Genomic DNA, 106,803 nt, shown 5'->3' on the forward strand with positions numbered 1-106,803 from the left:
TCGATCGCCCGGTCGAGCTCGCCCCAGTAGTCGGCACGCGACTTGGCGACCATGGCAAGGTCGTACTTGCCCTTGTTGGCATTGGCCTTCAGGTGCGTGCTGTCGGTGTAGAGCACCGTGCCGTCGACCAAGCCTGCCCCGATCGCCTGCTCGACAATGCGGTCGAAGATCGCCTGCGCGATCGTCTCGTCCTGGTAGCGCCGGCGTCGGTTCTGCGACAATGTCGAGGCGTCGAACACCTTGTCCGTCAGCTTCAGCCGCAGGAACCACCGGTAGGCGACATTGACCTCGATCTCTCGCACCAATTGCCGCTCCGAGCGCACCCCGAACAGGTAGCCGATGAACAGCGCCTTGAACATCAAGGTCGGATCAAGTGGCGGGCGACCATTGTCGGCGCAGTAAAGCGGCGCTGTCAGATCGTGGATGAACGAGAAATCGATAACACCATCGATCTTGCGCAGAAGGTGATCAACTGGAACCAGTTGATCGAGCGTGACGATCTCAAGTGCGGTTTGTTCAGGGCCGGCTCGCTTCAACATCACCCACTGAATCACAAACCCCCAACTCTCGCCAGGGGTTTGTCAGCAGTCTGACCCGCCTTCATGGCGGGTTTTTTGTTGCCGGCGGACGGGATATTCATCTCGCTTCACGGGGTGAACGTCATGCTGAAGTCGAGTGATGAACGATGGTCTCGCCTGACTGGCGGATACAAAGTCGCTTATGACGCCCGTCAAGCCTTCGCTGCACTTTCCAGGAACTACCGCGACAGCGCCGCCTGGGAGGAACTTCTGAATGAGCTGCATCATCAGGGGGATGTCGGGGAGGCGTCCTACGCAGCTATTCCTGAGCTTGTCGGCATCTCTGCCCAACACCGTCCTGCACACTGGGCGCTTTACGGTCTGGCGGCAACGGTCGAGGAAGCGCGGCTGGTCTTTCCACGAAATCCACCGGTTCCCGAATGGCTGGAACGCGACTATGCCGAGGCATGGCAACGTCTCTTTGAGTTCGCCTTGCGCGACTTGGGGACCGAGTCGGAGCCAACGATCGTGACCTGCGCGCTGGCCGTCGTCGCGTTGCACCGCAAGCAGTTGTCACTGGGACGCCTTGCTCTTTGTGACGACGATGAACGAACCGAAATGCTTCAGCACCAGTTCGGCGCGGTCTAGTCGCAGTTCCACCAGCGTCTTCTCAGGCTAGGTCGCCCCGATCTCCCGCAGTGCCATCGCCTTGTAGTCGGCCACCAGCGTGTCGCCTTCGGCGCGGTCGACCGAAATCGCCAGCCGCATCGTGGCCTCGCCCAGCGACATGATCAGGAACGCCTTGCGCTCTATGCCGGCAGCATCTGAAGCGGGCGCGACCCGCTGCCACGCCTTTGCCAGCAGCGCGCCATTGGCCCTGGAATCGCGCAGGTCGATGTCGCGCAGCGCCTTGTCGGCCTGGGTGCCCGACCAGATGTCGCGCATCACCGGTTCAGCGAGGAAGATGCCGTAATAGACGTCGATCAGCCCGCCGAAGGCGTTGATCAGCCCCTTCATGTCGTCCACGCCCGCCAGCCCGTTTGAAATGCAGGCGCGGCCTTCGGCGTTGTAGCGCTCGGCCAGGGTGCGGATGATCGCGCCCTTGTCGGGAAAGTACTGGTAGAGCGAGCCGATCGACACGCCGGCGCGTTCGGCCACCTCGCCCATGCGCATGGCGTCGCTGCCGCCTTCCGAGATGAGCGCGCTCGCAGCCTGCAGCATGCGCTCGACGCGCTCCTGGCTGCGCTTCTGGCTCGGCGCGCGCCGCAGCGCCTGGCCCGAACTGTCTTCGATCGCTTCCATGGTTCTTCCGCCCGCTGCGAATCCGCTTGACCGCCATAATATGAGGGTTTATCACATTTGCAAATGTGAGGATTACTCACGTTAACGAAGGAGGCCAAGATGACCGCATTTCAGCATGACCTGAAGCCCATTCTCATCCTTGGCGGCACCGGCAAGACCGGCCGCCGCATTGCCGAACAGCTTGCGCAGCGCAATCTGCCTGTTCGTATCGGTTCGCGCGGCGCCATCGCCTCCTTCGACTGGGAGAACCGCGCCAGCTGGGCAGGCGCAGTCGAGGGCGCCTGTGCCGTCTACATCTCCTACTATCCCGACCTCGCGGCCCCCGGCGCTGCCGAAGCCATCGGTGCCTTCGCCGACCTCGCCGTCGGCATGGGTGTCAAGCGCCTGGTGCTTCTGTCCGGTCGCGGCGAACCCGAGGCGCAGCGCGCGGAGGAAAGGGTCCAGCAATCCGGCGCCGACTGGACGATCCTGCGCTGCAGCTGGTTCATGCAGAACTTCAGCGAGAGCTTCCTGCTCGACGCCGTGCTTTCAGGCGAGGTGGCGCTGCCGGTGGGCGGCGTCCGCGAGCCCTTCGTCGATACCGACGACATCGCCGATGCCGCGGTCGCCGCCTTGTCGGACGACCGCCATATCGGCCAGCTCTATGAACTCACCGGGCCGCGCATGCTGACCTTCGCCGAGGCAGTCGCCGAGATATCAGCCGCCGCCGGCCGCGAGATCCGCTTCGTCGAGATCAGCGCTGCCGACTTCAAGGCCGGCCTCACCGAACAGCAACTGCCCGCGGAGCTCATCGACCTGTTGATGATGCTGTTCACCGAGGTGCTCGACGGCCGCAACCAGCATGTTGTGGACGGTGTCAGCCGGGCGCTCGGCCGGCCCGCGCGCGACTTCACCTGTTATGCCAAGACTGTCGCTGCAACCGGTATCTGGGGAGACAAGACATGATCGCTGCCGCCTTCACCGCTCTCATCTTTCTTGCAGCGCTCGGCAGCGGCATCGCCGCCGGCCTGTTCTTCATCTTCTCCAACACCATCATGGCGTCGTTTGCCAAATTGCCGGTGCCCCAGGGCATCGCCGCCATGCAGCAGATCAACGTCACCATCATCAACCCGCTGTTCATGCTGGTATTCATGGGGATGGTCGTACTGTCGCTGGTTCTCGGCGCCAAGGCGATCTTTAGCTGGAGCGAGGCGGGCGCGGCCTGGCTGCTTGCCGGCAGCGTTGCCTATCTCGTGGGCTGCTTCCTGGTGACGATGGTCTTCAACGTGCCGCTCAACGATGCGATCGCCGCCGTCGACCCGGCAAGTGCTGAAGGTGCCGCCATGTGGACGCGCTATCTCAAGGAATGGCTGCCGTGGAATCACGTGCGCACGGTTGCCTGCCTGGTGTCGCTGGCCTCGTTCGTCATGGCCTTTGCCCGCACCGCTTGACGCATCGGCTCGGAGCTCGCGTTCGATCTTCGCCAATGCGCAAAGCAGGAAACGAAAAAGGCCGGGCGTGTCCCGGCCTTTGCTGTTTCAAGCCTGGCGCTGCCAGCGCGCCACGGCGTGTTCGATCAGCTTTCCGACCAGATCGGGGTAGGGCACGCCGGAGGCTGCCATGGTCTTCGGATACATGCTTATGTTGGTGAAGCCGGGGATGGTGTTGACCTCGTTGACCAGCGCCGACCCGTCCGCCTTCACAAAGAAGTCGACGCGCGCCATGCTCTCGCAGCCGAGCGCCAGGAAGGCGCTGCGGGCAACCTCCTGCAGCCTGGCCTTGGCCGCATCGGGCAGGTCCGCCGGGATGCGCAAGGCAGCGCCGTCGGCATCGATGTACTTGGCCTCATAGGTGTAGAAGCCGTGGCTCGCCGCTGGTGCGATCTCGCCCGGCACGGAGACGGAGAGCGATCCATCGGGCGCCTCGAGCACGGCGAATTCGACCTCACGGCCGTCGACGAACTCCTCGATCAACACCTTGCGGTCATATCTGAAGGCCTCGGCCAGCGCCTTGTCCAGCTGTTCCGCCGTCTCGGCCTTGCTGACGCCGACGGATGAGCCTTGCCGTGCCGGCTTGACGAAAACAGGCAGTCCGAGCTCGGCCTTGATGGCGTCGAACGTGGGACGGACACCGAAATGCACGGTCACGCCACGCGCCACCGGCACCCCGGCCTCTCTCATCAGCCGTTTGGCGACGTCCTTGTCCATTGCGTTGGCCGAGCCGAGCACGCCCGAGCCGACATAAGGAATGTCGGCCACCTCGGCCAAACCTTGGACCGCGCCATCCTCGCCGAACGGGCCATGTAGCACCGGAAACAGCACGTCGACCCTGGGCAGCTCGAACGGCACTTCGCCGGCTGGCAGGGCGATCAGCCGCCCTTTGCCGCCCGGCACCAGCGCCACCTCGGCGCCCCCGATGGGCACGGCCTTGGGCAGTGCGCCGTCGCGGTCGAGTTGGGCCAGGAACCAGCGGCCGTCGCGGGCGACGCCGATGGGCACGACCTCGTATCTGGACCCGTCGATCGCCTTGACGACGTTGCTTGCCGACATGAGCGAGACGTCGTGCTCGGAGGAGCGTCCGCCGAAAAGAACTGCGATGCGTGGTTTGGTGGTCATGGGTGCTTTCCGCTCTGCCGCCAGGTTCGCGCCATGCCGCGGCGCGATGTCCCTGCTTGCTCAGCAATTCGAGTTTATCTGTGGCGCCGTTTCAGGGCGCGGTGTTCTTGCGCGATTTTCGCCGTGGGCATGCGCTCAGGCCTGGTCCTTGGCCTTGTGACCCTTCCTGTCGGAATGGCCGAGATCGCGCTCGGGGTCGATGATGTCGCGCACCAGCTGTTTCAGCTTGGCCGCATCGGGGAAGCCGCCATCGCGCTTACGGTCCCACACCAACGTGTCATTGCAGGTGATGGTAAACACGCCGCCTGTGCCCGGCACCAGCGTCACCTCGCCAAGCTCGGTGCCGAATGTCGACAACAGCTCCTGCGCCATCCAGCCGGCACGAAGCAGCCACATGCACTGGGTGCAGTAGGTGATGCGGATCTGGGGCAGGAGGGAGTCGGTCATTCGCAACCCGGTGCTGTGTTGTGCGTCTTACGAGCCCCGCTTCGCGGCACCTCAGGATGAGGGAGGTTCGTGCCATCCGCCCACTCTTCGACGTTCGGACAACTGGCAGCGCATAGTCGTGCCGGACGCCGCGGTCCTCTTCCTGAGGTGCCCGCGGAGCGGGCCTCGAAGGAGGCTGGAGAAAGGCCTCAAACGAAAACGCCCCGGGTTTGCCGGGGCGTGTCAAAAATCAAGCCGCGCTGAGCTTGGCCATCGTCGCCTCGTCGACCTCGAAGTTGGCGTAGACGTTCTGCACGTCGTCGTCGTCTTCGAGCGTGCCGACCAGCTTCATCAGCGACTGGGCGCGTTCTTCGTCGACGGGGATGTTGTTCTGCGGCTTCCAGATGATCTTCACCGACTCGGCGTCGCCGAGCGAGCTTTCGAGCGCCTTGGACACTTCGCCGAGGTTTTCGAAAGCGCAGGTGATGGTGTGGCCGTCTTCATCCGACTGCACGTCGTCGGCACCGGCTTCGATGGCCGCGTCCATGACCTTGTCGGCGTCGCCGGCGCCTGCCGGATAGACGATTTCACCGACGCGGTCCCACATGAACGACACCGAACCTGTTTCGCCCAGTGCCCCGCCGGCCTTGGTGAAGGCTGCGCGCACGTTGGACGCCGAACGGTTGCGGTTGTCGGTCAGCGCCTCGACGATGAGGGCCACGCCACCCGGGCCATAACCTTCGTAGCGCACTTCTTCGTAGTTCTCGGCGTCGCCCATCGAGGCCTTGGAGATGGCGCGGGCAATGTTGTCCTTGGGCATCGACACCGCCTTGGCGTTCTGGACGGCAAGGCGAAGGCGCGGGTTCATCGAGGGGTCGGGCACGCCGGTCTTTGCTGCAACGGTGATTTCGCGTGCAAGCTTGGAGAACATCTTGGACCGCACCGCATCCTGGCGGCCCTTGCGGTGCATGATGTTCTTGAACTGTGAATGGCCGGCCATGGGACCCCTGTTTGTCGCTTCGGCAGTGTTTGAATGGGCCGCCTTATAGATAAATCGGCTCAATACGTCCAGACTTCAAGGCTTCCCGGCCCTCGCGAAAACGTGACTCCGCGCGTCACGCCGCTGCTGGGATAGTGCGTTTCGCCCCGAACGCCCGAGAGCGCCATGCCCCTTCGCCTGTTCGCCGCCTGTCTTGCCACCCTGCTTTTAGCGTCGATCCCGACATGGGCGGCGGACGATCCGGTGCCGAGCAAATGCATGGCTATCGCGCAGGCGCTGCCCGACGTCACCTATGCCAGCTTCTATCAGGCCCAGACGTTCGTCGATGGCGACGTCTCCATCACCTATGCCGGCCACTCGACCTATGTCATCGAGACGCCTGGCGGCGTCCGCATCGCCACCGATTACAGCGGTATTTACGGCTCGAGTCCGTTGCCGCGCATCGTCACCATGAACAAGGCACACCGCACCCACTACACCGACATGCCGGACCAGGCCATCGACCATGTCCTGCGCGGCTGGAACCCCGAGGGCGGGCCGGCCAGGCATGCGCTGGTCGTCGACGATGTCTATGTCCGCAACGTGCCGACCGATATCAGGCGCTTTGGCGAGATGGAGCGCGACGGCAATTCGATCTTCATCTTCGAGGTCGCCGGCCTGTGCATAGGCCATCTCGGCCATCTGCATCACCGGCTCGAGGACGCACATTATGGTGCCATCGGCCGGCTCGACGTCGTCATGGTGCCGATCGACGGCGGCATGACCTTGTCGATCGATGCGATGACCGAGATCACGACCAGGCTCTATTCGTCGATGATCCTTCCGATGCATCGGCATTCCACCCCGATTGGCGAGTTCACCGGCATGATGGGTGATGGTTTTGCCGTCGAATTCCGCAACAGCCGTTCGCTCACCGTGTCACTGAGGTCGCTGCCATCGCGGCCAACCATCGTCATTCTCGACGGTGTCTGACCTCAGCGTTCAGTTCAAGGTCGGCGATGTTGCCTCGGGCTGCCGGGCGCCGACCCGAACCATGTTGCGTCCAGCTTCCTTGGCTTCGTAGAGGGCGCGGTCGGCGGCCAGCATCATGTCGTCGAAATCAGTGTATTCCCCCGGCGCGCGCGTCGCCACGCCGATACTGACGGTGGCCCACACCTCGCCGCCCGACGGCATCTCGATCGCCCGCATTTCAAGTGCCTGGCGGATGCGCTCGGCGACGGAGGTTGCCGCGATCATGTCGAGGCCCGGCAGCACCACGGCGAACTCTTCGCCACCCATGCGGCCGAACAGGTCGGCCGGGCGCAGCAGACGGGAGATCAGGACGACAAATTCCTTCAGCATCGCGTCGCCGCCGGCATGGCCGAATCGGTCGTTGATGTTCTTGAAGTGATCGATGTCGAGCATCAGCAGCGCCGTGCCTTGGTCCCGGTTCGCTTGCAGGCAGGCTTCGCTTCGCTCAATGAAGGCACCGCGTGACAGCGCGCCGGTCAGCGAGTCGTGGTTGGCCGCGCGCGACAGTCGTTCGATCAGCTCGACGCGGGCGGCGTTGATGCTGGCAACAGTCAGCGGGCAGAGCGCCATCAGGGCGATGCCGAGCCGCAGCGGGTCGAGCGAGCGCAGCGGGTCGGGCAGTTCCGGCAACGGGATGAGGTTTGCCGGGATCGAGATCAGCAACCACACGCTCAGCAGCATGGTCAGCACCGAGGTGGTGAACGTCTTGTAGGTCAGCGAGCACCAGAGCAGGGCAGGGATGGGCATCGCTAGAGCACCTGGTCCGCCCAGCATGATGGCAAGCCCAACCGAAGCCACCAGCACCAGCGCCGGCAAGGCATGCTGGAAGAGCGCGGGCGAAAGACCGGCCGGCCAATGCTCGCGCAGCCTGCGGAAGCCGGGGAAGGTCAGCAGCACCGGAAGGATGATCAGGCTGTTGACCAGTTCGGTGATGAACCAGAAGGTGATGCCGCTGAAGAAGTCCTTGCCAAACAAAAGGCGTGCCGCGCCGCCGCCGGCGATCGAGGCGGCCAGTGCCACCGCGCAGCAGATGGCGAAGAGGTGCAGCACCGATGACGGCCGTTGCAGCCAGCGGTCGCTCTCCGGCACCAGCCGGAACAGCAGGTACCCGGTCAGCGCACCGGTGATGTTGGCAGTCGTCAGCCACAGCGTGACGAAGAAGTTTCCACCTGTTGAAAGGTCAGCCACGATGTAGCCGACGAAGGCGGCGAGCCAGCCCAGTGGCGTGGCGTAGCTCGGGTTGCGCACCATCATGCCGAGCAGGATGGCGTTCGCCGGCCAGACCGCGGCGAGGAAGCCGACCGGCCGCGTCAGTATGCCGAAGAACGATGCGAGGAAGACGATGCCGGCAACGATCAGAGCAATCGCAAGTTGCGGTTGTGTGTCTGGCCTGACAGGCAGTTCCCGGGTGGCAGTCAGCATTCCCCGTCCGTATGCAAGTTCCTGTTCGGATTGTTGGCCAACAAGCGTTTATCCGAGCTTAATAAGTTCCTTCTGATGTACATTGAGATGCTGGCCACGTCCAAGCATTTCGCTGGCCGCGTTGATGCCTCCGCAACCGATGGGTGCGAGAGACGTGACAGGTCAAGCGGCGATGCGCGGCTCCAGCTCCTCGACCGTGGCGTGACCGCGGAACCCGCCCAATGACACGGCTTCCCGCTCCTCCTCGATGGCATGGGCGAAGATCACCGCCGGGTCGGCTTCGAGTTTTTGCATGTGCTTGTGGATGCCGGGGAACTCGCTCGCCATGTCGAACAAGTCGAGATCCGAGCCCCAGCGCGCGATGCCGATGAAGTAGGCGTCGGCCACGGTTCTGTGGTCGCCAATCAGCCATTCGCTGTTTTCGAGCACGCGCTGCAGGAAGGCGAAGTCCATGGCTGCCTTTTCGCGCGCCATCTTGCGCAGCATGTTGCGCCCGGCGTCGTCGTCTTCGACCAGCTTGAAGGCGTTCCAGCCATAGCCGAGATCGGAATGCAGCGTGGTGTGCAGGTGGGACAGCATCCAGTTCAGCCGGTCGAATTCCTTGCTGCCCTGGGCAAAGCCGAGGCCATTGTCGAGGTCGCGCGCGGCGATGTTGTGCAGGATCGCCAGGCTCTCGGTCAGCGTGCCGCCATCCTCGGTGACCATCGCCGGCGTCTGGCCGAGCGGGTTGACCCTGGCGAAGGTGCGGGAATGCTTGGCTGTCATGTCTATGCGGTGCAGGCGGTAGGGCTGGCCGAGCCATTCGAGTGCCACGATCGAGCCGAACGAGCAACCATGCGGCACGCCGTAAAAGAGCACAGGTTCCATGTCATATCCTCTTGAAATCGGACCGCGAGACAGTCGCGGCGTGCCGCAGAACCTATGCATTGAACTCGTTCCAACAAGTACCTACATTTCGGTAAGGTACTGACTTCAAAGTGAGAATTGAGGATTTCTTGGCGAAGACGCAGCCAGAAAGTTGTGGCCTCGGCCCCGCCTTCCAGGTCATTGGCGGCAAATGGAAGGCGTTGATCCTGTGGCTGGTGCACACCGAGCCGCGCCGCTTCGGCGAGCTCAAGCGGCTGGTGCCCGACATCAGCGAGAAGATGCTGATCCAACAATTGCGCGAAATGGAGGCCGACGGTCTCGTCCACCGCGAGATCTTTCATGAGGTGCCGCCGCGCGTCGAGTATTCGGCGACGCCGCTCGGCCAGTCGCTCGATGAAGCGCTCGGACCGCTCGCCAGCTGGGGCAAGGAGCATGGCGCCGCCATCGAGGCGCGGAAGGCGAAATCGCCTGGTCACTAGCTGACATCAAAGCACGGGACGCGCCTCAGCCTTCCAGGTCGAGCTTCAGCCGATCGAGAATGCTCATCGCGTGGCTGGCATATTCGCTGATCCAGCGGTCGTGAATCTCTTTGATCGGCATCGAGTTGAGGTGGTTCCAGCGTTCGCGGCCTTCGCGCCGGGCGACCACCAGCTCGGCCTCCTCCAGAACCTTCAGATGCTGCATCACGGTGCAGCGGTCCATGTCGTCGAAACGCTCGCACAGGGCGCCCGTCGTCAGCGCGCCATCCTTCAGCACGTCCAGCATCAATCGCCGGCGCGGATGCGCCAGAGCCTTGAAAACATTGTCGTCTTTCGAATCGCTTGACATGTTATAATTTTATAACACATTGTTGCCGCGTGCAAGCATAGGAGGCTGACAATGTCCTTGGGGTTCAAGGTTTCGGGACGTATCGCCAAGCCCGTCCACGAGGTGTTCGACGCGGTCGTCAATCCGAAGAAGCTGAGCGGCTATTTCACCACGCTGAACGGCGCCAGCGCGCCGCTGGTCGCCGGAACCACCGTCACCTGGTGGGGTTCGGTGCCGGTCGAGGTCGACGAGATCGAGTTGGACAAGCGTATCGTACTGCGCTGGGACGCCGAGGTGGCCGAGGGCCAGCCGGCCTACAAAACCCGGATCGAGATGGGCTTCGACGTGCTCGAGGACGGCTCGACCTTCGTTACCATCGGCGAATCCGGCTGGGTCGAGGACGCGGTCGGGCGCAAGGCGTCCTACGGCAACTGCGAGGGCTGGGCGGAAATGCTGTCGGCGATGAAGGCCTGGCTCGAATACGGCATCAATCTGCGCGAGGGTTTCTACCCCTCAGAGATGCGCGGCGAGTTGCCGACGACAAGCGAACGCAAGTGAGGAGAAAGACAATGGGTGCCAAGATCGAAGGCGGCATGAACATCGCCATGAAGGTGCCGAGCCACCAGTACGAGGCGACCATCGCCTTTTACCGCGACGTGGTCGGCCTCGAGGGTATCCCGGAGAAGCTGCCCGCGGTTGGCTTCAAGCTCGGCCCGAACCAGCTCTGGATCGACGAGGCCCCGACCATGAGCCAGGCTGAGGTCTGGCTGGAGCTGTTCACGCCCGATTTTGCCGGCACGCTCAAGCAACTCGGCGATGCCGGTGTGGTGCGCTGCGACCCGATCGAGCCGCTCGGCGAAACCTTCCGTGGCGGCTGGATCATGAACCCGGCCAACATCGTGCACATGGTGCGCGAACCCGACGCCTGGTGAGGCTGGAACAGTTCGGGCGGCGGGCATTCCCGCCGCCCGGTCTTGTCAAACCGAGTGGATTCGCACTTCGCCATTGGCTAGGAAGCAGGCCTTGTCGAACAGCTTGAGATCCAGCGGATTGGGCAGCCTGACGTCGCCGAGGTCGGGCATCGTCTTCGTTGCCGGGTCGTAGGAGCGGTCGATCTGCGAGATCATCACGACGATCAGCCCCTTGTCGCGCGCCAGTGCTCTCAGCGCCCGCACCTGTTCCATCAGCTTCGGATTGTCGCGCTTCTGGTCGAGCAGTTGCAGGTAATCGACCACCACCATCGTGCCGCGCGGCGCCGAAGCCATGCGCCCGGCGATATGGGCCGCGCTGATGATGTCGGAGCTGTCGAGCTCAAACAGGCTGCCAAACTGCGCCCGGTCGGCGCCGATGGCGCGGAAGCGATCGAGCACTTCCTTTTCAGTGTATTCGAGCGTGAAGAAGCTGCCGCGATGGCCCGATTTCATCGCCTCGACGGCGAGTTCGAGACCCATCAGCGTCTTGCCCTGGCCGGGCCGCGCGCCGAGCAGGACCATGTCGCCGGGAGCGAGCCGTGCGAACAGTCTTGCCGCCGGGCGCACGGCAGCGGCCTTGGCGGCAAGCAGGCTCCAGCCGGCAATGCCTTCGCTGGCTGCCACTTCGTCGAGTGCCTGATGAAGTGGGATCGTCTTCGTCCTGGCCAGAAGCCTGGCCTTGCGCTTCAGCACAGGAATGGGCGCGGATAGTTTCATTGTGCGAACCTCCAGATACGAGCTGTCGTCGCAACCCCTCCTTATGCACGTGCTCGAACAGATGGTTCGGTGATTTAGGCACCCTGCACGATCAGTACTTTCCCGCTGGAGGGGGGAGGCGTGGGCCGCGCCAGAATCAGATGATAGCCCGGTTCCGGTCGGTGTGAAATCGCTGGCCGAGACGAAAACGGCGGGCTTTTGGCCCGCCGTCGTCATGTTCATCAGTGGCCGCCACTTTTCCTGCGGCGGTTCCGCTGCAGCATGTTGAGGCCCTCGACCAGCGCCGAGAAGCCCATGGCGGCGTAGATGTAGCCCTTGGGCACATGATAGCCGAAACCATCGGCAATCAGCGTCATGCCGATCATCAAGAGGAAGCCGAGCGCCAGCATGACGATCGTCGGGTTCTTCTCGATGAAGGTCGCGAGCGGCGTTGCAGCCAAAAGCATCACGGTCACGGCGACGATCACGGCGATGTACATGATGCCGATCTCGTCGGTCATGCCGACAGCGGTGATGATCGAGTCGATCGAGAACACCAGGTCGAGCAGCAGGATCTGGAAGATCGCAGCGCCCATCGAAAGCTGCAGCGTACGCGATACCATCTCGTCCTTGTGGTCCTCGGGATCGACCGAGTGGTGGATTTCCTTGGTCGCCTTCCAGACCAGGAACAGGCCGCCAGCGATCAGGATCAAGTCGCGCCAGGAGAAGCCGTGGCCGAAGGCCGTGAAGACGGGTGCCGTCAGCGCGACGATGAAGGAGATGGTGGCCAAAAGCACCAGGCGCATGATCAGGGCCGCCCCGATGCCGAGCCGCCGCGCCTTGGCGCGCTGGTGCTCAGGCAATTTGTTGGTCAGGATCGAGATGAAGATCAAATTGTCGATGCCGAGCACAACTTCGAGCGCGATCAGGGTCAGCAGTGCCACCCAGGCGGTCGGGTCGTTGATGAAGCCGAAATACGGCGCCAGGAATTCGATCATCTAAGTGTCCCCGTTGTTCTTCTGGATACGATGCGAGCGGCCGGCGGCCGCTCGTTCACATGCTACAGTGCCGAGACATGGTGCATCCGGATAGATGCATCATGCTCTAACATATGCTGACGTGCGGCGGGCAAGTAGGTTTCGACTGGCCCCACGTCAATGTCAGGACCAGAAGGATGGGACGGTTTCTTCGAGCCTAGGCCCGCGACGCAATGGCGCAACCCGTTCGGCGAGGCCGGTGCGGTCGGAAATGTCGACGCCGACGCCGCAGATGGTGGCCGGGCCGTTGGCCGCCTCGAAGCGGCCCTTCGGCACCTTGGACAGGAACCGGTTGAGCGGTTCTTCCTTGTCCATGCCGAGCGAGGAGTCGTAGTCACCGCACATGCCGGCGTCGGTCAGATAGGCGGTGCCGCCATTGAGGATCTGGTGGTCGGCTGTTGGCTGGTGGGTATGCGTGCCGACAACCAGGCTGGCGCGGCCGTCGACGAAATGGGCAAAGCACATCTTCTCGCTCGTCGCCTCGGCGTGGAAGTCGATCACCACCGCATCCGCCTGTTCGCCCAATGGGCAGGCGGCCAGTTCCCGCTCGCCGGCCTGGAACGGGTCGTCGAGTTCAGGATGCATGAACACCCGGCCCATGATGTTCGAGACGAGAACGCGGGCGCCGTTCCTGGCGATGTAGAGGCCGGAGCCGCGCCCCGGCGTGCCCTTCGGGAAATTGGCCGGGCGCAAGAAGCGTTCCTCACGCGGCGCAAAGGCCAGCGCCTCGCGCTGGTCCCAGACGTGATTGCCCGTCGTCACCACATCGGCGCCGGCAGCAAGCGTTTCGCGGAAAATCTCCTCGGTGATGCCGAAGCCGCCGGCGGCGTTCTCACCGTTGACGATGACAAAATCGAGCCGGAAATCAGAAATCAGGCCGGGCAGCTGATTCCACACCGCAGTGCGTCCGGCCTTGCCCACCATGTCGCCAAGAAAAAGAAGTCTCATGAAAAATGCTTCTACAGGGCCATTGCGAAATCATGCAAGTGGAGCCGGCCGAATTTGCCCGGAGCGGATTCGCGCCGGCTGATCACCTCACGCCGGCTCGAAACGGCGCAGCCCGCTTTCCGTCAGTATTTCGGGGATGATGACGTCGTGGTTCTCGTCGGGAACGCGCTCGACCTCCTGGCAGTCGAAGGCGATGCCGATCAGCCTGGGCTCTATGCCCTTGTCCTGCAGCTTGGAGATCGCCCGGTCGTAATAGCCGGCGCCATAGCCGATGCGGTGGCCGCGTTTGTCGAAAGCCGCCAGCGGCACCAGCATGATCTGGGGATCCAGCACCTCGGCTTCCTCATGCGGCCCGACGGTGCCAAAACCCATATCGACCATCGGTGCGCCGCGCACCAGTTCGCGGAAGACGATCGTGTGCTTGTCGAGGATCGCCGGCAGGCAGAGCCGTGCACCATGCTCGCGCAGGGCAAACATCATCGGCCTGACGTCCACCTCCGATCGCATCGGCCAGAAGCCCGAGACGATCGTGCCGGGCTCGAACTGCAGATTGTCGCGCGCCGTCTCCGCCATCTCCAGCGACGCTTCGATGCGCCAGAACTGATCGAGCGCGTCGCGCCGGGCCAGCGCTTCCTTGCGCAGCTGCTTCTTGATTTCGCGATGGGAAGTCATGCCGGTGTTCGCCCGTTCTGCTGTCGTTCGCCACGTGTTTGGCACATTGGCCGTTGCACCGGCAACGCGGAAACCGACGCTTTCAGGCGTCGGGTGGGCAGGTTTTATCCTGACAGGGAGGTGACGATCCACACAACCGGTGAAGAAGTCGATCCCGGAGACCTACAAAGTAGGTGGGCGCCGTATGGAAGAACCCACGGGTCCTCCCAGGGACAGCTCCCTAAGGATCGTTAAGGCCCCGGGGAAAATGCTCTCCTGCCGGGAAGCGCAGACCGTCACCGCCAATATAGGCGCTGTGGCCGCAATGCGCCATGGCAGTGGGACGCTTCGTGCAAGGATATTTGCGGAGCTGTGGTGTGGAGGGGTTTTTTCATGCTCATGCGCTTTGTTGTCTGTTCGAGCGAGAGCTCTGCCTCCTGTACCGCGGCGGCCCCGAACGCCTATCACGACGGGACGTCCCGCTTGCCCCACCGGCCACACCTCCCTAGTGTCGGCGCCGACGAATTTGGAGTTTCGCATGCGCTTTGAAGGAACGTCGGCTTATGTCGCCGACAAGGATCTGATGGTGGCGGTCAATGCGGCGATCGCGCTGGAGCGGCCGCTGCTGGTCAAGGGCGAGCCGGGTACCGGCAAGACCGAACTCGCCCGCCAGGTGGCATCCGGCCTCGGCCTTGAAATGATCGAGTGGAACGTCAAGTCCACCACCAAGGCACAGCAGGGTCTCTACGAATATGATGCCGTCTCGCGCCTGCGCGACAGCCAGCTCGGCGACGGCCGCTTCAACGACATCAAAAACTACATCAAGCGCGGCAAGCTGTGGGATGCGTTTGCCGCCGACAAAAAGGTCGTGCTTCTGATCGACGAGATCGACAAGGCCGACATCGAGTTCCCCAACGATCTGTTGCAGGAACTCGATCGCATGGAGTTCTTCGTCTACGAGACCGGCGAGACGATCAGCGCCAAGGTCAGGCCGATCGTCATCATCACCTCGAACAACGAGAAGGAGCTGCCCGACGCCTTCCTGCGCCGCTGCTTCTTCCACTACATCCGCTTCCCCGACGTCGACACGCTGCACAAAATCGTCGAGGTGCATTATCCCGGCATCAAGCAGAACCTGGTGCGCGCCGCACTGACCCAGTTCTACGAAGTCCGCGAGGTTGCCGGCCTCAAGAAGAAGCCGTCGACCTCGGAAGCGCTCGACTGGATCCGCCTGTTGGTCGCCGACGATGTCGCACCGGAAGACCTGCGCGCCGACCCCAAGAACGCGCTGCCCAAGCTGCATGGCGCCCTGCTCAAGAACGAGCAGGACGTGCATTTGTTCGAGCGCCTGGCATTCATGGCGAGACGGCAGGGGTGAAATTTTGGCGGCATCGTCCGGTGACCTCAGGGAAGTCGAGGTCTCGATCATTCGCTGGGTTGACGACGAACCGCAGCCGGGAATCATTGAATTCGTCTTGAGCGACCGATCTGGGCGCCAATGGCATTTCCATGAACATGCGCAGTGATTTCGGGAGAGTTGGTGGATGCGGCCAGCGTCCGTCCGAAACCCGGCACATTGCGTTGCACGGTATTGTCTCAAGGCTGCGATCCGGAAGGACGATCAATAGCGGAAATCGATACGTATCGACCCTGGTTTGTGGAATCTCTGGAGGGCACCAGTCGATTTGAAGTCATTTCCAGCCAACTGTTGCCCGAAAGCCAGGAGCAGCGATTTGGCAGCCTTGGACCCTTGTCCCATCAGAGATTTCTGAGGACGCTGGTGAATCCAAGGAGAGAGAGCTTCATGACCGACATCACCATCCGCCCGCTCGAGCTTGCCGACCACGAGGACTGGCGCCGACTGTGGACCGCCTATCTCGATTTCTACAACACGGTCCTGCCTGAACACATCTACAAGCTCGCCTGGAAGCGCCTGTTCACCGAGGGCGAGTTCGAGCCCAAGGGGCTGATCGCTCTCGTCGACGGCAAGGCGGTCGGCCTGACGCACTATCTCTACCACCGCTCGGGCTGGTCCGAGGCCAACAATTGCTACCTGCAGGATTTGTTCGCCGACCCGGAGGCGCGCGGCAAGGGCGTCGGCGCCGCCCTGATCGAAGCCGTGAAGCAGGAGGCCGGCAAGCTCGGCGTTACCAATGTCTACTGGATGACCCACGAGACCAACGCCACGGCGCGCAAGCTCTACGATCGCGTCGCTCGCCGCACCGGGTTCATCGAGTACGACCTGCTCTGAGGCGACAGGCAATCACTGGCCAGGACCCGCGGGCGATCAGCCCGCGGTGCGTTCCAGCCACTGGTTCCACTGGGCTGCGCTGCCGCGGAAGACGTTGAGGTCGATCTTGCCCTCGACACCATGCGACAGGCCCGAGCCCGAATACTGCCAGAACACCCAGTTGCGGCCAGGATAGACCTTGGACGGCGGCTCGGCCACGGCGCGTAGCCAGAACGGATAGTTCTGGAAGTGGCCGCGCAGATTGTCCTTGTAGAAGTCGGGTGCGGTGTAGATGACCGGGCGCTGGCCGTAATGGCGCTCCAGCTTGTCCATGAAGACCTGCATCTTCTCGCGGATCTTTTCGGGGCTGTGGCGGCGCTTGCAGCTCGATTCGCCGTTATATTCGACGTCGATGACCGGTGGCAGCGCGCCGGGAACCTTGGGCACGTTGCGGATGAACCAGTCGGCCTGTTCGCCGGCGGTGCGGCACCAGTAGAAGAAGTGATAGGCGCCACGCCTCAGGCCGGCGGCCTCGGCCGCGCGCCAGTTCTTGCGGAACATCGGGTCGAGATGGTCGCCGCCGTCGGTGGCCTTGATGTAGGCGAAGTTGGCGCCCTGGGTGCGCAGCTTGGGCCAGTCGATCTCGCCCTGCCAGCGCGACACGTCGACGCCGTGAACGGCGAAATTCTTGGGCGACATCGTGCGGCCGAAATTGATCGGCTTGGCGTCGCGGAAGCGGCGGCCATAGATCTTGCCCGGCGCGAACGGCGTCGCCTTCATCGGGTTGGACGGCGCCACCAGCGCAATCGGCTTGGCGTCGGGCGTGGGCATGTCCTCAAGTTCGATGGCAGGCTCCATCGGCGCCCGCGGCATCGGTGTGGGCATTGCCATCGCCACCTGTACCGGCGCTGCCGTCATCGTGGTCACTTCGACCGGCGCTGCCATGACAGGCTGGGGCATTGGTGCCTGCGCGACCATTGGCGCGATGTCGGCCGAGGGCCGTATCACCGAACTCGTTGTTTCAGGAGATGGCGACGCCTGTTCCATCAGGCTACCGAGGCCCGAGCTCGAGGTGCAGCCGGCAAGGGCCAGGCTGGCGAGAACGATCGCTGACGCCGCTGAGAAACGCATAGGTACCCGTACGCAAAACAAACTCGGATCGAAGGCAGACTCGGCCCTCGCCCCCACTGACGGCAATTGCTAACGGGAAATTACCAAGAAAGACTGAATCCGATTTTTACTTTAGTTAGATTTCGGGTGTTGCAACGCTGCCAATGCGCCCATCGCCTGATTGTCGGCACGGCTGCGGCATCGGCGGACTTGCCTGCGCGAGCGCGCCGAAGCAAAGTGCCCGCCATGTTCATACCCTTCTTTCTCGAGCTCAAGGCGGCCAAGGTTCCGGTGTCGCTGCGTGAATATCTGGCCTTGCTGGAGGCACTCGACGCCGACCTCGTCAGCTATGACGTCGAGGGTTTCTACTACCTCGCCCGTGCTGCGCTGGTGAAGGACGAGCGCCATATCGATCGTTTCGACACGGTTTTTTCCCATTACTTCAAGGGGGTCGAGGCCGTTGCGGGCGAGGGCAGTGTCGACGTCGCCAACATCCCCGAGGAATGGCTGCGCCGGCTTGCCGAGAAGACGCTGACCGATGAAGAGAAGAAACTGGTCGAGGCGCTGGGCGGCTTCGACAAGCTGATGGAGACGTTGAAGCAGCGGCTCGAAGAGCAGAAAGGTCGCCACCAGGGCGGGTCGAAATGGATCGGCACCGCGGGCACTTCGCCTTTCGGCGCCTATGGCTACAATCCCGAGGGCGTGCGCATCGGCCAGGAGGCGAGCCGCCATCGCCGCGCGGTGAAAGTGTGGGACAAGCGCGAGTTCCGCAATTTCGACGACTCCGTCGAGCTCGGCACTCGCAACATCAAGGTGGCGCTGAAGCGCCTGCGCCGCTGGGTGCGCGAGGGCGCCGAGGAAGAGCTCGACCTGCCCGGCACCATCCACGCCACCGCCGACCACGGCTATCTCGACGTCAAGACCAGGCCCGAGCGGCGCAACGCGGTGAAGCTCCTGATGTTCTTCGACGTCGGCGGCTCTATGGACGACCACATCAAGGTGGTGGAAGAGCTGTTTTCGGCGGCGCGCGTCGAGTTTCGCCAGCTCGAATATTTCTACTTCCACAACTGCCTCTACGAGGGCGTCTGGAAAGACAACCGCCGCCGCCATGCCGAGGTCATCCCGACGCTCGACGTGCTCCACAAATATGGCCACGACTACAAAGTCATCTTTGTCGGCGACGCCTCGATGAGCCCCTATGAGATCGCTTATGCCGGCGGTTCGGTCGAGCACTGGAACCCGGAGCCGGGTGCTATCTGGCTGCGCCGCGTGCTCGACCAGTGGCCGAACGCCGTCTGGCTCAATCCGACACAGGAAAAGCACTGGGGTTACACCAGTTCGATCAAGATGATCTCGGAGATCTTCGCCAACCGCATGTACCCGCTGACGCTGGCCGGGCTGGAAGCGGCGACCAGGCAGCTGTCGCGGAAGCACTAGCGGGCCGGGTTGCCCGAGCGTTGTGGCTCACCATCAAGTGATGCCCTGTCAGTCGGCACCTTTCGTAACTATCTGTGCGAAGACCACGAACAAGAAGAACAATCGAGGGAGATACCCAGAATGGACGCCAAGACCTTCCCCGTCACCCGTACCGATGCCGAGTGGCGCGCGATGCTGACGCCCGAGCAATACCAGGTGATGCGCCACCACGGCACCGAGCGGCCCGGCAGCTGTGCGCTTTTGTACGAGAAGCGCGCCGGCACCTTTGCCTGTGCCGGCTGCGATCAGCCGCTGTTTGAATCCAAGCTCAAATTCGAGAGCGGCACCGGCTGGCCGAGCTTCAACGACCCGGTCGAGGGTTCGGTCGAAACCACCGTCGATCGCGGCTACGGCATGGTTCGCACCGAGGTGCATTGCGCCAATTGCGGCAGCCACCTCGGCCACGTCTTCCCCGACGGCCCGCCGCCCACCGGCCTGCGCTACTGCATCAACGGCGTGGCGCTGAATTTCGAGCCGGCAGCTTAATTCGCTCTTTTGACAAGAGACGCCGCGGGTGCTGCCCGCGGCGCGATCGTCTGATGGCAGCACCAGTGTTGCTCAGAGCAGGCTGGCGAGGATGATCCACAATGTGGCGCTCAGCTTGACAGCATTGGCATTCGGCGTGCCAGCCATGTCAGCCGTCCTCAGTACGCTGCCATAGAGGAACAGATTGTAGGGCAGCGGGATCAGGTGGACGACGACTGCGAGCAGCGCTGACATTTTTGCGGCCAGGATCAGCAGCGCGACGATCGTCGTGGCGACGTTGATGATGCTGCCAACCACCACCATGTCCCACCAGAACAGCTGGCCGAGCGGCACGTCGCCGTTCCAGCGGCGCGAAAAGAATGCGGAAAGTCCGCTCTGTCCGCCCAGGGGATTGTCGGAGGGGTGGAAGTGCCCGGTCTGTGTCATCGCTGGTGACCCCGCGCCATTGCCGCTGATGTGACAGTCTAGCTCACAAATAGGGCATCAAATCTGCCGTGTTTACAAGTGCGCCGATAGTCTCGTTTCACAACAAGGTGAACGCCGTACGACGGCTGCAAGTTCCTCAGCCCGCCGCCTCAATCTCTGCAAGCAGTCGCTTCGATGTGGCCAGGCCGCGCCTCGCCCTCTCCTGCGGCAAAACCGTGTTCGCCAGCCGCAGCATCGGGATCTCGATGCTGAGTGGCCGGTCAGTTGGCAGAGCGGCGAGATAGGCCCTGAGCGGCAATGCCCCTTCGCCGGGCAGGTCGCGGTCGAAGGCCGAATGGCGCACCATCGTTTCAAGATCTGCTGGTTTGGGCGGGGCGTCGCACAGATGGACGTTGTTCAGCAGGCTACGGTCGAGCATCGCCAGCTCAGCTGGCGAAATGCCCATGCGGTCGATATGCAGCATGTCGAGGATCAGCCCGGCACCATGGGGTGCACCCGCCGCTACCACCGCCAGCGCCTCGTCGAGCGTTCCCGCCGCGCGATGGGCAATCGGCTCGAAGTCGACGCCGAGCCCAAAGCCCGAGGCCATTTCGGCGAGACCTGCGAACCTATCTTCGATCTCGGCCTGTTCGATCGCGCCGCGCATGTCAGCTACGGCGATCAGGCGTGGTGAACCGAGTTCCGCTGCAGCCTCCATGGCGCCGGCACTGTGCGACAGGTCGAAGCCTCGGCGGATCATCCAGCTTTCGACCTCCGTCACCGTCAGCCCGCTATTGTCGAGCCGCCGCCTGCACTCGGCGGCCAGCGCCTTGTTGCCGAGCAAGGGCGATGGCGCGTCGGCCGCCGCTGTCGGATGGATGCGCAACCCCAGATGATCGTAGCCAACGTCAGACGCGATGCGGATCGACTCGAGCGGCGAGACGACTGGGGCCGTCAGATACGACATCGAAAATCGTCTCATGGCCAATATCCTATCTGCGATGCGTTGAAGCTGGATGATCGTGGGCCGTGCGCGGACCCGCGCCCGTCACCTTTTCGCGCAGGGTGCCTTTTGCGTATTCGGTCTTGAACATGCCGCGCCGCTGCAGTTCGGGAACCACCATGCCGATGAAGTTTTCCATCGTCTCGTGCGCCAGGATGCGGGCGATGTTGAAGCCGTCGACATCGGCGTGCTCGACCCATCTGGCGAGCTCGTCGACGACTTGTCCGGGTGTGCCGACCACCAAGAGATTGCGGCCACTGACCACCATGCTTTCGGCTGCCTGGCGCACCGTCCAGCTGCCCTTGCGCGTCAGGATCTCCAGCTGCGAATGCGCCGCGTCCGTCTTTTCGTAGCGGATCGGCTCGTCCAACGGATATTTAGACAGGTCGATGCCGAGTGCTGCCGACAACTGGCTTAGCATGCCTTCGACGCTGGTGTGGCGCTTGTAGTCCTCATAGCGGGCGCGGGCGAGCGCTTCGGTTTCGTCGACGATGATGGTGGCGCCGGCGAAGAATTTCAGACTCCTGGGATCGCGGCCGAGCGCAGCGGCGCGCTTGCGCATGTCGGTCACCTGCGGCGCCACAAGCTCCAGCTTCGGCCCGTTGATGAAGATGCCCTCGGCATGGGTTGCTGCAAAGTGGCGGCCGCGCGGCGAGCCACCCGCCTGGAACAGCATCGGCGTGCGCTGCGGCGAGGGTTCGGCAGCACTCACCGCCCGGATTCTGTGATGCGGGCCGTCGTGATCGAGCTCGGAGATCAATGCCGGATCGGCATAGATGCTGCTCGCCTTGTCGCGCTTCAGCGCATCGTCGGCCCACGAGCCTTCCCACAGCCCGTACATCACTTCCATGAATTCGTCGGCGGCGTCGTAGCGCGCGTCGTGCTCGGCCAGTTCGTCGCGGCCCATGGCGAGTGCGCCGCTGCGCAGGAAGGAGGTGACGATGTTCCAGCCGATGCGTCCGCGTGTCATGTGGTCCAGGGTCGTCATGCGCCGGGCAAACAGATAGGGCGTCTCGTAGGAGGCGCTGCCGGTGATGGCGAAGCCGAGGTTTTTGGTCACCAGAGCCATGGCCGGTACGATCACCGCGGGATCGAGGCTCGGCGCCAGCGCGCCGCTGCGGAAAGCCGATGCGAAACTCTGCTTGTAGGTGTCGGGCACGCCAAGCGAGTCGGCCAGGAACAGCGCTTCGAACAAGCCTCGTTCCAGCAGGCGGGCATAGTCGGCCCAATAGTCGATGCTGGTGAAGTCGAGGGCCTTGTCGCGCGGATGGCTCCACAGGCCGAAGGCGAGGAAGCTCGGATTGCACTGGTCGAGCGCGTTGAGCCTGATTTCCCGGGTCATGCGGCGGTGTTCTCCACTTGCGTTTGTGGCACAACTTCCCGGAGGCGAGAGACTGGATCAAATGACCGTTTTCGACGAGGCGATCTCGAAATCAGGCCACACCTCCCGCGGTCCCGAACTGCGCCGCCAGTGTCTCGGCAAAACGCAGCAGCACCGGCGTCTCGATCTCCTCGCGCCAGAACAGCTTCAGCGGCAGCGGCACCGAAAATCCGGCGACGTCACGAATGATGACATTCGGCGGATGCCGCCCTGCCTGCGAGCGGTTGACGAAGGCGATGCCAAGCCCCGCGGCGACCAGGCTCAGCGTTGCTTCGGTGCTGCCGGTCTCCATCAACACGCGGATGGCGACGCCGCGTGAGTGCAGGGCCAGCGCGACCTTCTCCGCCATCAGGCCAGACTGGGCGAGGTCCATGCCGATGAAGTCGGCACCCTCGAGGTCTTCGACCACAAGCTTTGGCCGTGAGGCGAGCGGATGATGCTCGGGCAAAGCGAGCGCCAGGTCGTCCAGCACAAGCTGTCGCGACTTCAGGCTGTGCGGGTAGCCGAGATCATAGGCCAGGCCGAGGTCGATTGTTCCCGCCGCCAGCGCTTGGAATGCCTGCTCGGACAGCATTGGCGTCAGTCGGAGTTCGACCGTCGGATTGGTGCTGCGGAACGCCTGCAGACCGTCGGGGACCGGCGCAAACATCATCGCAGCACCATTGAAGCCGACGCGCAGCAGCGACACCTGGCCGCTGTCGATGAGGTCGAAGCGGCGGATGGCGAGGTCGACCTCGCGCAGGATACGCGATGCGTCTTCCAGCAGCGCTGCGCCGGCCAAGGTCAGCCGCACGCCGGTTGGCTCGCGTTCGAACAGCCTGCCGCCGAGCTGCGCCTCCAGATCGCCGATGCGCCGCGACAGCGCCGACTGCACGATCGCCAGCCTATCGGCCGCCTTGTGGAAGCTGCCGAGTTCGGCGGCGACGACGAAGTGCTGCAGGTTCTTCAGGAGCTGGGCCCGGCGTATGCCGAGCCGGCCGAAGCTGAGGCTGTCGTTCGGGGTCTGAGCCTTTGGCTCGTCCGCACTGCCGGTCATCTGGGCACCACGCGCAAATGTTTGGTCGTACCGATTGTGCCGATGCCGAAACCAGATCGCCTCGTCCGAAAAGGTCATTTGCCGCTAAATGCCGTTGTCTGTCTCCTGAAGGCCGAAACAGAGATGCCTCAGGAGGACAGAATGGCTGCGAGACCCCTAATCGTCGGGATCGGCGGAACGACACGCAACGGCTCGTCTTCGGAGCAGCTGCTGCACCGGGCGCTGGCAGCGGCGCAGGCGGCAGGTGCCGATACGCTGGCCTTCAGCGGCGAAGGGCTGGTGTTTCCGATCTATGGCACTGTCACGCCCGGCGCGGCCGAGCTGGCGTTCGTCGAAACCCTGCGCCGCGCGGACGGCGTCGTCGTTGCATCACCGGGCTATCACGGCTCGGTGTCGGGCATGGTCAAGAATGCGCTGGATTACGTCGAGGAGTTGCGCGGCGATATCAGGCCGTATCTCGAAGGGCGGCCCGTTGGGCTGATCGCCGCAGCCGCCGGCTGGCAGGCTGGCGGCTCAACGCTGCAGCATCTGCGCTCGATCGTGCACGCCCTGCGCGGTTGGCCGACGCCTTTGGGCGTCATTGCCAATTCGTCTCTGCCGGGCTGTGATTGTGGAGACCAGATCGCGCTGATGGTCAATCAGGTCTTGAACTTCGCGGACGCGTTTGGCATGGGGAAAGCCAGTATGGCTGCGCCGTTGCAGTCCCGGATCGTGGCGTAGATTGCTTGCCACGATGGCTGCGGCGGGGTCGCTTGGATGCGCCGCAGCCATATTGGCCTCAGCTCATGCCGAGAGCGGCTTTGTAGAGGTCGAGGATTGCTTCCGCCTCGTCGCGCTCGGCCTGGTCTTGCTTGCGCAGGCGGATCAGTGTGCGCAGCGCCTTGGTGTCGAAGCCGGTGCCCTTGGCCTCGGCGTAGACGTCCTTGATGTCGTCGGAGATGGTCTTCTTTTCTTCTTCAAGCCGCTCGATGCGCTCGATAAAGGCGCGCAACTGGCCGGCGGCAACGGTCTGGCTGGTATCGGTGATTTCGTCGGCCATGGGGCACTCCGCAATTGTGATTGGACCAGCGCGACTCGGCGCGCCATGGGGCATTTCGGCCCGGTTCGATGCCCGATGACGGCAGGAGGGTCAAGGGGACCTGGCGGCGCAGCTGACACGACGCGACGTAATATCGCCTAGTGATCCTTGGGTCGACTGGCCTCGAAGGCGGTCTTTTGCGCATCGCTGGCGTCGCGCTGATACTTGGCCTGCCACTCGGCATAAGGCATGCCGTAGACGATCTCGCGCGATGCCTCCTTGGACAACTCGACGCCGGCGCCGGCGGCTGCGTCGCGATACCAGTTGGACAGGCAATTGCGGCAGAAACCGGCGAGATTCATCATGTCGATGTTCTGCACGTCGGAGCGCTCGCGCAAATGTTCGAGCAGGCGGCGAAAGGCAGCCGCCTCGAATTCGCGCTGCTGCGCCTCACTGAGTTCGGCCATGGTAACCTCCTTCACAGCGGCCCGGTGCGCGAGCCGAATTGTCTGACTTCGTGTATGTCGGCACGGCGGTTGATCGCGTCAACGATCGGCGCCAGCCGATCTGCCCAGGCTCCGGCTCCGGCGTCGTCGCCGATCAGGTCCTGCCTGATTTCGATCAGCGCATGGGCAAAGCCATTGACGATGCAGTGCTTGTACATGGTGTCGCCGCGCAGCGCCCCATCATAGGGCTCGTTGTCGCCGACGACCAAGCCGATGTCCTCGGCCAGCATCTCGATCAGCGGCCAGGCGGCACGATGGTCCATGTCCCACAGCACGCCGGCATGCCACGGCCGGATACGGCCCTGCATGACAGGCGTGAAGGAATGCACCGAGAGGATGAAGGGTGCCGTACCGGTCTGCCGGTGCACCGAGGCGATCATGGCGCCGACAGCGTCATGATAGGGTCGGTAGAAAGTGTCGAGCCGGCGCTCGCGCTCTTCCCCGGGCATCGGGTAATTGCCCGGGATGACCGAGCCGTCATAGAGCTGGCGGATCAGGGTCGGGTCGTCCTCGCCGCGATTGGGGTCGATCAGAAGGCGCGAAAAATTGGCCATCACCGCCGGCGCGCCGATCATCGCCGCCAGCTTGCGGGTTACCTGTTCGGCGCCGATGTCATAGGCGATGTGGCGCTCGAACTCCTCGGGCGGCAGGCCGAGATCACCATATTCCTGCGGCAGGTCGCGCCGGGCATGGTCGCACAAAAGCACCAGCCCCTGGGCGCGGTCGCCGTCGATGATTTCGAACGGGGCAAAGAGAGTGTTTCGCGTCATCGGAGGCAAATTGTCCTTCGGCACGGCTTCGGTGTAGGTTTTGACGCCGTTGCAGCTGTGGGGATATGTGCTAACGCCGTTGTTTTGCCAACCTTTTTTCGAATATGCCAGATGGGGCGGCAAATCACGGCGGCCGAGCGCATCTAAATCGATTGGATAAGCGCCGTGCCATGCGTTGACATGCGCTTGCACATTGCCGAAAAGGGCACCAGAAGATGAAAAATACGTCGAAGAGGGGCTTGGGGATGGAACTTGCCGGGGGGCCGCGCGTACGCTCAGCCTTCGCATTGCTTTTCCTTTTCCTGGCGGTTCCCCTGTTTGCCTCCGTTGCCGCGACGCCTGCGCGTGCCGATTTCAGGGTCTGCAACGCGACGCAGAGCCTCGTCGGCGTCGGCATCGGCTATCGCGCCAAGGCGGGGTGGATCACCGAAGGCTGGTGGCACATCGAAGGGCAGACCTGCAAGACGCTGATCGAAGGCCCGCTGTCATCGAGGTTTTATTATCTCTATGCAGAAGATGCCGAGCGGGGCGGACGCTGGGACGGCCCCATCAACATGTGCGTGGCTGAAAAAGAGTTCAAGGTTGCCGGGGTCACCGATTGCGTAGCACGCGGTTTCCAGCGTGCCGGCTTCCAGGAATACGACACGGGCGAGCAGGCGAACTGGATGGTCCAGCTCACCGACGAGCCCGCAACGGGCGGCAATGCGGCCGCCTCGGGAACGAACGGTCAATGAGACGTAGCCGCAAGGTCAAGATACTCGCCACACTCGGTCCGGCCTCTTCCGACGAGGTCATGATCCGCAAGCTCTTCGATGCGGGCGCCGATGTCTTCCGCATCAATATGAGTCATACCGACCACGATTCGATGCGCACGCTTGTTGGCCGTATCCGTTCGGTCGAAGAGGCGGTTGGCCGGCCCATCGGCATCCTCGCCGACCTGCAGGGACCCAAGCTCCGCGTCGGCAAGTTCGCCAATGGCAAGGAAGAGCTATCAGTCGGCCAGACCTTTACCCTCGACGACAACCCCGACCTCGGCACGTCGAGCCGTGTCCACCTGCCGCATCCTGAAATCCTCAAGTCGGTCCAGACCGGCCACCGTCTGCTCATCGATGACGGCAAGCTGGAGCTCAGGGCAACCAAGACCGACGGCAAGTCGATCGTCTGCACGGTCGTTGCCGGCACCAAGATTTCCGACAAGAAGGGCGTCAGCCTGCCCGACACCGACCTGCCGGTCGGCGCGTTGACTGAAAAGGACCGCAAGGACCTCGACGCGGTGCTCGAAACCGGCGTCGACTGGGTCGCGCTGTCCTTCATCCAGCGTCCCGAGGACCTCGCCGAGGCGCGCAAGATTGCCCAAGGGCGCGCGCTCCTGCTCTCCAAGATCGAGAAGCCGCAGGCGGTTGCCCGTCTGGCCGAAATCATCGAGCTGTCCGATGCCTTGATGGTCGCCCGTGGCGATCTCGGCGTCGAGATGCCGATCGAATCCGTGCCCGGCATCCAGAAACAGATCACCCGCGCGGCTCGCCGTGCCGGCAAGCCTGTGGTCGTCGCCACCCAGATGCTGGAATCGATGATCACGGCCCTGGTGCCGACCCGTGCTGAAGTTTCCGACGTCGCAACGGCGGTGTTCGAAGGCGCCGACGCCGTCATGTTGTCGGCCGAGTCGGCTGCCGGCCAGTACCCGGTCGAGTCGGTCGCGACCATGGACCGGATCGCCCAGCAGGTCGAAAAGGATCCGACCTATCCCGGCATCATCAACGCCCAGCGTTCGCAGCCGGAAGCGACCGGCGCCGACGCCATCTCACTTGCGGCGCGCGAAATCGCCGAGACGCTGAAATTGTCGGCAATCGTCACCTACACCGCCTCGGGCACCACCGGGCTGCGCGCGGCGCGTGAACGGCCGCAGGTGCCTGTCATCGCGCTGTCGCCGATCCTCGCCACCGCGCGCCGCCTGTCGCTGCTCTGGGGCACGCATTGCGTCGTCTCGCCGGATGCGGTGGATCTCGACGACATGGTCGACCGCGCCTGCAACGTCGCCTTCAACGAAGGCTTTGCCGCTGGCGGCGATCGCGTCATCATCACCGCCGGCGTGCCGCTCCGTACCCCTGGTTCGACCAACATGCTGCGCATCGCCTATGTCGGGCCGGAAGGCAAAGGCAGCAGGTAATTCATGGGAGTAGGGGAGTAGGCGGCTCAAGCCGTCCTCCTCGTTCTCGATGTTCCCTTACTCCCCTATTCCCCTACTCCCTTAGTTTGGCGCCTTCTCGTTCACGCACATATCCGTCCCGAACGCGTCGCCGGCAATGCGGGCCTCGACCTGCCGCGCCATCGCCTGCAGGTCACGTGGTTGGCCGGCGAGCCTTTCAACCGCTGCCGCGACCAGATCAGGTGCCACCCAGTCGGGTTTGTGGCCGAGGTTCCTGACCCAGACCAGCTCGGCATCAGGAATGTCGCGGGCAAGGCCGATCGAATGGATCTCCTCGTAGACGACTGTGTCTGCGTCGCCCGACAGCACCACAGTCGGCGCCTTGATTTCGGGATAGCGAGGCGCCGTCTTCAGCGCGTGCCGGTACAAGCCCTCGACATCAATCGCATTGGCGCGAAACGGCTGCGGCCGCAGCACCAGCTTGATGGAGGCTTCGTCGACATAGACATCGGGCGCCTTGTTGGGCGAGAAGACGCAGGTCGTGGCCGCATCGATGTGCATCAGCCCGGCCGGATTGGCAACCATCGCGGCGAACAGCCGCCCGACCACCGGCCTGGCGCTCAGGCTGTAGTACCAGGAGGTGTCGCCGCCCGGCCAAGGATGCGTTGCCGCCGACAGGAACAGCAGCCCGCGCGTCTTCTCAGGGTGCTCCAGGGCGAAGGTCGCCGCGATCGAGCCGCCGAACGAATGGCCGATAATGATGGCGTCCTTGACACCGAGCCTGTCCATCAGGGTAGCGATGGTCGCGGCCTGCCCTTCCTGCGTCTCGTTGCTGCCGGGCCCGCGTTCGGACCAGCCATGGCCGGGCCGGTCGAAAAACAGCATCTCGGCGCGGCCTTCGAATTGTGGCCTGAGCGGCAGCATCTGGTCCTTCAGGTTGGCGGATGCGCCGTGGATGAAGACCAGCGGCGGCAGCTCCGCGCCAACAGGCGCCGGTACATGGACGTAATGGATGTTGGCGCCCGCAATGTCGATGAAGCTGCCCACCGGCGGATTGAGGCGCTCGATCAGCCATGAGGCCACGCCGGTAAAGCCGGCAAGCGCAAGCACGATCGCAACGAGCAGGACCAGGACAAAGGTGAGGATGTTCATGCGGCTCGTTGGAGGGGAGTAGCGAAGTAGGGGAGTAGGAGAATAGGGCAGTAAGGGAGTAGGGGGAATGGGGCATCAATCGGCGACTTACTGCCCTATTGCCTTACTCCCCTCTCAAATCCCTTCGCCCGCAAGCTCTTCCTCCAGCCGCGAAACCTCGTTTTGGGCATTTCGCAGCATCGGGTAGATGACCAGAACGCGCTGCCAGGCCTGCAGTGCCAGCTCGTTGTGGTTGGTGGCAGCCATGATCTGGGCCATGCCGGAGAGGGCGCCGAAATGGCGCGGCTCGAGCTCCAGCGTGCGTTCGATGTCGGTCATCGACTTGCGGAAGTTGCCCATCATGAAATGCACGGTGGCGCGGCGGTTCCAGCCTTCGGCATATTGGGGCTGCAGGGTCACGACCTGGTCGAGGAAATCGAGGGCAACGTCGAACTTCTTGGCTTCCAGTGCCTGCTGCGCCCACAGCATCATGAGGTCGACGGAAGCGCTGCCAGACCTGTACCAGGCTTCCCAGATCCGGTTGGCGAGGCGTTCGGCGGCCTTTTCGTTGCGCTCACGCTTGAGGTCGGAAAACAGCGAATCGAGCTGGGTGTCGGCCTTGGCGACGACGGTATCGCCGCTCGTCTGGGCAAACGCCTGGAGCGGCAGCGGCGTTGCCGCGATGGTCAGGACAAAAAAGGCAAAAACGCTCCGCATGCGGAAATTCTAGACCCCCGCATGGGAACGTCAAACTGAAATTGCCGTGATGCGCCGGCCGTGAGTGGCCGGGCGAGCATCAGCCCTGGCGGGCCTTGTAGCGCGGCGCAGTCTTGTTGATGATGTAGATACGGCCCTTGCGACGAACCAGCTGGCAGTCACGATGGCGGCCCTTGAGCGCCTTGAGCGAATTCTTGATCTTCATGTCACTAACCCGTCAGATGGGGCCCATCTTCCGGGCCGAAACCAAAAGCACGCCCAAAGTGCGCGCCCAATTTGTGTGAGTAGCTCTTAGACGAGGAGTCTTGGCCAGTCAACCGCGACAGGGCACAGCATGGCGGATTGATTGGCTTTTTTGCCGGCAATGGTCGTGGCCGTGCCGGGACGGGGACTTGCCAGTGGACAGCCTCGCTGGAATCCTCCCGCTCGTCAGACAACGGAGAGGCAGATGCGGCATTCGATTCTCTTGATCTCAATGGCCGGCGTGATGGTGGCATCGGTGGCGTCGGCCGAGGAGTGCGACCGCAACGACCAGACCCAGATGGGCATGAACATCTGTGCGGCCCAAGACTACGCGGCGTCAGACGCCAAGCTGAATGTCGCCTATGGTGACATCATGAAGCGCCTGTCCGACAACGCCGGCGCGCGCAAGCTGTTACAGGATTCGCAGCGCGCCTGGATCGCCTTCCTCGATGCTGAATGCAAGTTCGCCTCCTCCGGCGTCGAAGGCGGATCGGTCCAGCCGATGATCCATTCCGGCTGCCTGCAGGGACTGACCGACGCGCGTGTGACGCAACTCGGCAGCTACCTCAAATGCGAGGAGGGCGACCTCAGCTGTCCAGTGCCGGGCCAGTAGGCCGGTAGTCCGCGGCAGAGGTCTCGTCTCAGGCGTATTCGGCTTTGTTCTTGATATCGCAGGGAAGACCGAACTGCGCGCCCCAGCGGCATAGTGATTCTGCTGCCGCGTTGAGGGCTGCGCCGCGTTCGGTGAGCGAGTAGACAACCTTGGCCGGCAATTCCGAATAGACCTTCCGGTCGACGAGCCCATCGGCCTCCAGTTCGCGCAATTGTTGCGCCAGCATCTTTTCGCTGATCCCGGGAATCGACTGCCTCAACCGGCCGAATCGGCGTGATGCCGTTCCGAGCTGGCAAAGAATGTCTATCTTCCATTTGCCTTCGGTCATCCTGACAGCCGCTACAAAGCCATTGTCCGCCGTCTTGTCCATGCTGCTCTCCTTACCGCCAGGTGACTACTTACGCCCGGGTTCGTATTGTGTGCCGCCCATCTCACCATACCTCCACGACGTCGCGACAGACGTCGCGTCGTGGCGCCGCCAGTTGATATGGAGAGTTGGAATGAAGCGTTCAATCGCCGTTTTGGGAACCGGACGCATGGGCTCGGCCCTTGCCCGCGCCCTGCTTGCATCGGATCATCGCATGACGGTCTGGAATCGTACAAAAGACAAGGCCGAACCGCTCGCCTTGCTCGGCGCAACTGTCGCATCTTCAGCACTTGAGGCCGTGACTTCAGCTGAAGTCATCATCGTGAATGTCAGCGACTACAAGGCGACTGCAGGCATCCTGCGCGACGATGCAGTCGCTTCCGCCGTCCGCGGCAAGCTGATCGTCGACCTGACGTCGGGAACGCCACAGGGTGCGCGCGATGCCGCCGAGTGGTGTGGCAGGCACGGCGCCGGCTATCTCGATGGTGCGATCATGGCAACGCCTGACTTCATCGGCACCGATGCGGGCACCATCCTGGTCTCGGGGCAGGGACAGGCCTTTCGGGACAACGAGGCCGTCTTTCGCGCGTTGGGCGGTAATGTCCAGCATGTCGGACAAGACCCTGGACGTGCCAATGCGCTTGATAGCGCTTTGCTGGCCCTGATGTGGGGTGCATTGTTCGGAGCGCTCAACGCCATTGCCGTGAGCCAGGCCGAAGACATCGATCTGGGCGAACTGAGCCGGCAGTGGACGGCGACAGCGCCCGTTGTCGAGGGGCTCGTCACTGACCTCATCAAGCGTACCGATGCCGGCCGTTTTGCCAGCGACGAGGAGACCCTTTCGTCGATTTCCATCCATCACAGTGCGTTCCAGCACCTCCTGGAACTCATGGATGCGCGTGGCATCGACCGCGCCGTGGTTGACGGTTACGGCTTCTTCTTTCAGCGGGCGATTGCAGCCGGCCAGTTGCATGGAGATTTCGCGGCGTTGTCGCAGTTCATGGGTAAGGCCGCCTGAGAGCCAGCGCAGCGAGGAGGCTGGCCACCTGTCGGCCAGCCTCATGCCATCACTTGATATGAAGGAAACGGAATGTCTCTGACGCTTCTCGTCGACACCTATTGCTCTGCCTGGTCCACGGAGAATGCCGGGCAGCGGCGAGCCCTGCTGCTTTCGGTGTGGAGCGAGGGTGCAACCTACACCGACCCCTCGGTCCATGCCGAAGGCGTGGAAGAGCTGCTTGCGCATATCGCGGGAATTCAGGCCAGGCATCCCGGTGCCCGCATTCTGCGCACCAGTGACGTCGATGTTCATCATGGCATCGCGCGCTTCGCGTGGCAGTTCGTGATGCCCGACGGATCATCGCCGCCCGAGGGCCTCGACATCGCCTTTGTCGATGGCGACCAGAAGCGCATAACGCGCATCATCGGCTTCTTCGGTTCGATGCAAAGGCCTGCTGCGTGAGTTTGGCGGCACGACGAGCCGGCGCAGCCACAGGTGCAGTCAGCCCATTGCTGGCGGCTGTCTTTTAGCGGCGCGGCAACAGCCGGGTGAAATGGCCCATCTTGCGGCCGGGGCGGGCCTCGGCCTTGCCGTAGAGATGCACAGCGACGTCGGGCTCGGCCAGCAGGGCCGGCACCCTTTCGATGTCGTCGCCGATCAGGTTTTCCATGATGCAGTCGGAGTGGCGGTTGGCGTCGCCGAGCGGCAGGCCGGCGACGGCGCGGATGTGCTGCTCGAACTGCGAGACCACGCAGGCCGCCTCGGTCCAATGGCCTGAATTGTGTACCCGCGGCGCCATCTCGTTGACCAATAGCGAGCCGTCGGCAAGGACAAAGAACTCGACGCCGATGACGCCGACATAATCGAGTGCCGTGAGGATCTTGCGTGCCGCGTCACGTGCTGCCATGGCTGTTTCGCTGCCGATCGTGGCCGGCAGCGTCGAGGTCGCCAGAATGCCGTTGCGGTGCACGTTCTCGGCCGGGTCGAAGACGGCGATGCTGCCATCGGTGCCGCGCGCCGCGATGATCGAGATTTCGCGCTCGAAGGCAACGAAGGATTCGAGCACCAGCGGCACATTGCCGAGCGAGGCGCAGGCGCCGTCGAAGCCGCCTGTCGTCACGTTGCGGAAGACCATCTGGCCCTTGCCGTCATAACCCATGCGGCAGGTCTTCAGCACGCCGCTGCCGTCGAAGGCCTTCAGCGCCTCCGCCAGCTCGGCATCGTTGTCCACAGGCCGGAAGCCGGCTGTGGATATCCCGATCCCGTTCATGAATGTCTTTTCGACGAGCCGGTCCTGGGCAACCTCGAGGGCGCGTGCTGGCGGGTGGACGGCGATCGTGCGGCCCAGCCGTTCGGCAGCGACAACCGGCACGTTTTCGAATTCATAGGTGACGACAGCACTTGCGCGCGCCAGTTCGTCGAGAGCGGCGGGGTCGTCATAGGCGGCGACGATCTGGCGATTGACGACCTGGGCTGCCGGGCAGTCGGCCTGGGGCTCCAGAACGATCGTCCGGTAGCCGAGGCGAGCCGCCGCCATGGCCAGCATGCGGCCGAGCTGGCCGCCGCCGATGATGCCGATGGTGGCGCCGAGGGGAAGGGGCGCGCTCACGCGTCGTCCGTCGGCTGTTCGGCGACCCGTGCGGTCTGGGCAGCGCGCCATTCGTCGAGCCTTGCGGCGAGCGCGTCGTCGGACAGGGCAAGCACGGCCGCGGCAAGCAGTGCCGCGTTGGCGGCACCGGCCTTGCCGATGGCAAGCGTGCCGACGGGGATGCCGGCCGGCATCTGGACGATGGAAAGCAGCGAATCCTGGCCCGACAAGGCCTTCGATTCGACCGGCACGCCGAACACCGGCAGAGAGGTCATGGCTGCAGTCATGCCGGGAAGATGGGCCGCACCGCCGGCGCCGGCGATGATGACGCGGAAGCCTGCTGCCTTGGCGCCCTTGGCGAAGTCGTAAAGACGGTCGGGTGTGCGGTGGGCCGAGACGATGCGTGCCTCAAAGGCGATGCCAAGCACTTCGAGCAATTCGGCGGCATGGCGCATGGTCGCCCAGTCAGACTGGCTCCCCATGATGATGGCGACGTCGACCCTGTCTTTGCTCACGCGCGGCACCCCTGCTTGATAAGCCTGCGCTTAACCGAAATGCGCTGCCATCGCAACCAAAGGCCGTCCGAAAATGGCGGTTTCTCAGGCGATGATGTCGGGGATGATGCGGTCTTCGATCTGGCTGATCTTGTCCTTGAGGACCAGCTTCTTCTTCTTCATCCGCTGGATCTGCAACGTATCGCAGCCCATCGCGATCATCGCGTTGATTGCGGCATCAAAATCCGCATGGTCCTGCTTCAAGCGTGCAAACTCGAGACGAATCTCGGCTTGTTCCTGTTCCGACATGTCTACCGTCTGCAAACTCACTGGCGCACCCGGGGCGCTCCTAAGGCGGGGTCGGCGACTCCTTGTCACCGGCGCGAAGCCCTTATCACATTTCACGCTGTCAGGAAATGCTACCACACTTTATTCGACATCGCCGACGGGGGATGGCAGACTGTCATGGTTCCGTCACAGAGCACTGTCTGCGGTGGGCAGGGCTGTGCCCGGAGCATCGAGGAAACCATGAAAGGGAGAACCAATCATGTCTCTTGCTTCCCATCTTGAAGAACTCCAGCGCAAACATGGTGACGTCGAGCGCCAGCTCGGCGAAGCAATGAATCATCCATCCATGGACGACCTGCAAATCGTAGCGCTGAAGCGTCGCAAGCTGGCTCTCAAGGACGAGATTGAAAAGCTGAAAGGTGACCCGACGCAGCACTAGGCTCAGTCACAGCACTAGGCTCAGGCACGAGGTCTCCAGCAAGGCCCTGATTTTCGGCAAGGGCCCGACAGCCGGCGGCGAAGCAACATCGCCGCCGGATCAGGGTGATCTTTATCAGCCAAATCATCGCATGACCGGAACAGCGCATCCGCAGCGGGATGCTCGTGCGTATCGGTGGTTGAGCCGGCGGTGCCGCCAGGCCATTGCCGCGATCAGCCACATCATTGGTACGTCGCGTTATTGCCCGGCATAGGACTGGCGCATCCATTCTCCTGGGCATGACCGCCTCCGAGGCGGCACCGGACAAAGCCTCAGGCGTCCCAGAACTGGTCCAGCCAGATGTTGAGCTTGCGGAAGCCGGCAACGCTGACCGCATAGACCCGGCGCGTGCCTTCGGCGCGGGCGCTGACAAGGCCGGCGTCGAGCAAGACCTTGAGGTGTTGTGACACCGCCGGGCGTGAAACCGGCAGGCCGGCGGCAAGTTCGCTGACGGTCTTGGGGCCACGCCGCAATTCTTCCAGCAGATGGCGCCGGTTGGCATCCGATATGGCGAGGAAGGGCGCGTCAGTTGTCATGGCTCATTTGTGCCGCAACATCGGCGAAATCTCAACTACCGGTCGCAATCGCCGTACTGGCGTCTCGTCGCACCACCTTGCTGTCAGGCGGCGTCCTCGTGCCTGGGGTCGAGGCGCAGCGATTCCGGCGTCGCGCTGCGGTCGGCCGGCTGAGTCTTGAAGGCCTCGCGATCCTCGATCGGCACCGGCGCACGCCGCTTGATGCGCAGCGCGGTGTAGCCGGCGAGCATGAAATGCGCGGCAGCTGTCGCGAGGAAAAGCGCTTCCGGCCGCATGTAATCCATCAGGCCGGCGCCAAGCAGCGGCCCGACCATGGTGCCGAAGCCGTAGAGCAGCAGCAGCCCGCCCGAAACCTTGACGAAATCCTCAGGCTTGGCGTGGTCGTTGGCATGTGCCACCGCCAGCGAATAAAGCGTGTAGGCAAAGGCGCCGTAGCAGGCGGTCATGGCGATGACGAAGGCGCCTGAGCGCGGCGCCATCAGGAAGATCAGCACGGCGGCTACCGCCGAGGCGAGCGAGGCGCCGATCAGCACATAACGACGGTCGGTTCGGTCGGAGACCTTGCCGATCGGGATCTGCAGTGCTGCGCCGGCGACGACCACGAGGCTCATCATCAGCGCGATCTCAGGTGTCGAAATGCCGATGCGTGCGCCATAGACGGCGCCGAGCGTGCCCCAGTCGCCATTGGCGACACCAATGAGGAAGCAGGCGACGGAGGCGACCGGCGAATTGGCGTAAAGCCCCTTGATGTCGAGCGAGACGTCCTGCAGCGGCTTGGGGTGGGCGGCGCTGGAGACGGCTGTCGGGATCAGCGACAGGCAGAACAGGATGCCCGTCACCATGAACAGCGAGGCGCTGGTAACGTCGCCGCCGGCGACCATCATCTGGCCGGCCATGATCGAGGCATAAGTGACCATCATGTAGAGGCCGAAGACGGTGCCGCGGTTCTCGTTGGTGGCGCGCTCGTTGAGCCAGCTCTCGATGACCATGAAGGCGCCGGCCATGGCGAAGCCGGTGAAGGCGCGCAGCAGGATCCAGACATATTCGTTGACGATCAGGCCGGTCAGCAGCGCAATGATGGCGGCCGATGCGGCGAAGGTGCCGAAGGCGCGTACATGGCCGGCGCGGCGGACGACACGCGGGGCAAAATAGCAGCCGGCAACAAAACCACCGGCCCAGGCAGTGCCCATCAGGCCAAGTGCGGTGGTGGAAAAACCTTCTTCCTGGCCGCGCAGCGGCAGCAGCAGGCCATGCAGGCCCGATGCTGCGAGCAGGAAGGCGGTGCCGCGGAGCAACGACAGGATCGGCCGGTAGGTTGCGAGCATCTGAAGTCCCACCACGAATCAATTAGGCACTGGCACCTGATGATAACCCGTTTGGGGCATATCGGTGGCGGTGCGCGGTTCAGCCGCGCTTGAACAGCGCCTCGGCGGCCGATTTGGTCGAGCCCTTGACGGTGAGCTCGGCCTCGAGCCGCCCGATCTCGGCGCGCAGGGCCGCGATGCGCTCGCTGAGCTCGCCGACCGACAGCAGCGACAGATCCTGGCCGATCTCATGGACGGTTTTCTTCTTCACCGGCTCGTCGTCGAACAGCGCCATCTCGCACACCTCCATCGCAGACAGGCGTTTGCCTGACTTGCCAATCCGAATACATAGTGCGTTCAACCACATGTAAAGTCCGGGGCGCGCCGGACCAGCGGAGACCGAAAGACATGGCCAAGCCTGCCAAACTTCCCGAAAAGATGCTGGCCGTGGCGATCAGCCAGCCGGGCGGGCCCCGCGTGCTCAAGGCCGAGAAGCGCGACCTGCCGGAATTGGGCGCCGGCGAGATCCTGATCCGGGTGCATGCGGCGGGGGTCAACCGACCCGACGTCCAGCAGCGCAAGGGCGCCTATCCCGCGCCGCCGGGCGCCTCCGACCTGCCCGGGCTCGAAGTGTCGGGCGAGGTAGCAGCACTTGGCGAGGGTGCCACGCGCTGGCGCATCGGCGACGCGGTCTGTGCGCTGACGCCGGGCGGCGGCTATGCCGAATATGCCAGGGTGCACGAGACCAACGCGCTTCCCATGCCCACGGGCTTCACCTTCACCGAAGCTGCGGCGGTGCCCGAAACCTTCTTCACCGTCTGGCACAACGTGTTCGAGCGTGGTGCGCTGAAGGCGGGTGAGACGCTTTTGATCCATGGCGGCTCGTCGGGCATTGGCACCACCGCGATCCAGCTCGCTTCGGCCTTCGGCGCTTATGTCATCGTCACCGCCGGCTCCGACGACAAATGCGCCGCCTGCCTCAAGCTCGGGGCTGACCGGGCGATCAACTACCGCAACGAGGATTTCGTCGAGGCGGTGAAGGATGCCACCGGCGGCAAGGGTGCCGACGTCATCCTCGACATGGTCGGTGGCGACTATGTCGGCCGCAATTACAATGCCGCTGCCGTCGACGGCCGCATCGTCCAGATCGCGACGCAAGGCGGGGCGGTGGCGAGCGCCGATTTCTCGAAGCTGATGGTCAAAAGGCTGACCCATACCGGCTCGACGCTGAGGCCGCGCACGACCGAGTTCAAGGCCGGCATCGCCGCAGCTCTCGAAGCCCAGGTGTGGCCGCTGCTGGCCGTCCGCCGCGTCGCGCCTGTCATGGACATGATCTTCCCGCTCAAGGAAGCCTGGCGGGCGCATGAACGCATGGAAGAGGGCGAGCACATCGGCAAGATCGTGCTGGATGTCGGTTGAAGGGGCTTCGCCCTCCCTTTTGTCGGGAGGGCGGCGACGCCCTGCGTTCCCAAGAGCGACCAGCGCGTCGCCGGTGTTTGCCCTACCCTCATGGTCAGTCCGCCGAACCAGGTGGTTCCGTGTCGGCAAGGCAGCCTTGTGGTGCGACAGTACTTTAAGGACTGAGGAAAGCCTCTGTCGCCCCGTTGTATCTGCCGGCGTCGATTCAGCTCACAGTCCCGCGCACGGCCCAGGCGATGTTGGCAAAGGAGCGCGGGCCGTCGGGGCGGCCGGCCTCGTAGGCATCGCGAACGGCAGCTTCGGCGCTCGCCTTGTCCGCCTGGTCGAGCATGGCGATAAATTTGCCGATCGGACCTTCGCCTGCGCCGATGGGCGCCCAGAGATCGTCGAAGTCCGCATAGTCCATGCGCAGCAAAAGCTGGGATTCCTCGACGCCTGACAGCCGCTGCGCGGCGAAGGCGGCTTTCATTTCGCCCGGCTGCATCATCGGTTGGAAGCAGTAGCGGGCGCGCAGTTGCCGGCCGGCTTCGCTGAGCGCTGCCAGCGAGTCGACGACCATGCGCATGCCGGGCATGCCGCCATAATGATCCCACACCGCGGCCGCGACCACCCCGCCCGGCCGCGTCACCCTGGCCATCTCCGCGATCGCCTTGGGCGCCTCGGGCACGAAATGCAGCACCAGAAGCGCGAGCGTGCGGTCGAAGCTGTTGTCCGGGAAGGGCAGGGCGCAGGCATCGGCCTGGCTGATCTTTATGCGCGGATCCGTATTGCGCGCCTGAGCCGCAGCGACAAAGACCGGCGAGAAGTCGATGGCCGCGATTTCCCCGAGATTTGCAGCCTTGGCCAGCACGAAGGTCAGGCTGCCGGTACCACAGCCGACGTCGAGCACTTTCTCGCCATCGGCGAGGCCGGCAAAGTCGATGAAGGGGATTGCGAGTTTCTGGCTCCAGCGGCCCATCAACTGCTCATAGCCGGCCGCATCCTGCACGTTGAAGCTTGATGTCATCGAAGCCTCCTATGCCAAAAGGCATGGTAAGCCGCCGCGAAAGAGATGGGAAGAAAGACTGTCGACTGATCCACACAGGCTAGCTCGTGAATGACCTGCGCCCATTCTCGCCGTTCAGGCAGACGCTGCAATTTCCAGTCATCGGCTGACAGCCTTGGCACACCACTAGGTCGGTGTGGAAAGCAGCCATTGCGATGGTTCAAAGCCAACAGCATTTGGTAAACTAGGAGTGCTCGCAATCAATCCCGCCGACGCGGCAAGCGCGCAGTGGCGCTGGAATGCCGGGCGTCCCGCCTGCTAGGGCTGGACTCCAGTCTTGAATGGAGAGGCGGGTGCCGAACACATCAGGTGGCCGACCCAGTCGATCGCAATGTCTTTGGTCCTGGCGCGCCATGTGCGGAAAGGCTCGCCGTCTTCGGCCATGCCGACGCGAGCCCAGTCGCTCCATTCCCGCATGGCCCAGATAAGCACGACCTCGGAATCATTGCGCATGGCGGTGCGAAAGGCGCCGACAAGCTGCAGCCCCAATTCCATTGCCTGGCCAAGCCAATGCTCCGACACCAGCCGCAAATAATCCTGCGCCAGGCCTGGCTTGATATTGACTGTCTCGTGCAGGAATACCTTGGCGCCGACCACACTGCCGTCGGCACAAAGTTGCTCTATGTCGGGTGAGTAAGGGGCTGCGATCAACAATCGGTCGAGGCCCCCACTGCGGTAATTTTGAGCCGTGAGCCACCACATCTCAAGCGACTTGTCCTGCATCGTGTCCGTGCCGGTCTCATGCGCGAAACTGGCAGCCAGGCTGTCCCAGTCTTCGTACTCCCACAGGTTCACCACTTGTGGCCAACGGCCCGTGCTGCCGAGCGTCCCCCAGACGCCGAAGCATTTTTGAAGGCGTTCGGCACTGTGCCGACCCCAGTCGGTCGTCATGTGTTTGAAGTAGTTAGCCCGGTTGGCGCCGATGATGTCGATATATTCGTGGATATAGATCTTGGAATTCATTCGGGCCTCCCAAAGGTCAGCTAGCTGCCACGCCCTGCCGGGTGGCACTACAAGGGCAGACGAAGAATGATGCCCATCTCGCCGAACGGCCCCGAAGCGCGCTATCGCATTTCGGGGCAGTTCGGATGCTGCGTTGGATCTAGCGGGATCCTTTGGTCGAGGACGCCGTCCAGGGCAGCATCAACCGTCCGAGCCAGCGGACCAGCGAGCTGAACAGGAAACCCATGAGGGCTACGGTGCAGATACCGACATACATCCGGTTGGCCTGAAACAGCGACCACGAATGCCAGATGCGATAGCCTATGCCCTGGCTTGCCTGGACGAACTCGACGCCGACGATGACCAGCACCGCCGTGCCGATGGCGATGCGCATGGAAATGAACAGCTGTGGCAAAAGTGCCGGCCAGGTGACGTGCCTGAACATATTCCAGCCCTTGGCGCCGAAGGAGCGGGCGGCCTCGTGATAGTTCTCGGGGATGGCAAGCACTGCCTCCATGCACTGGATCCAGACCAGGAAGAACACGGTCATGCCGACAAGCAGCACGCTCGGCAGTTCGCCAAGTCCGAAGATCAACAGCAGCAACGGCAGCAGGGCGAGCTTTGGCACCGTGTAGAGCGCGGTAAGGAACGGCTCCAGCGCGGCGCGTGTCAGGCGCGACAGGCCGAGCAACAGGGCGGCGCCAAGGCCTGATGTGACGCCGATGGCGAAGCCGGCGAGCACACGCAGAGCACTCGCGATCACATCCTGCTGCAGCATTCCTGTGCGCAGCATTTCGACCGCTGACAGGAAGATCGCGCTCGGGGCGGGAAAAAAGCGTGAATCGAGAAGGCCGGCGCGGGCGCAGATCTCCCACAGGATGAAGAACACGACGGGCGTCGCCATCGCCAGCACCTTTTCCTGCCTTCGCGCCCGCAGCGCATAACCACGTGGGTCGCGCTCGGCTTCGCCCGGTCTGATAGCGATGGTCTTTTCCATGCTCGTCGCCTCCTCCGCGTCGATGTCTGTTTCAGGCAGCGTGCTTGCCGACCTGCTCTCGCAACAGGTTCCAGATTTCCTGCTCGAGCTTGGCGAACATGGGCTCTCCGCGGATTTCCGGCGCGCGTGGTCGGGCGAAAGGCACCTCGAATTCGGCGATGATGCGACCTGGCCGCGCCGACATCACCACGACCCGGTCGCCGAGCAGCAACGCTTCTTCAAGGCTGTGGGTGACGAAGACGACTGAGCGTCTGTCTTCTTGCCAGAGCGTCAGCAACTCGTCCTGCAGGATGCGACGGTGCTGGGCGTCGAGCGCGGCGAAAGGTTCATCCATCAGAAGGATTTCAGGCTCGACCGCCATGGCGCGAGCGATGGCGACACGTTGCAACATGCCGCCGGAAAGAGCCGGCGGATATGCATTGGCGAAGTCGGCGAGGCCCATCTTGCCGAGCCAGGCCGTCGCGCGCCTGTCGGCCTCGGCGCCAGACATGCCTGTCATCTCCAGACCGAAGCGGACATTGGCCTGGATCGTCTTCCACGGAAACACATTGTAACTCTGGAACACCATGGCGGTGGGAACCGCGCGCGTGCCACTGGCATGGACGAGGACCTCGCCCTCGCTCGGCCTGTGCAGGCCGGCAATCATCCTGAGTACCGTCGACTTGCCGCAACCCGACGGACCGACGAGGCAGACGAATTCGCCACTCCTCACCTTGAGATCGACACCGGCAAGCGCTTCGACATTGCCGTTGGCGTCATAACGCTTGCGCACCCCTCGCACTTCTATCTTGGCAGGGGCCTCGGCGACCAATGGCATGGCAGCTGATATGTCGGTTCTGCGCAATGAGTTCATCTGTCGCTCCGTGAGGAAGTGCAATCCAGCGAGCGCCAAGGGCATCCGCGGACGGGAGGCTAGGCCGATAGGCGAAATCAAAACAATCGCTTCCGCAGATTTTCCGGATAGCCGGAAAAGTGCCGGTTGCGTTTGACAGCTTGTTCCGTTCGACGCCTAATCGACGTGTCTCAAGTGGCGGAAATCGTTGCCGCCTTGGAGAGCGGCGGCGGCTTTCGTTCCCCGCAGGATTGTTTCAATTCCGTGCCGGATTTCCGGCGTTCACGGCAGGCCACCAACGGCGAGCGCCATGCGTTCGACGGACGGTGGACTGCGTCCTGAAGAGTGATTTGCGAGTTTGCATATGCAGATCGTCGGCATCGACACTGGCGGCACCTTTACCGATACGGTCATTCTTACCGGCGACGGCAGGATCGGGGTCGGCAAGGCACTGACGACGCACGGCCGCCTGATGGAAGGTGTGATCGCCTCGCTTGCTGTCGCCTCCCGCTCGCTTGGCAAGAGCCTGCGCGAAATCCTCGAGGTGACCGACATCCTGTCGCACGGCACCACCGTCGGCCTCAATGCCCTGCTCACCAACGCCGGCGCCAAGGTTGGCCTGCTTGTGACCTCAGGCTTTGAGGCGACACTGCCGATGGCGCGTTCCAACAAGGTGCACGGCCTGCCCGACGAGGACAGCATCAATGCGCTCAAATGGCGCAAGCCGGATCTGCTCGTTCCCCGCCGCCGCATCATCGGTGTACGCGAACGCATCGACGTCGATGGCAACATCATCGTGCCGCTGGATGAAGAGCAGGCCCGGCAGTCGATCCGCCAACTGGTCGCGCGCGGTGCCGAGGCGATCGGCATCGCGCTGATGTGGTCGCCGGTCAATGGCAGTCACGAGCGCCGTCTCGCCGAACTCGTTGCCGAGGAGGCACCTGGCCTGCATGTGACGTTGTCGAGCGAGCTCGCGCCACGTATCGGCGAATATGAGCGCACCGCGACCGTTGCCATGAATGCCTATGTCGCACCTCTTGTCGGCGACTACCTGACCTCGCTCGACGAGGCGTTGCGCGATGAGGGATTTTCGGGCCTGTTCCTGATCGTGACCATGGGCGGCGGCGCGCGTCGCGCGAGTTCGCTGCACGACGCCCCGATACATCTGCTTCAATCCGGACCCGTCGGCGGCATCATGGCCGCCCGCCAGATCGGCGCGCGGCTTGGGCATGCCGACGTGCTTGCCACCGACGTCGGCGGCACGAGCTTCGATGTCGGCCTCGTCGTCGGTGGTGCCCTGCCGACCGCTTCCCGACCACGCATCGACCGGCATAGCCTGGCCGTTCCCGTCATAGACCTGGCCTCTATCGGAACGGGTGGAGGCAGCATTGCCTATGCCGATCCCGAACTCGGCGTGTTGCGGGTCGGACCGCAAAGCGCCGGTTCGATGCCCGGCCCGGCCTGCTACGGCCGCGGCGGCACGCAGCCTACAGTGACGGATGCCGCTGTCGTTCTGGGCCATCTCGATCACCTCGGCGGCGCGCTCATCCTGGATCGCGACGCTGCGCGGTCGGCGCTTGCGCCGCTTGCCGGCAAGCTCGGCCTTGAAATCGAAGAGGCGGCCGAGGGGATCTTGCGCGTCGCCAATGCACAGATGGCCGATCTCGTCCGCCGCGCCAGCGTGCAACGCGGCCATGATCCTCGCAACTTCGTGCTTTATGCCTATGGCGGGGCAGCACCTCAGCATGTCGGGCGCTATGCCGCCGAGATCGGTGTGAAGGCAATCGTCATACCGCGGCTGGCGCCGGAGTTCTCCGCCTGGGGGGCAGCCTCCAGCGACATGCGGACCTCCTATGAAATCGAGCTGCCCGCCCGGCCGCTGCAGGACTTCCGTGATGGCGAGATCGACGCCTTCGGTCGGCTTGAGCAGCGCGCCCGAGGCGAATTCGAGGGGCTGGCGGAGGCGAGCCTGGCAGGTGCCGTTGAGATACGGCGCAAGATCGGTCTGAAATTTTCTCGCCAGCTGCACCGGATCGACATCGAAGTGCCGTCGTCACGGCTTGGTAGAGCCGAGATTGCCGCTGCCGAGGCCGCGTTCCGGTCCCGCTACGAGCAGATCGTTGGTCGGGGTTCGGCCCATGCAAAAAGCACGATCGAACTTGCGGCCGTCGTCGTTGAAGCGCGTATGCCGATCGTCATGCCCGACAGCGCCCCGACGGGGATGCGCGGCGCGCTCCGGCCCAGCCGGCAACGGCGGGCCTGGTTCGGGGGGCGTGAGCAGGAGACGCCGGTCTTCCTGTGGGCCGAGCTTGGCGTGGGTGTCGTGATATCGGGACCTGCCTTCATCGAATCCGACCAGACAACGGCAGTCATCTATCCCGGCCAGACGGTGACGACCGACGTGGACGGCAACCTAACCATGACCGTGCCTGCGGTGCACAAGCGCTCGCCTTCGCCCAGCATCGGGGAATTCGCATGACAATCGGTCCGATCGAGCTCGAAATCATCCGCCACCGACTTGAAGCCATCAACGCGGATGCAGGCGAGACGCTGGTCCGTGTCTCGGGTTCGCAGATCGCCTCCGAGGCGAGTGATTTCAACACCGCGATCATGACGGCCGACGGCACCGTGATCTCGTGCAGCAAGTTCATTCTGGTGCAGTCGACATCGCTCAACCTTATCGTTCGCGACATCCTCGATCGCTATGGCGAAAACCCGGGTATTGGTCGCGGTGACCAGTTTCTTACCAACGATCCCTATCTCGGGACGCTGCATCAGCCCGATGTGACGCTGGTGGCACCGATCTTTCACGGCGACAGGCTGATTGCCTGGGCGGGGTCGACGGTGCACGAACCGGATGTCGGCGGCCCGGTCAGTGGCGGCTTCAACTATGCAGCCCGCTCGATCTTCGACGAAGCGATCCCGATCCCGCCGGTCAAGATCGTCGAGGCAGGCAGCGTCCGCCGCGACATCGAGCGCGACTACCTTGCCCGCACCCGAACACCCGAGCTCAACGCGCTCGATTTGCTCGGCCAGATCGCGGCGAACCGCGCATCCGAACGTCAGGTGCTGGAACTCTGCGCCGCCTATGGCACCGATGGTCTCGTGCACGCGATGGACAGGCTGCTTGCTTCGACGGAGGCAGCCTTCCGGCGCCGCCTCATTGAGCTGCCAGATGGCATTTGGCGCGAGAACTCGTTCATTCAGCATGAGCAGCGTAGCGGCGCCGACTATTTGCCGAACCAAGTCTACGCCGTCCGCCTCGCCATGGCCAAGGCAGGCGACAAGCTCAGCTTCGACTTCACCGCCAGCGACGACCAGGCTCCTGGCGCGGTCAACTCCACCTATCCGACGCTGGCCAACTTCACCATGGCGGCGGTGCTCGTCCACATCTGCCAGGGCCTGCCCTGGATGCCCGGCGCCATATGGCGCACCATCGACATACATACTCGAAAGGCTTCGATCGTTGATGCCGAGTGGCCGGCCGGCGTCGCGATGAGCACAGGCACCTCGGCACAAGCGATCCGCAACTGCGTCAGCGGTTGCCTCGCGCGCCTGCTCGACGGATCGGCGGCGCATGCGCACATGGCCATGGCCTCGTCGCAGTCCTCGGGCGCCGGCGGCATGTCGATTTCGGGACACCGGCGCGACGGCACCCCGTTCACCACGCTGTTTCTGGATGAGCTGAGCGGCGGCGGCGGCGCCACCGTCCGTGCCGACGGGAGCGACACGTCGGGTACGGCGACGTCGCCGGGCGCGACGCCGTCGAACCTCGAAACCAACGAAGCATACTATCCCGTGCTCTATCTGACGCGCCGCGAGTTGGCCGATTCCGGCGGTCCCGGCATGCGACGCGGTGGCGTCGGCGCAATGCATGCCTATCGCCCGCACCAGACCGACCGATCGATCGCACTCTTGTCCATGGCGCAAGGCTTGCAGCATCCGGCGACAATGGGCGCAGCAGGCGGTGAACCCGGTTTGCCCAGCGGCTTCGCCATCATGAGTTGTGACGTGCCGGTGGCCGTTTCAAGCGGCTGGGCGGAGCTTGCTGATGCCACTGATTTTCGGCTGCCCGATGCTGCAACCAGGCTCTATCCGGATCAGATATTGGTCACGTCCTCGCAAGGGGGCGGCGGCTTTGGCGATCCGCTCGAACGCGATCCGGCTGCGGTTGCCATGGATGTGCTCGATGGTCTCGTCAGTGTGGGCAATGCCTTGCGCGACTTTGGCGTGGTCCTGCGTCTCGACGGCGACCAGGTAGAGATCGACCGTGACGCGTCAGAGGCCGCGCGAAAAGCACGGCTCAAGGTTCGGCTCGGCGGTCGCGATCCGCGCACGATTGAAGGTCCGGTCAGCGGACGTCGCCTGTCCAGCCATTTCCGGGCCGTCGCAGTCTCCGGTGGCGAGCAGGTCGTATGCGCCGTCTGCGGCCATGGTATCTGCGACGCTGGCGAGGACATCTACGCATCCCTTGCCGTCCATGAAGCCGTCGCCGGCGAGCGATCAGCCATCACCGACCGCTATCCCGGCAGCGAACGCTTCCGCATCCGCCATTTCTATTGTCCCGGTTGCGCCCGACAGGTCGACGTCCAGGTCGCGCTTTCAGGCGATCCGGTGCTTGAGGCGATTGAATTGCCGTTTCCCCGCAATCCGACAGAGACAAGACCATGACAGCCATCCCTTTGCCCTATGCTGACGATCCCGACACGGCGGGCTTCTGGGACGCGGCACGCGAGAGTCGCCTCGTCGTCCAGCGCTGCAAGGCCTGCGGCCATTGTCAATTTCCACCACATCCGTTCTGCGCCGCCTGCGCCCATGCCGAGACGGAATGGGCCGAAACGTCCGGTCGAGGTTCTGTCTGGTCGTACGGTGTTGCGCATGGTCCGACGCTGCCTGGTTTCCAGGATGTGGTGCCGTATCCAATGATCGTCGTCGAATTCGAAGACCATCCGCATATCCGCATGGTCGGCAGCCTGGTTGCGGCACCCAACGCTGCCATCAACAGCGTACCAGTTTCGGCAATCCGCATCGGCATGCCAGTCGACGTCACCTTTGCTGCCGTCTCCGACGACATCACCCTGCCGCGCTGGATGCCGCGCGTTTCCGAGAGCCTGAAGCCATGAGCGATATGATCTCCCTCAAGGACCGGACTGCGATTGTCGGTATTGGCGAGACCGCCTTTGGCAAGGCCATGGTGCAAAGCGAGGAGCAGCTTGCCTGCATGGCGATCAAGGCGGCGCTCGACGACGCCGGCATCTCGCCGTCGGAGGTCGACGGCCTCTGCTCGCTCAATATGGAGAACGTCTTCCAGCACGACATCGCGCGTGATCTCGGCATGAAGGAGGTGACCTATTATTCGCAGATGCCCGCCGGCGGACATGGCGGCTGCGGTACCGTCGGCCATGCGGCCATGGCGATTGCCACCGGCCAGGCCAAGGTGGTCGTCGGCTGGCGCTCGCGCAAGCGGAGCGGCCGTGCAAGCCGTGTCTGGGCGCAACTGGAGCAGCGCATTCAGGGCAGCCGTGACACCTGGCTGAGACCCTGGGGCATCATCCGGCCTGTCGACGAGGTCGGCGTGATGTACACCCGCTATATGCACGAATTCGGCGCCACCCGCGATCATCTCGCCAATGTCGCATTGGCGTTCCGAAGCCATGCCAACCGCAATCCCAAGGCCTTCATGCATGCCAAGCCGATGAGCCGCGAAGACTATTTCGCAGCGCGCTGGATCAGCGAGCCGCTTTGCCTATTCGATTGCTGCCTCGAGACGGACGGCGCGATCGCCTTCGTCGTCACAGCAGTGGATCGCGCCAGGGATTGCCGCAACAGGCCCGTCTACGTCCACGCCGCAGCCCAGGGGTTCGATGGCGGCAGCGCCATCCTTGCCAACTACTTCACGGCCGATCCGATGCGCTCGCAGGCTGCGACCTGCGCGAAGTCCCTGTGGCGCCAGAGCGACTTCCGCGCTGCCGACATCAAGGTGGCGCAGTTCTACGACGCCTTCACGCCGGAGGTGTTCTTCACCCTCGAAGGCTACGGCTTCTGTGGGCGAGGTGAAGGCGCTGCCTTCACCGAGGATGGGGGCGTCGCGCTCGGTGGACGCCTGCCGGTAAACACCGGCGGCGGCAGCCTCTCCGAGGTCTATCTGCATGGTTTCAACATGATCACCGAAGGCGTGAAGCAGATGCGCGGCACCTCCACCGGTCAGGTCGAGCAAGCCGACTGCTGCTTCGTGAGCTCGAGCGATCTGGGCCCGACCTGTGCGGTCGTGTTGCGCAACTGAGAGGGGGGCATTGATGCACGATACCATTGTCTGGATCAGCGGCGCGACGCAGGGTGTGGGCCTCGGGCTTGCTCGCAACGTTCCGTTCAAGAATGCCCGCGTCATCAATCTGTCGCGTCGGAAGCACCCCGACTATGAGAGCGTCACCTTCGACCTGACCGACCCCGCGTCATGGGATCGCGTCCGTGGGCATTTCATCCGGGAGCTGGCTGCCTTTCGCGGCAAGCGCGCCATATTCATTCACAACGCATACTATTCCGAAGCGATCGGCGTGGTCGGCAAGGTCTCCTCTGAGACATACGAGAAGGGCGTTCTTGCCAATCTCGCTGCACCCTTCGTGCTTGCTGAAGCGTTTCTCGACGCTTGTCGTCCCGGCTATGAGGCAGGGCTGGTGATGCTCTCTTCCGGAGCCGCAGTGGCAGCGCTCGAAGGGCTGGCCACCTACTGTGCGTCCAAGGTTGCGGTCGAACACTGGGTCGAAGTCGTCGCACGCGAACGCGAAAGCCGCGGCGGAACCGGGCCATGGGTGGTGGCGGTACGGCCGGGCGGCGTCGATACGCCGGCCCTGCGCGCGGCAGCCGAAGTCGATCCCGAACTCTATCCGCGCGTGGCGAGCCTCAAGCGCAACATTCCAAATCGCGTCGACATAGACACGGCGGGCAGACGGATCTGGGCAGCACTGCCGCCGGCTCCGGATACCGCGGTCATCTCATTCGCCGAGCCGCCTGATGACCCGGCATTCCAGTTTGGTGGTCCGCGCATAAGGCAACTCGCCGGGTCGAGCTGGAAGCTGGTCTACGACGCGGGCTGACAAGCGCATCGGTCCGAATCCGGAACGCTTTCCGGAGAGCACGAGGTGCAGGGGCAATGGATCAGGGCGTCCTCTTGCGTCCGTTCGGACGCACGACGCTCCAGGAGGTTGCCGACCGGTGGAGGACCGGCGGCGAAAAGAAGCAACAGGGAGGAAGCAATGAAATCTCTATGGAAGAAACTGGCACTCGCCGCCGCCGTGATCGGGGCAAGCTTCGGCGCCCGTGCCGAAGGCTCCGACGCGCCGAAGCCACTACCGCAGCGTGAGAAGGTGATCGTCGCCATGACCGCCAAGGTCGAGGCCTACATACCGATGCTGCTTGCCGACCGGATGGGGGAGTTCGACAAGGAGAACATCGACATCGAATACACCTTCGCCAAGTCGAGCGACGGCATCGTGCTCCTGTCCACGGGGCGCGCAGACGTGCTCGGCGGCCAGCCGAGTGCGGCCATCTTCAACGCCATTGCCAGTGGCGCAGACATTCGTGTCGTGGCGCCGCTCTTCGTCCAGTCGCCCGGCTCGAAACAGGGCATCTGGGCCAATAATGCCTTTCTCAACGGCCGCAAATTCACCGTCGACCTGTTCAAGGATCAGACGGTTGCCAGCGCCATCGGCCTCGGCTCGACGGCCTCCTACTTCCTGCAGACAGAGCTGGAAAAGGTCGGCCTGTCGCTCAAGGACGTGAAATTCCAGACCATGGCTTCTGCCGACATTCTCGTGGCCCTGGAAAACGGTGCCGTCAATTTTGGCTACCTGATCGATTCCATCTGGCAGAAGGCCGACGAATCCAAAGTGTCTTTGGCCTTCGTCCAGGGGCCTGAGATGTCAGCAGGCTCGTGGAGCTTCGGTCCGCGCCTGCTCAAGGAGCGGCGCGACGTGGGCGAGGCGGTGATGCGGGCACTGGTGCGCACGACGCGCACCTACCTGCAGGGCGACTACCACGCCAATCCCGCGGTCATGAAGATCATGCTCGAGGAACTGCAACTGCCCGAGGAGACGCTGAAGAAGGGCGTATCGCTGACCTTCGATCCCAATCTGTACATGCCGGCCGATCTCGCCGCGCGCCTGCAGAAGACCTACGCGCTCATTCCCGAGGTGCTGTCCTACACCGAATTGATGCCGGAAGACCGTGTCGTCGACCAAGGCTTCATTGCTGCCGCGGGAATTCCCATTCCGGCGAAATAGGCAGGTCGTCATTGGCCCGGTGCAATTCCGCAAGGCGTTGATGCCGGGAAGCTATCTGCCGGAGGGCGGATCCCAAGGCCGCCGTGGCGGGACTTTCCTCGGGATCGGCACTGACGAGCCCGACGGCGACCGGAACACGCATGAACTTCGACTGGAAGGGTGCAGCCACTGCGGTAGCCCCTTCCGCCGAGAAGCCGCGGGAGGTGGCATAGCCTTGTTTGCGAACCGATCTGACCTTGTCGAGCAACGTGGCCACACTGGCCACGCGCCTTGCCGGCGGTTCGGTGCGAAACATGCGCTTGGCAATCTCCACCACCACCTCCTGCGGCTTGCCAGACAAAAGCGCCATGCCGGCCGCTGTCGACCAGTCGTAGTCGGTGAAGCCTTCGACATGGACGCCGGCGTGAAAGTCAGAGCCGGCGATGATCGCCGAGCACTGGACCCAGCGATCGTTCTGCATGCACAGCCATACCGTCAGGCCGGTGTGGCGATGCACTTCGTCCATCAGGTCGGAGACTGCCGTGCCGCCGAAGAAGGAACCTTCGATGCGCCGGGCCAGAGTGACGATCCGGTAGGAAGGCAGGTAAACCTTCTGACGCGGGTCGAAGGCGAGGTAGCCGGTGCGCACCAGCGTCTTCAGAATGTCGTCGGCGCTGGAATTGGGAATGGCAAGCGCACGGCTGATCTCGGTCGTACGCGCCGGCCGCGGATTGGCCTGGAAGTATTCGAGCACGGACAGCACGCGCAGGCTGGATTTCACCACGCCGCCAGAGCGGTCATTGGTGACGCCCCGCAGCAATTCGTTGGGCTCCTCGAATCCCAACTCCGCCCGTCTCGCCGTGTTGGCCGCGGTTCCCATGGCGCTCTCCTCTCCTTGCGCCGGCGTGCCGGCACAGAGCGTTTCGCCGCCAGTTTGGCACCTTGCCGAGAAGCTGAATTCGGCCATTTGGCCTAGGCCAATCGCCCGGAAATCCGACAAACCGAAAGACCCGACATCATGCAGACCATCCCAAAGGCAATCCAGCACGCCCGCGAAGAACTCGACCGCAGCCTGGTCGATCTCCAGCGCATGTTTCGCAAGAAGAGCGGCATTGCCTATGTCGGCCGTGTCGACGCGTCGCCGCAAGCGCATAGCTGGTTTCGCCGCTTCGGCGATGACGTGCGGTTTTGCTACGTCAATCCGCGCGGCGGTGAGGCCGGTGGTGTGCCTGTCTTCACGTCGATGGCGGAGGTGCCTGATCATATCGACCTCGCCGTGGTCAAGGTGGCGCCGGCGATCGTTCCGCAGGTAATCGCCGATTGCGGTCGTCGCGGCGTGCGCGATGTCATCGTCTTCAGCTCCGGTTTTTCAGAAGTGGGTGCCGAGGGTGCCGCGCTCGAGGCCAAGGTCGCCGAGGTCGCACGTGAACATGGCGTGCGTGTCATCGGGCCGAACACCAACGACAACACATTCGAGCAGTTTCCCGTGCCGGAGCATCATCGCGGCGGCCTCGTCGGGTTGGTCACCCAGAGCGGCTTCAACGGCCGGCCCATCGTCGAAGGCATCGCCATGGGTGCTGCCTTCCGGCGTTGGGTGACGGTGGGCAACGAGGTCGATCTCGAGGTTGCCGACTTCATCAACTACTTTGCCCATGATCCGCAGACGTCCGTCATCGCAGCCTATGTCGAAGGCTTCAAGTCGATCGCTAAGCTCAGGCTGGCGCTTGAGGCTGCCAATGCAATGAAGAAGCCAGTGGTCATGCTCAAGATGGGATCGACCGAGCGTGGTGCGCGCATGGCCGCGTCGCATACAGGCCACCTCGCTGGAGCGGATGCGGTCATCAACGGCTTGTTCCGGCAGTATGGGGTGATCCGAGTCCGCGATCTCGACGAGTTGCTCGAGACGGCCAACCTGCTCGCCAAGCTGCCGGCGGGCACCGGCCCGAACTGTGCGCTCTACTCGGTTTCGGGAGGCTCGACGACGCTGATGGCCGAGCTGGCCGACAGCTATGGCGTGAGCTTTCCCGATCTGTCGCAGGCGACGATCGAAAAGCTCTACGCCTACCTGCCCAACTACGTCACCGTCTCCAATCCGATCGACAATGGCGGCGGCTTTGTCATCGCTGCCCCGCAGCAGCAGCGTATCGAGGTGCTTGAAGCCATTGCCGCCGACGCAAACGTCGATGTCATCGTGGTCGGGCTGACGGCGGCCCTTGGCCTGCTGTCCGACAGCTTTGCCGCCGACGTGCTGGCTTTCGCACCACGTTCGCCCAAGCCTGTGGTCGCGGTGTGGGGGTCGGTGCTGACCGACAGTCCCGGCTATCGCGACCTGGTCAAGTCAGGCGTGCCGATCTTCCGCTCATTCCGCAAATGCTTCCGCGCCATGCGCGCGCACGCTGACTACGAGGCCGCAAAGGCGGCGTTCCGCAGCCGCTCCTGGGATGCAGCAGCATTGTCGGCCAGCCAGCAAGGCGCGCTGAAGCAGGATGGAATTCTCGACAGCGGACAGGTGGCCGCATTGCTCGACGGCTCAGGCATCTGCCGTGCTGGCGAGCGCCTGGTTACCTCGTCCTCCGAGGCAGCAGAAGCGTTCGCGGCCTGGGGAGGGCGCGTCGTCATGAAGCTGGCTTCGCCCGACATCGCCCATAAGTCAGATGCGGGTTTGGTGCTGCTCGACATCGGTGACGCTGTGACTGCCGCAAGCACTTACGAGAGCCTGGTGGCAAAGGCGAAGACCCATTTTCCGGCGGCTCGGATCGAGGGTGTGCTGATGCAGGAACTGATCGGCACCGGCGTCGAGATGATCGTCGGACTGACGCAGGATCGCGATCTTGGCCCAACCATCACCGTCGGCGCCGGGGGCATCTATGCCGAAATCCTGAAGGATGCGGCTACGCGACCGTTGCCTGTCGACAAGGACGATATCAGCGACATGATCGCCAGCCTGAGGCTCTCCCCTTTGCTCGATGGCGCCCGCGGCGCGGAACCCTCGGACAAGGAAGCCCTTGTCGATCTGGTTTTCAAGCTGGCGCAACTGGGGCTGGCCGCCGGTTCCGCGATAGCCGAGCTTGACCTGAATCCGGTTATCGTGCTGCCGGACCGGGCTGTGGCTGTCGATGCGCTTGTCATCGCGGCCAACTCATCGACATAGCCGCACGATGGCGCAATTCTGCGGCGTTTGAAGGGAGAATTGGGATGCGCATCCAACAAGGGTAGGAGGTCTTCAAATGCGATCGGGCGACCGACCGCGAGCCTCGTGTTGACCCCCACGCCGGTGATCGACGGTCAAGTTAGCCCCTGCCGGCTACCTGATGTGCCAGCATTGCGCCCCAACTCGCCGCAACCGGACCGACTGGTATTAGCGCCAAGCAGGGCATCGCGCCATCGCTTGATAAGGTAACCCTTTTCGTTGACAGACGCGCCGTTCCCTTCTGCTTATCGCGTAACCATGGTGGTGCCGACTTATGCCCATGCCGACACCCCTCCATCCCTGCCTCTTCGGCCTCGCGCATTGGCTCGCCGCACTTATGGCCTTCGTCGTCGTGTCGATGGAGAGGTGACGGGGCGGACGCTGCACCGACCTGATCTCGCAGCGTGCGGCGCAGCCCTGTCTGACCACGCTGATCGCGCTGTCGAGCGGGGCCGAGTCTATGGCTGAAAGGGATGTGCGCCGTTGATGGCTAGCATCCCACAGTCTTATCCGCGCATCGTGTGGCGCTACTTTCGCTTCAGCGCGAGAGGTAGCGTTGCCGAGGAGCCTGAGCCCGAAGAGCTTGGAGCGTTTTCGTTAGTCGGTGATCAGGAACGTCCTGTTGCTGGCCACGTCGAGCAAGGGCAGTTCCTTGTTGCCGGTGACACTCTTGCTCGCCGCGTTGCCGCCAAAGCAGGCAATGCCGACAGAAGCGCTGAACTGCTCCTGGCCTGAGCCGAGTGGGCCGGAGGGCGTGCGTGGCGCCAGAAGGCGCAATTATCGCTTCTTCCCGCGCTTGCACCCGCACTCCCGTTGGTCAAACAGAGCCCTCAAACGACAGCTAACGCTTGGTCTTCGAATGGAAGCTTCCAGTCCCCTCCCGGCCCAATCTGATCATTCCGATGCGAAGTCCTCTTGTCCTGCAAGCATCCAGCAATCGCAGCCGGGGTGCGGAGCAACATAAGTACGAAAGAGACTTGCGTGATCTAGCGATCCCCCGAACAAGATTGGGATAGCGACCGCTGTATCGTCTCGAAAACCCTGCTGTTGCCGATTTGTGAGACGTTGAACCTCATCAGGTCTCCTGCCGTCTGGGCAGGGCTGAAAGCGTTCCCGGGCGCCAGGACGACACCATCGACAAGTGCTGCCCTTGCCACTTGTGCCGACGATCGAGGACCAGGAACTCTACACCAGAGAAACATCCCCGCCTGCGGTTCCAGCAAGGGCACGATGCCTATCTCCCGCAACTTCGCTCCGACTTCGTGGCGTGCTCGAGCAAGGCGCATCCGCAGTCCCTCGAGATACTTACGATGGCCACCGTCACTGAGCACGCTGAGGACGAGCTCCGCGTTGAGACGCCCGCCGCCGAATGTTGTCGCAATTTTCAGGTCGACGATCCCGTCTATCCAATCCTTTTTCGCGGCAATGAACCCGCATCGGGCTGAAGCAGAGAGGGTTTTCGAGAAGCTGCCGATGTGGATGACTCGGTTCAAGCCGTCGAACGCGGCGAGCCGCGGTCCGGGCACGTGCTCAAAGTCGGCGAATATGTCGTCCTCGACGATTGTCAGACCATGCTGTTCGGCCAGCATCAGGACACGATGGGCGATAACAGGAGAAAGCGTCGCTCCCGTCGGATTATGGACCGCCGAGTTCGTGATGTAGAGGCGTGGCCGATGCTCTGCGAGCACGGACGCGAACACCTCGATATCGGGCCCATTTGGGGTGTAGGGAACGCTGACGACCTGAACCCGGTGCGCTCTCAACAGCGCCTGGAAGTTGAAGTAGCAGGGATCGTCGAGAAGCACGGTATCGCCAGGGTCGATGAGATAGCGACAGAGAAGGTCGATGGCCTGGGTGCCGCTTTCGGTCAGGATGACCTGGTCCGGTGGCGCCTCAATGCCCTTCTCTGCCATTCGCCGGGTGATCAATTGCCGAAGGGGTGGCAAGCCCAATGGCGATCCATATTCGGCCAGGGCAATCCCCGAAGCCCTGGAAAGTGCGCGTAGACCGCGCCGGAGGCCAGCCTCGGGAAGCCAGTCAGGGGGCAGCCACCCGCAGCCCGGCTTCTCGGTATTGTCGGTGGCTTCCAGCGATTGGCGGGACACCCAGAACGGATCGATAGCTCGGTCGAGCTTCGGACCAACCTCGGACAGCAACAGTGGGGCGGTCTGTGTCGCCACGTAGAAACCGGAACCAGGACGGGATAGCACCACCCCCTCGGCAACGAGGCGGTCATAGGCTTCTACGACTGTCGAAACCGAGACGCCTGACGTCTTGGCGTGTGCCCGTACGGACGGAAGCTTGCTGCCTGGCAAGAGGCTGCGTCCGGCGATTCGACGCCTGATCTGCTCCATCACCATTTCGATACGGGTTGTGTCCATCTGTATTGCCTTTGTGGCCATAACAGTAATGTCAAACTGTACCTTACCGTATCTGGCGGTTGCAAGCGGCTGCCTGCATAGGTCCATGGACAAAGGGGGTGCCATGGAACGGTCGACAAGCGGTTGGTTGTACGGATTGATAGGTGTGATCATCTTCAGCGGGTCACTGCCCGCCACGCGCGTTGCCGTGCAGTCTCTTGATCCGGTTTTTCTGACGGTTGCTCGTGCGGCAATTGCCGGCATTCTCGGAGTTGTCTTACTAGCCGCCTTCAGGGAGCGCCGCCCGGAACGTCGCGATCTTGTTTCCCTGGTGGTCGTTGCCCTCGGCGTGGTGGTTGGTTTTCCGCTTTTGACGGCTTTTGCCCTTCAGCATGTCACGTCGGCCCACTCGATCGTGTTCATCGGCCTCCTTCCGCTCTGCACTGCGATCTTCGCCGTGATCCGCGGCAATGAGCGACCCAAGCCGATCTTCTGGCTCTTCTCGGTTCTCGGAAGCGCATTGGTCGCCGGGTTTGCGATTAGCCAGGGGCTGTCTGCCTCGCCTGTCGGCGACGCGCTCATGCTGGCCGCGATCATCGCTTGCGGGCTCGGTTACGCCGAAGGGGCGACGCTCTCGCGCAAGCTCGGTGGATGGCAGGTCATCTGCTGGGCGCTGGTGATATCCCTTCCGGTGATGCTGATGCTCACGGCGATCTATTGGCCTGCCACATTTGAGAACGTGACGATTCCGGCATGGACAAGCCTGGCCTACGTTTCCCTGTTCAGCATGCTCATCGGCTTCGTCTTCTGGTATCGCGGCCTTGCGCTTGGCGGCATCGCCTCGGTCGGACAACTTCAGCTCCTGCAGCCATTCTTTGGCCTCGTGCTTGCCGCCACATTGCTCCGCGAGCCCGTGACCCCCGTGATGTTGGTCGTCACCGTCGCTGTCATCTGCTGCGTCTTCGGGGCGCGCAGATTCGGCAAATGAGGAAGAGTTGGATGTGTGCGCCAGCCGCTGCAAGGAGGCTGCTCTGCCGGGCGTTCATCGTAGGGCATACCGCAGTCGGCCCCATGGTGGCCGCGCAGTGGCGCTGTTGATCAAGGCCAACCCCATTCCGACCAGCGATACCGCCGTTGTATCCATCAACACTGCGAAAAGAGCCGACAACGCATACGAGGCGAACTCGCACCGCGCTGTCGGCAGGCGGGGGCCGAGGCGAACGGGCTTGGCCCAAGTTAGTCAAGGCTGCGTCCAGCCCGTCGATGCTGCCTGGCGGATCAACGGAACGGCTGCAGGTGCAATTGCGATGCCCGCGCAGCCAGGGGGCGCCAGCCCCGCTGGAGTGCGCTTGTCATGCTCTGACTACCAGAGCGGCTTATCCAGCTTCGTGCAGGCTATGGAGTTTGCCTGGCTTTCAGGCAGATGCTTGAAGAAATTCAGGTTGGTCACGCAGATGTCGCCATTGCCGAAGGCGATGCTTGCGGGTGCCCCGAGAGGCGCCTGGAGCGGGTTGCCCAGCTGCTGCCGCTTCTTGGCGTCGGCACTGACCTTCCAGACTTCGCTGCGCGTGGTCTCAGTCAGGTAGAAATTGCCGTCCTTGTCGACCTCCAGGCCATCCATGTTGTCGTAGCCGAAGGCGAGCATTTCAGCCTTTCCGGCACTGCCGTCATCCTGGATCGGCACCTTGACCAGCAGCGGGATGCCGCCTGTCACGCCGTAGAGCGACTTGCCGTCCGGCGCCAGCGCTATGCCATTGACGCCCACCGGATAGCCGCTGAGAGAGCGGTCTCCCGGACTGAACAGTGGGTCCTTCGACCACAACTCAGCTGATTTCTGCTCGGGGTCTATTTTCCAGATGGCCTGGAGGCTGAGATCTGACAAGTAGATCTTGCCGTCCGATGCTATGACCGGGTCGTCGGGGAAGCAGAACGGATATCCGTCGGCCCGTGTCACCACCGGCTCGACCTTGCCCGTCGAGATCGTGACCTGGTACAGGCCGGACTTGGTGACCGTTGCATCGCCGCACCCCTCGACCGCCAAATCGGCCTTGGCAGGCCACGGAAAGCGTTTGGAGTATTCGGAAAAGGCGACGTAGAGGTGATCTTTGCCGTCCCAGTCGATGCCGACGGTGCTTCCTTTGGCATCTCCGATCACCGTCCTCAGATCGGCGATCTTGGTCGAGGTGCCGTCGGTTGCGACCTTCATGACCAGCGCGGAATGAAACAGGCTGACATAGAAATTGCCGTTGGTGTCGCCGACGAGCCCTTCGGGCGCATCGTTGAACTGTGCAAGAATTCGCCAATCTGCTGCCATTGTCTGTGATGCAAGAGACGATGCAAAAAATGTCAGAAGTGCGCCACGACGCAACATTTCTCTCTCCCATTTTGTAGATGATAGGTCCTCGCCCAATAAAGGGTGGCCGCGTTCAAATGCTCTGCATCGTCTGTTCGGACTAATGTTCTGACGTGCTTTCGCAGCTCCGCCTTGTTCCGAAGCGCATGAATATTTGCTTCGTCACGACTGCCCGGCAGCTGTTTCGGTGGGCGTCCTCAGATCGCCGTTGCGAACTTCCAGGCGGGATCGGCCGCGCGCCCCCGGGCAAAAACAAGCAGGTCCTCGGCCACCTGGCTGACGGCGGCGGAATGCACGCGATATCGGTTGACCGCGAGTGCCCAGGTGACATCGAAGCCCTGGATCACCGCCATCGAAACCTTGTCGTCGCGCTTGTGTTCGTAAATGGACGAATAGGGCAGCATGGTGTAGCCGACGCCGGCGCGCGCAAGCTCGTAGCACATGGCAACCGACTCGACTTCGACAACAGTGTTGATCGAGAGATTTCCGGTTCCGAGCTTCTGCTCGAGATATCGCCGTATCGGATTGCCGGACTCAGGCAGCACCAGCTTGTGCTGCACCACGAAGTCGGCCGACACCATCCCTTCGACGCCCAGTTCCGCGCTTTCGGTTCCGAGAAGCATCATCGGCTCGCGAACAAGCGGCGTCAGGCTGAAACGCTGCGTTCGCGGCTGCAGCGCAGTGATGGCAACGTCGAGGGTCCGCCGCTGCATCCACACCTCGAGTGCGTTGGAGACGATTTCGCTGACACGCAACGTGTAATGCGGATGTTCGCGGACGACCTTCTCCAGAAAGGGGATGGCCAGCAGGCGGTTCAGCGAAGAGGGCAACGCCAGCGACACGGACGTCGAGCTTTCCTGGGCGATCTCCTCCTTGATCAGGACGGCCTCGCGCAAAAGCTGCGGCGCACGTCCGGCGAGCAGCAAGCCGGCCTCGGTCAGCTTGGTTCCTGTCGTGTCCCGGCGGAACAGCGAGGCTCCGATTTCGCCCTCGAGAAGGGCAATCTTTCGGGAAAGCGAGGGTTGGGACAGGTTCAGATCGGCAGCCGCACGGTTCATGCTGCCGAATTCGGCGACACGCAAGAAGCACTCGAGAAGCCTGAGATCCATTTGTCCTCGTTATTCAGAAACCGTTGAAGTCATATGACCATTATAGGAATAGTGGAGGATAGGTTCTCGCGCTAGCCTCCGGGACAGTTGAAATCGCTGAGCCTTTTCCGATGCCTGAAGCCTACATCATCGATGCCGTGCGCACGCCCGTTGGGCGCAAGAAGGGTGCTCTCGCCAGCATTCACTCAGCCGATCTTGGCGCCCATCCGATCAGGGAACTGGTCAAGCGCAGCGACATAGATCCGGCAGGCATCGACGACGTCATCTTCGGCTGTACGGAAACCATCGGTCCGCAGGCCGGCGACATTGCTCGAACCTGCGCTCTGGTGGCCGGCCTCCCCGAACATGTGCCGGGGGTGACAATCGACAGGCAATGCGGATCGTCGCAGCAGGCAATCCACTTCGCCGCCCAGGCCGTCATGAGCGGAACCCAGGATCTTGTCGTTGCCGGCGGCGTGCAGAACCTCAACCTCATTCCGATGGGGGCGGCCATGTCGGTCGGCACGCAGTTCGGTTTCGACGACCCGTTCAGCAGCTCGCCGGGCTGGCAGGCACGCTACGGTCAGCAGGAAGTCAGCCAGTTCAGGGCCGCCGACATGATCGCTCAGAGGTGGAGCTGCAGCCGCGAAGACATGGAACGATTTGCGCTTGAAAGCCACAGGCGCGCCATCGATGCCATCGATCGGGGACTCTTCCAATCCGAAATCGTTCCCATCGGCAGCTTTTCCGTCGACGAGGCGCCACGCGGTGATACCAGCCTCGCTAAGATGGCTGCCCTGGCTCCACTGCGCGCCGGCGGCCGGGTCCATGCTGGTGTCGCCAGCCAGAACACCGACGCTGCCGCTGCCATACTGATTGCGTCCGAACAGGCCGTGAAGGACCACCGGCTCAAACCGCGCGCACGAATCCACCACATCTCGGTCCGCGCTGCCGATCCTGTCTGGATGCTGACCGCCCCTATCCCGGCCACCCGGCATGCGCTGGCCAAGACGGGTATGCGGATCGACGACTTCGACCTGTTCGAATGCAACGAGGCTTTCGCTTCCATCCCCATGGCCTGGATGCGCGAGCTCGAAGTGCCGCACGAAAAGATGAACGTCAATGGCGGCGCGATCGCGCTCGGTCATCCGCTCGGTGCCACCGGGGCGCGCATCATGACTTCGATGTTGTTCGAGTTGGAACGACGCAACGGCAAGTTCGCCCTGCAGACCATGTGCGAGGGCGGAGGGCAGGCAAACGTCACCATCATTGAGAGGATGAACTAAGCAGAATCAATAGAGCACCACTTCAGCACGAGCAACATGAGTGATCCGACCAGGTTTTGTCGGAGATGTATTTCTTTTATTGCTTGAATTTATTTAAGTAATGTCAAATATATCGTCCAAATAGACGATTTATGATTAGATGTAGGAAAATATTGTCGTCGATGGCATCCCGAATATTCCGAGTCCCGATTGGAGACTTGCCTACTCGCCCACATCCACATCTGGCCTCGTCAATCGCTTAGGAGACCTTGATGATTTCGAATACCACGGACGTACTTGTCATCGGCGGCGGACCGGCCGGTTCCACTGTCGCAACCATCCTTGCCCGGCAAGGGATCAAGACCACTGTTCTGGAACGCGACGTGTTCCCGAGATATCACATCGGCGAGTCGCTTCTTGCCTCGCTGATGCCGATGCTCGACGCGATCGGCGCCGGGGAAAAGATGAAGAAGCATGGCTTCGTCGAGAAGCCTGGCGGCTACTTCAACTGGGGTAACGAAAAGTGGTCGTTCCGCTTCGACGAGATCGAGGGCGCACCGAACCACTCCTACCAGGTCAAGCGCTCGGAGTTCGACAAGCTGCTGCTCGACCACGCTGCGGAAAATGGCGCGAGCGTTCACCAGAACGTCAAGGTCAGCAAGATCGAGTTCGACAATGGCCGGGCGGTCTCGGCGAGCTACCTCGACCGAACCTCAGAGACGAGAGGCAACATCAGCTTCAAGTACCTGGTCGACTGCTCCGGCCGCAGCGGCGTTATCGCCAACGAGTATGCGAAGGACCGGCATTTCCACAACGTCTTCAAGAACGTCGCCATCTGGTCCTACTGGTCCGGGACCAACCTCTTTTACGACGATCTGCCCGCCGGCTCGACCCGTATCATCTCGGTGGAGGCCGGCTGGATCTGGTTCATTCCGCTCAACGACGGCACGGTCAGCGTCGGTACGGTGATCACCCGCGATCAGCTGCGCAAGGAACGCGATGCCGGGCATAGCGCCGAACAGGTCTATGACCGGTTGCTTGCCGACAATGAGGAGGCGCGCATCATCCTGAAGGATGCCAAGCGCACCGACATCAAGATGGAGACGGATTATTCGTACACGTCGGAGCGCTTCTCGGGGCCGGGCTACTTCATGTGCGGCGATGCCGCGTGCTTTCTCGACCCGCTGCTCTCGAGCGGCGTACACCTTGCGATGGTCTCGAGCCTTGTTGCCGCCGCGTCGATTGCGAGCATCCTGAAAGGCCATGTCGACGAGGCGCGGGCGGTCAATTTCTTCGAGACCAGCTACCGGCAGGCCTATCTCAGATTCCTGATGATGGTTTCCTCCTTCTATGACCTCAACAGAGGACAGGCAGGCTACTTCTGGGAAGCGCAGCGGCTGACCTCCAAGGACTATTCGGACCGCGACATGAAGAAGGCGTTCGTCAGCATCGTGTCTGGCGGCGCCGACTACACCGAGGTCAGTGATGGCCGCTACGGCGAAATCGTTGCCAAGCAGGTTGCCGAAAAGCTGAGGCAAGGTGTCGATATGCGCCGCGGAACGGGCCAGATCGGCGACGAGACCAAGCGCGAGAACATGCAGTTCATGGATGCTCTCAACGGACTGCAGTTCCTGCAGGCCAACGCGGCGATCGACGGCCTTTATGTGGTGACGCAGCCAGAGATCATGCTGGCTCAGACCGCAGCCTAAAGAGCCAGGGCCGGGCAACAGCCCGGCCCTTTCCCCGACATCTGTCCTGGGCGCCGAGGCGACCAGGATCTTGCGATGCTATGAGGTCTTGCGATGGAGAATTGGCTCGCATTTTCGGCCGCTACGATAACGTTGCTTTTCGTTCCAGGACCGACCAACACGCTGATTGCAAGCAACGGTGCGCTGCTCGGCTGGAAATCTGCGCTCAGGCTTTTGCCTGCAGAGCTGGTCGGATACCTCTGCGCCATCCTTGGCTGGTCGCTCGGCCTGTCGCTCGCCACCGGCTTCGTTCATTCGGCCGCATCGTTTGCTGCAATAATCGCTGCGGCTGCACTGCTTGTGTCGGCGCGCAAGCTTTGGAGCTGGGATATGGCGCGTCAGAGCCGTCGCGGCTCACGAGCCCTCGACATCTTCATCGTAACGCTTTGCAATCCCAAGGCGCTGCTGTTTGCACTCACCATCGTTCCACACCTGCGTGAAGGCGATGTTCCGGCCGCGCTGCCATATCTGGCGTACCTGTCGCTGCTGATCCTGACCATCGGGTCCATCTGGACCCTGATCGGTGCAGGGATCGCCCGACGCTTCCGGCATTTTGCCTCGTCTCGGCTTTTCGCCCGCTTGGGGGCGGCCGTGCTGGTGTTTTTCGCCACTTCGCTTTTCGTGACGACCCTTCTGCGGGCCTTCGAGCTCTAGCAGCCCATCGATCCTCACGACAATTTCCAACCAGACTCGTTCGCCCCGCGTGGGGCCAACGACGACCTTCATCGTACCCAAGGCAATCAGATGATCTCAGAAGACGCCGACTGGAAGTTCACCACCATTCCTGCCCTCTGCGCGCGGGCGGCCGAGCTCTATGGCACACGCACGGCCGTTGAAGACAACGGCGTCGTGCTGAACTTCATTGAGCTCGACACGATGCGCAAGCGCGTCGCCAAGGCGATGATCGCAGCCGGTGTCGAGAAGGGCGACCGCATCATGGTCTGGGCGCCCAACACCTGGAAATGGTTCGCCACAGCCCTTGGCCTCGTCACCGCAGGCGCCGTGCTCATTCCCGCCAGCACCCGCTTCAAGGGCGCGGAAATCGCCGAGCTGGTGAAGCGCAGCGGCACCTCGGTGCTGTTTTCGGTCGGCGACTTCCTGGGCACCTATTACCCTGACCAGCTCCGTGCCGAGACGCGCGACCTGCTGCGCGAAGTGGTCGTCATCGGCGACGGCAGCAAAGGCGATCGCGACTGGGAGAGCTTCGTTGCATCGGGCGACAGCATCAGCGATGCCGAGCTTGCCGCACGCGAGGCCACTGTCGGCCCGGACGATCTCTGCGACATGCTGTTCACCTCGGGCACCACGGGTTATCCCAAGGGCGTCATGTACGGTCACCAGCAGTGCCTTCGGGCGATCGATGCCTGGGCGACGCGTGTCGGTATCCGCGAGCATGACCGCATCCTGGTCATCCCGCCGCTTTTCCACGTCTTCGGCTATCGTGCCGGGGCAATGGTGGCACTTATGCGCGGCGCCGTCTTCATGCCGCATCTCACCTATGATGCCGGCGAAATTCTCAAGCGCGTCGCCGAAGAGAAGATCAGCGTCATCCCCGGTCCGCCCGCCATCTTCCAGGGCATGCTCCAGCATCCGGGACTGGCAAAATTCGACACCTCCAGCCTGCGTCTGGCCGTTACGGGAAGCACGACAATTCCGCCTATTCTGGTCCATCGGATGCGAACAGAACTTGGCATAGCGGGCGTGGTGACAGGCTATGGCCTGACCGAATGCGGCGGCTATGGCACGATGTGCCTGGCGACCGATCCGGATGAGGTGATTGCCAACACCGCCGGCAAGGCGGCTCCCGGCGTCGAAGTCCGTATCATGGCCGACGACGGCCATTTCCTGCCCGACGGCAAGCCCGGCGAAGTGGTGATCCGCGGCTACATCGTCATGAAGGGTTACTTCAACGATCTGGAAGCCACTGCCAGGACCATTGATCCGGAGGGGTGGCTGCACACAGGCGATATCGGCTGCTTCGACACGGATGGCAACCTGCGCATAGAGGGCCGTCTCAAGGACATGTACATCACCGGCGGCTTCAACTGCTATCCGGCCGAGATCGAGCGCATCCTGAGCCAGCACCCCGCCATCGGCATCGTTGCCGTCATCGGCGTGCCTGACGAGCGTCTCGGCGAGGTCGGCAAGGCCTATGTCGTGCTGCGCCCGGGCACCAGCGCCACCGAAAAGGACATCATCGACTGGTCGCGTGCCAACATGGCCAACTACAAGTGCCCGCGCAGCGTCGAGGTCCGATCCTCATTGCCGACCAGCCCGCAGGGCAAGGTCGTCAAGGACCTGCTCGAGGCTACGCTTACAAAATGTGCCTGAAGGGACCTCGTTTCTCTCGTCTCGTGTGATCGCCGTGCCAGCGCCCGTCGGGACTGAGCGCAATAGGTCTGCATCAATTGGCCTTTGCGTCGAACAGACACGCCGTTCCCTTCTGATTGGTCCGCGACTATGGTGATGCCGACTTCTGGCCAGCATCAACCCGACGTGACCTCACCCCTCTCCAATCCCCGCCTCCTTGGCCTCGCGCTCTGGCTCACAGCCATGGCGGTCTTCGTCGCTCTATCGGTGGAGACGTCGCGGACGCGCATGGCGGACGAGCTGGAGGTGGCGGCACGAACGTTGCACCGACTGATCTCGCAGCGCGTGGCGCAGCACGACGCGCATCTGACCACGCTGATCGCCCTGTCGAGCGGGGCCGAGCCGGCGTCCGGCGGCGCCGTGCGGCAGGTGATGGAGAGCATTTCGCGCTTCTATCCGCGCATCGCCTGGCTGTCGCTTGTCTCGCTCGACGCCCAGACGGCGGCCGGTGGCGAGATGGGCGGAAGTCAGGGAGCAGCGACGTCCGGCAGTTCGGGAGCATCGTATCCGGCAGGCACTTCGGCCGTTCTTGTGCGCGAGGTGGTCGATGTGCCCGCGGGCGGCGGGCCCGAGTTGACGCCGCTCGCCGCGGAGATTGCCGCGCAGGTGCGCGGCAGAGCGAGCGTCTACGCCGCCGGCGCGGGGCGCTATCTCCTGGCCAAGCGCGCGCCGGCGCCGTCCGACCACGCCGTGGTGCTGATGATCGAAGCGGCCAGGCTTGTGGAGCCGGAAGAGCGACCAGGCTTTGCGCATCTCCGGATCAGCCTCGACGATGCTGCCCTGGTCGACCTCCCTGCCGATGCTTCATTCGGCCCCGGCGTGTCGTGGCTAAAGCCGCCGCATTTCGAGAAGGTGATCGACGGCGAGGGGCAGCGGCTGTTGCTGTCGCTCGACCGATCGCTGCCCTTGGCAGCCCTGGTGCCGCCCGGGCGGCTGCTGGGTTTTGCCGTGGTGGCGGGGCTGCTGGCGGCTGCCCTGAGCTTCGGGCTGGGGCAGAGGGCGGCGGTGAAGCGCTCCGAGCTTGTGGCGCAGGCGGCCGAGGCGCGGGCGCTGTTGCAGGAGCGAGAGACGCTTCTGGCGCATGCCTCGCGCGTCAACGCCATGGGCGAACTGGCGTCGGGCATCGCGCATGAGCTGACGCAGCCGCTGACCGCGCTGCTGAGCCGCAGCCAGGCTGCCCTTCGGCTGTCACAGGCGGACAGGCCTGACATGGCGATGATTTCGCAGGCGCTCGACGTTAATGTGCGCGAGGCCAAGCGTGCCGGCGAGATGCTGAAGCGGATGCGCGACTATGCCTCCAACAAGGCGCCTGAACGGGCGCGGCAGGACCTGAACGCCATCGTGGCCGAGGTTGTGGCGCTGACCTGCACCGACCTCGAGCGGCGCGGGGTTGCCCTGGTTCTGGAACTCGGGCAACCGGCGCCGGAGGCGGTGGTCGACGCGATCGAGATGGAGCAGGTGCTGCACAATCTGATCCGCAACGCGGCGGAGGCGACCGGCCGCGGCGGGACAGTGAGGATTGCCACCCTGCGGGAGCAGCGCGAGGCGAAGCTTGTGGTCAGCGACGACGGGCCGGGCATCCCCGACGAGGTGCTGCCGAAGCTGTTCACGCCGTTCTTCACCACCAAGGCCGACGGCATGGGGCTGGGACTGTCGCTGTGCGCGTCGCTGGTGGAACGGGTGGATGGACGCATCGCCGCGGAAAACGCAGCGCCGCGCGGGGCGCGCTTTACGGTGACATTGCCCCTGGCAGGGGAGGCCAGGGGAGCGCGGGCGGCGGCGGGCAACGGGTCGCCGAGCGCGGAAGGCAGAGATGATGCATAAGGTCTATCTGGTCGACGACGATGAGGCGGTGCGCGAGGCGCTGGCGTTCCTGCTCTCGACCTACGGGATTACGGCGGAGACCTTCGGCGACCCGCAGACATTCCTGGCACATGTCGACGAGAGCCGGCCGGGCGTGCTGGTGGTGGATCTGCGCATGCCGCTGGTGTCGGGCCAGCAATTGCACCAGAAGCTGCGCGAGCGCGACATCGACTGGCCGACCATCATGATCACCGGGCATGGCGACGTGGCTGCCTGCCGGCGGGCGTTCAAGTCGGGCATCCAGGATTTCCTGACCAAGCCGGTCGACGGCGAGGTGCTGGTCGATGCGCTGCAGCAGGCTTTTGCCAGCCTAGACGCTGGGCTGGAGAAGCGCGAAGCCCGGGCGCTTCTGGCCAGGCTTACAGAGCGCGAGCGCGAGGTGCTCGACATGGTGGCGCGAGGCTGGGCGAGCAAGGAAATCGCCGCGAGCCTCGAGGTCTCGGCCCGCACCATCGACGCGCACCGGGCGAAGATCGCGGAGAAGCTCGGCACCAGCGCTGTGGCCGAGCAGGTGCGGCTGGCGCTTCTCGCTTAGCGAGGCGGCGGCTCTCCGGGAAACGGTCTACGCGATCAGTGATGCACGGCGGGGTCGGCATAAGCGGGTGACTGCGCCTTGCGCGGTCCAGCGCTTGCGGAAAAATGTGCCGGCATCCGAAGGCAGTAGGTAATCCTACCTAGGGCAGGTGGTGGCATCGCGGATTCTGCCCGGCGGCGGTTCGGCGTAGTTCTGGCATCGGACAAGCAAGACGCTTTCTCCCGAGCAACATCAGGACAGGAACCCAGTCATGATCAAGAGCATTTTCCTCGCCGCCGCTGCCACCGTCGCCATCTCCGGTGCTGCTTCCGCACAGGTGCTGACCGAGAAGAACATCTCGTCGAGCCTCGCCGTCGAGATCGCCCAGAACGCGGTCGCAGCCTGCGCCGCCGACAAGTACAACGTCACTGCCGCAGTGGTTGACCGCGCCGGCGTGCTGCGCGCCCTCGTTCGCGCCGACAATGCCGGCACGCACACCGTTTCGGCTGCCCAGGACAAGGCCTTCACCTCGGCCTCGTCGCGTACGCCGACCTCCAAGATGGCCGAGAACGTGCAGAAGAATCCGGGCGCTGCCGGCCTGGTCGACATTGACGGCTTCCTGGTGCTCGCCGGCGGCATGCCGATCAAGGCTGGCGACGCTGTCATCGGCGCCATCGGTGTCGGCGGCGCGCCGGGCGGCAACTTCGACGAGGCTTGCGCCGTTGTGGCCATCGAAAAGGCTGCCGACAAGCTGAAGTAAGCCTGTCCGGCACATTGCCGGCAATAACGAAGCCCCGCTTCCCATCTGGGGAGGCGGGGCCTTTTCGTGTGCTGGCGCGGGTCAGAAGCCCATGGCGAAGGTGCCGCGCAACTGGTGCGCTGCGGTACCGTCGCCGACGGCACCGGCATAGCTGACATCGATGCGGGCATTGTCCCTGACGGCAAAGCTCAGGCCGGCATCGTAGACGAAGGCATCCGACGCTAGGCTGTCGCCGAGGACGGAAAACGGTGCCGTGCCGGCAAACGCGAGGCGCGACAGCGGTGCGTCGCTGTCGGTGTGACGCCAGCCGAGCATGCCCTGCAGCGTGACGGATCGCGCGCCGGCCGGCAGTTCGGTGCTTGCCCTTATGCCGAGGGTGGAGATAGTCGCATCCTGATCGCCGGCTGCCCCGGTCAGTGCCGCGGCGCCGCCGGTCTCGGCAAATCCGTCGCTGCCGGTCCTGACATAAGCGATGCCGGCAAACGGCTCGACATAGGACGCGCCGAGGCCAAGGCGGTAGCCGACGTCGCCATGGACGAGGGTCGTTGTTGCGTCGTAGCCGGCGGCGAGACTGTCGGAGAAGCCGCCGAAGGCGACGCGGCGTTCGGTCGACAGATCGTGCCACGCCTGGATGGCACCGAATTGCAGGCGAAGCGCACCAAGTTCAGCCCCGGCGTAGATGCCGGCATGCAAGGTGTCGGCGGTACCGGTCGAGGCCTGCCCACCCCGAGAGATGCTGCTCCTGGAATAGCCGGCCATGGCGCCGAGGCGGATGCCTTCGGCGACTTCGCCGTCGAGGCCGCCGAACAGTGCCGCGGCCTTGACCTTGAAGCCTTCCGTGTCGTCCACACCGGATAATTCCGAGATATTGCCCACACCCTCGACCCAAAAGGCACGCGACGGCTTGCCGGCCGCCGCGTGGCTGTCGAAGGTCTGGCGGATGCGGTTCTGCACGGCATCCTGTGCCAGCGTCGAGGCAATGATGCCGGCGTTCATCAGCGAGGGGTGGATGTCGCCCGACAGCTGGTCGAGCGCGTCGCGCGCGCCGCCGAAGGAAAGGCCAAGCAGGCCGCCGACCATCGGGTTGCCGGCCGAAAGGTTGTCGAGAGCGCCGGCCACGGCATGCTGGTTGTCGGTGATGGCGACGGTGCCGAACGCGGCACCGTTGAATTGCAGGGTGAGCCAGACCTCGCTGGCGTTCCTATAGTCGAGTGCACTGTCGAGGAAGGCAAAGTCGTCGGTGACGCCGCCAAAGGCGCCGGTCAGCGCTCCGGAGGTCGACAGGATCAGATACTCGTCCGACAGCGCATCCATGCCGTTGGCGACGACATTGACCGAAGACGTCGCATCGATGGTGGCGGTGCCGGCGGCGATGCGGCTGGCTGCACCGCCAATGCCGACTTCATAGAGCGAGCCTGCCTGAAAGGCGAAATCGCCCGCCACATCGAAGGTTCCATCGGGCGCGACGATTGCACCGGAGCGGATCGTGACGTCGCCGAGATCGCCGCTGCCTTCAAGCCTGGCGGTCGAGAAGACGTCGATCCCGCCGCCGAGGCCATCGCCGATCCATAAGGTCCCGCCAAGCACGTCGGTTGTTCCGGTGAAGCTTGAGCTGTTGGCGAGCAGGCGGCTCGTTCCGCTCAGATGCCTGATTGAGCCGTCGCCCGAAATGGCCGCGGCAAAATCATGGGCATCGTCGGTATGATTGAAGACGAGCGTGCCGCTGCCTGGTCCGAAAACGATTTTCGGTGCAGCGATGTTGCCCGCAGCGACGGCCGCGTCGCCCTCGGCTGCGCCGATGTTGAGCGTGCCGGTGGAACCGCCGGCGAAGCCGATCTGTATGCCGGCAGCTGCCGTTGAGATCGTGCCGCCGTGGCTGACCGTGGCGGTACCGTCGCCATTCCATCCCAGCATGACATATGTGCCCGACTCGACGCGGGAGCCCGAGCCGGAGACGATGAGGTCGCCCACGCCGGATGCGTCGGCCCCGACGATCACAGCTGCGCTTTGCAGTTTGCCGCCTGCAGTGACGCTGACCGAACCAGCCGATTTGACGCCGATCCTGATGTCGACTGTCGAGGTGAGGGCAGAGCCCGTGCCGCTGATGGTCAGTGTGCCCGAGGAGCCGGCTCCGCTGCCCAGAAAGGTACGATTGTTGGCCGTAACCTTCGCGCCGCCAGAGATATGCAATTCACCGACGCCGGACTGGCCGAGGACGAGGTTGGCGTTGGTGATCTGCCACAGCGTATCGGTCCCCGAGACGTTGGCGATGCCGTGGCCGCTCGCCTGCTGGCCCAAGGTCGCCACATAGCTGCTCGCACTTGCGCCTTGGCTGACATTGAAGGTTCCCTCGCCGCCATCGCCGACGATGGTGCCACCGTTGCCGGTGTTGAGCCATTTCGAGTTCGCTCCGGTCACGTTGACCAGGCCGACGCTGCCCTCCTGCGTGGCAAGCGACGCCTGCGCGGCTTCAACACTGCCGCCAGCCGCGATGTTCAGTGTCCCTGATCCGTAGAAGCCGACATCGAGTGTGTCGGTCGTCCAAGTGGAGCCGCCCGTGACCGTCGCTTCGCCTGTCTGGCTGCTGGCAGGCGGCGCGCCGTTGACCGATGAGTTGCCGATTATCGCCGATGTCGAGGTCAGGCTGCCGCCATTGACGATGTCGAGCGAGGCACCGGTGACGCCGCCGATGAAGATGGTGCTCGTGCTGGCCCCGGGGGTTCCGATGCTTGGGGCATTGGGTGCGCCCGGCTGGTTGACTATGACGGCTGTTCCGGCGGGGGTGCTGCCGGCCGACCAGTTGTCGCCGTTGAACCAGTCGCTGCTTTGATCTCCCTCCCAGGTCTGGGCATGAGAAGCGGCGGCAAGGCCGCACAAGACAGTGCTGGCCATGCCGGCAATCGCAATAGCGCGCAAAAATCCGCGCTTGGCCATGCTGTGGTCAGTTGTCATGATAGATCCCCAAAAAAATCGCTGTCTCAAAAATGGTGCTCCACAGCAGCAGGCTACCGCTCGAGTGGAGTGTTCAAATATGCCACCAGCAATTCCGTCCAAGTGATGACGTCGCCTGCGTATCGCAAGAGCTGAATACCGGACGAATAGCTTTCAGAAAATTCGCATTGCCCCTTTCCACTAAGTAATAAGCTTTTGCTTATAGATCAATCGGCTCAAGGTCGGTTTCTACACTTGGCGGCTATTCATTTCGGCCCGGGGCATCTGCGGCCTTGCCAGAGGGCGGCCCGTATTCGGAATGCGGCTCCGAAGGCCGCTTCGGGATGGTTCCAAAATCGTTGCGGTGGCGGGCGAATGCGTCTATATACGGGCCGAATTTCCCATTTTCTGGTGGTCTGACCACCGCCCGCGTGAGGGACGCGGGCGAGCGAAGAGGATATATCGCATGGCCAATACGCTGCTTATGCCCAAGGCGACCGCTGTCTGGCTGGTCGACAACACAGCGCTTTCGTTCGACCAGATCGCGCAGTTCTGCTCGCTGCACCCGCTCGAGGTGAAGGCGATCGCCGACGGCGAATCGGCCCAGGGCATCAAGGGCATGGACCCGATCATGACCGGCCAGCTGACGCGCGCCGAGATCGCCAAGGGCGAGGGCGACATCAATCATCGCCTCAAGCTGTCGGATCCCAAGGTCCGCGTGCCCGAGACCAAGCGCAAGGGCCCGCGCTACACGCCGCTGTCGAAGCGCCAGGATCGCCCGAACGCCATCTACTGGCTGGTCAAGAACCATCCGGAGCTCAAGGACGCGCAGATCTCGCGCCTCGTCGGCACCACCAAGGCGACGATCGAGCAGATCCGCGAGCGCAAGCACTGGAACATGGCGACGCTGACGCCGCTCGATCCGGTGGCGCTCGGCCTGTGCTCGCAGATCGACCTCGACATCGAAGTGCAGCGCGCCTCGCGCGGCCGCGAAGCCGCCGCCCCTGTCGGCGACACCTTGCTGCCGGCCTCGCTGACCGAGCGGTTGACGCCGGAGCAGGCCGCACCCAAGGACGAGGACAAGGAACTCGACGCCAACGCCGTGTTCGCCAAGCTCTCGGCCCTTCGCTCGAAGACGCCGGACGAGGACGAAGACGACAAGTTCTGAGGTTTTCCTCACACAAACTAAGGCCCCGCATTGCGGGGCCTTTTTCGTTTCCGGGTTGCTCCGATGTCTGCGGTCAGCAGGTCAGTCCGACAGCCGGGATGCCGGCATGTCGCGGCCGAAGCGGTGCAGGGTGAGGCCAGGTGATCGGTTCGATGCAGGGGCTGCGAAGGTGATGGCCGCCTCGACTTCCTTGTAGAAGAAGCGGTGCTCGCCTTCGGCGAACAGCCGCAGTTTCGGCTGGCCGCTGAACTGGGCGTAAAGTGCGTCGTCCTCGCGCAGGACGGTGAGAACCACGTCGGGGGCGAGTTGGTAACGGCCGACATAGGTGTCGAACAGGCTGGGATCAACGGCGGCCTCGCTGTGCCGTGGCTTGACCCTTGTCAGCGGGATCTCGCGATTGAGCAGATGAAGGCCGATGTCGCTGACGCCTGTGTTGGCGTTGGACAGGACGACGACACCTCTGCGCGAGCCGGGATGAAAGCCGATGAAGGCGCTGTAGCCGCCGGTGCCGCCATCGTGCCAGGCAATCTCGCCATTGCTGCTTTTGATGACGATCCAGCCGAGCGCCGCCGAGGTCTCCTGTCCGCCGATGGCCCGCCGTGTCGCCAGCGTGCCGGCCAGGGCAATGGTCAGCGGAGTCTTGTTCGTGCTGACCGTCACCTGCAGCAGGTCGAGCAGGTCGTTGGCGCTTGAATGCAATGCGCCGGCGCCGGCAAAAGCGGGCATCTCCCAGTTGGGCGCAATCTCCAGCATGTCGTTGTGGCCGGTGGCCAGGCGCTTGCCGAGGCGAGGTGGCAATTCGATCGCCGTGCTGCGCATGGCCAGCGGGCCGCTGATGCGGTCGTGGACGAGGGCCTCGAAGCTCTTGCCGGCGCGGTGGGCAAGAGCCTGCCCCAGCAGCGCTGAGCCCAGGTTTGAGTACTCATATTCTGTACCGATGTCGCGTGGCAGCTTGTAGCCTGACACGAAGGCATTCATTTCATCGACCGTGTAGTCGGCATAAGGATTGGTCTCATCGACCGGCTCGATGTTGTCGGGCATGCGCGGCAGGCCGGAGGTTTGCGTCGCGAGGTCAACGAGGGTGATCGCCTTGCCGCCCCGTTCCGGCACGGCGACGTTCATAGGCAAGTACTTGGCCACCGGGTCGGTCAGGGCGACTTCGCCGCGCGCTGCCATATCGGCCAGCAACAGCCCGGTAAATACCTTGGTCACCGAGCCGATCTCGAAGACGGTGTCGCCGTCGACTGGTCGCGGATCGAAGCCGCCGAGGTCGCCATGGGCAATGATGCTGCGCCCGTCCGGACCGATGGTGCCGACGACGATGCCGACACTTCGCCTTTGGACGTCGATCCGGTCGGCGAGGATGCGGCGGATCTCCGCACCGGTTGGCATCTGACCCGACCAGTCGCCGGCAACTGCGGACAAGACAATGGGCCTGTCTTGCTTGCGGTCGAGATAGAGCAGCCCGCCGGTCACGGCCGCTACGGTGAAAATGACGGTGGCTGCAGTCAGTGCACCTGAAAATGCGGAGGATATCCTGAGGCGTCTCATGGCGATGCTGTCTCTGGGCGCTTGTTCGGCGCGACTGGCAAATCAAACAGCACTGTCTGGTCCCGGCAGATTGCGAGAGCATTGCGGCGGCCGCGCTTGGCGCGGGTTGGCGGCTCGTTGAAGACGTCGCTTGCGTTTGCAGACGGCGCGTCGGTCGCTGCCGCTCCCTCGTTCTCGTCGGGCCAATCGTTGACGTCGCCGCCTTCAGATGAACTCCTCTTTCAACTGCCGGCTGGACAGCCGCCAAGCGCTCCGGGAAGATGTGGGCGCAAAGCGTTTGGGCGTGTGGTTGTGAATCCCAGGGAGGCGGCCATGAGCAGCGATACCGAATATCTACGTCTTGCCGTGAAGATCGCCGGGGAGAGCCGGGCCAGCGGCAACCATCCGTTCGGGGCGGTCCTTGTCGGGCCGGAGGGCGACGTGCTGCTTTCCTCCGGCAACACCTACGCGCAGGATCGCGGCGTTGGCCATGCAGAGGCGAATGTGGCCCGCGCGGCCGCTCAGCAATACCAACCGGCCTTTCTCGAACGATGCACCTTGGTGACCTCGATGGAGCCGTGCTGCATGTGCGCCGGGGCCTGTTACTGGGCTGGCATCGGCACCGTGGTTTATGGGCTGAGCGAAAAGCGGTTGGCCGAGCTCACCGGAGACAACCCGGAAAACCTGACGCTCGACCTCAGCTGCCATCAGGTGTTTGCCGCCGGACGGCGCCATGTCGCGGTACGTGGTCCATTCCCTGAGCTCGAAGACGAGATCGTCAACGACCATAAGGATTTCTGGTGACAGAGCACGTCAAGCCGGGTTGATGGAATAGTCAGCCTGATCACGTCATCGCCAATGCGATTGGTGGCAATCAGCACGAACTGCGCGCCGCCCGTTTGGCGTGACGGGTAGCCAAAACGACAGGCGCGCTGCGCCAAGTGGATCGGCGGCCACGCGCCGGAGGCGTTCCCGGCTCCCCGCCCCAAAGCGAAAGGCCCCGCGTCGACGGGGCCTGTTCTTTGCTCACGGGCAGGTCAGTCGGTCACGCGCGGGGCTGAAATGTGCTCGCCGAACTGATGCAAGGTCAGGCTTGGCGAGGGGCTGGCATCGGCTTGTGTGAAAGTGATCGCGGCCTCGACGTCCTTGTAGAAGAAGCGGTGTCCTCCCTCGGGGAAGAGACGGAACCTGGGTTGGTCGGTCAGCTGGGCAAACAGCTTGTCGCCATCGCGGGTGATGTCGAACACCATCTTCGGTGCCAGCTGATAGCGGCCGACATAACCGTCAAGCAGCTTCGGGTCGATGACGGCCTCGACCGGCTTCGGCTTCGGCTCGGAAAGCGGAATGTCCCGGTTGAGCAGGTGCATGCCGATATCGTTGACGTCGGCGTCGGAATTGGACAGCACGACGACACCCGTTCTGGAGGCCGGATGGAAGCCGAAGAAGCTGACGAAACCACCGGTGCCGCCGCTATGCCAGACGATGTCGCCCGATGAGCTTTCGGTGATCATCCAGGCGAGGCCGACCTGCGTGCCGTCGTTGACCGGCTTGCGCTTGACGCTCGCCGCGGCAACAGCGTCGCTGAGCGGCGACTTTTCAGTGCTCACCGCCATGGCCAGCAGGTTGAGCAGATCGTTGGCCGACGAGCGCAACGCGCCGGCACCGGCTATGGCCGGAAGATCCCAATTGGGAACAGGCTGCAGGTCGCCATTATGGCCGGTGGCCATGCGTCCGGCGAGTTCGGGCGAAAGCGTGATGGCCGTGCTCGACATGCCGAGCGGGTTGGTGATGCGCTGGGTCACCAGCGTCTCGTAGTCGACGCCGGCGCGGCGAGCCAGCGCATGGCCGAGCAGGCCGAAACCGGTGTTGGAATATTCGAAATCGGCACCGATGTCGCGCGGCAGCTGATAGCGCGACAGGAAGCGATAGAGCTGTTCGGTGGTGTAGGCGGCATAAGGATTGAGCGTGTCCGGCGGCTCCAGGTCGTCGGGCAGGCTCGGCAGGCTGGAGTGATGGGTGGCCAGGTCGGCAAGGGTGATCGACTTGCCGGCGCGCTCGGGCACGGTGACGCCTTCAGGCATGTATTTGGCAAGCGGGTCGTCGAGCCCGACTTCGCCACTGGCCACCATGTCGGCGAGCAGCAGGCCGGTGAAGCCCTTGGTGATCGAACCAATCTCGTAGACGGTGTTGCCGTCGACCTTGCGCGGATCGTTGGCGCCAAACTTGCCATGGGCAACGATGCTGCGGCCATGCGGCCCGATCGTGCCAACGACGATGCCGACGCTTTCGCGCCTTATGTCGATACGCTCGGCAAGGATCTTGGCGATCTCCTTGTCGGCGGGGAAGGAACTGGACGGCATGCTGGCCGAGGCTTTGGTCACGGCAAATGGTCCTTCGATCTGGCGGTCAAGGGAAAGCAGGCCGGTCAAGAATGTGGCGACGGACAGGATTGCGGTGGCGGCAGCAATGGCGCGTGAGCGCATAAAGGATTTTCTTGCGGATTTCATCGGCTTGCTTTTCGAACTGGCGTTGTCGCTTGGGAACTGGTGCCCATCTGGCAGGATGAGATTGCAAGAGCATTGCGGGGGCATGCCTTGTCCGATGAGCAAAAAAGACCGCGCCTGGGAGCGGAGCCTTTTTCGTTGACGCCAATGCTGGAGGTCAGAGGCTGGTCAACCGGGAATGGGGCCATTGGCGGGCAGGACGAGCGACCTGAGCACCTGCACGCCGATGTCCTCGATGCCGACATTGGTGTTGGACAGGATGACGACGCCGACCTTCGTTCGGGGGTGGAAGGCGATGAACGAGCTGAAGCCGCCGGTGCCGCCATTGTGCCAGATGACCTCGCCGGTGGCGTTCGTGGTCACGACCCAGCCAAGGGCGGTGGCTCCGCCGTCGGTGATCTGTCTGCGTGTCGCGAGCGTTGTGGCAAGCGTCTTGGAAAGCCGCACGGCCCGGGGTGTCTGGCGCTGGCCAAGCGCCATTTCGAGGAAGACCAGAAGGTCGTTGACCGACGAGCGCAGCGCGCCCGCGCCGGCGAGCGTGGGGAGGTCCCAGTTGGGAACGCCGGCCAGCGCGCTGTCATGTCCGCGCGCCATGCGTTTCGCGAGGTCGTGGGTGAGCGTGATTGCGGTGCTGGACATTCCGAGCGGGTCGGTGATGCGCTGCCTCACAAGCGTTGCGTAGTCGACGCCGGCGCGGCGGGCGAGCGCATGGCCGAGCAGGCCGAAGCCGAGATTGGAATATTCGTACTCGACGCCGATCCTGCGCGGCAGGATGTAGCCCGACAGGAAGGCGTAGAGTTGTTGGGTGGTATAGTCGGCATAAGGATTGGCCTCATCGGCTGGCGCCAGATTGTCGGGCAGCCGCGGCAGCCCCGACATGTGGGTGGCAAGGTCGGTGAACGAGATCGTCTTGCCGTCGCGTCCGGGCATTGTGACGTCTTCGGGCAGGTATCTGGCAACAGGGTCGTTCAGGGCAACTTCGCCACGCTCGGCCATGTCGGCAAGCAGCATGGCGGTGAACACCTTGGTGATGGATCCGATCTCGAACAGCGTGTCGCCATCGACGGGACGTGGATCGGCGATGCCGAACCTGCCATGCGACACCACGCTGCGGCCCTTGGGGCTGACGATGCCGACGACGATGCCGACGCCTTGCTTGTGTTCGTCGATACGCTCGGCAAGCAGCGCGCGAACCTTGGCGCCTGCCGGGATGCTGCCAGCGGCATTCGCCGTCGAGGTGACCAAGGGGCGCTCGATCAGGCGGTCGAGATAGAGCAGGCCGCTCGAAAAGGCGGCGATCGTCAGGATCGCGGCGGTGGCTGTCATTACGCCCTGGAGCGCCGTCTTCTTCTTGGCTGGGCCAGTCATTTGCACATGTCTCGTAAATCATCCGGGACCGCTTGGTGGCTGGTCCGGGTTGCGAGAGCATTGCGTGTGGCGGACCGTCTCGCGGAGACGGTCCGGAACGCGCCAAAAGTCGAGCCGGCTTATGTGCTGGCGATGAATTTCAGGATGCCGGCAATGCCCGAGCCCGTGGTGCCGTCCTTGCGGTCGGACGGATGGTTGATGCCGTCCATGACCGGGACCTCGATGAAGTCGAACGGGCTGATGCCCTGAAGGACAGCGGCATTGACGCCAAACTGGTTGGGGTTCGAACGGCGCTGGTGATGGGTGTAGATGCCGCATTTCGAGCAGAAGTAGTGCTTCGCCGCCCGGGTGTTGAATTCGTAGGTGGTCAGAGCTTCCTGGCCGGCCAGGACATCGACGCCGCCGAGATCGGCCGACAGTGCAACCGCGCCTCGCATCCGGCAATAGGAGCAGGTGCAGCGCCGAGCGCTGCGCAGGCCGTCCGACAGCCTGACGCGCAGGCACACCGTGCCGCAATGGCATGCGCCGTCGATTTCTCGGATATCCATGTCCATGTGCAGTCACCTCTTCCGCCTCGTATCCCGAACCTAGCGGCATGCAGGATGGTTGGGTATGGCTGCGGGGCACAAAAGAAAAGTCCCGGCGCGTTGCCGGGACAGTTTGGGAGGGGCGGGGAGGGAAACTGCGGTTGTCAGCCGCCGGAGCTGCGGTCGTGTGTGCCATAGGATTCGCTGCGTTCGACGCTGCGGTAGTAGTCGACAAGCAGCTTGCCGCGCTCGGGCTTGAAGCCGCGGCCGGCAGAAGTGACCGCCGAGATGCGGTCGATGCGGAAGGCGCGGAAGTCGTTGCGCATCTCGCACCAGGCGATCAGCGTCCAGACCTTGCCCCAGAACCATAGGCCGAGCGGGCGGACCTCGCGGGCAGAGCCGCGGCCGGCTTCGTCATTGTAGTCGAGCTTGAGCACCTGGCGCTTTTCGACGGCGCGCTCGATCAGGTCGATCGCCTCGCGGTCGGCGTCTGACACCACCCACATCGGCGTGTGGATCTCGGTGCGGGCGATGCGGTCCTTTTCCGAGTCGGGCAGGACCGCGCCGATCTTGACCAGCGCTTCGTCGGCGGCACGCGCCATGGCGGCGCCACCAAAGGCGCGGACCATGCGGGCGCCGGCAACCAATGCTACGATTTCGTCCCGTGTGAACATCAGCGGCGGAAGGTCGAAACCCTCCCTCATCATATAGCCCACCCCGGCCTCGCCATCGATCGGCACACCCGTCGATTGCAGGTCGGCGATGTCGCGATAGATCGTGCGCTCGGAAACCTCGAGCCACGCGCCCAGCTTGTGCGCGGTCACCAGGCGGCCGCCGCGGAGATGCTGTACGATCTGGAACAGCCTGTCGGCGCGTCTCATCGATTACCCCTCAAGTCTCGCGCTGTTCTTGGCCAAGTGGGGGCGCCTGGCGTCGATGACAATGCGCGTCGTCAAAATCTCAGTCCGGAATGTCGCCAAGCGCCTGGCACAGGGCGACCGATATGCGAACCGTTCATCCTATCATCGCACAAGGCTCCTGACAGCGTATTGTCAGGAGCCGTCACCATGTCCGTGCGCTGCCCCGGCATGCTCGCGGGCAAACATGGCGCGCATCTCGCCGATCTGGCCGACGAGTTCGGGGTAGAGCATCTCGAGGAAGGCGGCGGCGAAGGTGCCGGGCGCGGAGCCGGGGGCGGAGACAATGTTGCTGTCGGCGACGGCGTGCGGCACGTCCTGGTAGCCCTGAGCGCCGGCGTAGGCAGGCTCATGCCCGAGGATCCAGTCGCGGCCGTTGCTGGTGTGGGAGACACCGTCGAACAGGCCGGCACGGGCGAGCGCAAGGGTGCCGGCGCAGATGCCGCCGACGACGCCGCCGCGCCCGGCGACAGCCTTCAGCAGTGGCGAGACATCAGGCGCTTCCTTCGACGCCCAGCGATCCGAGCCGATGACGGCGACAGCGTCGAGATCCATGTTTTCCGCGGGGTTGGCGCCGCGTGTCGGCGACAGGCTGAAGCCGGCGATCGAGGTCAGCGGTGCCTCGTGCGGCGAAATCGCGATCGCGCGCGCGCCGAACCACTCGGCCGCCGAAGCGGCCAGAAGGCCATACTCCCAGTCGGCATAACCTTCGATGAACAGGACACCGATCGTCTTGGCTGTGGTCATGGGCGTGTCCCCTCTGTCGGGTGTGTCAATTGCGGTCGGTACGGCGGGCGTCGAAACGGTCGGGCCAGCCGATATCCTTGCGGATGCTTGTCGGCAGAGAATTCATGAGGCGCTCGGTGCGGATCTCATTGTGCATGGTCCTGACCTTGCCAGCATAATGCCTGATGGTGCGAAAGATGACAGGCGTAAACGTGTTCATGGCGGGTCCTCCTTATCTTGTACGGGAGGAGTATCGCACACCCCTCCTGACAGCAGTCTGTCAGGAGCACGCGGTCGTCCGCGACTATGTTTCCGTCAGGCTTTGGCAGCAACCGTGCCGTTGAGCGCGAGGCGCCCGCCATCGGCGAAAATCGTCTGCCCGGTGATGTAGGAAGCATCGTCGGAAGCGAGGAAAGCGGCGATGGAAGCGATCTCTTCAGGTTCGCCGATGCGGCCGAGCGGGGTGCGCGACAGGATGCGGGCCTTGGCCACCGGATCGGCCTTGGCACGGGCCAGCATGTCGGTCGAGATCGAGCCGGGGCCGATGGCGTTGACGCGGATGCCATAGGGCGCGAGGCCGAGCGCCATCACCGTCGTCAGCTGGCCGACACCGCCCTTGGACACGGCATAGGGCACCTGGTCGGGATGGGCGACGACCGAATTGATCGACGACATGTTGATGATCGTGCCCGCGGGCCCGCCTGCCTTGACCCTGTCGGCCATGATGCGGGCGACGGCCTGGCCGGCTAGAAAAGCACCCTTGAGATTGACCCTCAGCACGCGGTCGAAATCGTCTTCGGCAAGGTCGAGGAAACTGACCTGGTGGTCGATGCCGGCATTGTTGACCAGCACGTCGATGTCGCCGAAGGCGTCGATGGTCGAAGCGACGAGATTGTGGACGTCGAGGCGCTTGCCGACATCGGCGCGAACGAACCGCGCCTCGCCGAGCTTTTCCAGATCGCGCTCTGCGGCATTGCCCTCTTCCTGGTCGATGTCGGCGATGACGACACGCGCGCCCTCGCGCAGGAAGCGCTCGGCGATGGCATGGCCGATGCCCCTGGCGCCGCCGGTGATGATCGCCGTCTTGCCGTCGAGCTTCATTGTCCGCTCCTGCCCTTGTCGCCGGAAAGGCGAATCCAGTGGCGGACACTGGCGGGAAGGCCGGGCGCGGTCAACGGGGATGGGTGACGACCGCCGTCCTGCTCAGCCGCCCGATGCGGCGATGAAGACCGCCAACTGAGCGTCGAAGGCGCGCTCGTATGCGGGGCGGGCCTGGCCGCGGGCGACATAGGCGGCGAGGTTTGGATAATCCTCGACGATGCCGTCCCCCTCCAGCCGGCGCAGCACCATGACCATCATGAGGTCGCCGGCGCTGAACGCGCCGTCGAGCCACTCGGCTTCGCCAAGCCTGTCGGAAAGCTGGTCCATCCGGACACGGATGCGATCCTTGAGCATGGGGATGCGTTCTTCGAGCCAGGGCTTGTCGCCTTCCAGGAAAGGCGCCTGTTCGAGCTCGACGATCGGTGGCTCGACAGTGTTCAGCGCGGCGAACATCCAGGTGATGGCGCGCGCCCGGGCGTTGGCTTCGCTGGGCAGCAGCCCGGCATGGCGCTCGGCGATGTGGAAGATGATCGAGCCCGACTCGAACAGGACGAGGTCGCCTTCCTCATATGTCGGGATCTGCCCGAAGGGATGACGCGCCAGATGCGCCGGCTGCTTCATCGCCTTGAACGACACCAGACGGACGTCGTAAGGCTGGCCCACCTCCTCGAGCGCCCAGCGCACGCGCATGTCGCGCGCCAGGCCCATGCCCTGGTCGGGCGAGGCCTCAAAAGCGGTGATGGTGGGGATCATCGGCAGGCTCCGGGTTGGTGCATATCCTTGCTTGGTGCCTCCAGAGGACGAATGGCAGGCAGGGTTTCCGACAGGCGCCCGAAATTTCTTCGACAGACGTGGCAAGTTTCACAATGAAATCAGTAATGTATTTCCCGTATTCCGTTTCGACCATCCAGCACGGCTAGTCAGCCAACACCAAAGGCGCCCTTGTGACCGATGACAGGCCTGCCGCTCTGCCAAGCGGTGAAGGCGCCAAGGAGTTCGATGCCGCTGCGTGGGTGGGTGAGCCGGACAACCGAACCAACGATGAATTCATGGTGGCACGCGCCAAAGTCACGTTCTGGATGTTTGTTCTTATGACATGTGGGTTGGCTATTTACGTCACTGCACGGCTGGCCCTTCGAATTGTAGAGCTTCTGTACCAAGCTTGACAAAAGCCAGCCTCCAAGCTGTCGATTGGCAGGCCACGCAATCTTGCCAGTGGGCTGGACAATGGCCGCCGCGCCCCTATGTCGGAAGGGCGGGAAGGTTACGCCGAACTGGCCACATGCGAGAGGAGCGCACAATGCCAACTGCCAAGAACACGATCTGCCTGTGGTACGACAAGGATGCGGAGGCCGCGGCCCGATTCTACGCTACCGTGTTTCCCGACAGCAAGGTTACGGCCGTGCATCGCGCGCCGGGCGACTATCCCTCGGGCAAGGAGGGCGACGTGCTGACGGTCGAATTCACCGTCGCCGGCATTCCCTGCATCGGCCTCAATGGCGGCCCTGTCTTTACCCACGACGAGGCTTTCTCGTTCCAGATCGCCACCGACGACCAGGAAGAGACCGACCGCTACTGGAACGCCATCGTCGACAATGGCGGCCAGGAAAGTGCCTGCGGCTGGTGCAAGGACAAATGGGGCCTCAACTGGCAGATCACGCCGCGCGTGCTGACCGATGCCATGGCCGCCGGCGGCGCTGAAGCCAAGCGCGCCTTCGCGGCGATGATGGACATGAAGAAGATCGACGTCGCCGCGATAGAGGCGGCGCGGCGGGGGTGATGCTGACGCAGTAGGGTTTGTCCAACCGGCAAGGCAGGTTAGCAAAGGTCCTTTTCCAGCCGGACGGCTGATGCCAGATCCGTCTGCACGGATGCGGCAAAGCGGAAGCCTGATGTCTCGTAGAACGGGCGCGCCCGTTCGCCGGCCGCGACCTCGAGCGTTTGCGCGCCGAGCGTTTTGGCGCGTCTTTCGGCTTCGGCGACAAGCCGGGTGCCGATGCCCTTGCGCCATGCTTCCGGTGCGATGAAGAGATCCTCCAGCTCGGCCCGAGCGGCGTCGTCGCCCGGAAGAACCGTCACGAAACCGACGATCTCCCCGGCCAGTTCGGCGATGGCGACATACGGCAGGTGCGCAGCCGGAACCTCCCTTGCCCCCGGCATCGCAAGCAGCGCCTCGACATGGTCTCCCCAGGCCAGCGAAGAGCGCAGCTTGAGCGCGCCGAGGGCATCCCTGTCTTCGACGCGAGCGGGTCGAATACTGACGGTCGGTCCAAATCCCTCGGCCGGTGACATCATTCGAGCACCAGTTGGACGTCGTCCTCGGCCTCGTCTCCATCCGGGCCATGGCACCGAATGATCTCGACCAGCCAGTCGAAGACTGTCGGGCCAATGCCGGCACGGGCATCGGCAAGCTTTTGCTTGACGTTGACCCTATTGGCTGGATGGCACTGTGCGAGCTGGAGCTCCAACTGGCGGGCCGTCTCCGGGTGCCCGAGGTTTAGCCTCGATTTCTCGGAATGCCTCCACCTCAGCGCAATCCGCTCAGGCGTCCCGAAGCCGCCTTTCAGGATGTCGTTGAACGCGTCGAGATTGCGGCCCCAGCGATGGCCGGGGATCAGCACACGGCTGATCTCGTCGTAGAATTCTTCCAGCGAGCCGATGCGGGAGCCGTCGATCGTGTATTCGGTGGTCACGCGGCTACCTCGAACTGTAGAGCGGTTATCGAATGGCCGACGCGGTCGATATGCTTGCTGACATGCAAGTTCCGGAGTTCGCAATGGCGGTTGAACGATCGAAACACTGGTTGATTGCGAGCGATGTCGCTGACCGGGACGGCATTGGCGTCGAACTTTATGTCAATGGCAATCTTGTAGTTGAGATTTTCCGCGACGACACCAAGAAAACACGTGAGGTAACACTCTACGAGAAAGATGTTCCCTTGGAATATGTTGAGGAAGCCATATCAAAGTTCAAGACAGAAACTCCATGGGAATTCCTGGATTGATGCAGCAGGTCGAGCAGGGCGTGTCTTTGCGTGCAAGCCTCACATCTTCTCGCCAGGCAAGGCACTTGCCTGCCTGACCCAGTCGGAGAACTGGGCTTCGTCGAAGCGTCTGTCCTCGTAGATGTCGAGATAACGCACGTCGGCCTGCTTGGAGGCGCCCGGCGGCAGCGGCACAAGCTGCGCGCCCTTGAAGAAGGCGACCTTGACGTATTTGCTCATGCAGTGGAAGCCGAGGAACCAGACGTCCTTCTCCATGCCGTAGAAGGGCGAGTTCCACTTCACCGCCTTGACCACGTCGGGGACCACTGCGGTGACGAGGGCGTCGATGCGGCGGCCGACATCCTGTTTCCAGCCGGGCATGGCGTCGATGTAGGACTGGAGGACGGCGTCGCCATAACCCTTCGCGATCTGTGGATTGCCGCCCGACAACAGCTTGGGTGCCGCGTCCCTGGCCATCAGGCATGGCCCTTTGCCGCCGGCAGCGTGTCCTGTCGACCGCTGAAATAGGGCGCGAAGAACATGTAGATGCCGGTCGGGATCAGCACGAAGAGCGGCGGCAGCGGCAGGTAGTAGTACCAATCGGGCAGGGTGGTGACGGCCATGCCGACAAAGATCGAGGCGACGACCAGGCTGAAGAGGAGCGAGGTCCAGCGATGGATGATGCGGATCACTGAGTTCATTTGCATTACTCCCTGAAATCGACGTCTGCTCAGTCGAGCTTCGAGACGACGTTGCCCAACTGGTCGAAGAAGCGCGGCCAGCCGACTGATGCACCCTGGAAGTAGGATTTCTGGGCGGTGGTGAAGCCGCGCTGCTCCATGCGCAGGCTGGTGCCCGCCGCGGTCGGCGCAAGCGTCCATGTGACGATGCTCCTGAGGTCCTTGGTGTCCCAGCGATAGGACAAAGCGCGGTGCTCCTCGACCGTCTCGACCTCGCAATCGACCTGGCCCCAGTCGGCGGACAGTGTGAAGCGGCGGCCGGCGACAGGGATGAAGTCGTTGTTCATCAGCCATTCGGCGATGAGGTGCGGCTGGGTCAGCGCGCGCCAGAGCTTTTCCGGCGGATAGGGGAAATCGCGTTCGACCACGACCGAGCGCGTGGTTTCCATCGTTTCGGTCATTGGTCCATCCTCTTGAGTAAATTGTCGAGATCGTCGAAGCGGTCGTTCCAGAAGCCGGACATTTCGGACGTCCAGTCGATCAGCGTCCGCAGCGCATCGCGCTCGACGCTGTAATAGGTGTAGCGGCCCTGCTGCCGGTCGCGCACAAGTCCGGCCGTCTTCAGGATCTTCAGATGCTTGGAGACCACCGGCTGAGAGACACCGGCCTCGCCCAGCAGGCCGACAACGGTGGTATCGCCATTGCGGCAGAGACGCTCGAACAGCCCGCGGCGTGTCGGATCGGAAAGCGCGCGAAAGATCGCGTCCTGGGGTTCGGTCATGAGTCATACCCAAATGGCTATGAGTTAATGCATAGCCATTTGGGTATGGGATTGTCAATATGGGATAGAAATGTCATGCCGCCGCCCATGTCGGCGGCGGCGATCTGCGTCGGAATAGGCTGGCCCCTGAGCCAGATCAGCCTTGTGGTGACGCGGTCTCGACGTCTTCGATGTCGTAGGCCTCGACAAGCTCGGGCTCGGCCTCGGCATAGACGGCGGTGGGCGTGACGAGGTCTTTCAGGCTGCCGCCCGAACCATCCATGCCGGCGGCGGCCAGGAGCGCGTCGACAAGCGGCTTGTTGCCGGTGAATCGCAGCAGCTGGTCTGCGAGGTCGCCGGCGCCGGAGCGGTTGGCGCCGTCGCTGCCGGAGCGACCGGCGGAGAAGCCCTGAGTGTCGAACACGCGGATGCTCTCGATGCGGCTGGCCGGCTCCATCAGTGCCTTCAGCGCCTCCGGCAGCATGCTGATGCGAGCCTGCGTCAGCTCGAACTGGATCATCTTGTCGGACAGCGTGTTGGAGGCTTCGTTGCGCGCCCGGATGGTCTGGGCGTGGGCTTCGCCCTCGACCTGGATGCCTTCGGCGCGCACCTTCATCGCCTCGGCACTGGCGCGGGCCTCGACGAGGGTCGCCTCGGCCCGGTCCTCGGCCGCGGCCTTCTCGGCGGTGGCGCTGACGGTGACGGTGATGGCTTCGGATTCGGCCGCTTCCTGTGCCTGCAAGATGGCGATCTGGCGGTTACGGTCGGCGATTTCGCGCTCGCGCGCCGTCTGCACCTTTTCGTGGGCGGCGACGCTGAGCGCCTCGGCCTCGCGGGCCTTGGCCTCGGCGCGCAAGGTCTCCTCGCTCTTCTTGGCAATGGCCACCGCCATGGTCTGGCGGCTCAGCTCGACGTCGCGCTCGGAGTTGATGCGGGCCTCTTCCTTGGCCTTGCTGGCCGCTGCCGAACGCTCGGCGATCTCGCGCTCGCGCTCGATCTGGGCGCTCTGCTCGGCAAGCTTGGCGTCTTCCTCGGCCTTGGCCTTTTCGGCGCGGGTCAGCGCCTCCTTGTTGGCGACGTCGCGCTGCTGGTCGAGGCGGGCCTCTTCTTCCTGGCGCTTGAGCGCGAAGCGCTGCTTGGCGGCGGTCATGTCCTGCTCGGCGATCGCCACTTCGGTCTGGCGGGTGATTTCGTTGCGCTCCTTGCGGCGCTGCTCGGTAATGATGGTGAGCTTGGCCAGGCCGACGGCGTCGAACGCGTTGGTTTCGTTGAAGAACTCCTTCGGCGTCTGGTCGAGGCCGGTGAGGCTGACTGATTCCAGCTCGAGGCCGTTGGAGCGCAAGTCGGTCTCGACAGCGTCCTGCACTGCCTTGACGAAGTCGGAGCGGCTCTCGTGCAACTGGTCGAGCGTGTTGCGGGCCGCCACCGAGCGCAGCGCATCGACCAGCTTCGCTTCGACCAGGTCCTGGATTGCCTTGGGGTCGTTGACCCGGTCACCCAGCGTCTGGGCGGCCAGGCCGATGCCGTCGTCGGTGCCGTCGACGCGGACGTAGAACTCGGCGCGGATGTCGACGCGCATGCGGTCGGCAGTGATGAAGGCGTCCTCGCGGCGGCGATCGACCACCAGCTTGACGGTGTTGAGCTTGACCCGCGCCAGCGCATGGACGACCGGCAGGATGAGCGCGCCGCCGTCCTTGACGACGCGGCGGCCGCCGACGCCGGTGCGGACGAAGGCCTCATCGCGCTCGGCGCGGTGGTAGAGCCGGCCGAAGGTGAAGCCGATGGCGGCGACGACGACCGCTGTTATGGCGGCCCAGATCAGGAATTCCTGGATAGCTTCCAAAGTCCGCTCCTATTGTAATGTGCAGCCGGCGGCTTTGCCGGCCAGGAAAACCAGTCCTTCAGGCGATCTCAGTCGCTGGTGAAGGGGATAACAAGGAAGATGCGGTCGCTGCCGGGTGCCGCCGAAACCACGACGACCTCGGCACCCTTCTGGATGATGCTGCCCTGGTCTGCGGGGCGCGCCTTGATCGTGTGAAGGTCGCCATGTTCGTCGCGCACGCGGATCGCGCCGGGAACGCCGTCATCGAGCGGGCCGAGTGTGACGACGCCACGCCGGCCGATCATGTGTTCGCGTGTCACCGCGTAGCTTTCGTCGCGTGGCAGCACCTTGGCGATGCCGTTGCCGACGAGCTTGGTGACGGTGACACTGGCCGGGACGGCAACCACCAAGTAAGCCCAGGCCGGCAGGCCAGGGATCGTGCCGTCGACCAGCATGCCGGTTGCGCCGAAGGTGGTGAGCAGCAGCATGCCGAGGATCGAGAATGGCACGCGACCGAAATTCAGCCAGTCGAACAGCTCGCCGATGCTGGTGCCGTCGATCATGTCGGCCACGGAATCGCCGAGCGATACACTGCCGGCGAAGTAGACGACGATCTGCAACGCACCGAGGCAGAGCCCGGCGAGCAGAGGATAGAGATAAAGCGCTGAGGCGGACGTGAAGTCCTGGAGCATCGCTTATTCCTTGTCCTTGATCTGGTCACGCAGGGCGGCGAGCCTCTCGTCGATCCGGCGGTCGCGCCCGAATGCCTCCAGCTCGGCTAGGTCGTCGCTGCGGGACGCGCCTGCGGGCAGTTCGGTCAGGCGGCCGACGGCGCTGAGGGCTGCGGCGATCCTGTCCTCCGGCGACGGATGCCGGATGCCGGCGGGTGTCGGCTGGCCCTGCGCCCGATGCTGGTTGGCGCGGCGTGCGATCTTGACCCGTTCCTCGGCATCGCGGCGCGCGGCGGCGGCGGCATTGAGAGCGGCGCGTGAATCGGCGATGCGGATGTCGACGTCGTCGATCAGCTTGTCGATCGAGGCAACCTGGGCGTTGATGTCGTCCTGCCGGCCAACGCCCGCGCGCGCCAAGTCTTCGCGGCCGGAACGCAGAGCTACCAGAATATTGGCCTCCAGCGCCGTGTGCTCCTCAAGTAGATCGTCGCGCTGCATGGCGTAACGCTTGCGTTCGGCGATGAGGGCGGCCAGACCCGACTTCAGCTCGTCGGCAGCCTTGTCGATCTCGCGGATGGCCTGTTCGGCGACGGCCTCAGGTGCCTTTTGCTCCAGGCTTTCGATCACGGTGGTGACGAGGCCTGCCGCGAGGCGGGAAACCCGGCCGGAAATGGACTCGGTCTGCATGGCGTCGATCTCCTTGTTTTGCATTTCTCGGGAAAGAGGCACGGATAGCGAATAGGTCCCATCCTGTCGGATGAGGTGAGAAAGCGAAATCTTTTCAGGAATGTCGCTGTATCCTGTGACCAGGAAGCCGGCGAGCACGCGGCCGTGGAGGCTGGCCAGCGAGAGGGTGTCGACGCCCTTGAACGACATCAGCTTTTCGTCGAGCGGCAGCCTGTCGGCCGACCACGATCCGGCTGCGTATTCGCGGATACCGTTGGTCACCAGACGGGCCGGCAGACCGGTCTGCAATCTGATCTGCTCGTAAGCGAGGCGCTGCAGCTCGAAGGTATCGGCGCGGTTTGACGGCGTGTGGGCGTCCAAGATGTCGCGAATACCGGCATAGGCGCGAAATGTGTCCGCAAGATCATTGCGGCCGCTTTCATCTAGGATAAGCTTGTAGTTCGCAGACTTCATGCTTGCCTCCTTACTTCAATCACTTAGGAGGTGATTTCGTCATTGTCAAGAAAATCACCAAATCGGTGATTGAGGAATTTTTCGTCGGGCTCCGTCAGGTTGTGCTCGTGGCTCGCCGGCCGTTTCGGCTGGCTGGCGCCCTGTCCGCACTGCCGCGCAAATATGGACTGCGTCCCGGCGTGGCCGGCATCGCCAAGGCCCTGGCCGACCAGATGGTCCATTTCGCCGGGGGCGACCGGATCGTGCCGGCATCTTGCGAAATGCCGGGACCCTGTTGCACAACAGGGCATGTCGAAGACCACTCCCGCCACGCTCGCCTTGACCAGATCAGGCATTCCGTTTGCGCTCGCGACCTATGAGTATGACGCCGGGGCGGAGCGTGTCGGGCTGCAGGCGGCGGAGGCGATGGGGGTCTCGCCCGGCATCGTGCTCAAGACCCTGATGGTCGAGGTCGACGGCAGGCCGGCTTGCGTGGTGGTGCCCTCCGACAAGGAGGTCAACATGAAGAAGGTGGCGGCCGCCTTCGGCGGCAAGGCGGCGCAGATGATGAAGCCCGACGCTGCCGAGCGACTGACCGGTTACAAGGTCGGTGGAATCAGTCCCTTCGGCCAGCGCAAGCAGGTGCCGACGGCGGTCGAGGAACTCGCGACGCTTGAGGACGAGATCTTCCTGAACGGCGGGCAGAGGGGCCTGCAGATTCGCATGCGGCCCGGTGACCTGATCGCGGCACTGGGCGCCAAGGCCGCCGACCTGATCCGCTGACGTTTCGATCCGGTAAGCTTCTTTCTGCCAAGTCGATGCAAGTCCGGCAGCACCGCTGTTTTCAGGGCCGCACGGGTCAATCGCTACTTCCGCTTGTCGGCAAAATGCTGCTTTAGCCTGGCGATCTCGTCAGGCGACACGTCCTTGATGTCGGCGACCTGCATCCAGGCGTCGATATAGTGCTCGGCGGCGTAGACGTGGCCATAGCCCATCGGCGCGGTGGTCGCCATGGCGAGGTCGAGCGTCAACTGCAGGAAGGTGACGACGGGGTACCAGCGCAACTCGGGCGAGACGTCGGGGCCGCGTGGCGTCTTCATCCAGTCCGGCTCGCTGTAGAGCGCGTGGGTTTCATAGAAGGTGATCGGGTCGGAGGCGTATTGCAGGTAGACCAGGCGCAGTGGGCCCCATTGAGCGCCCGGAATGTCGAGCGCGTTCTTCTGTGCGGTGAAGCGGACATAGGAGCCGTCACGGAATTCGGGTAGCCACTCCGGCGAGCCGGGATTGCGGTCGTCGGTGATCGAGTGCCAGATTCGGCTGGCGAAGGGCGGGCCGCTGAGCAGCGCGCCTTGATAGGGATCTCCGAGGACCTCGAACAGCTCGTTTGACAGTTCGGTGCTGAGCGCACCAAGGCTGAGGCCGAAGAGATAGAGTTTCGGGCGCGTATCCCTGGGCAAGGTGTGCCAGTAGCCATAGATTTCGCTGAACAGAGCGCGTGACTGCTCGGCACCGTAGCCGGGCTCGACCAGGAGCGACAGCCAGCTGGCGAGATAGGAGTATTGGGCGGAGACGCTGGCGACGTCGCCATTGTGCAGGAACTCGATCGGGTCGATCGCCTGCTCGTCGACCCAGCCGGTGCCGGTGGGCGTGACGATGACGAGCGTCGAACGCTCGAAGCCGCCGGCGCGCTTCAACTCCTCCAACGCAAGTTTGGCGCGCTGCTGCGGCGTGTCGCCCGACTGCAGGCCGACATAGACGCGGATGGGTTCCTTGGCCGGTTTGCCGGTGAGTTGGCCGATGTCGGCGGCAGTCGGGCCGGAGGCGATGTAGGAGCGCCCCATGCGGCCGAGATCCTGCCAGCGTACTAGCGACGCGGCGCTGCCGGTCTTGCCAGGCTCGGCGGGCTGGCGGGTTTCGGCTGGCATCAATTCATCGAGGCGCTGGAACGAGCTGTCCATCACACGCAGGCCGTAACGGAAGATGATGCCATCGGCGGCCGACCAGAACAGGAATACGGCAATCGTGGTGCCGATGACGTAGGAGACGCGCGTCGGCACGAAGCGGCGCAGCTTTTCCGAGACGAAGACAAGGGTCCGCTTGAACAGACGGCCGAACGCCACGAGCACGACGAAGGTGACCAGCGCGATGGCGCCAACCTCAAGCGGATGGGCGGTGTCGACCGGGGCAAGCTGCATCAGCCGGCGGATCGAGTTCTGCCATTCCGACGCCTGCCACAGGAAAGCGAGACCGACGATGCCGCAGGCGATGGCGGCGATCAGCTTGCCGGCGATCAGGATGCGGGCGCGGAGTTCGGGCAGCTCGAGATAACGCCAGAGCCAGCGCAGGAAGAAGCCGCAGCCATAACCGACGGCAGCGGAAAGGCCCGACAGCACACCTTGGGTCAGGTAGTTGCGCGGGATCAGCGTGGGCGTCAGTGACGCTGCGAAAAACAGCGTGCCGAGCAGCAGGCCGGTGGTCGAGAACGAAAACCAGTAGCGGACGGCCCAGTTGCGCAGCATGCCTATGCCCCCAATCCTATCAGGCCAACTTGCCGCGTGCCTTGTGCTCAGGCAATGGCACAGCGTCCAAATCTGAGGGAAAGGCAAAGCCTTAGCTGGGAGCGAGCGCATCCATATTGCGGTCCGCTGGCATCTTCACGTTTCGGGCGCAGTTGAAACTGCAGCCTTTCGGGATCTTGGCGTCGCCCACTCAAATCCTCATGGTGAGCCTGTCGAACCATGAGGATTTGGTGCCGTGAGGGCCGTCAGGCCACGCCGATGCCGCGCGCCTTCAGCGCCTCCGTGATCTCGTCGAGGATGAAGGGGTCGTCGATGGTGGCGGGCATCTTCCAGTCCTCGCGGTCGGCAATCTTCTGCATCGTGCCGCGCAGGATCTTGCCGGAGCGCGTCTTGGGCAGCCGCTTGATGGTGACCACCATCTTGAAGGCGGCGACGGGACCGATGCGGTCGCGGACGAGGCTAACGACCTCCTTCTCGATCGCTGCCGTGTCGCGGGAAACGCCCGAGTTGAGCACGATGAAGCCGCAAGGGATCTGACCCTTCATGGCGTCGGCGATGCCGATGACGGCGCATTCGGCGACATCTGGGTGTTCGGCCACGACCTCCTCCATGCCGCCGGTCGACAGGCGGTGGCCGGCGACGTTGATGATGTCGTCGGTGCGGGCCATGATGAACAGATAACCCTCGTCGTCGATGTAGCCGGCGTCGGCGGTCTTGTAGTAGCCGGGGAACTCGGCGAGGTAGGCGTTGAAGAAGCGCTCGTCGGCATGCCACAGCGTCGGCAGGCAGCCGGGCGGCAAAGGCAGCTTGACCACGACATTGCCGAGCGTGCCGCGCCCGACCTCATGGCCGGCATCATCGAGTACGCGCACGTCGTAGCCAGGCATCGGCACGCAGGGCGAGCCGTATTTGACCGGCAGCAGACCGAGCCCGACCGGGTTCTGGCTGATCGGGTGGCCGGTCTCGGTCTGCCACCAATGATCGATGACCGGGACCTTCAGCTTGTTCTCCGCCCATTTGATGGTTTCTGGGTCGGCGCGCTCGCCGGCGAGGAACAGGGTGCGGAATTTCGTAAGGTCGTATTGCGGCACGAAGAGGCCTTGCGGGTCTTCCTTCTTGATGGCGCGGAAGGCAGTGGGAGCGGTGAACAGGGCAACGACCCCGTGTTCCGAAATGACACGCCAGAATGTGCCAGCATCGGGCGTGCCGACCGGCTTGCCCTCGAACAGGATGGTGGTGGCGCCGTGTAGCAGCGGGCCATAGACGATGTAGGAGTGGCCGACGACCCAGCCGACATCGGAGGCTGCCCAGAAGACTTCGCCCGGCCTGACGCCGAACTCGTTTTCCATCGACCATTTGAGCGCGACCATGTGGCCGCCATTGTCGCGCACCACGCCCTTGGGCTGGCCCGTCGTGCCCGAGGTGTAGAGCACATAGAGCGGATCGGTGGCGGCAACGGGGACACATTCGACCGTGCGGCCGGCAGCCTTGGCGGCACCGACCGTTGCGGCATAATCGAGGTCGCGCCCGGCGACGAGATCGCAGGCCAGCTGCGGCCGCTGCAGGATGAGGCAGTGTTCCGGCTTGTGGCTGGCGAGCTCGATGGCACCGTCGAGCAACGGTTTGTAGGCGATGACGCGGCCAGGTTCGATGCCGCAAGAGGCCGAGATGATCAGCCTCGGCGTGGCGTCATCGATGCGGGTGGCGAGCTCTTTGGCGGCAAAGCCGCCGAACACCACCGAATGTATGGCGCCGAGCCGGGCGCAGGCGAGCATGGCAAAAGCAGCTTCTGCGACCATCGGCATGTAGATGATGACGCGGTCGCCTTTTTGCACGCCCTGGTCCTGCAGCACGCTGGCGAGCGCATTCACTTCGGCGAGTAGCCCGGCATAGGTGAATTTCTGCTGCGTGCCGGTGATCGGGCTGTCGTGGATGAGGGCCACCTGTTCGGCGCGGCCGTCCTGCACATGGCGGTCGAGCGCGTTGTAGCAGGTGTTGCATTCGGCCCCTGCGAACCACTGGCCATAAACGCCGCCCTCGGCGTCGAAGACCTTGTCCCAGGGCTTGAACCAGTCGATCGCCCGCGCAGCCTCGGCCCAGAACCCCTCGGGATCGTGGGCCCAACCGTCATAGACCTCGTGATAGCGAGATGGCATGGCGTTTCCTTCCCAGGACAGTGGCCCTTGAGGCCGTCATTGTTGGCTTAGTTTGTACCCGCCGGCTCGACCGGGCGTCCATTTGACCTTGGTTTAAGAGGCTGTCCGCAAATGCCGTTTTCGACGCGTTTTGGTGCACTGCCGCTGTTCTCAAATCGTAGTGCTTGCTGCCGCACTGTAGCAGATCGGCTCATCGCCTTTGACAGGCACGCGCGAAGTTGATCAAAGACGGCATGTCCAAGGCGCTGTCGCTCCTCATCCTCGCCATCATGGCGATCCAGCTGGTCAAGCCGCTCGGCCTGCCCGGCCTGAGGCGGCGCCGCGATTTCTGGAAACTCGCGGTGCTGGCGCTGGCGGCGATTTCTGCTACCGCGCTGCTGGGGCACTAGAAAGCCGGCGCCAGGCCCTGCCACGAAATATGCGCGCCGAGCAGGGCCAGGCCGGCAAAGAACCAGCGCCTGAAGGTTTCAGCCGCGATGCGACCGCGCAGCCAGCCGCCGAGCCACATGCCGGCAAGCGCCGGCAGGATCGCGAAGGCCGACATGCCGACCTGATGGAGCGGAACCGCATCGTTGGCCCACAGGCCGATACCGAGCGCGACGGTCGAGACGGTGAAGGACAGCCCCAGCGCCTGCACCAGATCGTCGCGGCCAAGGCCGATCCCGCCGAGATAGGGCACGGCCGGGATGACGAAGACACCGGTGGCGCCGGTCATGATGCCGGTGAGCGCACCGACAACAGGGCCGGCCCAAGGTTCGGCGACCGGCGGCACCGACATGTTCAGCTTGAGCAGGCCGAGCGCTGCATAGGCGAGCAGTACAAGCCCGAGGCCCGCGGTGACGATTGATGTGTAGCCGCTGGTGATCAGCCCGGTGAAGGCGAGCGTTGCCGCGGACACGGCTGTCATCATCGGCCACAGGCGCCGCACGAGTGCTGCGACATCGGGGCCGGCGAGCAACTGCCAGATGTTGGTGACGAAGGAGGGCAAGAGCAGGATGGCGGCGGCTTCCGCCGGCAGCATGACGAGGCCGAGCAGCCCCATGGCGACTGTCGGCAGGCCAAGCCCAACCACGCCCTTGACCAGCCCGGCAAGGACGAAGACGGCGCCGACGACGATGATGAGCAGGTAGGGCTCAGGCATGGCCGTGACCATGCAATGGTGCCTGACATACAGGCAAGTGCCCCCCACAGTTATGGGGGGTTCGCCGGGGCAAAACCCCATCCCAACCCCGGCGAACCTTACCTGACCGCAAGGGTCAGGCTCCGGCCATCGCCGGCAGCTCATATCAAGCAGGATGCGTGCCAGCTGTTTCTGTGCCGGATTGGGACAAGGCGCCGGGCTGTCGCCCTACAAGTTGACGACGTAAGATCCTGGCGATCGGCTGATGGTCCGTCATGAAGGGCGAGGGGATGACAATGACCGATGGCGATGTAAGACGCAGCAGCCGCGTTTTGTGGTATCTTGATACGTCCAGCGTTGGGAGCGGGGGATGAATTCCCAAGGTGTTGCCAAGGTGCCGTTCGGGCCGACGACCGCTGCGGCGATCGTTCTTTCGCTGATGATCTGCACGCTTGTCGCCTATTTCGTGATGGCTGCTTTGACGATTGCTGTCGGGTGGTTGCCGATGCTCGATGATCTGATGGCGGGCACGTTCCAGCAGGCGCGCTACATCAGGATTTTTGCCGCGATGATTGGCGCTGCCGCGGGCGGGTTTTCCGGTGTCTGGGTGGCGCGGGCGGTCTGCGATTTCGCCTTCGCCGCCTATGTGCCGCGCGCGGTGTTTTACGCCATGGCCGTGCTCGCCGCGGCCGGCCTTGCCAAGTGCTGGTACTCGGGATCGCTGGCCGAAAGCGCCGTGGTGCTGGCGCAACTGGTCGCGACCGTCGTCGGCGCCTTCATCTGGTTCTGGCCCGATCGTTCGCCGATCACCATGGGCAACGGCATCGTCAGGTCCGATTGATCGGGGAGCAGCCCGATCCGGCCTGACGCGTGACCTGCCGTACCATCGGCAATCGGGCGCGAGCTGCTGGACTTGCCGGCTGCCGGCAGCTACCTGTGGCTGATGAAGCAGAACAATCTCTATCTCATCATCGGCGTACTCGCGGCTGCCGTCATCGCGCTCGGCATCTATGTCTATCGCCAAGAGACCAAGCCCAAGGGTGTCGAGTTGCGCATCGACGAAACCGGCATTTCGGTCCAGGAAAAGTAATCACGGTCTTTGCCGCCAATGCCGGCGTCGCCTCGCTGGCGAAGGCCATGGCAGTGTGTTGACGTTGGCAAGATCTGCGTTGCTGCGCTCCAGGCTTGATGGAATGATGGGTTATGGCGAGATTGACGAACACGGCTCCGAACCGGGTGTTGGCCGTCGACACGATGGTGGTGAACGAAGAGCCGCTGCTGGCGCTGCTCAACCTCGAGACCGATGACGGCGCCGTCGAGCTTGCGATCAACCGCACGATGGCCGAACTGATCGTCGATCAGCTGCTGACCCTGCTCGGATACGACGAGGAAGAATAACCCTCCGCCTCGGCCATCATGGCGTTTTGAACGCCGTTGATGGAACGCTCTGCCGCATCAGGGGTTGTCTCATGACGAGACGAAGGAACCTGCGATGTACGAGCTTTTGCAGAATCTTCTGGCCGCGACCTGGTACGGCCAGCCCGCCGAGGGAGTTGGCGACGCCTTGCCCGACGAGGCGGCCACCGGGGGCGTCAGCGAGCGCCTGCATAGCGATCTTGATACCTGTTTCCAGGCGATCCACGAGCAGTTTTCCGAGCGCGAGCGATGAACTATCGCTACGACGCCGCAGGCTCCCTGATCAGGGCATCCCTGGAACGATGGAGAGGGCGGCCAATCACGTTCGGAAACCAGAATGGCCGCGAAACGGGTGCACGCGCGCCGCGGGTTTGGCCCCGATCCGATCCTGGTGGCGCGGTTTCTCGGCACGCAGCGAGGAACAGGAAGCCAGCGGACGAATATGGCAACACGGAACGGGTCGTTGAGGCGCCGGAGAAGGTCTCGGACGGCCGGAACCCGCCGAAATCAAAGCCGCCCACCGGGTCAGGAGAGGAGTGAGCCACGTGAACGTCGCTAACCTGCAGCTCGAGGGCCTGCTGATGGCCATCGCCACGATCAACAACGTGCTGGTTCGCAAGGGCGTGGTTTCCAGCGAGGAGATCGACATCGCGCTACGCAAGGCCGAAGCCGGCGAGACAGCGGCAGAGCGCTCCGGAGAGTTGTCGCCGGCAAATCGCGACGCCGTCAATTTTCCGATCCGCCTGCTGCAACTGGCCAACCAGTGCCAGCCGGAAGCCGACATCCCGTCGTTTTCGGCGCTGGCCCGCATGGTTGGCCAGATGAAGGAGCCCTATAACGACCAAAGGTGAGCTCTGCCTCAACCCTTTTGCCGTCGTGCCACATGCTGCGCTGCTTCGATTGTTTTCAGATGGCGCGGCGTGAGGCAGCCGCGGGGGCAGAATGAAGATCCTTGTTTTCCAGCATCTCAGGGTCGAGCATAGCGGCATCTTCGCCGCGTTCTGGCGCGAGGCTGGACATAGCGAGCATGTCGTGGAGCTGGATGAGGGCGAGGGGATTCCCGACCTCGAAAACTTCGACATGCTGGCCGTCATGGGCGGACCGATGGACGTCTGGCAGGAGGAGGCGCATCCGTGGCTGAAGCCGGAGAAGGCAGCGATCCGGCGCTGGGTGCGCGAGCTCAAGCGGCCCTATCTTGGCATTTGCCTCGGTCACCAGCTTCTGGCTGACGCGCTAGGCGGCAAGGTCGGGCTGATGAAGGCGCCGGAGGTTGGGCTGGCAACCGTCGAGCTGACGCAAGCCGGTCGCACCGACCGACTGTTTGCGGGCATCGGCCCTGACATCGAGACGCTGCAATGGCATGGCGCGGAGGTGTCTGTGTTGCCGGAGGGTGGCGAATGTCTCGCCGCCAACCTTGCCTGTCCGATCCAGGCGCTGCGTGTCGGCGAAAGGGCCTACGGCTTCCAGTATCACATGGAAATCACCGACCGCACCGTCGGCGACTGGTCGGAAATCCCGGAATATGCCGCGAGCCTGGAGCAGGCGCTGGGGGCCGAGGAAGCTGCACGCCTGGCGCAGACGGTGGCGCCGCACCTGCCGGTATTCCGCAAGACGGCGAGCCGCATCAACGACAATTTCTTCGCCGCCATCGGCGGCTGAGATACAGCCGATTCCGTCCCTCTTGTCGGCCACAAACCAACATGGCCGGTTGTATTCGCTGGCGTATCGCCCTAGGCAGGCATGAACCAGAAAAAGAGGACAGAACATGCCCAGGCCAACGAACTACAATCAGGACCGTCGCGACCGCGACCGCGCCAAGGCAGCGAAGAAGGCCGACAAGTTGGCCGCCAAGGCCGAAGCCCGGCTGCGCGGCAAGGCCGGCTCGGAGCTCCAGTCGGAGCCCGAAAGCGAAACCGAAGAGTAAGGTGCTTAATGCGCCCGACCGGGCGCATGTGAAACACGAACCTGCGTATCCGGCCTTGGTCGGTGCGCCGGTCAGTCCTTGTCGTTGATAAAGATGCTGGCTTCGCGCGCCGCGGCGACAAAAGCCCGCCGCGCCGCCATGGCCGGCTTTTCGCCCGAAATAGCGTCGGAGCATGCCTGAAGGGCGGCCCGATGCTTCGGGCTTTTCTTGCCAGACCAGCTGTTGAGCAGGAAGGCTGAGGCTTCCTTGGCGCTGCGAAGCAGCAGGGGCGTACCGGCGGGGTCGCCCTTTACGGTGATGGGCGTTTCGAACCTGATGTTTTCCATGGTCGCTCTCATACGCGAAAGTGCTGGGGGAAGCGAGCCGCATAACGCCTGGTGGTTGAAGCGTGGCCAGCATGCGGCGCAGCGCCTCCACATTTGGTTGAGAACAGACTGGCACTTGTGAGGCTGGAGCTGGCATGAGAGAGGAGGCGGGCTCGGCATGCATCGTGCCCGACGAGGGGGAGCAATGACAAGCAAACGGATACTGCCTGCTGTTCTGGGCCTGTTGATTGCCAGTGCCGCGCCGGCATCGGCCGAAGGCGACCGCTACCGGGCCTTCAGCACGACCGCAGAGAGCATCACCGGCGACATCTCGATGGACGATTTCTCCATCACCTTCGCCAATGGCCGATCGCTGAAGTTCGCCGCCTTGCTGGGCGACCATTTTACTGTCGACGGCGAACGGGTGAACGCCTCGGTCTACAGCGTCGAGGACCCCTCGGATCCCGAGCTGGAAAACGGCAACAGGCTGTGCGGCGCCGGCGACGTGACTTACCTGGCGAGTTGGTCCGGCGGCGAGGGCCTGACGACCGTTGCTGTGTTCACCGGCGACGAACCGCCGGAAAGCAGCGCGGATATGTGCGCGTCGTATACGTATCAGGATTGATGGGAGTTGGTGGGGGTGCCCGAGCTACTGTTTCGGTGGCGCCTGCTGGTTTGAGGACAGCGCGCCAGCAGCACGGTTTCCCTTGTTGCGGCGGCGATCCTCTTGGTCAGCAATTGTGAAGATGACGGCATAAAATGCCGCCAGACCGATGCCTGCTCCAAGAAACCAACCGACCGCTCCGAACAATGTTCCAACCATCCAGACGCAAGCGCCAACAACAAGCATGACAAAAAATGCTTGGGCCGTGAATTTGGGGTCTCCGGGCATGGAGAAATTCCAGGCGATCAAGGAGGCGCCTGCAATTGTGCGACATTGACGTTCGCGGCGCATTCTTGCCGGCATAAACAAAAAAGCCCCGGATCGCTCCGGGGCTTTCGCATTTCTGCCTGATGGCCTGGCTTACGCGGCCTTTTCCAGCGCGGACTTCCACTGGCCGAGGGCGGCCAGGTGGTTCATGTGGGCGCGGTGGGTGAAGGCGGCCTGACCGGCGGCGAGGTTTTCGGCCTTGCCCGACCATGCCTTCTGCGGCGCTGCCTGCAGCGCGCGGCCGTAGGAGAAGGTCAGCTTCCACGGGTGCGGGCCGATGGCGTTGATGGCGTTGAGGTTGGCGGTAGCCTCCTCGTCGGACTGGCCGCCCGAGAGGAAGGCAATGCCCGGGACCGCAGCCGGAACCGTCTCACGGAACAGCTTGATGGTCTTTTCTGCGATTTCCTCGGCGCTGGCCTGCCTGGCGGCCTTCTTGCCGGAGATGACCATGTTTGGCTTCAGGATCGTGCCTTCGAGCACGACGCGGGCGGCGTAGAGCTCGTCATAAAGCTTGACCAGCGTTGCCTTGGTGACGTCGTAGCAAGTGTCGATGTCATGTGCGCCGTCCATCAGCACTTCCGGCTCGACGATCGGCACGATGCCGGCTTCCTGGCAGAGTGCAGCGTAGCGGGCGAGTGCCTGGGTGTTGGCCGAGAGCGAGTAGGCCGACGGCACGTTCTTGCCGGTGTCGATGTCGATTACGGCGCGCCATTTGGCGAAGCGGGCACCGAGCTTGTAGTACTCGGCCATGCGCTCACGCAGGCCGTCGAGGCCTTCGGTGATGGTGTCGCCGGGGAAATTGACGATGGCCTTGGCGCCGGCGTCGACCTTGATGCCGGGAATGGCGCCCGATGCCTTGATGAGATCGACCAGCGGCGTGCCGTCGGCGGCGGACTGGCGAATTGTCTCGTCGTAGAGGATGACGCCGGAGATGTACTTGGTCATCGCCTCCTTGGTGCGGAACATCATCTCGCGATAGTCGCGGCGGCTGTCGGCCGTCGACTCGACGCCGATGACGTCGAAACGCTTCTTGATGGTGCCGGAGCTTTCGTCCGCAGCCAGAATGCCCTTGCCGTTCGCCACCATGGCGACGGCGATGTCTTCGAGACGTTCGCTCATACAATTACCTCCTGGTCAGATGCGGCGCGCATAGCAGATGGTTTTCCTGAACGGAATGCCGGCAACAAGCCTATAACCGATTGAAATTATTTCAATCGTTTTAGCTCGCGGGCAAGATTTACGACCGGTTGTTACAGATTCGAACTTATGAATAGACGAATAGCAAAAAGTACAGGATGCGAGGTATCGGAACCGGTCAATTCGACTCGGTCTGACCATACGTGTTCGGGTCATCTCGGCCGACCGTGCCGGCGTCTGTCTATCTATTATATCAGTGGATGCTAAAATATTGGCTTGCCGCATGCGCCTGTGCGCATGACGATGATGGGAGGCTGCCATGGCTGATGGCGCAATGAATGTCTCGAAATTCGAGTTCAAGTCCCACAATGAGCCGGACGAGATCCGCTCGCCGGACAAGACCCGTGTCGAAGTGGTGCGGCTGACAGGCTTCACCCTCGGCCGGCTCAATATGGAGCCGGGCTGGCGCTGGTCGGAATGCGTGAAGCCGGTGGTGAAGACCGACAGCTGCCAGGTCTCGCATGTCGGCTATGTCGTTTCGGGCGCGCTGACGGTGAGGCTGAATGACGGGACGCAGAAGACGCTGACCAAGGGCACCTCCTACACCATTCCGCCTGGGCACGACGCCTGGGTCGAAGGCAATGAACGTTTCACCTGCATCGAGGTGATGAGCGCCGAGCAGTATGCCAAGCCGGCGTAAGCGGGCGTCGGTGCGCGCAATCGGCGTCTCTATCTAGCGGCAGGTGTTTCGATACAGAGCCGCAGGCGTATCAACATAGCGCAGGTGCCTCACCTGGCCGCATTTGGCGAGCCGTATTGGTGCCGATGGCCAGCCCTTGCAGGGCCGGCTTCCTCGCCCCTTTGGGGAAAGGTGCCGAGCGCAGCGAGGCGGAGAGGGGTGCCTGGCGCCGACTAAGCTGGCGTCGCATGAAAAGGGTTCTCCCTCGCGATCGCGAGGGAGAAAGACTGCTGCACGTCAGGCCTTGAGCACTTCGACGCCGGGCAGTTCCTTGCCTTCCATCCATTCGAGGAAGGCGCCGCCGGCGGTGGAGACATAGGTGAAGTCGTCGGCCACGCCGGCATGGTTGAGCGCTGCCACCGTGTCGCCGCCACCGGCGACGGAGACCAGCTTGCCGGCCTTGGTGCGGGCGGCCGCGTGCTGGGCGGCGGAGACAGTCGCCTTGTCGAAAGGCTCGATCTCGAAGGCGCCGAGCGGGCCGTTCCAGACCAGCGTCGAGGCGCGGTCGATCCAGTCGTTGACTGAAGCGACGGTCTTGGGACCGACGTCGAGGATCATGGCATCGGCAGGCACTGCCTCGATGGCGACGACCTCGTTGGCGGCACCCGCCTTGAACTCGCGGGCGATGACGCCGTCCGACGGCAGGATGATTGCGCAGCCGGACTGGGCAGCCTCGATCATGATCTGCTTGGCGGTAGGGGCGAGGTCATGCTCGCACAGCGACTTGCCGACATCGGTGCCGCGCGCGGCGAGGAAGGTATTGGCCATGCCGCCGCCGATGACGAGTGCGTCGACTTTCTTAACCAGGTTCATCAAGAGGTCGATCTTGGTCGAGACCTTGGCGCCGCCGACGATGGCGACGACCGGCTTGACCGGGTTGCCGAGGCCTTTTTCCAGTGCCTCGAGCTCAGCCTGCATGGTGCGGCCGGCAAAAGCGGGCAGCTTGTGGGCGAGGCCTTCGGTCGAGGCATGCGCGCGGTGGGCGGCAGAGAAGGCGTCGTTGACGAAGATGTCGCCATTGGCGGCGAGCTGCTCGACGAAAACAGGGTCGTTCTTTTCCTCGGCCTTGTAGAAACGGGTGTTTTCGAGAAGCAGGATGTCGCCGTCCTTCATGGCGCCGACGGAGGCGGCGGCCTGTTTGCCGATGCAGTCGGCGGCAAAGCCGACCGGGCGCCCGATGACCTGCGATGTGGCGGTCGCGATGGGCGCCAGCGACAGGGCCGGATCGGGGCCGTCCTTCGGGCGGCCGAAATGGGCGAGCAGGATGACCTTGGCACCCTTGCCGGCAAGCTCGGTGATGGTGGGTGCGACACGCTCGATGCGAGTGGCATCCGTCACCTTGCCGTCGGCGACCGGCACGTTGAGGTCGACGCGGACGAGAACCCGCTTGCCGCTGACGTTGCCGATGGTGTCGAGAGTCTTGAAGGCGGCCATAAGGTTCCCTTTCCTATGGAGAGATTGCGCGGACCATACAAATCGCGGGCGCGGATGCAAGGTTTGCGCGGCGGAGTGGGTGAAATTTTGATGCTCACGGCCCTTCCTGTTGCGGTCGTGAGCGGCTATCGCCGGAGAAACGAGGGGAAGCATGCGCATCGCGGTCACCGGCACGCACGGCAGCGGCAAGACGACCCTCATCGACGACTTTGTCGCCGCACATCCAGCCTATGAGCACGAGCAGGAGCCCTATTGGGCGCTGGCGCAGCATGAAGGCACGCCATTCGCCGACGGTGCCACATCGGCTGATCTCGAGGAGCAGCTGGAGCAGAGCTGCGCGATGATCCTGGCGTCAGTTGCTTCGCCCGACATCGTCTACGACCGCTGCCCGCTCGATTTCGTCGCCTATCTGGAAGTGGTCGCAGTCCGGGAGGGCTTCGAGTGGGTGCCGAGCGGCAAGCTGCTCGGCAGGATCGAAAAGGCACTCGCGTCGCTCGGCCTCGTCGTCTTCCTGCCGCTGTCGCGGCCGGACGAGATCGACGTGACGATCGAGCTTCCACGGCTGCGCAGCAAGGTGGATACGCGGCTGAAGGCGATCATCCGCGACGACAAGCTCGGGCTTCTCGAAGGGCGCCCCAAAATCCTCGAACTGCGGGGCACGCGGGCGGCGCGGCTTGCGGAGATTGTGGCCGGGTGAAGACGGCGCTGCTTGCCGCGCAGTCTGCCGGCAATCTGCGGGATGCCGAATCCGCGCACCGTCCGGCCTTAGATGTTCTTGATATGTTCCAGTCCTGCTGATACATTTCTGCGGAATGCTGGAGGATAATGACGATGAGTGCTTATGCCACTGTTGGTGCGATCGACAATGCCAAGTCGAACGCCTTTTATGACGCGACCTTGGCTACGATCGGCTGGAGCAAACACACGGAGTTTCCGGGTTGGCGCGCCTATTCGGAGGGCGGCAAGGGCGATGGCTTCGTGCTTTGGGTCTGCAAGCCGTTCGATGGTGAGCTCGCCAGCGGTGGCAACGGCTCGATGGTCGGCTTCATGGTCAATTCCACCGCAGAGGTGGATGCGTTCCACGCGGCGGCGATGCAGCATGGCGGAACCGATGAAGGCGGGCCGAACCCGCGTCCGCACTACGGGCCGGACTGGTATTCCGCCTATGTGCGTGATCCCGCCGGGAACAAGCTTGCGGTGGTCTACAACGGGTGAGGTTGAGGACGGGCGGTTGCTGTCAGGCGATCCTTCCAGGGCGCGGCCCCTGTCGCAGACGGGCTGCAAGCAGAGCGGCTGAGTGCTTGATAGGCGCGACGTCGATGCCCTCCTACTCCTTGTGGGGAGGGCTGTAGGGTGTTTTGGGGTGTCGCGCGACGTGTACCCCACAAGCGGAGGGGTGCGCCTCACGCGTCCTCGGATAACCCCTCGGAGGTCGTCGACGCTTCCGTCTTGGCCTGCTTCTCCGGCCGCTTGGCGAAGAAGCGCCTGATGCGGTCGCTGATCTCGCCGCCGCTGAGGAACACCGGAACCGGCGGCGGGGGCGGGGCGGGCTCGATCGACAGGCCGACAGAGACGATGCGGCCCTTTTCGTCGACGTCGCGGACGATCAGGTCGATCAGGCCGAGCGAGACGCGGTCGGCATATTCGACATGGCCGCGCAGGCGCAGCTTGATCAGCTCGGCGATGGTGAGCTTGCGCTCTTCTTCCTTGACGGTCGCGCCGTAGGCGGCTTCCAGCTCGCCGGCGAGATGGGTCTGGTCGACGGTGAAGGCGCCGAAGAAATCTTCGTCCTCGGCATCGACCTCGGCACGGCTGGCGAAGAGCCGGTCGAGCAGGCGCGGGTAGCGGTCGGGCACGAAGATGTAGACGTTGTCTCCTGCCTGCAGGCGGCCCATGTCCTGGAAGCGCATCGAGCGGCCGTCGCGTACGACCAGCGAGGGCCGCGCCCAGCGCGGGATTCGCTGCCCCTTGGCTACCGGCGAGCCCGGTACGACGCGATAGGCGAGCAGCTCGTGGTGAGCGGAGCCGGGCAGTTCGAGCTCGACCTTGTCGAGCGGGCCGAAGCGCTGCGGCACGATGAGGCCGAGGCGGCGGGCGAGCGGGCCGACCGTCCAGCCCTGGATGACGAGCGACGTCAGCACGATGATGAAGGCGATGTTGAAGATGTCCCTGCCGTTCTCCAGTCCGCCGAGCACGGGGGTGATGGCGAGCAGGATGGAGACGGCGCCGCGCAGGCCGACCCAGGAAATGAAGGCCGTTTCCTGGCGCGGGATGTTGAACGGGATGAGGCAGAGCCAGACCGCCACGGGGCGTGCGACGAACATCAGGAACAGGCCCAGCACCAGTGCTGCGACCAGGATTTCAGGGAACTGCGACGGCGTGGCGAACAGGCCAAGCACCAGGAACATGATGATCTGGGCGAGCCAGGACATGCCGTCCTGGAAGCGCTTGAGCGTGGATACGGCGCGGATGTCGGAATTGCCGGCGACGAGGCCGGCGAGATAGACGGCGAGGAAGCCCGAGCCGCCGACAGCACCGGCTGCGGCGAAGACCAGCAGCGACAGCGTCAGCACGAAGATCGGCAACAGGCCACGGTCGAGGTTGAGCCGTTCGACCAGCTTGACGATGAGGAAGCCGCCGAGCAGGCCGATGGCAGCACCGAGGATCATCTGGACGAAGAAGCCGACGACGAGATCGACAAGCAAAAGGTCGGTGTCGGGCTTGGCCCCGAGCGCGATGATCTCGACAAGGGTGATGGTCAGGAAGATGGCGATCGGATCGTTGGTGCCGGACTCGATTTCGAGGGTCGAGCGGACGCGCTCGCGCAGGTTGATGTTGCCGGCGCGCAGCAGGAAGAACACGGCGGCAGCGTCGGTCGAGGCAACGGCGGCCCCGAGCAGGAAGGATTCGAGCCAGGTGAAGCCGGTGAGATAATAGGCGGCGATGCCGAAGACGACGGTGGTGATGCCGACGCCGATGGTGGCGAGCGTAAGAGCCGGCATGCCGGCCTGGCGCAACACGCCGACGGGCGTGCCGAAGCCTGAGTCAAACAGGATGACGGCAAGTGCTATGGCGCCGACGAAATAGGCGATGTGGGCATTGTCGAAGACGATGCCGAGGCCGTCGACGCCGCTGGCAAGGCCGATGCCGAGGAACAGCAACAGCAGCGGGGCGCCGAAGCGGAAGGCGATCAGGCTCGAAAACGCCGCCGCCACGACCAGCGCGGTGCCTACCAGCGTGATGAGATATACCGCCTGTTCCATCCCCGACCCGTCTGCGAACCACCTGTTAGCTGCGTCGGTTGAGAGTGCGGCGAAGAAAAGGCCATGTCCAAGCAAGAATGGATTTTTGCCGGCTTGGACCAAACATTTTTGCATTGCGGTAGAAATGAAAACGCCCGGCCGAAGCCGGGCGTTGCCAATAGGTTAGTGCATGACCCCGAAATCGAAAGTCGATTTCGGAAAGGATCATGCAGCCGTTAAGTGCTACAGCGTCCTTTGCGCGTCCTGGCGGACGCGCGGCGCTGTAGTCGCCCGAGGCGGGCGCGGCAATCAGCCGATGGTGCGGCCCATCACGACGGCCGTGTCAGCCATGCGGTTGGAGAAGCCCCACTCGTTGTCGTACCAGGACATGACGCGCACGAGGTTGCCCTCGATGACCTTGGTCTGGTCGAGCGCGAAGGTCGACGAGGCCGGGTTGTGGTTCATGTCGATGGAGACCAGCGGCTCGTCGGTGAAGGCGAGGACGCCCTTGAGCGGGCCGTTGGCGGCAGCGATGAGCACCGCGTTGACCTCTTCGACCGTGACGTTCTTCTTGGCCAGGAACTTGAAGTCGATGCAGGAGACGTTCGGGGTCGGCACGCGGATCGAGACCCCGTCGAGCTTGCCCTTGAGTTCCGGCAGCACCAGGCCGACGGCCTTGGCGGCACCGGTCGAGGTCGGGATCATCGACATCGCCGCGGCGCGGGCGCGGTAGAGATCCTTGTGCATGGTGTCAAGCGTCGGCTGGTCACCAGTGTAGGCATGGATCGTGGTCATGAAGCCCTTTTCGATGCCGAAGGCATTGTTGAGGACCATGGCGACGGGAGCCAGGCAGTTGGTGGTGCAGGACGCATTCGAGATGACGATGTGGTCCTTGTTGATCTTGTCGTGGTTGACGCCGTAGACCACGGTCAGGTCGGCGCCGTCGGCGGGTGCCGAGACGATGACACGCTTGGCGCCGGCGGCGAGGTGCGCCGAAGCCTTGTCCTTCGAGGTGAAGATGCCGGTGCATTCGAGCGCGATGTCGACGCCGAGTTCCTTCCACGGCAGCTGCGACGGGTCCTTGATCGCGGTGACCTTGAACTTGTCGGTGCCGATGTTGATCTGGTCGCCCTCGACCTTCACTTCGTGCGGGAAGCGGCCATGCACGCTGTCGTAGCGCAGCAGGTGGGCGTTGGTCTCGACCGGGCCGAGATCGTTGACGGCGACGACGTCGATGTCCTTGCGGCCCGACTCATAGATGGCACGCACGATGTTGCGGCCGATGCGGCCGAAACCATTGATGGCAACTCTAACGGTCATGTTGGTTCTCCTGGGGGACGTCTTATGCCTGAAGCCGAGCCGTGGCGGCCTTTGCGGCAGCCTCGGCGGTGATGCCGAAATGCTTGTAGAGCTCTTCGATCGGGGCGCTGGCGCCGAAGCCGTGCATGCCGATGAAGACGCCGTCGGAACCGATGAAGCTGTCCCAGCCCTGG

At 63.5% G+C, this 106,803-nt stretch carries 122 protein-coding genes and 1 other RNA gene (1 of these 123 only partly in view); 53 read left to right on the forward strand and 70 right to left on the reverse strand.

Annotation, left to right across the window (positions count from 1 at the left end):
- Window positions 1–539, reverse strand: a 539-nt coding sequence (locus tag HNQ95_RS06695; protein WP_182573721.1) for a transposase, incomplete at its 3' end; no start/stop codon positions are given.
- Between the two features lie 63 nt (window positions 540–602).
- On the opposite strand from HNQ95_RS06695, the gene HNQ95_RS06700 reads away from it, so the two are divergent.
- A complete protein-coding gene (locus tag HNQ95_RS06700) occupies window positions 603–1,166 on the forward strand; it encodes a hypothetical protein (RefSeq protein WP_246340609.1) in 564 nt (187 codons plus the stop codon).
- A gap of 27 nt (window positions 1,167–1,193) precedes the next feature.
- On the opposite strand, the gene HNQ95_RS06705 is transcribed toward HNQ95_RS06700, so the two are convergent.
- Complete coding sequence (locus HNQ95_RS06705) at window positions 1,194–1,820, reverse strand: TetR/AcrR family transcriptional regulator (RefSeq protein WP_067956885.1); 627 nt, start codon at window positions 1,818–1,820, stop codon at window positions 1,194–1,196.
- Window positions 1,821–1,919: 99 nt separating this feature from the next.
- Here HNQ95_RS06705 and HNQ95_RS06710 point away from each other — a divergent pair, with 99 nt between their 5' ends.
- Together HNQ95_RS06710 and HNQ95_RS06715 are read left to right on the forward strand one after the other, a co-directional pair.
- Window positions 1,920–2,765, forward strand: a complete 846-nt coding sequence (locus HNQ95_RS06710; RefSeq protein ID WP_154387223.1) for an NmrA family NAD(P)-binding protein — start codon at window positions 1,920–1,922, stop codon at window positions 2,763–2,765.
- Window positions 2,762–3,250 (forward strand): anthrone oxygenase family protein, encoded by a 489-nt coding sequence (locus HNQ95_RS06715; protein WP_154387224.1) that lies wholly within the window; start codon window positions 2,762–2,764, stop codon window positions 3,248–3,250. Before HNQ95_RS06710 ends, HNQ95_RS06715 begins: the two co-directional genes overlap by 4 nt.
- A gap of 87 nt (window positions 3,251–3,337) precedes the next feature.
- Here the strand turns inward: HNQ95_RS06715 and HNQ95_RS06720 are convergent, their stop codons facing one another.
- The 3 genes from HNQ95_RS06720 to HNQ95_RS06730 form a co-directional block, all read right to left on the reverse strand.
- The gene (locus tag HNQ95_RS06720; RefSeq protein WP_154387225.1) at window positions 3,338–4,414 is read right to left on the reverse strand and encodes a D-alanine--D-alanine ligase family protein; all 1,077 of its coding nucleotides are present in this window, start codon (window positions 4,412–4,414) and stop codon (window positions 3,338–3,340) included.
- Window positions 4,415–4,549: 135 nt separating this feature from the next.
- Entirely contained in the window at window positions 4,550–4,861 is a 312-nt protein-coding gene (locus HNQ95_RS06725) for an Rdx family protein (protein ID WP_067956897.1), read from the reverse strand.
- A gap of 229 nt (window positions 4,862–5,090) precedes the next feature.
- The gene (locus HNQ95_RS06730) at window positions 5,091–5,840 is read right to left on the reverse strand and encodes a YebC/PmpR family DNA-binding transcriptional regulator (RefSeq protein ID WP_067956900.1); all 750 of its coding nucleotides are present in this window, start codon (window positions 5,838–5,840) and stop codon (window positions 5,091–5,093) included.
- A gap of 165 nt (window positions 5,841–6,005) precedes the next feature.
- Between HNQ95_RS06730 and HNQ95_RS06735 the strand changes: the two genes are divergently transcribed.
- Complete coding sequence (locus HNQ95_RS06735) at window positions 6,006–6,812, forward strand: MBL fold metallo-hydrolase (RefSeq protein WP_067956902.1); 807 nt, start codon at window positions 6,006–6,008, stop codon at window positions 6,810–6,812.
- 9 nt (window positions 6,813–6,821) lie between these two features.
- On the opposite strand, the gene HNQ95_RS06740 is transcribed toward HNQ95_RS06735, so the two are convergent.
- Together HNQ95_RS06740 and HNQ95_RS06745 are read right to left on the reverse strand one after the other, a co-directional pair.
- The gene (locus tag HNQ95_RS06740; RefSeq protein ID WP_182573722.1) at window positions 6,822–8,273 is read right to left on the reverse strand and encodes a GGDEF domain-containing protein; all 1,452 of its coding nucleotides are present in this window, start codon (window positions 8,271–8,273) and stop codon (window positions 6,822–6,824) included.
- A 162-nt stretch (window positions 8,274–8,435) separates the two neighbouring features.
- Entirely contained in the window at window positions 8,436–9,140 is a 705-nt protein-coding gene (locus HNQ95_RS06745) for a glutathione S-transferase family protein (protein WP_067956906.1), read from the reverse strand.
- A gap of 128 nt (window positions 9,141–9,268) precedes the next feature.
- On the opposite strand from HNQ95_RS06745, the gene HNQ95_RS06750 reads away from it, so the two are divergent.
- Window positions 9,269–9,619 carry a winged helix-turn-helix transcriptional regulator gene (locus HNQ95_RS06750; protein WP_067956909.1) on the forward strand — a complete coding sequence of 117 codons (351 nt, stop codon included), beginning with the start codon at window positions 9,269–9,271 and terminating at the stop codon, window positions 9,617–9,619.
- Between the two features lie 25 nt (window positions 9,620–9,644).
- Here the strand turns inward: HNQ95_RS06750 and HNQ95_RS06755 are convergent, their stop codons facing one another.
- A complete protein-coding gene (locus HNQ95_RS06755; RefSeq protein ID WP_067956912.1) occupies window positions 9,645–9,968 on the reverse strand; it encodes an ArsR/SmtB family transcription factor in 324 nt (107 codons plus the stop codon).
- 51 nt (window positions 9,969–10,019) lie between these two features.
- Here HNQ95_RS06755 and HNQ95_RS06760 point away from each other — a divergent pair, with 51 nt between their 5' ends.
- Together HNQ95_RS06760 and HNQ95_RS06765 are read left to right on the forward strand one after the other, a co-directional pair.
- Window positions 10,020–10,505: an SRPBCC domain-containing protein gene (locus HNQ95_RS06760; RefSeq protein WP_067956915.1), complete on the forward strand. Its 486-nt coding sequence runs from the start codon at window positions 10,020–10,022 to the stop codon at window positions 10,503–10,505.
- A gap of 11 nt (window positions 10,506–10,516) precedes the next feature.
- On the forward strand, window positions 10,517–10,879 hold the full coding sequence (locus HNQ95_RS06765) for a VOC family protein (protein WP_067956918.1): 363 nt from the start codon (window positions 10,517–10,519) through the stop codon (window positions 10,877–10,879).
- A gap of 45 nt (window positions 10,880–10,924) precedes the next feature.
- On the opposite strand, the gene HNQ95_RS06770 is transcribed toward HNQ95_RS06765, so the two are convergent.
- From HNQ95_RS06770 to ssrS, 5 genes are all read right to left on the reverse strand, one after another.
- Entirely contained in the window at window positions 10,925–11,635 is a 711-nt protein-coding gene (locus HNQ95_RS06770) for a DNA helicase (protein WP_067956919.1), read from the reverse strand.
- Window positions 11,636–11,856: 221 nt separating this feature from the next.
- Window positions 11,857–12,612, reverse strand: coding sequence for a TerC family protein (locus HNQ95_RS06775; protein ID WP_067956922.1), 756 nt, complete (start codon window positions 12,610–12,612; stop codon window positions 11,857–11,859).
- Between the two features lie 162 nt (window positions 12,613–12,774).
- On the reverse strand, window positions 12,775–13,599 hold the full coding sequence (locus tag HNQ95_RS06780; protein WP_067956925.1) for a TIGR00282 family metallophosphoesterase: 825 nt from the start codon (window positions 13,597–13,599) through the stop codon (window positions 12,775–12,777).
- Between the two features lie 87 nt (window positions 13,600–13,686).
- Window positions 13,687–14,271 carry a 5-formyltetrahydrofolate cyclo-ligase gene (locus HNQ95_RS06785; protein ID WP_067956928.1) on the reverse strand — a complete coding sequence of 195 codons (585 nt, stop codon included), beginning with the start codon at window positions 14,269–14,271 and terminating at the stop codon, window positions 13,687–13,689.
- A 121-nt stretch (window positions 14,272–14,392) separates the two neighbouring features.
- Window positions 14,393–14,548: non-coding RNA, 6S RNA (gene ssrS, locus HNQ95_RS06790), on the reverse strand.
- Window positions 14,549–14,788: 240 nt separating this feature from the next.
- Here ssrS and HNQ95_RS06795 point away from each other — a divergent pair.
- Together HNQ95_RS06795 and HNQ95_RS06800 are read left to right on the forward strand one after the other, a co-directional pair.
- A complete protein-coding gene (locus HNQ95_RS06795) occupies window positions 14,789–15,628 on the forward strand; it encodes an AAA family ATPase (protein WP_067956931.1) in 840 nt (279 codons plus the stop codon).
- A 426-nt stretch (window positions 15,629–16,054) separates the two neighbouring features.
- Window positions 16,055–16,501, forward strand: a complete 447-nt coding sequence (locus tag HNQ95_RS06800; protein ID WP_067956934.1) for a GNAT family N-acetyltransferase — start codon at window positions 16,055–16,057, stop codon at window positions 16,499–16,501.
- A gap of 36 nt (window positions 16,502–16,537) precedes the next feature.
- On the opposite strand, the gene HNQ95_RS06805 is transcribed toward HNQ95_RS06800, so the two are convergent.
- Complete coding sequence (locus HNQ95_RS06805) at window positions 16,538–17,611, reverse strand: glycoside hydrolase family 25 protein (protein WP_067956937.1); 1,074 nt, start codon at window positions 17,609–17,611, stop codon at window positions 16,538–16,540.
- 225 nt (window positions 17,612–17,836) lie between these two features.
- Here HNQ95_RS06805 and HNQ95_RS06810 point away from each other — a divergent pair, with 225 nt between their 5' ends.
- Together HNQ95_RS06810 and msrB are read left to right on the forward strand one after the other, a co-directional pair.
- Window positions 17,837–19,027, forward strand: a complete 1,191-nt coding sequence (locus tag HNQ95_RS06810) for a vWA domain-containing protein (protein ID WP_182573723.1) — start codon at window positions 17,837–17,839, stop codon at window positions 19,025–19,027.
- A 120-nt stretch (window positions 19,028–19,147) separates the two neighbouring features.
- Window positions 19,148–19,552 carry a peptide-methionine (R)-S-oxide reductase MsrB gene (gene msrB, locus HNQ95_RS06815; RefSeq protein ID WP_182573724.1) on the forward strand — a complete coding sequence of 135 codons (405 nt, stop codon included), beginning with the start codon at window positions 19,148–19,150 and terminating at the stop codon, window positions 19,550–19,552.
- Between the two features lie 72 nt (window positions 19,553–19,624).
- On the opposite strand, the gene HNQ95_RS06820 is transcribed toward msrB, so the two are convergent.
- The 4 genes from HNQ95_RS06820 to HNQ95_RS06835 form a co-directional block, all read right to left on the reverse strand.
- Window positions 19,625–19,978 carry a hypothetical protein gene (locus HNQ95_RS06820; protein ID WP_182573725.1) on the reverse strand — a complete coding sequence of 118 codons (354 nt, stop codon included), beginning with the start codon at window positions 19,976–19,978 and terminating at the stop codon, window positions 19,625–19,627.
- Between the two features lie 136 nt (window positions 19,979–20,114).
- The gene (locus tag HNQ95_RS06825; RefSeq protein WP_182573726.1) at window positions 20,115–20,939 is read right to left on the reverse strand and encodes a sugar phosphate isomerase/epimerase family protein; all 825 of its coding nucleotides are present in this window, start codon (window positions 20,937–20,939) and stop codon (window positions 20,115–20,117) included.
- 10 nt (window positions 20,940–20,949) lie between these two features.
- Entirely contained in the window at window positions 20,950–22,302 is a 1,353-nt protein-coding gene (locus HNQ95_RS06830; protein WP_182573727.1) for an LLM class flavin-dependent oxidoreductase, read from the reverse strand.
- Between the two features lie 91 nt (window positions 22,303–22,393).
- Complete coding sequence (locus HNQ95_RS06835; protein WP_169808308.1) at window positions 22,394–23,377, reverse strand: LysR family transcriptional regulator; 984 nt, start codon at window positions 23,375–23,377, stop codon at window positions 22,394–22,396.
- Between the two features lie 42 nt (window positions 23,378–23,419).
- Between HNQ95_RS06835 and HNQ95_RS06840 the strand changes: the two genes are divergently transcribed.
- Entirely contained in the window at window positions 23,420–24,097 is a 678-nt protein-coding gene (locus tag HNQ95_RS06840) for an NADPH-dependent FMN reductase (RefSeq protein ID WP_246340611.1), read from the forward strand.
- Window positions 24,098–24,155: 58 nt separating this feature from the next.
- Here HNQ95_RS06840 and HNQ95_RS06845 read toward each other — a convergent pair whose 3' ends face one another.
- From HNQ95_RS06845 to HNQ95_RS06855, 3 genes are all read right to left on the reverse strand, one after another.
- Entirely contained in the window at window positions 24,156–24,416 is a 261-nt protein-coding gene (locus HNQ95_RS06845; protein WP_067956960.1) for a DUF2312 domain-containing protein, read from the reverse strand.
- 137 nt (window positions 24,417–24,553) lie between these two features.
- Window positions 24,554–24,862, reverse strand: coding sequence for a DUF1244 domain-containing protein (locus HNQ95_RS06850; protein WP_067966058.1), 309 nt, complete (start codon window positions 24,860–24,862; stop codon window positions 24,554–24,556).
- A gap of 11 nt (window positions 24,863–24,873) precedes the next feature.
- Window positions 24,874–25,671 (reverse strand): N-formylglutamate amidohydrolase, encoded by a 798-nt coding sequence (locus HNQ95_RS06855; RefSeq protein WP_182573728.1) that lies wholly within the window; start codon window positions 25,669–25,671, stop codon window positions 24,874–24,876.
- A gap of 245 nt (window positions 25,672–25,916) precedes the next feature.
- On the opposite strand from HNQ95_RS06855, the gene HNQ95_RS06860 reads away from it, so the two are divergent.
- Window positions 25,917–26,405, forward strand: a complete 489-nt coding sequence (locus tag HNQ95_RS06860; protein WP_067956963.1) for a DUF1036 domain-containing protein — start codon at window positions 25,917–25,919, stop codon at window positions 26,403–26,405.
- Window positions 26,402–27,838: a pyruvate kinase gene (gene pyk, locus HNQ95_RS06865; protein ID WP_182573729.1), complete on the forward strand. Its 1,437-nt coding sequence runs from the start codon at window positions 26,402–26,404 to the stop codon at window positions 27,836–27,838. The genes HNQ95_RS06860 and pyk overlap by 4 nt, the downstream gene beginning before the upstream one ends.
- Window positions 27,839–27,919: 81 nt before the next feature.
- On the opposite strand, the gene HNQ95_RS06870 is transcribed toward pyk, so the two are convergent.
- The 3 genes from HNQ95_RS06870 to ykgO all read right to left on the reverse strand — a co-directional run bounded on the left by HNQ95_RS06870 (window position 27,920) and on the right by ykgO (window position 29,870).
- The gene (locus tag HNQ95_RS06870) at window positions 27,920–28,969 is read right to left on the reverse strand and encodes an alpha/beta fold hydrolase (RefSeq protein WP_182573730.1); all 1,050 of its coding nucleotides are present in this window, start codon (window positions 28,967–28,969) and stop codon (window positions 27,920–27,922) included.
- A gap of 114 nt (window positions 28,970–29,083) precedes the next feature.
- A complete protein-coding gene (locus HNQ95_RS06875) occupies window positions 29,084–29,665 on the reverse strand; it encodes a tetratricopeptide repeat protein (protein WP_157096998.1) in 582 nt (193 codons plus the stop codon).
- Between the two features lie 79 nt (window positions 29,666–29,744).
- Complete coding sequence (ykgO, locus tag HNQ95_RS06880) at window positions 29,745–29,870, reverse strand: type B 50S ribosomal protein L36 (RefSeq protein WP_018429929.1); 126 nt, start codon at window positions 29,868–29,870, stop codon at window positions 29,745–29,747.
- Between the two features lie 243 nt (window positions 29,871–30,113).
- On the opposite strand from ykgO, the gene HNQ95_RS06885 reads away from it, so the two are divergent.
- Window positions 30,114–30,521: a lysozyme inhibitor LprI family protein gene (locus HNQ95_RS06885; RefSeq protein WP_182573731.1), complete on the forward strand. Its 408-nt coding sequence runs from the start codon at window positions 30,114–30,116 to the stop codon at window positions 30,519–30,521.
- Window positions 30,522–30,549: 28 nt separating this feature from the next.
- Here the strand turns inward: HNQ95_RS06885 and HNQ95_RS06890 are convergent, their stop codons facing one another.
- A complete protein-coding gene (locus HNQ95_RS06890; RefSeq protein WP_067956986.1) occupies window positions 30,550–30,891 on the reverse strand; it encodes a winged helix-turn-helix transcriptional regulator in 342 nt (113 codons plus the stop codon).
- On the opposite strand from HNQ95_RS06890, the gene HNQ95_RS06895 reads away from it, so the two are divergent.
- Together HNQ95_RS06895 and HNQ95_RS06900 are read left to right on the forward strand one after the other, a co-directional pair.
- Window positions 30,890–31,906 carry an NAD(P)-dependent oxidoreductase gene (locus tag HNQ95_RS06895; protein ID WP_246340618.1) on the forward strand — a complete coding sequence of 339 codons (1,017 nt, stop codon included), beginning with the start codon at window positions 30,890–30,892 and terminating at the stop codon, window positions 31,904–31,906. The genes HNQ95_RS06890 and HNQ95_RS06895 overlap by 2 nt on opposite strands.
- A 72-nt stretch (window positions 31,907–31,978) precedes the next feature.
- Window positions 31,979–32,350, forward strand: coding sequence for a hypothetical protein (locus HNQ95_RS06900; RefSeq protein WP_067956993.1), 372 nt, complete (start codon window positions 31,979–31,981; stop codon window positions 32,348–32,350).
- A gap of 64 nt (window positions 32,351–32,414) precedes the next feature.
- Here the strand turns inward: HNQ95_RS06900 and HNQ95_RS06905 are convergent, their stop codons facing one another.
- The 3 genes from HNQ95_RS06905 to HNQ95_RS06915 form a co-directional block, all read right to left on the reverse strand.
- Window positions 32,415–33,497: a 5-(carboxyamino)imidazole ribonucleotide synthase gene (locus HNQ95_RS06905; RefSeq protein WP_283936443.1), complete on the reverse strand. Its 1,083-nt coding sequence runs from the start codon at window positions 33,495–33,497 to the stop codon at window positions 32,415–32,417.
- Window positions 33,494–33,958 carry a 5-(carboxyamino)imidazole ribonucleotide mutase gene (gene purE / locus HNQ95_RS06910; RefSeq protein ID WP_210283730.1) on the reverse strand — a complete coding sequence of 155 codons (465 nt, stop codon included), beginning with the start codon at window positions 33,956–33,958 and terminating at the stop codon, window positions 33,494–33,496. Before purE ends, HNQ95_RS06905 begins: the two co-directional genes overlap by 4 nt.
- A 117-nt stretch (window positions 33,959–34,075) precedes the next feature.
- On the reverse strand, window positions 34,076–34,279 hold the full coding sequence (locus HNQ95_RS06915) for a YdcH family protein (RefSeq protein ID WP_067956996.1): 204 nt from the start codon (window positions 34,277–34,279) through the stop codon (window positions 34,076–34,078).
- Window positions 34,280–34,517: 238 nt separating this feature from the next.
- On the opposite strand from HNQ95_RS06915, the gene HNQ95_RS06920 reads away from it, so the two are divergent.
- On the forward strand, window positions 34,518–34,697 hold the full coding sequence (locus tag HNQ95_RS06920) for a YdcH family protein (protein ID WP_067956999.1): 180 nt from the start codon (window positions 34,518–34,520) through the stop codon (window positions 34,695–34,697).
- Window positions 34,698–35,008: 311 nt separating this feature from the next.
- On the opposite strand, the gene HNQ95_RS06925 is transcribed toward HNQ95_RS06920, so the two are convergent.
- The 3 genes from HNQ95_RS06925 to HNQ95_RS06935 all read right to left on the reverse strand — a co-directional run bounded on the left by HNQ95_RS06925 (window position 35,009) and on the right by HNQ95_RS06935 (window position 36,871).
- Complete coding sequence (locus HNQ95_RS06925) at window positions 35,009–35,272, reverse strand: ArsR/SmtB family transcription factor (RefSeq protein ID WP_067957002.1); 264 nt, start codon at window positions 35,270–35,272, stop codon at window positions 35,009–35,011.
- 83 nt (window positions 35,273–35,355) lie between these two features.
- A complete protein-coding gene (locus tag HNQ95_RS06930) occupies window positions 35,356–36,597 on the reverse strand; it encodes an MFS transporter (RefSeq protein WP_182573733.1) in 1,242 nt (413 codons plus the stop codon).
- Window positions 36,598–36,676: 79 nt separating this feature from the next.
- On the reverse strand, window positions 36,677–36,871 hold the full coding sequence (locus HNQ95_RS06935) for a DUF1192 domain-containing protein (RefSeq protein WP_182573734.1): 195 nt from the start codon (window positions 36,869–36,871) through the stop codon (window positions 36,677–36,679).
- 113 nt (window positions 36,872–36,984) lie between these two features.
- Between HNQ95_RS06935 and HNQ95_RS06940 the strand changes: the two genes are divergently transcribed.
- Window positions 36,985–37,995: an NAD(P)H-quinone oxidoreductase gene (locus HNQ95_RS06940; protein ID WP_182573735.1), complete on the forward strand. Its 1,011-nt coding sequence runs from the start codon at window positions 36,985–36,987 to the stop codon at window positions 37,993–37,995.
- Window positions 37,996–38,200: 205 nt separating this feature from the next.
- Here HNQ95_RS06940 and HNQ95_RS06945 read toward each other — a convergent pair whose 3' ends face one another.
- The 4 genes from HNQ95_RS06945 to HNQ95_RS06960 form a co-directional block, all read right to left on the reverse strand.
- Window positions 38,201–39,001 (reverse strand): class I SAM-dependent methyltransferase, encoded by an 801-nt coding sequence (locus HNQ95_RS06945; protein ID WP_182573736.1) that lies wholly within the window; start codon window positions 38,999–39,001, stop codon window positions 38,201–38,203.
- 297 nt (window positions 39,002–39,298) lie between these two features.
- Window positions 39,299–40,003: a hypothetical protein gene (locus HNQ95_RS06950; protein WP_067957014.1), complete on the reverse strand. Its 705-nt coding sequence runs from the start codon at window positions 40,001–40,003 to the stop codon at window positions 39,299–39,301.
- 139 nt (window positions 40,004–40,142) lie between these two features.
- Entirely contained in the window at window positions 40,143–40,979 is an 837-nt protein-coding gene (locus HNQ95_RS06955; protein ID WP_067957017.1) for an ABC transporter permease, read from the reverse strand.
- A 31-nt stretch (window positions 40,980–41,010) separates the two neighbouring features.
- On the reverse strand, window positions 41,011–41,832 hold the full coding sequence (locus HNQ95_RS06960; RefSeq protein WP_083948462.1) for an ABC transporter ATP-binding protein: 822 nt from the start codon (window positions 41,830–41,832) through the stop codon (window positions 41,011–41,013).
- A gap of 343 nt (window positions 41,833–42,175) precedes the next feature.
- Here HNQ95_RS06960 and HNQ95_RS06965 point away from each other — a divergent pair, with 343 nt between their 5' ends.
- The 6 genes from HNQ95_RS06965 to HNQ95_RS06990 all read left to right on the forward strand — a co-directional run bounded on the left by HNQ95_RS06965 (window position 42,176) and on the right by HNQ95_RS06990 (window position 50,090).
- The gene (locus HNQ95_RS06965; RefSeq protein ID WP_067957023.1) at window positions 42,176–44,290 is read left to right on the forward strand and encodes a hydantoinase/oxoprolinase family protein; all 2,115 of its coding nucleotides are present in this window, start codon (window positions 42,176–42,178) and stop codon (window positions 44,288–44,290) included.
- On the forward strand, window positions 44,287–46,482 hold the full coding sequence (locus HNQ95_RS06970; RefSeq protein WP_067957026.1) for a hydantoinase B/oxoprolinase family protein: 2,196 nt from the start codon (window positions 44,287–44,289) through the stop codon (window positions 46,480–46,482). The genes HNQ95_RS06965 and HNQ95_RS06970 overlap by 4 nt, the downstream gene beginning before the upstream one ends.
- Complete coding sequence (locus HNQ95_RS06975) at window positions 46,479–46,934, forward strand: Zn-ribbon domain-containing OB-fold protein (RefSeq protein WP_182573737.1); 456 nt, start codon at window positions 46,479–46,481, stop codon at window positions 46,932–46,934. Before HNQ95_RS06970 ends, HNQ95_RS06975 begins: the two co-directional genes overlap by 4 nt.
- Complete coding sequence (locus tag HNQ95_RS06980) at window positions 46,931–48,094, forward strand: thiolase C-terminal domain-containing protein (RefSeq protein WP_208993684.1); 1,164 nt, start codon at window positions 46,931–46,933, stop codon at window positions 48,092–48,094. Before HNQ95_RS06975 ends, HNQ95_RS06980 begins: the two co-directional genes overlap by 4 nt.
- Window positions 48,095–48,107: 13 nt before the next feature.
- A complete protein-coding gene (locus HNQ95_RS06985; protein WP_083948464.1) occupies window positions 48,108–48,905 on the forward strand; it encodes an SDR family NAD(P)-dependent oxidoreductase in 798 nt (265 codons plus the stop codon).
- Between the two features lie 159 nt (window positions 48,906–49,064).
- On the forward strand, window positions 49,065–50,090 hold the full coding sequence (locus HNQ95_RS06990) for an ABC transporter substrate-binding protein (protein WP_182573738.1): 1,026 nt from the start codon (window positions 49,065–49,067) through the stop codon (window positions 50,088–50,090).
- On the opposite strand, the gene HNQ95_RS06995 is transcribed toward HNQ95_RS06990, so the two are convergent.
- Entirely contained in the window at window positions 50,053–51,036 is a 984-nt protein-coding gene (locus tag HNQ95_RS06995; protein WP_182585774.1) for an IclR family transcriptional regulator, read from the reverse strand. The genes HNQ95_RS06990 and HNQ95_RS06995 overlap by 38 nt on opposite strands.
- A gap of 51 nt (window positions 51,037–51,087) precedes the next feature.
- Between HNQ95_RS06995 and HNQ95_RS07000 the strand changes: the two genes are divergently transcribed.
- Window positions 51,088–53,220, forward strand: a complete 2,133-nt coding sequence (locus HNQ95_RS07000; protein ID WP_182573740.1) for an acetate--CoA ligase family protein — start codon at window positions 51,088–51,090, stop codon at window positions 53,218–53,220.
- 636 nt (window positions 53,221–53,856) lie between these two features.
- On the opposite strand, the gene HNQ95_RS07005 is transcribed toward HNQ95_RS07000, so the two are convergent.
- Together HNQ95_RS07005 and HNQ95_RS07010 are read right to left on the reverse strand one after the other, a co-directional pair.
- Complete coding sequence (locus HNQ95_RS07005; RefSeq protein ID WP_067957040.1) at window positions 53,857–54,036, reverse strand: hypothetical protein; 180 nt, start codon at window positions 54,034–54,036, stop codon at window positions 53,857–53,859.
- A 209-nt stretch (window positions 54,037–54,245) separates the two neighbouring features.
- A complete protein-coding gene (locus HNQ95_RS07010; RefSeq protein WP_067966070.1) occupies window positions 54,246–55,661 on the reverse strand; it encodes an aminotransferase-like domain-containing protein in 1,416 nt (471 codons plus the stop codon).
- An 82-nt stretch (window positions 55,662–55,743) separates the two neighbouring features.
- On the opposite strand from HNQ95_RS07010, the gene HNQ95_RS07015 reads away from it, so the two are divergent.
- On the forward strand, window positions 55,744–56,607 hold the full coding sequence (locus HNQ95_RS07015) for a DMT family transporter (protein WP_067966072.1): 864 nt from the start codon (window positions 55,744–55,746) through the stop codon (window positions 56,605–56,607).
- A 375-nt stretch (window positions 56,608–56,982) separates the two neighbouring features.
- On the opposite strand, the gene HNQ95_RS07020 is transcribed toward HNQ95_RS07015, so the two are convergent.
- Complete coding sequence (locus HNQ95_RS07020) at window positions 56,983–57,933, reverse strand: SMP-30/gluconolactonase/LRE family protein (protein WP_182573741.1); 951 nt, start codon at window positions 57,931–57,933, stop codon at window positions 56,983–56,985.
- 236 nt (window positions 57,934–58,169) lie between these two features.
- A complete protein-coding gene (locus tag HNQ95_RS07025; protein ID WP_154387257.1) occupies window positions 58,170–59,081 on the reverse strand; it encodes a LysR family transcriptional regulator in 912 nt (303 codons plus the stop codon).
- Between the two features lie 110 nt (window positions 59,082–59,191).
- Here HNQ95_RS07025 and HNQ95_RS07030 point away from each other — a divergent pair, with 110 nt between their 5' ends.
- The 7 genes from HNQ95_RS07030 (at window position 59,192) to HNQ95_RS07060 (ending at window position 67,580) form a co-directional block, all read left to right on the forward strand.
- Complete coding sequence (locus tag HNQ95_RS07030) at window positions 59,192–60,346, forward strand: acetyl-CoA C-acetyltransferase (protein ID WP_182573742.1); 1,155 nt, start codon at window positions 59,192–59,194, stop codon at window positions 60,344–60,346.
- 251 nt (window positions 60,347–60,597) lie between these two features.
- Window positions 60,598–62,034, forward strand: coding sequence for an NAD(P)/FAD-dependent oxidoreductase (locus HNQ95_RS07035; protein ID WP_182573743.1), 1,437 nt, complete (start codon window positions 60,598–60,600; stop codon window positions 62,032–62,034).
- 93 nt (window positions 62,035–62,127) lie between these two features.
- Window positions 62,128–62,727, forward strand: coding sequence for a LysE family translocator (locus tag HNQ95_RS07040; RefSeq protein ID WP_182573744.1), 600 nt, complete (start codon window positions 62,128–62,130; stop codon window positions 62,725–62,727).
- A 90-nt stretch (window positions 62,728–62,817) separates the two neighbouring features.
- Entirely contained in the window at window positions 62,818–64,404 is a 1,587-nt protein-coding gene (locus HNQ95_RS07045; RefSeq protein ID WP_182573745.1) for a FadD3 family acyl-CoA ligase, read from the forward strand.
- Between the two features lie 222 nt (window positions 64,405–64,626).
- Complete coding sequence (locus HNQ95_RS33935; RefSeq protein ID WP_182573746.1) at window positions 64,627–66,267, forward strand: sensor histidine kinase; 1,641 nt, start codon at window positions 64,627–64,629, stop codon at window positions 66,265–66,267.
- The gene (locus HNQ95_RS07055; RefSeq protein ID WP_067957063.1) at window positions 66,257–66,841 is read left to right on the forward strand and encodes a response regulator transcription factor; all 585 of its coding nucleotides are present in this window, start codon (window positions 66,257–66,259) and stop codon (window positions 66,839–66,841) included. Before HNQ95_RS33935 ends, HNQ95_RS07055 begins: the two co-directional genes overlap by 11 nt.
- A 250-nt stretch (window positions 66,842–67,091) precedes the next feature.
- Entirely contained in the window at window positions 67,092–67,580 is a 489-nt protein-coding gene (locus HNQ95_RS07060; RefSeq protein WP_067957066.1) for a GlcG/HbpS family heme-binding protein, read from the forward strand.
- A gap of 81 nt (window positions 67,581–67,661) precedes the next feature.
- Here the strand turns inward: HNQ95_RS07060 and HNQ95_RS07065 are convergent, their stop codons facing one another.
- Complete coding sequence (locus HNQ95_RS07065; protein ID WP_182573747.1) at window positions 67,662–70,532, reverse strand: autotransporter outer membrane beta-barrel domain-containing protein; 2,871 nt, start codon at window positions 70,530–70,532, stop codon at window positions 67,662–67,664.
- Window positions 70,533–70,977: 445 nt separating this feature from the next.
- Here HNQ95_RS07065 and HNQ95_RS07070 point away from each other — a divergent pair, with 445 nt between their 5' ends.
- Complete coding sequence (locus HNQ95_RS07070; RefSeq protein WP_067957072.1) at window positions 70,978–71,679, forward strand: DUF1013 domain-containing protein; 702 nt, start codon at window positions 70,978–70,980, stop codon at window positions 71,677–71,679.
- A gap of 81 nt (window positions 71,680–71,760) precedes the next feature.
- Here HNQ95_RS07070 and HNQ95_RS07075 read toward each other — a convergent pair whose 3' ends face one another.
- Window positions 71,761–73,230 carry a serine hydrolase gene (locus HNQ95_RS07075; protein ID WP_210283727.1) on the reverse strand — a complete coding sequence of 490 codons (1,470 nt, stop codon included), beginning with the start codon at window positions 73,228–73,230 and terminating at the stop codon, window positions 71,761–71,763.
- A gap of 312 nt (window positions 73,231–73,542) precedes the next feature.
- Between HNQ95_RS07075 and HNQ95_RS07080 the strand changes: the two genes are divergently transcribed.
- On the forward strand, window positions 73,543–74,013 hold the full coding sequence (locus HNQ95_RS07080) for a nucleoside deaminase (RefSeq protein ID WP_182573748.1): 471 nt from the start codon (window positions 73,543–73,545) through the stop codon (window positions 74,011–74,013).
- A gap of 233 nt (window positions 74,014–74,246) precedes the next feature.
- On the opposite strand, the gene HNQ95_RS07085 is transcribed toward HNQ95_RS07080, so the two are convergent.
- Entirely contained in the window at window positions 74,247–75,590 is a 1,344-nt protein-coding gene (locus HNQ95_RS07085) for a serine hydrolase (protein ID WP_210289151.1), read from the reverse strand.
- On the opposite strand from HNQ95_RS07085, the gene HNQ95_RS07090 reads away from it, so the two are divergent.
- Window positions 75,568–75,855: a hypothetical protein gene (locus HNQ95_RS07090; protein ID WP_182585776.1), complete on the forward strand. Its 288-nt coding sequence runs from the start codon at window positions 75,568–75,570 to the stop codon at window positions 75,853–75,855. The genes HNQ95_RS07085 and HNQ95_RS07090 overlap by 23 nt on opposite strands.
- Before the next feature lie 26 nt (window positions 75,856–75,881).
- Here HNQ95_RS07090 and HNQ95_RS07095 read toward each other — a convergent pair whose 3' ends face one another.
- The 7 genes from HNQ95_RS07095 to HNQ95_RS07125 all read right to left on the reverse strand — a co-directional run bounded on the left by HNQ95_RS07095 (window position 75,882) and on the right by HNQ95_RS07125 (window position 81,105).
- Window positions 75,882–77,081: a serine hydrolase domain-containing protein gene (locus tag HNQ95_RS07095; protein ID WP_182573749.1), complete on the reverse strand. Its 1,200-nt coding sequence runs from the start codon at window positions 77,079–77,081 to the stop codon at window positions 75,882–75,884.
- Between the two features lie 119 nt (window positions 77,082–77,200).
- A complete protein-coding gene (locus HNQ95_RS07100) occupies window positions 77,201–77,635 on the reverse strand; it encodes a GFA family protein (protein ID WP_182573750.1) in 435 nt (144 codons plus the stop codon).
- 137 nt (window positions 77,636–77,772) lie between these two features.
- Window positions 77,773–78,489 (reverse strand): helix-turn-helix transcriptional regulator, encoded by a 717-nt coding sequence (locus HNQ95_RS07105; protein WP_067957091.1) that lies wholly within the window; start codon window positions 78,487–78,489, stop codon window positions 77,773–77,775.
- A 171-nt stretch (window positions 78,490–78,660) separates the two neighbouring features.
- The gene (locus HNQ95_RS07110) at window positions 78,661–79,272 is read right to left on the reverse strand and encodes a DJ-1/PfpI family protein (RefSeq protein WP_182573751.1); all 612 of its coding nucleotides are present in this window, start codon (window positions 79,270–79,272) and stop codon (window positions 78,661–78,663) included.
- A 25-nt stretch (window positions 79,273–79,297) separates the two neighbouring features.
- Window positions 79,298–79,471, reverse strand: a complete 174-nt coding sequence (locus HNQ95_RS07115; RefSeq protein ID WP_182573752.1) for a hypothetical protein — start codon at window positions 79,469–79,471, stop codon at window positions 79,298–79,300.
- Window positions 79,472–79,566: 95 nt separating this feature from the next.
- Window positions 79,567–80,352 carry an SDR family NAD(P)-dependent oxidoreductase gene (locus HNQ95_RS07120; RefSeq protein ID WP_182573753.1) on the reverse strand — a complete coding sequence of 262 codons (786 nt, stop codon included), beginning with the start codon at window positions 80,350–80,352 and terminating at the stop codon, window positions 79,567–79,569.
- A 102-nt stretch (window positions 80,353–80,454) separates the two neighbouring features.
- The gene (locus HNQ95_RS07125; RefSeq protein WP_182573754.1) at window positions 80,455–81,105 is read right to left on the reverse strand and encodes a glutathione S-transferase family protein; all 651 of its coding nucleotides are present in this window, start codon (window positions 81,103–81,105) and stop codon (window positions 80,455–80,457) included.
- 191 nt (window positions 81,106–81,296) lie between these two features.
- Here HNQ95_RS07125 and HNQ95_RS07130 point away from each other — a divergent pair, with 191 nt between their 5' ends.
- Both HNQ95_RS07130 and HNQ95_RS07135 read left to right on the forward strand, forming a co-directional pair.
- Complete coding sequence (locus HNQ95_RS07130) at window positions 81,297–81,518, forward strand: hypothetical protein (RefSeq protein ID WP_067957102.1); 222 nt, start codon at window positions 81,297–81,299, stop codon at window positions 81,516–81,518.
- A gap of 134 nt (window positions 81,519–81,652) precedes the next feature.
- Window positions 81,653–82,132 (forward strand): VOC family protein, encoded by a 480-nt coding sequence (locus HNQ95_RS07135; RefSeq protein WP_182573755.1) that lies wholly within the window; start codon window positions 81,653–81,655, stop codon window positions 82,130–82,132.
- A 38-nt stretch (window positions 82,133–82,170) separates the two neighbouring features.
- Here the strand turns inward: HNQ95_RS07135 and HNQ95_RS07140 are convergent, their stop codons facing one another.
- Window positions 82,171–82,647, reverse strand: a complete 477-nt coding sequence (locus HNQ95_RS07140) for a GNAT family N-acetyltransferase (protein WP_182573756.1) — start codon at window positions 82,645–82,647, stop codon at window positions 82,171–82,173.
- Entirely contained in the window at window positions 82,644–83,045 is a 402-nt protein-coding gene (locus HNQ95_RS07145; RefSeq protein ID WP_182573757.1) for a barstar family protein, read from the reverse strand. Before HNQ95_RS07145 ends, HNQ95_RS07140 begins: the two co-directional genes overlap by 4 nt.
- Before the next feature lie 32 nt (window positions 83,046–83,077).
- Here HNQ95_RS07145 and HNQ95_RS07150 point away from each other — a divergent pair, with 32 nt between their 5' ends.
- The gene (locus HNQ95_RS07150) at window positions 83,078–83,356 is read left to right on the forward strand and encodes a hypothetical protein (RefSeq protein ID WP_208993685.1); all 279 of its coding nucleotides are present in this window, start codon (window positions 83,078–83,080) and stop codon (window positions 83,354–83,356) included.
- A gap of 39 nt (window positions 83,357–83,395) precedes the next feature.
- On the opposite strand, the gene HNQ95_RS07155 is transcribed toward HNQ95_RS07150, so the two are convergent.
- From HNQ95_RS07155 to HNQ95_RS07190, 8 genes are all read right to left on the reverse strand, one after another.
- Window positions 83,396–83,812, reverse strand: coding sequence for a DUF1801 domain-containing protein (locus HNQ95_RS07155; RefSeq protein WP_182573758.1), 417 nt, complete (start codon window positions 83,810–83,812; stop codon window positions 83,396–83,398).
- Window positions 83,812–84,036, reverse strand: coding sequence for a hypothetical protein (locus HNQ95_RS07160; RefSeq protein WP_246340613.1), 225 nt, complete (start codon window positions 84,034–84,036; stop codon window positions 83,812–83,814). The genes HNQ95_RS07155 and HNQ95_RS07160 overlap by 1 nt, the downstream gene beginning before the upstream one ends.
- 29 nt (window positions 84,037–84,065) lie before the next feature.
- The gene (locus HNQ95_RS07165; protein ID WP_182573760.1) at window positions 84,066–84,476 is read right to left on the reverse strand and encodes an SRPBCC family protein; all 411 of its coding nucleotides are present in this window, start codon (window positions 84,474–84,476) and stop codon (window positions 84,066–84,068) included.
- Window positions 84,473–84,796: an ArsR/SmtB family transcription factor gene (locus HNQ95_RS07170; protein ID WP_154385710.1), complete on the reverse strand. Its 324-nt coding sequence runs from the start codon at window positions 84,794–84,796 to the stop codon at window positions 84,473–84,475. The genes HNQ95_RS07165 and HNQ95_RS07170 overlap by 4 nt, the downstream gene beginning before the upstream one ends.
- Before the next feature lie 136 nt (window positions 84,797–84,932).
- A complete protein-coding gene (locus HNQ95_RS07175) occupies window positions 84,933–86,618 on the reverse strand; it encodes a flotillin family protein (protein ID WP_182573761.1) in 1,686 nt (561 codons plus the stop codon).
- Window positions 86,619–86,686: 68 nt separating this feature from the next.
- The gene (locus HNQ95_RS07180; protein ID WP_182573762.1) at window positions 86,687–87,289 is read right to left on the reverse strand and encodes an OB-fold-containig protein; all 603 of its coding nucleotides are present in this window, start codon (window positions 87,287–87,289) and stop codon (window positions 86,687–86,689) included.
- A gap of 3 nt (window positions 87,290–87,292) precedes the next feature.
- Window positions 87,293–88,408 (reverse strand): PspA/IM30 family protein, encoded by a 1,116-nt coding sequence (locus tag HNQ95_RS07185; RefSeq protein WP_182573763.1) that lies wholly within the window; start codon window positions 88,406–88,408, stop codon window positions 87,293–87,295.
- Between the two features lie 23 nt (window positions 88,409–88,431).
- Window positions 88,432–88,629 carry a hypothetical protein gene (locus HNQ95_RS07190; protein WP_182573764.1) on the reverse strand — a complete coding sequence of 66 codons (198 nt, stop codon included), beginning with the start codon at window positions 88,627–88,629 and terminating at the stop codon, window positions 88,432–88,434.
- A gap of 67 nt (window positions 88,630–88,696) precedes the next feature.
- Between HNQ95_RS07190 and ybaK the strand changes: the two genes are divergently transcribed.
- Window positions 88,697–89,170, forward strand: coding sequence for a Cys-tRNA(Pro) deacylase (gene ybaK, locus HNQ95_RS07195; protein WP_182573765.1), 474 nt, complete (start codon window positions 88,697–88,699; stop codon window positions 89,168–89,170).
- 83 nt (window positions 89,171–89,253) lie between these two features.
- Here ybaK and HNQ95_RS07200 read toward each other — a convergent pair whose 3' ends face one another.
- Window positions 89,254–90,906 (reverse strand): alpha/beta hydrolase, encoded by a 1,653-nt coding sequence (locus tag HNQ95_RS07200; protein WP_182573766.1) that lies wholly within the window; start codon window positions 90,904–90,906, stop codon window positions 89,254–89,256.
- Window positions 90,907–91,151: 245 nt separating this feature from the next.
- Window positions 91,152–93,062, reverse strand: coding sequence for a propionyl-CoA synthetase (locus HNQ95_RS07205; protein ID WP_182573767.1), 1,911 nt, complete (start codon window positions 93,060–93,062; stop codon window positions 91,152–91,154).
- 233 nt (window positions 93,063–93,295) lie between these two features.
- Here HNQ95_RS07205 and HNQ95_RS07210 point away from each other — a divergent pair, with 233 nt between their 5' ends.
- On the forward strand, window positions 93,296–93,451 hold the full coding sequence (locus tag HNQ95_RS07210; RefSeq protein WP_183195089.1) for a hypothetical protein: 156 nt from the start codon (window positions 93,296–93,298) through the stop codon (window positions 93,449–93,451).
- On the opposite strand, the gene HNQ95_RS07215 is transcribed toward HNQ95_RS07210, so the two are convergent.
- Window positions 93,448–94,203 (reverse strand): sulfite exporter TauE/SafE family protein, encoded by a 756-nt coding sequence (locus HNQ95_RS07215; protein ID WP_182573768.1) that lies wholly within the window; start codon window positions 94,201–94,203, stop codon window positions 93,448–93,450. The genes HNQ95_RS07210 and HNQ95_RS07215 overlap by 4 nt on opposite strands.
- Window positions 94,204–94,552: 349 nt before the next feature.
- On the opposite strand from HNQ95_RS07215, the gene HNQ95_RS07220 reads away from it, so the two are divergent.
- From HNQ95_RS07220 to HNQ95_RS07250, 7 genes are all read left to right on the forward strand, one after another.
- On the forward strand, window positions 94,553–95,023 hold the full coding sequence (locus HNQ95_RS07220) for a hypothetical protein (RefSeq protein WP_182573769.1): 471 nt from the start codon (window positions 94,553–94,555) through the stop codon (window positions 95,021–95,023).
- A gap of 72 nt (window positions 95,024–95,095) precedes the next feature.
- The gene (locus HNQ95_RS07225) at window positions 95,096–95,272 is read left to right on the forward strand and encodes a hypothetical protein (protein ID WP_157097003.1); all 177 of its coding nucleotides are present in this window, start codon (window positions 95,096–95,098) and stop codon (window positions 95,270–95,272) included.
- 113 nt (window positions 95,273–95,385) lie between these two features.
- Window positions 95,386–95,580: a hypothetical protein gene (locus tag HNQ95_RS07230; RefSeq protein ID WP_154385705.1), complete on the forward strand. Its 195-nt coding sequence runs from the start codon at window positions 95,386–95,388 to the stop codon at window positions 95,578–95,580.
- A 94-nt stretch (window positions 95,581–95,674) separates the two neighbouring features.
- The gene (locus HNQ95_RS07235) at window positions 95,675–95,851 is read left to right on the forward strand and encodes a hypothetical protein (protein WP_182573770.1); all 177 of its coding nucleotides are present in this window, start codon (window positions 95,675–95,677) and stop codon (window positions 95,849–95,851) included.
- 292 nt (window positions 95,852–96,143) lie between these two features.
- Entirely contained in the window at window positions 96,144–96,449 is a 306-nt protein-coding gene (locus tag HNQ95_RS07240) for a hypothetical protein (RefSeq protein ID WP_067966080.1), read from the forward strand.
- A 91-nt stretch (window positions 96,450–96,540) separates the two neighbouring features.
- Window positions 96,541–97,257, forward strand: coding sequence for a type 1 glutamine amidotransferase (locus HNQ95_RS07245; protein ID WP_067957152.1), 717 nt, complete (start codon window positions 96,541–96,543; stop codon window positions 97,255–97,257).
- A gap of 106 nt (window positions 97,258–97,363) precedes the next feature.
- Complete coding sequence (locus HNQ95_RS07250) at window positions 97,364–97,522, forward strand: hypothetical protein (protein WP_169808313.1); 159 nt, start codon at window positions 97,364–97,366, stop codon at window positions 97,520–97,522.
- A 71-nt stretch (window positions 97,523–97,593) separates the two neighbouring features.
- Here HNQ95_RS07250 and HNQ95_RS07255 read toward each other — a convergent pair whose 3' ends face one another.
- On the reverse strand, window positions 97,594–97,848 hold the full coding sequence (locus tag HNQ95_RS07255; RefSeq protein WP_067957155.1) for a DUF982 domain-containing protein: 255 nt from the start codon (window positions 97,846–97,848) through the stop codon (window positions 97,594–97,596).
- Window positions 97,849–98,032: 184 nt separating this feature from the next.
- Here HNQ95_RS07255 and HNQ95_RS07260 point away from each other — a divergent pair, with 184 nt between their 5' ends.
- Window positions 98,033–98,452: a hypothetical protein gene (locus HNQ95_RS07260; protein ID WP_067957158.1), complete on the forward strand. Its 420-nt coding sequence runs from the start codon at window positions 98,033–98,035 to the stop codon at window positions 98,450–98,452.
- A gap of 24 nt (window positions 98,453–98,476) precedes the next feature.
- Here HNQ95_RS07260 and HNQ95_RS07265 read toward each other — a convergent pair whose 3' ends face one another.
- Both HNQ95_RS07265 and HNQ95_RS07270 read right to left on the reverse strand, forming a co-directional pair.
- Window positions 98,477–98,782, reverse strand: a complete 306-nt coding sequence (locus tag HNQ95_RS07265; protein ID WP_210289152.1) for a hypothetical protein — start codon at window positions 98,780–98,782, stop codon at window positions 98,477–98,479.
- 69 nt (window positions 98,783–98,851) lie between these two features.
- Entirely contained in the window at window positions 98,852–99,877 is a 1,026-nt protein-coding gene (locus tag HNQ95_RS07270) for a class I fructose-bisphosphate aldolase (protein WP_067957164.1), read from the reverse strand.
- Between the two features lie 337 nt (window positions 99,878–100,214).
- On the opposite strand from HNQ95_RS07270, the gene HNQ95_RS07275 reads away from it, so the two are divergent.
- On the forward strand, window positions 100,215–100,595 hold the full coding sequence (locus HNQ95_RS07275) for a cupin domain-containing protein (protein WP_067957167.1): 381 nt from the start codon (window positions 100,215–100,217) through the stop codon (window positions 100,593–100,595).
- A 276-nt stretch (window positions 100,596–100,871) separates the two neighbouring features.
- On the opposite strand, the gene HNQ95_RS07280 is transcribed toward HNQ95_RS07275, so the two are convergent.
- Window positions 100,872–102,068, reverse strand: coding sequence for a phosphoglycerate kinase (locus HNQ95_RS07280; RefSeq protein WP_067957170.1), 1,197 nt, complete (start codon window positions 102,066–102,068; stop codon window positions 100,872–100,874).
- A gap of 151 nt (window positions 102,069–102,219) precedes the next feature.
- On the opposite strand from HNQ95_RS07280, the gene HNQ95_RS07285 reads away from it, so the two are divergent.
- Together HNQ95_RS07285 and HNQ95_RS07290 are read left to right on the forward strand one after the other, a co-directional pair.
- Window positions 102,220–102,765, forward strand: coding sequence for an AAA family ATPase (locus tag HNQ95_RS07285; RefSeq protein ID WP_182573771.1), 546 nt, complete (start codon window positions 102,220–102,222; stop codon window positions 102,763–102,765).
- Window positions 102,766–102,899: 134 nt separating this feature from the next.
- Window positions 102,900–103,283: a VOC family protein gene (locus HNQ95_RS07290; protein ID WP_067966082.1), complete on the forward strand. Its 384-nt coding sequence runs from the start codon at window positions 102,900–102,902 to the stop codon at window positions 103,281–103,283.
- Between the two features lie 188 nt (window positions 103,284–103,471).
- Here the strand turns inward: HNQ95_RS07290 and HNQ95_RS07295 are convergent, their stop codons facing one another.
- From HNQ95_RS07295 to tkt, 3 genes are all read right to left on the reverse strand, one after another.
- The gene (locus HNQ95_RS07295) at window positions 103,472–105,331 is read right to left on the reverse strand and encodes a potassium/proton antiporter (RefSeq protein ID WP_067957175.1); all 1,860 of its coding nucleotides are present in this window, start codon (window positions 105,329–105,331) and stop codon (window positions 103,472–103,474) included.
- Window positions 105,332–105,619: 288 nt separating this feature from the next.
- Window positions 105,620–106,630, reverse strand: coding sequence for a type I glyceraldehyde-3-phosphate dehydrogenase (gene gap, locus HNQ95_RS07300; RefSeq protein WP_182573772.1), 1,011 nt, complete (start codon window positions 106,628–106,630; stop codon window positions 105,620–105,622).
- Window positions 106,631–106,652: 22 nt separating this feature from the next.
- Window positions 106,653–106,803, reverse strand: the end of a protein-coding gene (tkt, locus tag HNQ95_RS07305; RefSeq protein ID WP_182573773.1) for a transketolase. 1,838 nt of this gene lie beyond the right edge of the window; only the last 151 of its 1,989 coding nucleotides appear in the window; the start codon falls outside the window, past its right edge — the gene reads right to left on this strand; its stop codon occupies window positions 106,653–106,655.

Origin of the sequence: Aminobacter ciceronei (assembly GCF_014138625.1) — a bacterium.
Classification (GTDB): Bacteria; Pseudomonadota; Alphaproteobacteria; order Rhizobiales; family Rhizobiaceae; genus Aminobacter; species Aminobacter ciceronei.

Bases quoted from the DNA above. Each gene is read 5' to 3' on its own strand.
- HNQ95_RS06855 (WP_182573728.1), bottom strand. From the start codon at position 25,671: ATGACGCGAAACACTCTCTTTGCCCCGTTCGAAATCATCGACGGCGAC.
- HNQ95_RS07185 (WP_182573763.1), bottom strand. From the start codon at position 88,408: ATGAAGTCTGCGAACTACAAGCTTATCCTAGATGAAAGCGGCCGCAAT.
- HNQ95_RS07090 (WP_182585776.1), top strand. From the start codon at position 75,568: ATGCTGGCCGAGGCTTTGGTCACGGCAAATGGTCCTTCGATCTGGCGG.
- HNQ95_RS06745 (WP_067956906.1), bottom strand. From the start codon at position 9,140: ATGGAACCTGTGCTCTTTTACGGCGTGCCGCATGGTTGCTCGTTCGGC.
- HNQ95_RS06955 (WP_067957017.1), bottom strand. From the start codon at position 40,979: ATGGAAAAGACCATCGCTATCAGACCGGGCGAAGCCGAGCGCGACCCA.
- HNQ95_RS06715 (WP_154387224.1), top strand. From the start codon at position 2,762: ATGATCGCTGCCGCCTTCACCGCTCTCATCTTTCTTGCAGCGCTCGGC.
- HNQ95_RS07260 (WP_067957158.1), top strand. From the start codon at position 98,033: ATGACAAGCAAACGGATACTGCCTGCTGTTCTGGGCCTGTTGATTGCC.
- HNQ95_RS07215 (WP_182573768.1), bottom strand. From the start codon at position 94,203: ATGCCTGAGCCCTACCTGCTCATCATCGTCGTCGGCGCCGTCTTCGTC.
- HNQ95_RS06960 (WP_083948462.1), bottom strand. From the start codon at position 41,832: ATGAACTCATTGCGCAGAACCGACATATCAGCTGCCATGCCATTGGTC.
- HNQ95_RS06735 (WP_067956902.1), top strand. From the start codon at position 6,006: ATGCCCCTTCGCCTGTTCGCCGCCTGTCTTGCCACCCTGCTTTTAGCG.
- HNQ95_RS06940 (WP_182573735.1), top strand. From the start codon at position 36,985: ATGGCCAAGCCTGCCAAACTTCCCGAAAAGATGCTGGCCGTGGCGATC.
- HNQ95_RS06700 (WP_246340609.1), top strand. From the start codon at position 603: ATGGCGGGTTTTTTGTTGCCGGCGGACGGGATATTCATCTCGCTTCAC.
- HNQ95_RS07190 (WP_182573764.1), bottom strand. From the start codon at position 88,629: ATGGACCATCTGGTCGGCCAGGGCCTTGGCGATGCCGGCCACGCCGGG.
- HNQ95_RS06985 (WP_083948464.1), top strand. From the start codon at position 48,108: ATGCACGATACCATTGTCTGGATCAGCGGCGCGACGCAGGGTGTGGGC.
- HNQ95_RS07150 (WP_208993685.1), top strand. From the start codon at position 83,078: ATGGCCGACGCGGTCGATATGCTTGCTGACATGCAAGTTCCGGAGTTC.
- HNQ95_RS06775 (WP_067956922.1), bottom strand. From the start codon at position 12,612: ATGATCGAATTCCTGGCGCCGTATTTCGGCTTCATCAACGACCCGACC.
- HNQ95_RS06795 (WP_067956931.1), top strand. From the start codon at position 14,789: ATGCGCTTTGAAGGAACGTCGGCTTATGTCGCCGACAAGGATCTGATG.
- HNQ95_RS07105 (WP_067957091.1), bottom strand. From the start codon at position 78,489: ATGAGACGCGCCGACAGGCTGTTCCAGATCGTACAGCATCTCCGCGGC.
- HNQ95_RS07080 (WP_182573748.1), top strand. From the start codon at position 73,543: ATGAGCAGCGATACCGAATATCTACGTCTTGCCGTGAAGATCGCCGGG.
- HNQ95_RS07250 (WP_169808313.1), top strand. From the start codon at position 97,364: ATGCCCAGGCCAACGAACTACAATCAGGACCGTCGCGACCGCGACCGC.
- HNQ95_RS06860 (WP_067956963.1), top strand. From the start codon at position 25,917: ATGGAACTTGCCGGGGGGCCGCGCGTACGCTCAGCCTTCGCATTGCTT.
- HNQ95_RS07205 (WP_182573767.1), bottom strand. From the start codon at position 93,062: ATGCCATCTCGCTATCACGAGGTCTATGACGGTTGGGCCCACGATCCC.
- HNQ95_RS06705 (WP_067956885.1), bottom strand. From the start codon at position 1,820: ATGGAAGCGATCGAAGACAGTTCGGGCCAGGCGCTGCGGCGCGCGCCG.
- pyk (WP_182573729.1), top strand. From the start codon at position 26,402: ATGAGACGTAGCCGCAAGGTCAAGATACTCGCCACACTCGGTCCGGCC.
- HNQ95_RS06725 (WP_067956897.1), bottom strand. From the start codon at position 4,861: ATGACCGACTCCCTCCTGCCCCAGATCCGCATCACCTACTGCACCCAG.
- HNQ95_RS06950 (WP_067957014.1), bottom strand. From the start codon at position 40,003: ATGAATTCCAAGATCTATATCCACGAATATATCGACATCATCGGCGCC.
- HNQ95_RS06760 (WP_067956915.1), top strand. From the start codon at position 10,020: ATGTCCTTGGGGTTCAAGGTTTCGGGACGTATCGCCAAGCCCGTCCAC.
- HNQ95_RS07245 (WP_067957152.1), top strand. From the start codon at position 96,541: ATGAAGATCCTTGTTTTCCAGCATCTCAGGGTCGAGCATAGCGGCATC.
- HNQ95_RS07045 (WP_182573745.1), top strand. From the start codon at position 62,818: ATGATCTCAGAAGACGCCGACTGGAAGTTCACCACCATTCCTGCCCTC.
- HNQ95_RS33935 (WP_182573746.1), top strand. From the start codon at position 64,627: ATGGCGGTCTTCGTCGCTCTATCGGTGGAGACGTCGCGGACGCGCATG.
- HNQ95_RS07135 (WP_182573755.1), top strand. From the start codon at position 81,653: ATGCCAACTGCCAAGAACACGATCTGCCTGTGGTACGACAAGGATGCG.
- HNQ95_RS06890 (WP_067956986.1), bottom strand. From the start codon at position 30,891: ATGGACAAGACGGCGGACAATGGCTTTGTAGCGGCTGTCAGGATGACC.
- HNQ95_RS07065 (WP_182573747.1), bottom strand. From the start codon at position 70,532: ATGACAACTGACCACAGCATGGCCAAGCGCGGATTTTTGCGCGCTATT.
- HNQ95_RS07200 (WP_182573766.1), bottom strand. From the start codon at position 90,906: ATGCTGCGCAACTGGGCCGTCCGCTACTGGTTTTCGTTCTCGACCACC.
- HNQ95_RS06915 (WP_067956996.1), bottom strand. From the start codon at position 34,279: ATGTCGGAACAGGAACAAGCCGAGATTCGTCTCGAGTTTGCACGCTTG.
- HNQ95_RS06710 (WP_154387223.1), top strand. From the start codon at position 1,920: ATGACCGCATTTCAGCATGACCTGAAGCCCATTCTCATCCTTGGCGGC.
- HNQ95_RS06885 (WP_182573731.1), top strand. From the start codon at position 30,114: ATGCGGCATTCGATTCTCTTGATCTCAATGGCCGGCGTGATGGTGGCA.
- HNQ95_RS07100 (WP_182573750.1), bottom strand. From the start codon at position 77,635: ATGGACATGGATATCCGAGAAATCGACGGCGCATGCCATTGCGGCACG.
- HNQ95_RS07010 (WP_067966070.1), bottom strand. From the start codon at position 55,661: ATGGCCACAAAGGCAATACAGATGGACACAACCCGTATCGAAATGGTG.
- HNQ95_RS07140 (WP_182573756.1), bottom strand. From the start codon at position 82,647: ATGATGTCACCGGCCGAGGGATTTGGACCGACCGTCAGTATTCGACCC.
- HNQ95_RS07165 (WP_182573760.1), bottom strand. From the start codon at position 84,476: ATGACCGAAACGATGGAAACCACGCGCTCGGTCGTGGTCGAACGCGAT.
- ybaK (WP_182573765.1), top strand. From the start codon at position 88,697: ATGTCGAAGACCACTCCCGCCACGCTCGCCTTGACCAGATCAGGCATT.
- HNQ95_RS06770 (WP_067956919.1), bottom strand. From the start codon at position 11,635: ATGAAACTATCCGCGCCCATTCCTGTGCTGAAGCGCAAGGCCAGGCTT.
- HNQ95_RS07055 (WP_067957063.1), top strand. From the start codon at position 66,257: ATGATGCATAAGGTCTATCTGGTCGACGACGATGAGGCGGTGCGCGAG.
- HNQ95_RS07230 (WP_154385705.1), top strand. From the start codon at position 95,386: ATGGCGAGATTGACGAACACGGCTCCGAACCGGGTGTTGGCCGTCGAC.
- HNQ95_RS07075 (WP_210283727.1), bottom strand. From the start codon at position 73,230: ATGAGACGCCTCAGGATATCCTCCGCATTTTCAGGTGCACTGACTGCA.
- HNQ95_RS07285 (WP_182573771.1), top strand. From the start codon at position 102,220: ATGCGCATCGCGGTCACCGGCACGCACGGCAGCGGCAAGACGACCCTC.
- HNQ95_RS07000 (WP_182573740.1), top strand. From the start codon at position 51,088: ATGCAGACCATCCCAAAGGCAATCCAGCACGCCCGCGAAGAACTCGAC.
- HNQ95_RS07030 (WP_182573742.1), top strand. From the start codon at position 59,192: ATGCCTGAAGCCTACATCATCGATGCCGTGCGCACGCCCGTTGGGCGC.
- HNQ95_RS07095 (WP_182573749.1), bottom strand. From the start codon at position 77,081: ATGACTGGCCCAGCCAAGAAGAAGACGGCGCTCCAGGGCGTAATGACA.
- HNQ95_RS07235 (WP_182573770.1), top strand. From the start codon at position 95,675: ATGTACGAGCTTTTGCAGAATCTTCTGGCCGCGACCTGGTACGGCCAG.
- HNQ95_RS07040 (WP_182573744.1), top strand. From the start codon at position 62,128: ATGGAGAATTGGCTCGCATTTTCGGCCGCTACGATAACGTTGCTTTTC.
- HNQ95_RS07180 (WP_182573762.1), bottom strand. From the start codon at position 87,289: ATGCTCCAGGACTTCACGTCCGCCTCAGCGCTTTATCTCTATCCTCTG.
- HNQ95_RS07275 (WP_067957167.1), top strand. From the start codon at position 100,215: ATGGCTGATGGCGCAATGAATGTCTCGAAATTCGAGTTCAAGTCCCAC.
- HNQ95_RS07120 (WP_182573753.1), bottom strand. From the start codon at position 80,352: ATGAAGCTCGACGGCAAGACGGCGATCATCACCGGCGGCGCCAGGGGC.
- HNQ95_RS07255 (WP_067957155.1), bottom strand. From the start codon at position 97,848: ATGGAAAACATCAGGTTCGAAACGCCCATCACCGTAAAGGGCGACCCC.
- HNQ95_RS07290 (WP_067966082.1), top strand. From the start codon at position 102,900: ATGAGTGCTTATGCCACTGTTGGTGCGATCGACAATGCCAAGTCGAAC.
- HNQ95_RS07115 (WP_182573752.1), bottom strand. From the start codon at position 79,471: ATGAACACGTTTACGCCTGTCATCTTTCGCACCATCAGGCATTATGCT.
- HNQ95_RS07020 (WP_182573741.1), bottom strand. From the start codon at position 57,933: ATGGCAGCAGATTGGCGAATTCTTGCACAGTTCAACGATGCGCCCGAA.
- HNQ95_RS07295 (WP_067957175.1), bottom strand. From the start codon at position 105,331: ATGGAACAGGCGGTATATCTCATCACGCTGGTAGGCACCGCGCTGGTC.
- HNQ95_RS06935 (WP_182573734.1), bottom strand. From the start codon at position 36,871: ATGGCGCTGTTCGACGACGAGCCGGTGAAGAAGAAAACCGTCCATGAG.
- HNQ95_RS07270 (WP_067957164.1), bottom strand. From the start codon at position 99,877: ATGAGCGAACGTCTCGAAGACATCGCCGTCGCCATGGTGGCGAACGGC.
- HNQ95_RS06980 (WP_208993684.1), top strand. From the start codon at position 46,931: ATGAGCGATATGATCTCCCTCAAGGACCGGACTGCGATTGTCGGTATT.
- HNQ95_RS07060 (WP_067957066.1), top strand. From the start codon at position 67,092: ATGATCAAGAGCATTTTCCTCGCCGCCGCTGCCACCGTCGCCATCTCC.
- HNQ95_RS06830 (WP_182573727.1), bottom strand. From the start codon at position 22,302: ATGACCCGGGAAATCAGGCTCAACGCGCTCGACCAGTGCAATCCGAGC.
- ykgO (WP_018429929.1), bottom strand. From the start codon at position 29,870: ATGAAGATCAAGAATTCGCTCAAGGCGCTCAAGGGCCGCCATCGTGAC.
- HNQ95_RS06925 (WP_067957002.1), bottom strand. From the start codon at position 35,272: ATGACAACTGACGCGCCCTTCCTCGCCATATCGGATGCCAACCGGCGC.
- HNQ95_RS06785 (WP_067956928.1), bottom strand. From the start codon at position 14,271: ATGACTTCCCATCGCGAAATCAAGAAGCAGCTGCGCAAGGAAGCGCTG.
- HNQ95_RS07125 (WP_182573754.1), bottom strand. From the start codon at position 81,105: ATGATCCCCACCATCACCGCTTTTGAGGCCTCGCCCGACCAGGGCATG.
- HNQ95_RS07015 (WP_067966072.1), top strand. From the start codon at position 55,744: ATGGAACGGTCGACAAGCGGTTGGTTGTACGGATTGATAGGTGTGATC.
- HNQ95_RS07280 (WP_067957170.1), bottom strand. From the start codon at position 102,068: ATGGCCGCCTTCAAGACTCTCGACACCATCGGCAACGTCAGCGGCAAG.
- HNQ95_RS06800 (WP_067956934.1), top strand. From the start codon at position 16,055: ATGACCGACATCACCATCCGCCCGCTCGAGCTTGCCGACCACGAGGAC.
- purE (WP_210283730.1), bottom strand. From the start codon at position 33,958: ATGGGGAGCCAGTCTGACTGGGCGACCATGCGCCATGCCGCCGAATTG.
- HNQ95_RS06730 (WP_067956900.1), bottom strand. From the start codon at position 5,840: ATGGCCGGCCATTCACAGTTCAAGAACATCATGCACCGCAAGGGCCGC.
- HNQ95_RS06810 (WP_182573723.1), top strand. From the start codon at position 17,837: ATGTTCATACCCTTCTTTCTCGAGCTCAAGGCGGCCAAGGTTCCGGTG.
- HNQ95_RS06835 (WP_169808308.1), bottom strand. From the start codon at position 23,377: ATGACCGGCAGTGCGGACGAGCCAAAGGCTCAGACCCCGAACGACAGC.
- HNQ95_RS07265 (WP_210289152.1), bottom strand. From the start codon at position 98,782: ATGCGCCGCGAACGTCAATGTCGCACAATTGCAGGCGCCTCCTTGATC.
- HNQ95_RS06850 (WP_067966058.1), bottom strand. From the start codon at position 24,862: ATGGCCGAACTCAGTGAGGCGCAGCAGCGCGAATTCGAGGCGGCTGCC.
- HNQ95_RS06965 (WP_067957023.1), top strand. From the start codon at position 42,176: ATGCAGATCGTCGGCATCGACACTGGCGGCACCTTTACCGATACGGTC.
- HNQ95_RS06975 (WP_182573737.1), top strand. From the start codon at position 46,479: ATGACAGCCATCCCTTTGCCCTATGCTGACGATCCCGACACGGCGGGC.
- HNQ95_RS06820 (WP_182573725.1), bottom strand. From the start codon at position 19,978: ATGACACAGACCGGGCACTTCCACCCCTCCGACAATCCCCTGGGCGGA.
- HNQ95_RS07035 (WP_182573743.1), top strand. From the start codon at position 60,598: ATGATTTCGAATACCACGGACGTACTTGTCATCGGCGGCGGACCGGCC.
- HNQ95_RS07160 (WP_246340613.1), bottom strand. From the start codon at position 84,036: ATGAACTCAGTGATCCGCATCATCCATCGCTGGACCTCGCTCCTCTTC.
- HNQ95_RS06780 (WP_067956925.1), bottom strand. From the start codon at position 13,599: ATGAGACTTCTTTTTCTTGGCGACATGGTGGGCAAGGCCGGACGCACT.
- HNQ95_RS06765 (WP_067956918.1), top strand. From the start codon at position 10,517: ATGGGTGCCAAGATCGAAGGCGGCATGAACATCGCCATGAAGGTGCCG.
- HNQ95_RS06840 (WP_246340611.1), top strand. From the start codon at position 23,420: ATGCCGAAACCAGATCGCCTCGTCCGAAAAGGTCATTTGCCGCTAAAT.
- HNQ95_RS06995 (WP_182585774.1), bottom strand. From the start codon at position 51,036: ATGGCCGAATTCAGCTTCTCGGCAAGGTGCCAAACTGGCGGCGAAACG.
- HNQ95_RS06740 (WP_182573722.1), bottom strand. From the start codon at position 8,273: ATGCTGACTGCCACCCGGGAACTGCCTGTCAGGCCAGACACACAACCG.
- HNQ95_RS06920 (WP_067956999.1), top strand. From the start codon at position 34,518: ATGTCTCTTGCTTCCCATCTTGAAGAACTCCAGCGCAAACATGGTGAC.
- HNQ95_RS07210 (WP_183195089.1), top strand. From the start codon at position 93,296: ATGTCCAAGGCGCTGTCGCTCCTCATCCTCGCCATCATGGCGATCCAG.
- HNQ95_RS07070 (WP_067957072.1), top strand. From the start codon at position 70,978: ATGGCCAATACGCTGCTTATGCCCAAGGCGACCGCTGTCTGGCTGGTC.
- HNQ95_RS06895 (WP_246340618.1), top strand. From the start codon at position 30,890: ATGCTGCTCTCCTTACCGCCAGGTGACTACTTACGCCCGGGTTCGTAT.
- HNQ95_RS06970 (WP_067957026.1), top strand. From the start codon at position 44,287: ATGACAATCGGTCCGATCGAGCTCGAAATCATCCGCCACCGACTTGAA.
- HNQ95_RS06870 (WP_182573730.1), bottom strand. From the start codon at position 28,969: ATGAACATCCTCACCTTTGTCCTGGTCCTGCTCGTTGCGATCGTGCTT.
- HNQ95_RS06825 (WP_182573726.1), bottom strand. From the start codon at position 20,939: ATGAGACGATTTTCGATGTCGTATCTGACGGCCCCAGTCGTCTCGCCG.
- HNQ95_RS07155 (WP_182573758.1), bottom strand. From the start codon at position 83,812: ATGGCCAGGGACGCGGCACCCAAGCTGTTGTCGGGCGGCAATCCACAG.
- HNQ95_RS07110 (WP_182573751.1), bottom strand. From the start codon at position 79,272: ATGACCACAGCCAAGACGATCGGTGTCCTGTTCATCGAAGGTTATGCC.
- msrB (WP_182573724.1), top strand. From the start codon at position 19,148: ATGGACGCCAAGACCTTCCCCGTCACCCGTACCGATGCCGAGTGGCGC.
- HNQ95_RS06990 (WP_182573738.1), top strand. From the start codon at position 49,065: ATGAAATCTCTATGGAAGAAACTGGCACTCGCCGCCGCCGTGATCGGG.
- HNQ95_RS06930 (WP_182573733.1), bottom strand. From the start codon at position 36,597: ATGCTCGCAACCTACCGGCCGATCCTGTCGTTGCTCCGCGGCACCGCC.
- HNQ95_RS07170 (WP_154385710.1), bottom strand. From the start codon at position 84,796: ATGACCGAACCCCAGGACGCGATCTTTCGCGCGCTTTCCGATCCGACA.
- HNQ95_RS06875 (WP_157096998.1), bottom strand. From the start codon at position 29,665: ATGCGGAGCGTTTTTGCCTTTTTTGTCCTGACCATCGCGGCAACGCCG.
- HNQ95_RS06900 (WP_067956993.1), top strand. From the start codon at position 31,979: ATGTCTCTGACGCTTCTCGTCGACACCTATTGCTCTGCCTGGTCCACG.
- HNQ95_RS07025 (WP_154387257.1), bottom strand. From the start codon at position 59,081: ATGGATCTCAGGCTTCTCGAGTGCTTCTTGCGTGTCGCCGAATTCGGC.
- HNQ95_RS07220 (WP_182573769.1), top strand. From the start codon at position 94,553: ATGAATTCCCAAGGTGTTGCCAAGGTGCCGTTCGGGCCGACGACCGCT.
- gap (WP_182573772.1), bottom strand. From the start codon at position 106,630: ATGACCGTTAGAGTTGCCATCAATGGTTTCGGCCGCATCGGCCGCAAC.
- HNQ95_RS06845 (WP_067956960.1), bottom strand. From the start codon at position 24,416: ATGGCCGACGAAATCACCGATACCAGCCAGACCGTTGCCGCCGGCCAG.
- HNQ95_RS06720 (WP_154387225.1), bottom strand. From the start codon at position 4,414: ATGACCACCAAACCACGCATCGCAGTTCTTTTCGGCGGACGCTCCTCC.
- HNQ95_RS06805 (WP_067956937.1), bottom strand. From the start codon at position 17,611: ATGCGTTTCTCAGCGGCGTCAGCGATCGTTCTCGCCAGCCTGGCCCTT.
- HNQ95_RS06945 (WP_182573736.1), bottom strand. From the start codon at position 39,001: ATGACATCAAGCTTCAACGTGCAGGATGCGGCCGGCTATGAGCAGTTG.
- HNQ95_RS06755 (WP_067956912.1), bottom strand. From the start codon at position 9,968: ATGTCAAGCGATTCGAAAGACGACAATGTTTTCAAGGCTCTGGCGCAT.